At 45.3% G+C, this 115343-nt stretch carries 96 protein-coding genes and 1 pseudogene (2 of these 97 only partly in view); 26 read left to right on the top strand and 71 right to left on the bottom strand.

Features of this window, described 5'->3' with window-relative positions; genetic code table 11:
• On the bottom strand, positions 1-150 hold the 5' end (the start) of the coding sequence (locus AC3ITG_RS13710; protein WP_489254037.1) for a biliverdin-producing heme oxygenase. The gene continues 456 nt to the left of window position 1, outside the view; the window shows 150 of its 606 coding nt (coding positions 1-150); the start codon lies at positions 148-150; the stop codon falls past the left edge of the window.
• 271 nt (positions 151-421) lie between these two features.
• Here AC3ITG_RS13710 and AC3ITG_RS13705 point away from each other — a divergent pair, with 271 nt between their 5' ends.
• The 4 genes from AC3ITG_RS13705 to AC3ITG_RS13690 all read left to right on the top strand — a co-directional run bounded on the left by AC3ITG_RS13705 (position 422) and on the right by AC3ITG_RS13690 (position 3051).
• Complete coding sequence (locus AC3ITG_RS13705; RefSeq protein ID WP_489254036.1) at positions 422-1219, top strand: Nif3-like dinuclear metal center hexameric protein; 798 nt, start codon at positions 422-424, stop codon at positions 1217-1219.
• Between the two features lie 169 nt (positions 1220-1388).
• Positions 1389-1814, top strand: a complete 426-nt coding sequence (locus tag AC3ITG_RS13700; protein ID WP_079344274.1) for a DMT family transporter — start codon at positions 1389-1391, stop codon at positions 1812-1814.
• A gap of 34 nt (positions 1815-1848) precedes the next feature.
• Positions 1849-2547, top strand: coding sequence for a Crp/Fnr family transcriptional regulator (locus AC3ITG_RS13695; RefSeq protein ID WP_413378096.1), 699 nt, complete (start codon positions 1849-1851; stop codon positions 2545-2547).
• Between the two features lie 18 nt (positions 2548-2565).
• Positions 2566-3051 carry a DMT family transporter gene (locus tag AC3ITG_RS13690; RefSeq protein WP_413379622.1) on the top strand — a complete coding sequence of 162 codons (486 nt, stop codon included), beginning with the start codon at positions 2566-2568 and terminating at the stop codon, positions 3049-3051.
• Positions 3052-3136: 85 nt separating this feature from the next.
• Here AC3ITG_RS13690 and AC3ITG_RS13685 read toward each other — a convergent pair whose 3' ends face one another.
• From AC3ITG_RS13685 to AC3ITG_RS13635, 11 genes are all read right to left on the bottom strand, one after another.
• Positions 3137-3853 carry a YebC/PmpR family DNA-binding transcriptional regulator gene (locus AC3ITG_RS13685; protein ID WP_024633833.1) on the bottom strand — a complete coding sequence of 239 codons (717 nt, stop codon included), beginning with the start codon at positions 3851-3853 and terminating at the stop codon, positions 3137-3139.
• Positions 3854-4063: 210 nt separating this feature from the next.
• Positions 4064-5785, bottom strand: a complete 1722-nt coding sequence (gene cysI / locus AC3ITG_RS13680) for an assimilatory sulfite reductase (NADPH) hemoprotein subunit (RefSeq protein WP_489254035.1) — start codon at positions 5783-5785, stop codon at positions 4064-4066.
• A 54-nt stretch (positions 5786-5839) separates the two neighbouring features.
• Positions 5840-7681, bottom strand: a complete 1842-nt coding sequence (locus AC3ITG_RS13675) for an assimilatory sulfite reductase (NADPH) flavoprotein subunit (RefSeq protein ID WP_489254034.1) — start codon at positions 7679-7681, stop codon at positions 5840-5842.
• A gap of 1128 nt (positions 7682-8809) precedes the next feature.
• Complete coding sequence (locus AC3ITG_RS13670) at positions 8810-10192, bottom strand: lanthionine synthetase C family protein (RefSeq protein WP_489254033.1); 1383 nt, start codon at positions 10190-10192, stop codon at positions 8810-8812.
• Positions 10189-11985, bottom strand: a complete 1797-nt coding sequence (locus tag AC3ITG_RS13665) for an ABC transporter ATP-binding protein (protein WP_489254032.1) — start codon at positions 11983-11985, stop codon at positions 10189-10191. Before AC3ITG_RS13665 ends, AC3ITG_RS13670 begins: the two co-directional genes overlap by 4 nt.
• Before the next feature lie 80 nt (positions 11986-12065).
• Entirely contained in the window at positions 12066-15281 is a 3216-nt protein-coding gene (locus AC3ITG_RS13660; protein WP_489254031.1) for a lantibiotic dehydratase, read from the bottom strand.
• Between the two features lie 31 nt (positions 15282-15312).
• Positions 15313-16083 (bottom strand): ABC transporter permease, encoded by a 771-nt coding sequence (locus AC3ITG_RS13655; protein ID WP_489254030.1) that lies wholly within the window; start codon positions 16081-16083, stop codon positions 15313-15315.
• A 10-nt stretch (positions 16084-16093) separates the two neighbouring features.
• Positions 16094-16888 (bottom strand): DUF2705 family protein, encoded by a 795-nt coding sequence (locus tag AC3ITG_RS13650; RefSeq protein WP_465116270.1) that lies wholly within the window; start codon positions 16886-16888, stop codon positions 16094-16096.
• Entirely contained in the window at positions 16885-17613 is a 729-nt protein-coding gene (locus AC3ITG_RS13645) for an ABC transporter ATP-binding protein (protein WP_489254029.1), read from the bottom strand. The genes AC3ITG_RS13650 and AC3ITG_RS13645 overlap by 4 nt, the downstream gene beginning before the upstream one ends.
• 121 nt (positions 17614-17734) lie before the next feature.
• Positions 17735-17914: a gallidermin family lantibiotic gene (locus tag AC3ITG_RS13640; protein ID WP_465116268.1), complete on the bottom strand. Its 180-nt coding sequence runs from the start codon at positions 17912-17914 to the stop codon at positions 17735-17737.
• Positions 17915-19305: 1391 nt separating this feature from the next.
• Positions 19306-20862: an ABC-F family ATP-binding cassette domain-containing protein gene (locus AC3ITG_RS13635; RefSeq protein WP_315795541.1), complete on the bottom strand. Its 1557-nt coding sequence runs from the start codon at positions 20860-20862 to the stop codon at positions 19306-19308.
• Positions 20863-21107: 245 nt separating this feature from the next.
• On the opposite strand from AC3ITG_RS13635, the gene AC3ITG_RS13630 reads away from it, so the two are divergent.
• Positions 21108-21581 (top strand): SET domain-containing protein, encoded by a 474-nt coding sequence (locus tag AC3ITG_RS13630; protein ID WP_449008900.1) that lies wholly within the window; start codon positions 21108-21110, stop codon positions 21579-21581.
• 199 nt (positions 21582-21780) lie between these two features.
• Here AC3ITG_RS13630 and AC3ITG_RS13625 read toward each other — a convergent pair whose 3' ends face one another.
• From AC3ITG_RS13625 to AC3ITG_RS13595, 7 genes are all read right to left on the bottom strand, one after another.
• Complete coding sequence (locus tag AC3ITG_RS13625) at positions 21781-22389, bottom strand: DUF1349 domain-containing protein (protein ID WP_413378087.1); 609 nt, start codon at positions 22387-22389, stop codon at positions 21781-21783.
• Positions 22390-22418: 29 nt separating this feature from the next.
• On the bottom strand, positions 22419-23762 hold the full coding sequence (locus tag AC3ITG_RS13620; RefSeq protein WP_413378085.1) for a dihydrolipoyl dehydrogenase family protein: 1344 nt from the start codon (positions 23760-23762) through the stop codon (positions 22419-22421).
• Between the two features lie 39 nt (positions 23763-23801).
• Positions 23802-25316: an osmoprotectant update ABC transporter permease/substrate-binding subunit OpuFB gene (opuFB, locus tag AC3ITG_RS13615; RefSeq protein ID WP_489254028.1), complete on the bottom strand. Its 1515-nt coding sequence runs from the start codon at positions 25314-25316 to the stop codon at positions 23802-23804.
• The gene (locus tag AC3ITG_RS13610; RefSeq protein ID WP_489254027.1) at positions 25313-26350 is read right to left on the bottom strand and encodes an ABC transporter ATP-binding protein; all 1038 of its coding nucleotides are present in this window, start codon (positions 26348-26350) and stop codon (positions 25313-25315) included. The genes opuFB and AC3ITG_RS13610 overlap by 4 nt, the downstream gene beginning before the upstream one ends.
• Positions 26351-26585: 235 nt before the next feature.
• Complete coding sequence (locus tag AC3ITG_RS13605; protein WP_163753348.1) at positions 26586-27434, bottom strand: NmrA family NAD(P)-binding protein; 849 nt, start codon at positions 27432-27434, stop codon at positions 26586-26588.
• A complete protein-coding gene (locus tag AC3ITG_RS13600; RefSeq protein ID WP_449008895.1) occupies positions 27424-27873 on the bottom strand; it encodes a nuclear transport factor 2 family protein in 450 nt (149 codons plus the stop codon). Before AC3ITG_RS13600 ends, AC3ITG_RS13605 begins: the two co-directional genes overlap by 11 nt.
• A gap of 130 nt (positions 27874-28003) precedes the next feature.
• On the bottom strand, positions 28004-28588 hold the full coding sequence (locus AC3ITG_RS13595; protein WP_413026235.1) for a TetR/AcrR family transcriptional regulator: 585 nt from the start codon (positions 28586-28588) through the stop codon (positions 28004-28006).
• Between the two features lie 167 nt (positions 28589-28755).
• On the opposite strand from AC3ITG_RS13595, the gene AC3ITG_RS13590 reads away from it, so the two are divergent.
• Positions 28756-29118, top strand: a complete 363-nt coding sequence (locus tag AC3ITG_RS13590) for an iron-sulfur cluster biosynthesis family protein (RefSeq protein ID WP_449008893.1) — start codon at positions 28756-28758, stop codon at positions 29116-29118.
• Between the two features lie 246 nt (positions 29119-29364).
• A complete protein-coding gene (locus tag AC3ITG_RS13585; RefSeq protein ID WP_163753092.1) occupies positions 29365-30141 on the top strand; it encodes a M15 family metallopeptidase in 777 nt (258 codons plus the stop codon).
• 163 nt (positions 30142-30304) lie between these two features.
• Here the strand turns inward: AC3ITG_RS13585 and AC3ITG_RS13580 are convergent, their stop codons facing one another.
• Positions 30305-30544, bottom strand: a complete 240-nt coding sequence (locus tag AC3ITG_RS13580; protein WP_240342876.1) for a hypothetical protein — start codon at positions 30542-30544, stop codon at positions 30305-30307.
• Between the two features lie 130 nt (positions 30545-30674).
• Here AC3ITG_RS13580 and AC3ITG_RS13575 point away from each other — a divergent pair, with 130 nt between their 5' ends.
• Together AC3ITG_RS13575 and AC3ITG_RS13570 are read left to right on the top strand one after the other, a co-directional pair.
• Complete coding sequence (locus AC3ITG_RS13575) at positions 30675-31307, top strand: nitroreductase family protein (RefSeq protein WP_489254026.1); 633 nt, start codon at positions 30675-30677, stop codon at positions 31305-31307.
• Between the two features lie 278 nt (positions 31308-31585).
• Positions 31586-32050 (top strand): AraC family transcriptional regulator, encoded by a 465-nt coding sequence (locus AC3ITG_RS13570; RefSeq protein ID WP_489254025.1) that lies wholly within the window; start codon positions 31586-31588, stop codon positions 32048-32050.
• A 95-nt stretch (positions 32051-32145) separates the two neighbouring features.
• Here AC3ITG_RS13570 and AC3ITG_RS13565 read toward each other — a convergent pair whose 3' ends face one another.
• The 3 genes from AC3ITG_RS13565 to AC3ITG_RS13555 all read right to left on the bottom strand — a co-directional run bounded on the left by AC3ITG_RS13565 (position 32146) and on the right by AC3ITG_RS13555 (position 36333).
• A complete protein-coding gene (locus AC3ITG_RS13565; RefSeq protein WP_489254024.1) occupies positions 32146-33390 on the bottom strand; it encodes an aminopeptidase in 1245 nt (414 codons plus the stop codon).
• 51 nt (positions 33391-33441) lie between these two features.
• A complete protein-coding gene (locus tag AC3ITG_RS13560; protein WP_413379616.1) occupies positions 33442-34983 on the bottom strand; it encodes an acetate--CoA ligase in 1542 nt (513 codons plus the stop codon).
• Positions 34984-35328: 345 nt separating this feature from the next.
• Positions 35329-36333, bottom strand: coding sequence for an aldo/keto reductase (locus AC3ITG_RS13555; protein ID WP_489254023.1), 1005 nt, complete (start codon positions 36331-36333; stop codon positions 35329-35331).
• A 203-nt stretch (positions 36334-36536) separates the two neighbouring features.
• Here AC3ITG_RS13555 and AC3ITG_RS13550 point away from each other — a divergent pair, with 203 nt between their 5' ends.
• Positions 36537-37382: an AraC family transcriptional regulator gene (locus AC3ITG_RS13550; RefSeq protein WP_063563461.1), complete on the top strand. Its 846-nt coding sequence runs from the start codon at positions 36537-36539 to the stop codon at positions 37380-37382.
• A gap of 87 nt (positions 37383-37469) precedes the next feature.
• Here the strand turns inward: AC3ITG_RS13550 and AC3ITG_RS13545 are convergent, their stop codons facing one another.
• From AC3ITG_RS13545 to AC3ITG_RS13485, 13 genes are all read right to left on the bottom strand, one after another.
• Positions 37470-37868, bottom strand: coding sequence for an Asp23/Gls24 family envelope stress response protein (locus AC3ITG_RS13545; protein WP_053782092.1), 399 nt, complete (start codon positions 37866-37868; stop codon positions 37470-37472).
• A gap of 33 nt (positions 37869-37901) precedes the next feature.
• Positions 37902-38981: an AI-2E family transporter gene (locus tag AC3ITG_RS13540; RefSeq protein WP_413378057.1), complete on the bottom strand. Its 1080-nt coding sequence runs from the start codon at positions 38979-38981 to the stop codon at positions 37902-37904.
• Between the two features lie 99 nt (positions 38982-39080).
• Complete coding sequence (locus AC3ITG_RS13535) at positions 39081-40532, bottom strand: sensor histidine kinase (RefSeq protein ID WP_413378055.1); 1452 nt, start codon at positions 40530-40532, stop codon at positions 39081-39083.
• The gene (locus AC3ITG_RS13530; RefSeq protein ID WP_063563457.1) at positions 40510-41217 is read right to left on the bottom strand and encodes a response regulator transcription factor; all 708 of its coding nucleotides are present in this window, start codon (positions 41215-41217) and stop codon (positions 40510-40512) included. Before AC3ITG_RS13530 ends, AC3ITG_RS13535 begins: the two co-directional genes overlap by 23 nt.
• A 220-nt stretch (positions 41218-41437) precedes the next feature.
• The gene (locus AC3ITG_RS13525) at positions 41438-42865 is read right to left on the bottom strand and encodes a 4-hydroxyphenylacetate 3-hydroxylase family protein (RefSeq protein ID WP_489254460.1); all 1428 of its coding nucleotides are present in this window, start codon (positions 42863-42865) and stop codon (positions 41438-41440) included.
• A gap of 196 nt (positions 42866-43061) precedes the next feature.
• Positions 43062-45020 (bottom strand): ABC transporter permease, encoded by a 1959-nt coding sequence (locus AC3ITG_RS13520; protein ID WP_489254022.1) that lies wholly within the window; start codon positions 45018-45020, stop codon positions 43062-43064.
• Positions 44995-45765 carry an ABC transporter ATP-binding protein gene (locus AC3ITG_RS13515; protein WP_489254021.1) on the bottom strand — a complete coding sequence of 257 codons (771 nt, stop codon included), beginning with the start codon at positions 45763-45765 and terminating at the stop codon, positions 44995-44997. The genes AC3ITG_RS13520 and AC3ITG_RS13515 overlap by 26 nt, the downstream gene beginning before the upstream one ends.
• A gap of 275 nt (positions 45766-46040) precedes the next feature.
• Entirely contained in the window at positions 46041-47027 is a 987-nt protein-coding gene (locus tag AC3ITG_RS13510) for a sensor histidine kinase (protein ID WP_489254020.1), read from the bottom strand.
• Entirely contained in the window at positions 47024-47728 is a 705-nt protein-coding gene (locus AC3ITG_RS13505) for a response regulator transcription factor (protein ID WP_053782085.1), read from the bottom strand. The genes AC3ITG_RS13510 and AC3ITG_RS13505 overlap by 4 nt, the downstream gene beginning before the upstream one ends.
• Positions 47729-47801: 73 nt before the next feature.
• Complete coding sequence (nagZ, locus tag AC3ITG_RS13500; protein ID WP_489254019.1) at positions 47802-49142, bottom strand: beta-N-acetylhexosaminidase; 1341 nt, start codon at positions 49140-49142, stop codon at positions 47802-47804.
• A 375-nt stretch (positions 49143-49517) separates the two neighbouring features.
• Positions 49518-50621 (bottom strand): NADH:flavin oxidoreductase, encoded by a 1104-nt coding sequence (locus AC3ITG_RS13495; RefSeq protein ID WP_489254018.1) that lies wholly within the window; start codon positions 50619-50621, stop codon positions 49518-49520.
• 323 nt (positions 50622-50944) lie between these two features.
• Positions 50945-52258, bottom strand: a complete 1314-nt coding sequence (locus AC3ITG_RS13490; protein WP_489254017.1) for a hypothetical protein — start codon at positions 52256-52258, stop codon at positions 50945-50947.
• 283 nt (positions 52259-52541) lie between these two features.
• A complete protein-coding gene (locus AC3ITG_RS13485) occupies positions 52542-53591 on the bottom strand; it encodes a 2,3-butanediol dehydrogenase (protein ID WP_413378039.1) in 1050 nt (349 codons plus the stop codon).
• Positions 53592-54000: 409 nt separating this feature from the next.
• On the opposite strand from AC3ITG_RS13485, the gene AC3ITG_RS13480 reads away from it, so the two are divergent.
• Complete coding sequence (locus tag AC3ITG_RS13480) at positions 54001-55044, top strand: LacI family DNA-binding transcriptional regulator (RefSeq protein WP_489254016.1); 1044 nt, start codon at positions 54001-54003, stop codon at positions 55042-55044.
• 140 nt (positions 55045-55184) lie between these two features.
• On the opposite strand, the gene AC3ITG_RS13475 is transcribed toward AC3ITG_RS13480, so the two are convergent.
• The 3 genes from AC3ITG_RS13475 to AC3ITG_RS13465 form a co-directional block, all read right to left on the bottom strand.
• Positions 55185-56159 (bottom strand): D-2-hydroxyacid dehydrogenase family protein, encoded by a 975-nt coding sequence (locus AC3ITG_RS13475; protein WP_489254015.1) that lies wholly within the window; start codon positions 56157-56159, stop codon positions 55185-55187.
• 192 nt (positions 56160-56351) lie between these two features.
• Positions 56352-56603 (bottom strand): hypothetical protein, encoded by a 252-nt coding sequence (locus AC3ITG_RS13470; protein ID WP_489254014.1) that lies wholly within the window; start codon positions 56601-56603, stop codon positions 56352-56354.
• Between the two features lie 33 nt (positions 56604-56636).
• Entirely contained in the window at positions 56637-57221 is a 585-nt protein-coding gene (locus AC3ITG_RS13465) for a TetR/AcrR family transcriptional regulator (protein WP_489254013.1), read from the bottom strand.
• 244 nt (positions 57222-57465) lie between these two features.
• On the opposite strand from AC3ITG_RS13465, the gene AC3ITG_RS13460 reads away from it, so the two are divergent.
• Positions 57466-58686, top strand: a complete 1221-nt coding sequence (locus AC3ITG_RS13460) for an MFS transporter (RefSeq protein WP_489254012.1) — start codon at positions 57466-57468, stop codon at positions 58684-58686.
• A gap of 196 nt (positions 58687-58882) precedes the next feature.
• On the opposite strand, the gene AC3ITG_RS13455 is transcribed toward AC3ITG_RS13460, so the two are convergent.
• The 10 genes from AC3ITG_RS13455 to AC3ITG_RS13410 all read right to left on the bottom strand — a co-directional run bounded on the left by AC3ITG_RS13455 (position 58883) and on the right by AC3ITG_RS13410 (position 70725).
• Entirely contained in the window at positions 58883-59332 is a 450-nt protein-coding gene (locus tag AC3ITG_RS13455; RefSeq protein WP_489254459.1) for an SRPBCC family protein, read from the bottom strand.
• A 182-nt stretch (positions 59333-59514) separates the two neighbouring features.
• Positions 59515-60606, bottom strand: coding sequence for an HD-GYP domain-containing protein (locus tag AC3ITG_RS13450; protein WP_489254011.1), 1092 nt, complete (start codon positions 60604-60606; stop codon positions 59515-59517).
• A gap of 275 nt (positions 60607-60881) precedes the next feature.
• A complete protein-coding gene (locus AC3ITG_RS13445; RefSeq protein ID WP_489254010.1) occupies positions 60882-62717 on the bottom strand; it encodes a UbiD family decarboxylase in 1836 nt (611 codons plus the stop codon).
• Positions 62718-62995: 278 nt separating this feature from the next.
• Entirely contained in the window at positions 62996-64333 is a 1338-nt protein-coding gene (locus tag AC3ITG_RS13440) for a sensor histidine kinase (protein WP_489254009.1), read from the bottom strand.
• On the bottom strand, positions 64330-64998 hold the full coding sequence (locus AC3ITG_RS13435) for a response regulator transcription factor (protein WP_489254008.1): 669 nt from the start codon (positions 64996-64998) through the stop codon (positions 64330-64332). The genes AC3ITG_RS13440 and AC3ITG_RS13435 overlap by 4 nt, the downstream gene beginning before the upstream one ends.
• Before the next feature lie 44 nt (positions 64999-65042).
• Positions 65043-67007, bottom strand: coding sequence for an ABC transporter ATP-binding protein/permease (locus AC3ITG_RS13430; protein WP_489254007.1), 1965 nt, complete (start codon positions 67005-67007; stop codon positions 65043-65045).
• Positions 67008-67181: 174 nt separating this feature from the next.
• Positions 67182-68474 carry an amidohydrolase gene (locus AC3ITG_RS13425; protein ID WP_489254006.1) on the bottom strand — a complete coding sequence of 431 codons (1293 nt, stop codon included), beginning with the start codon at positions 68472-68474 and terminating at the stop codon, positions 67182-67184.
• Between the two features lie 79 nt (positions 68475-68553).
• The gene (locus tag AC3ITG_RS13420; protein WP_489254005.1) at positions 68554-68847 is read right to left on the bottom strand and encodes a hypothetical protein; all 294 of its coding nucleotides are present in this window, start codon (positions 68845-68847) and stop codon (positions 68554-68556) included.
• Between the two features lie 89 nt (positions 68848-68936).
• Positions 68937-70034 carry a saccharopine dehydrogenase family protein gene (locus tag AC3ITG_RS13415; RefSeq protein ID WP_489254004.1) on the bottom strand — a complete coding sequence of 366 codons (1098 nt, stop codon included), beginning with the start codon at positions 70032-70034 and terminating at the stop codon, positions 68937-68939.
• Complete coding sequence (locus AC3ITG_RS13410; protein ID WP_413378014.1) at positions 70018-70725, bottom strand: class I SAM-dependent methyltransferase; 708 nt, start codon at positions 70723-70725, stop codon at positions 70018-70020. The genes AC3ITG_RS13415 and AC3ITG_RS13410 overlap by 17 nt, the downstream gene beginning before the upstream one ends.
• A 128-nt stretch (positions 70726-70853) precedes the next feature.
• Between AC3ITG_RS13410 and AC3ITG_RS13405 the strand changes: the two genes are divergently transcribed.
• Positions 70854-71969: a helix-turn-helix transcriptional regulator gene (locus AC3ITG_RS13405; protein ID WP_489254003.1), complete on the top strand. Its 1116-nt coding sequence runs from the start codon at positions 70854-70856 to the stop codon at positions 71967-71969.
• Between the two features lie 143 nt (positions 71970-72112).
• Here the strand turns inward: AC3ITG_RS13405 and yidC are convergent, their stop codons facing one another.
• The 3 genes from yidC to AC3ITG_RS13390 form a co-directional block, all read right to left on the bottom strand.
• Entirely contained in the window at positions 72113-72979 is an 867-nt protein-coding gene (gene yidC / locus AC3ITG_RS13400) for a membrane protein insertase YidC (RefSeq protein ID WP_489254002.1), read from the bottom strand.
• On the bottom strand, positions 72916-73266 hold the full coding sequence (locus tag AC3ITG_RS13395; protein ID WP_177031107.1) for a hypothetical protein: 351 nt from the start codon (positions 73264-73266) through the stop codon (positions 72916-72918). Before AC3ITG_RS13395 ends, yidC begins: the two co-directional genes overlap by 64 nt.
• Positions 73267-73358: 92 nt before the next feature.
• Positions 73359-74978, bottom strand: a complete 1620-nt coding sequence (locus AC3ITG_RS13390) for a DUF4153 domain-containing protein (RefSeq protein ID WP_489254001.1) — start codon at positions 74976-74978, stop codon at positions 73359-73361.
• A 133-nt stretch (positions 74979-75111) separates the two neighbouring features.
• On the opposite strand from AC3ITG_RS13390, the gene AC3ITG_RS13385 reads away from it, so the two are divergent.
• The gene (locus AC3ITG_RS13385) at positions 75112-76890 is read left to right on the top strand and encodes an ABC transporter substrate-binding protein (RefSeq protein ID WP_489254000.1); all 1779 of its coding nucleotides are present in this window, start codon (positions 75112-75114) and stop codon (positions 76888-76890) included.
• Between the two features lie 60 nt (positions 76891-76950).
• On the opposite strand, the pseudogene AC3ITG_RS13380 reads toward AC3ITG_RS13385, so the two are convergent.
• The 3 genes and pseudogenes from AC3ITG_RS13380 to AC3ITG_RS13370 form a co-directional block, all read right to left on the bottom strand.
• Positions 76951-77967: pseudogene (locus AC3ITG_RS13380) on the bottom strand (FtsW/RodA/SpoVE family cell cycle protein); the annotation flags it as partial.
• A gap of 10 nt (positions 77968-77977) precedes the next feature.
• Positions 77978-78298: a permease prefix domain 1-containing protein gene (locus AC3ITG_RS13375; protein ID WP_489253999.1), complete on the bottom strand. Its 321-nt coding sequence runs from the start codon at positions 78296-78298 to the stop codon at positions 77978-77980.
• Positions 78295-78630 carry a PadR family transcriptional regulator gene (locus AC3ITG_RS13370; RefSeq protein ID WP_024631897.1) on the bottom strand — a complete coding sequence of 112 codons (336 nt, stop codon included), beginning with the start codon at positions 78628-78630 and terminating at the stop codon, positions 78295-78297. Before AC3ITG_RS13370 ends, AC3ITG_RS13375 begins: the two co-directional genes overlap by 4 nt.
• Positions 78631-78929: 299 nt before the next feature.
• On the opposite strand from AC3ITG_RS13370, the gene AC3ITG_RS13365 reads away from it, so the two are divergent.
• Positions 78930-79514: a P-loop nucleotide/nucleoside kinase family protein gene (locus AC3ITG_RS13365; protein ID WP_489253998.1), complete on the top strand. Its 585-nt coding sequence runs from the start codon at positions 78930-78932 to the stop codon at positions 79512-79514.
• A gap of 177 nt (positions 79515-79691) precedes the next feature.
• Here the strand turns inward: AC3ITG_RS13365 and AC3ITG_RS13360 are convergent, their stop codons facing one another.
• The 4 genes from AC3ITG_RS13360 to AC3ITG_RS13345 all read right to left on the bottom strand — a co-directional run bounded on the left by AC3ITG_RS13360 (position 79692) and on the right by AC3ITG_RS13345 (position 85554).
• Complete coding sequence (locus AC3ITG_RS13360) at positions 79692-81842, bottom strand: cytoplasmic protein (protein WP_489253997.1); 2151 nt, start codon at positions 81840-81842, stop codon at positions 79692-79694.
• A gap of 310 nt (positions 81843-82152) precedes the next feature.
• Positions 82153-83118: a sugar phosphate isomerase/epimerase family protein gene (locus tag AC3ITG_RS13355; RefSeq protein WP_489253996.1), complete on the bottom strand. Its 966-nt coding sequence runs from the start codon at positions 83116-83118 to the stop codon at positions 82153-82155.
• A gap of 174 nt (positions 83119-83292) precedes the next feature.
• On the bottom strand, positions 83293-84489 hold the full coding sequence (locus AC3ITG_RS13350) for an ROK family transcriptional regulator (RefSeq protein WP_489253995.1): 1197 nt from the start codon (positions 84487-84489) through the stop codon (positions 83293-83295).
• Positions 84490-84714: 225 nt separating this feature from the next.
• Complete coding sequence (locus AC3ITG_RS13345; protein ID WP_064640909.1) at positions 84715-85554, bottom strand: YitT family protein; 840 nt, start codon at positions 85552-85554, stop codon at positions 84715-84717.
• Positions 85555-85930: 376 nt separating this feature from the next.
• On the opposite strand from AC3ITG_RS13345, the gene desA reads away from it, so the two are divergent.
• The 3 genes from desA to AC3ITG_RS13330 all read left to right on the top strand — a co-directional run bounded on the left by desA (position 85931) and on the right by AC3ITG_RS13330 (position 88827).
• Positions 85931-86989 (top strand): Delta(5) desaturase DesA, encoded by a 1059-nt coding sequence (gene desA / locus AC3ITG_RS13340; RefSeq protein ID WP_413377993.1) that lies wholly within the window; start codon positions 85931-85933, stop codon positions 86987-86989.
• A gap of 93 nt (positions 86990-87082) precedes the next feature.
• On the top strand, positions 87083-88231 hold the full coding sequence (locus AC3ITG_RS13335; RefSeq protein WP_413379610.1) for a sensor histidine kinase: 1149 nt from the start codon (positions 87083-87085) through the stop codon (positions 88229-88231).
• Positions 88228-88827 (top strand): response regulator, encoded by a 600-nt coding sequence (locus AC3ITG_RS13330; RefSeq protein ID WP_413377991.1) that lies wholly within the window; start codon positions 88228-88230, stop codon positions 88825-88827. Before AC3ITG_RS13335 ends, AC3ITG_RS13330 begins: the two co-directional genes overlap by 4 nt.
• Before the next feature lie 143 nt (positions 88828-88970).
• On the opposite strand, the gene AC3ITG_RS13325 is transcribed toward AC3ITG_RS13330, so the two are convergent.
• The 3 genes from AC3ITG_RS13325 to AC3ITG_RS13315 all read right to left on the bottom strand — a co-directional run bounded on the left by AC3ITG_RS13325 (position 88971) and on the right by AC3ITG_RS13315 (position 91579).
• Positions 88971-89879, bottom strand: a complete 909-nt coding sequence (locus AC3ITG_RS13325; RefSeq protein WP_489253994.1) for a hypothetical protein — start codon at positions 89877-89879, stop codon at positions 88971-88973.
• 60 nt (positions 89880-89939) lie between these two features.
• Positions 89940-90680 carry a polysaccharide deacetylase family protein gene (locus AC3ITG_RS13320; protein ID WP_413377987.1) on the bottom strand — a complete coding sequence of 247 codons (741 nt, stop codon included), beginning with the start codon at positions 90678-90680 and terminating at the stop codon, positions 89940-89942.
• A gap of 395 nt (positions 90681-91075) precedes the next feature.
• Positions 91076-91579 (bottom strand): ferritin, encoded by a 504-nt coding sequence (locus AC3ITG_RS13315; protein ID WP_489253993.1) that lies wholly within the window; start codon positions 91577-91579, stop codon positions 91076-91078.
• 174 nt (positions 91580-91753) lie between these two features.
• On the opposite strand from AC3ITG_RS13315, the gene AC3ITG_RS13310 reads away from it, so the two are divergent.
• Positions 91754-93016, top strand: coding sequence for an amino acid permease (locus AC3ITG_RS13310; protein WP_489253992.1), 1263 nt, complete (start codon positions 91754-91756; stop codon positions 93014-93016).
• A gap of 56 nt (positions 93017-93072) precedes the next feature.
• Here AC3ITG_RS13310 and AC3ITG_RS13305 read toward each other — a convergent pair whose 3' ends face one another.
• The 4 genes from AC3ITG_RS13305 to AC3ITG_RS13290 all read right to left on the bottom strand — a co-directional run bounded on the left by AC3ITG_RS13305 (position 93073) and on the right by AC3ITG_RS13290 (position 102118).
• The gene (locus AC3ITG_RS13305; RefSeq protein ID WP_105409415.1) at positions 93073-93192 is read right to left on the bottom strand and encodes a dihydroorotate dehydrogenase; all 120 of its coding nucleotides are present in this window, start codon (positions 93190-93192) and stop codon (positions 93073-93075) included.
• Between the two features lie 103 nt (positions 93193-93295).
• Complete coding sequence (locus AC3ITG_RS13300; RefSeq protein ID WP_413377980.1) at positions 93296-93553, bottom strand: YolD-like family protein; 258 nt, start codon at positions 93551-93553, stop codon at positions 93296-93298.
• Between the two features lie 163 nt (positions 93554-93716).
• Positions 93717-95411 (bottom strand): hypothetical protein, encoded by a 1695-nt coding sequence (locus AC3ITG_RS13295; protein WP_489253991.1) that lies wholly within the window; start codon positions 95409-95411, stop codon positions 93717-93719.
• A complete protein-coding gene (locus tag AC3ITG_RS13290) occupies positions 95408-102118 on the bottom strand; it encodes a DUF7507 domain-containing protein (RefSeq protein WP_489253990.1) in 6711 nt (2236 codons plus the stop codon). Before AC3ITG_RS13290 ends, AC3ITG_RS13295 begins: the two co-directional genes overlap by 4 nt.
• Before the next feature lie 231 nt (positions 102119-102349).
• Between AC3ITG_RS13290 and AC3ITG_RS13285 the strand changes: the two genes are divergently transcribed.
• Entirely contained in the window at positions 102350-103468 is a 1119-nt protein-coding gene (locus AC3ITG_RS13285; RefSeq protein ID WP_489253989.1) for a GGDEF domain-containing protein, read from the top strand.
• Between the two features lie 101 nt (positions 103469-103569).
• On the opposite strand, the gene AC3ITG_RS13280 is transcribed toward AC3ITG_RS13285, so the two are convergent.
• Positions 103570-104091 carry a hypothetical protein gene (locus AC3ITG_RS13280; protein WP_489253988.1) on the bottom strand — a complete coding sequence of 174 codons (522 nt, stop codon included), beginning with the start codon at positions 104089-104091 and terminating at the stop codon, positions 103570-103572.
• Positions 104092-104143: 52 nt separating this feature from the next.
• A complete protein-coding gene (locus tag AC3ITG_RS13275) occupies positions 104144-105790 on the bottom strand; it encodes a diguanylate cyclase domain-containing protein (protein ID WP_489253987.1) in 1647 nt (548 codons plus the stop codon).
• A gap of 303 nt (positions 105791-106093) precedes the next feature.
• Here AC3ITG_RS13275 and AC3ITG_RS13270 point away from each other — a divergent pair, with 303 nt between their 5' ends.
• Genes AC3ITG_RS13270 through mnhG form a run of 6 tightly spaced genes read left to right on the top strand, consistent with a single transcriptional unit; the run spans position 106094 to position 112002 of the window.
• Positions 106094-109048: a Na+/H+ antiporter subunit A gene (locus AC3ITG_RS13270; protein ID WP_489254458.1), complete on the top strand. Its 2955-nt coding sequence runs from the start codon at positions 106094-106096 to the stop codon at positions 109046-109048.
• Between the two features lies 1 nt (position 109049).
• Positions 109050-109388 (top strand): Na(+)/H(+) antiporter subunit C, encoded by a 339-nt coding sequence (locus tag AC3ITG_RS13265; protein ID WP_024631879.1) that lies wholly within the window; start codon positions 109050-109052, stop codon positions 109386-109388.
• A complete protein-coding gene (locus AC3ITG_RS13260) occupies positions 109381-110859 on the top strand; it encodes a Na+/H+ antiporter subunit D (RefSeq protein WP_413377968.1) in 1479 nt (492 codons plus the stop codon). Before AC3ITG_RS13265 ends, AC3ITG_RS13260 begins: the two co-directional genes overlap by 8 nt.
• A gap of 6 nt (positions 110860-110865) precedes the next feature.
• A complete protein-coding gene (locus AC3ITG_RS13255; protein ID WP_413377966.1) occupies positions 110866-111342 on the top strand; it encodes a Na+/H+ antiporter subunit E in 477 nt (158 codons plus the stop codon).
• Entirely contained in the window at positions 111342-111626 is a 285-nt protein-coding gene (locus AC3ITG_RS13250; RefSeq protein ID WP_053782045.1) for a Na(+)/H(+) antiporter subunit F1, read from the top strand. Before AC3ITG_RS13255 ends, AC3ITG_RS13250 begins: the two co-directional genes overlap by 1 nt.
• On the top strand, positions 111610-112002 hold the full coding sequence (mnhG, locus tag AC3ITG_RS13245; RefSeq protein WP_062324636.1) for a monovalent cation/H(+) antiporter subunit G: 393 nt from the start codon (positions 111610-111612) through the stop codon (positions 112000-112002). The genes AC3ITG_RS13250 and mnhG overlap by 17 nt, the downstream gene beginning before the upstream one ends.
• Before the next feature lie 139 nt (positions 112003-112141).
• Here the strand turns inward: mnhG and AC3ITG_RS13240 are convergent, their stop codons facing one another.
• The 3 genes from AC3ITG_RS13240 to AC3ITG_RS13230 form a co-directional block, all read right to left on the bottom strand.
• Positions 112142-113314, bottom strand: coding sequence for a rhamnogalacturonan acetylesterase (locus AC3ITG_RS13240; protein ID WP_489253986.1), 1173 nt, complete (start codon positions 113312-113314; stop codon positions 112142-112144).
• Between the two features lie 40 nt (positions 113315-113354).
• Entirely contained in the window at positions 113355-114374 is a 1020-nt protein-coding gene (locus AC3ITG_RS13235) for an alpha/beta hydrolase family protein (RefSeq protein ID WP_489253985.1), read from the bottom strand.
• A gap of 440 nt (positions 114375-114814) precedes the next feature.
• On the bottom strand, positions 114815-115343 hold the 3' end of the coding sequence (locus AC3ITG_RS13230; RefSeq protein WP_489253984.1) for an MMPL family transporter. 1733 nt of this gene lie beyond the right edge of the window; the window shows 529 of its 2262 coding nt (coding positions 1734-2262); its start codon lies beyond the right edge, outside the window; it ends in the stop codon at positions 114815-114817.

Below are 115343 nucleotides of genomic sequence, written 5' to 3'. Positions count from 1 at the left end.
GAACCCGTAAAATTTCTCCAGATATTTCTTATACTCTCCCAAGCTAACGGTTTGATTCATAATAGCCTTGGCATAATCGTTCTGTTCCACTTGTCTGTGATAATGAGCTGTCTCACTCTTCAGACGTTCCATAATGGTACTGGCTGTCATGTAATCATCGCCCTTCTATGTCGGATCTCTTCATCAGAATTAAGACTTATACTTAACTGAATCTACAGTGTAGGTTCGAATGGATACTCCATTTCATTTAGATAAAGACTCTATGTAAGTATACTTTTTCTTGCTCCAGAAAACTATATGAATCCGGCAAGGTTACATCTTGAATACTATCTACGTTGTTATACTAAAGGTATATCTATAATGCTGTTCATCCATCAACATGATACACTGGGCATATCCTGTACTTGGAGGTATGAAGTATATGAATATAACCATTCAACACATTATGGATCACCTTACCGTCGAAGTTGAACTTCCAGAAACCACCGTGGATCAACTGATAACGGGTTCTCCCAACCAAACGGTCACAGGCGTTTTTGTAACTTTTATGCCTACACAACACGTGATTGAGCATGCCATACAGCGTGGAGCTAATCTAATTATCGCTCATGAACCTCCCTTCTATAACCATCATAGCCATACCAATTGGCTGGCTGATGATCCAGTTTATAAAACCAAAAGAAAGCTAATCGAGAACGGCGGAATTGCGATCTATCGCTGCCATGATGCAATTCACCGCTATCAACCGGATGGCATTACGGAAGGCTTGGTTCAAGCACTAGGGTGGTCCCTCTATGTGGAGCAGAGAAGACCAGAAGCTGACCTTCTGTCCTTTCCAGAAGGAATGACAGTTCAGCTTATTGCGGAACATATTAAACGTTCGCTTGGAATTGAATATGTACGCGTAGCTGGTGATCCAAAGATGATATGCAGACGAGCAGCAGTGCTTGTTGGGTTTCGAGGCAACGGCAATCTGACCATTCCTCTGCTTCAACAGGAAGAGCTGGATCTGATTATCGCAGGTGAAGGATTCGAATGGGAGACACCGGAGTACATACGTGATGCTGTGCAGCAAGGAAAACAAAAGGCTCTTCTTATGATCGGCCATGCCGAGAGTGAGGCTTCTGGAATGAAGCTTTTGTCTGAAAGATTGGCTACAGCTTTTCCGGAAGTGCCTGTTCATTTTATTGGTGAGCAACCGGTGTTTCAAGTATTGTGATTTTCAGAATAACGAGCAATCCTAGGTCCTTTCTGGATTTTGCGGAGGGTTTATTGTACTCTAAATGCTATAACTTCTGAGCTGAGGACATTTGTCCTTGGCTTTTTGAGTGAATATATCATTTAATAGAAATCGAAGAAGTAATGACGCGACAAGGAGAGTAACAACCATGAGAGGAATTATTTTTGCACTATTAGGCGGCGCATGCATTACCCTGCAAGGGGTTGCCAATACCCGAATCAGTACGGACATCGGTACATGGCAAGCCGCAACCATTACACAACTCACCGGGTTCATCCTGGCGGCTCTGATCCTTGTATTCGTGCGGGACATCAACCTGCAAGGATTGAAGCAAGTGAAGCCCATGTACCTGGCGGGAGGCGCGTTTGGTGCAGTAATTATTTTCAGCGAAGTCACCGCTATCCAACAAATTGGGGTAACTTTTACGATCTCAGCCCTGTTGATTGCACAGCTGTTCCTGACCTTTCTGGTTGACAGTAACGGATGGTTTGGGGTTGTGAAGCAGAAAATGAAACTACCACAATTTCTGGGTATAGCTTTAATGGTTACTGGCGTCATTATTATGAAACTGTAGCTAGGTCAGCATAAAGTCGGGGGTGAAATACAATATGGAAGAGTTTCAGAATGAGCATCAATTGCTGCACTATATAAAACAGTATCAACTCGAATCGGTATTTCACGAGCCCCTGCGTCCGCATATGACGTTATGCCACTTCGAGAAGTGCGAATTGATCTGCCGCGAAGGCGAAACATCCGAATATTTATATGTGCTGGTCGAGGGGAAAGTCAAAATCTTCACGACCTCACCACAGGATAAAACACTCGTTCTTTGCTTCAAAACACCGCTTGAAGTGGTTGGTGATATCGAGTACGTTCGGGAGAGCAATGTCGTGAACACCGTGCAGGCGGTTTCCCCTGTGGTGATGCTGCGCATTCATTATCAATGGTTAGCTGAACTTGCCAGCGATTACGCACCCCTGTTGAAATTTCTGCTCAAAATTATATCCCACAAGTTTTATATTGATTCGAACTTCTCCAACTTCAACTTGATGTATCCGGTCGAGGTTCGATTAGCCAGCTATCTGCTCTCCATCTCTACCGAAGAAGCGGGAACTGTAGTCCACGAAGAACTGGACGCCTTCAATTTGACAGATATCGCGAATCTGATCGGAACGAGTTATCGGCATTTGAATCGGGTGATTCAGAAGCTGTGTGCAGATGGATTAATCATGCGGGACCAGGGCTTTATTATGGTCAAAGATCGGGCAGGTCTGGCAGAAGTAGCGGGTCACAACATCTATGAATAAGGAGATCTATATCCTATGATCATTACAGGTATTTTGCTTGCGTTACTGGCAGGTTCTCTTGTCAGTCTGCAGACCATCTTTAATAGTAAGGTTAATGAACGTACCGGCTCGTGGTCCACGACAACGCTGGTGCTTTTCACCGGGTTTATTGCCTCGTTTCTGATTTCTCTAATGGTTGAGGGCAAAAATACGTTTAGCTTCCAACATATGCAGCCCTGGTACTGGCTTAGCGGAGCCATCGGCGTTGGGGTGGTCTTCTGTCTCGTTCAGGGCATGAAGCTGCTGGGTCCCACCTTTGCGATCTCTATCGTACTTACATCCCAGTTAAGTTTCGCCTTGCTGTTTGATTCCATGGGATGGCTTGGACTGGAGCAAATCCCATTCTCGTGGAACCAGCTTCTGGGGGTTCTCGTCATCGTGGGCGGTATTGTGTTATTCAAGTTTGGCGGTAGCAAATCGGCAAAATCGAAAAAATCTCCTGGTGCATTGCAATCCGATTCATAGGAGAACAATAAAAAGAGTGTCTGTCCAATCCGTTGATTGGCTAGACACTCTTTTTGGCAATCGAACCACGTTTCGTTTAGTTCGCTTACACGAACTCTACGTTGTGGTACACTTGCTGAACATCTTCAAGGTCCTCAAGCGCATCGATCAGTTTCTCGAACTGAGCTTGTGCATCCTCTGGAAGTTCAATATGGTTTTGCGCCAGCATGGTCAGCTCGGCTACGGTAAACTCAGTCACACCCGCCGCTTTGAACGCTTCCTGTACCGCATGGAATTGGTCTGGCTCGGCATATACGATTACCGATTCATCCTCATCCACGATATCGCGTACATCCACATCCGCTTCAAGCAGGAGTTCAAGCACTTCTTCGGAAGTTTTGCCTTCAACCCCGATTACCGCTGTAGGATCAAACATATAAGCAACTGAACCACTCACACCCATATTACCCGCGTTTTTGTTAAATGCAGAGCGCACTTCCGGTGCAGTACGGTTCACATTATTGGTGAGGGCATCCACGATAACCATGGCACCATTGGGCCCGAATCCTTCATAACGCAGTTCTTCATAATTTTCGTCCCCGCTGCCTTTTGCCTTTTCCATGGCACGGTCAATAATTGCTTTGGGTACGTTATACGTTTTGGCACGTTCCAGCACGACTTTCAGTGCGCGGTTCGCTTCCGGGTCCGGTTCGCCCTTCTTGGCAGCTACATAAATCTCAACGCCGAATTTAGCATAGACCCGGCTAGTATTTGCATCTTTTGAAGCTTTTTTTTCTTTAATATTATTCCACTTACGACCCATATCGTTTCCGCTCACTTTCAACATATAATCTGCTTTCTACTTTGTCATTATATCTTGTTGGGCGTACTTCAACAAGTTTAGACTCACGAAAAAATGGTAAAAGGCAAGTCGATATCACCTTGCCACGTTCAGAAATCCCAAAGGAAAACGATCCAAAAACGCCAAAGAAGCAATTCCCTAGGGAATGCTTCTCTTCACGAATCCATCTAATTAGGCATGAAACTGCTGACCGTCCAGCACTTCAGGCACATAACCGACACGAATGACGAAATCTCCAAAATGCTCACCATCATTGCGCTCTCTGGCATATTGATTCACCATTGGAGTCAATGTATCCAAAATTTCGATTTCGCCGATATTTTCTTTATACAATTTGTTCAAGCGATGCCCCGTAAAACTTCCACCGAGGTACATATTGTATTTTCCCGGAGCTTTGCCGATAAAGGAGATCTCGGCCAGCATCGGTCTCGCGCAGCCGTTCGGGCAACCCGTCATACGAATAACAATCTCTTCGTCCCTCAGTCCCGCTTCGTCCAGTACAGGCTCCAGCTTGTCGATTAGTGATGGCAGATACCGTTCGGATTCCGCCATTGCAAGACCACAAGTCGGAAGCGCCACACACGCCATAGAACTTCTGCGAAGCGCCGAGTAGTGAGCACCATCGGTCAGATTGTATTGCTCAATCAGTGCCTCAATCTTTTTCTTCTTCTGGCTGCTGATGTTCCCGATCATGAGATTCTGATTGGCTGTCAGACGGAAATCTCCGGTATGGATTTTGGCAATTTCACGCAGACCTGTCATGAGCGGATAACCGTCCACATCCTTCACACGTCCATTTTGAATGAACAAGGTGTAGTGCCATCTACCGTTGCTGCCTTTAACCCAACCGTAACGATCTCCATTATGTTCAAAATGGAACTCGCGCGCCGCATCCAGTTTCCAGCCGAGACGACTCGTCAATTCTTCCACGAACCAGGCGAGGCCACGGTCATCGATTGTATATTTGAAACGGGCATGTTTACGCACTGCACGATCCCCATAGTCACGCTGAATCATAACCGTCTTCTCCGCAACATCAATCATTTGCTCTGGTGTACAGAAACCAATGACTTTGGAAACCTGCGGATAAGTCTTCGGATCACCATGAGACATCCCCATACCACCACCAACAGAAACGTTAAAGCCTTGCAGCTTGCCGTTCTCTACAATAGCGATAAATCCGAGATCCTGCGAAAACACATCTACATCATTGGATGGTGGAACGGCAATTCCGATTTTGAACTTACGCGGCAAATACACTTTGCCGTAAATCGGTTCTACTTCTTCATCCGTGTCCTGTGAATCGATAATTTTCTCTCCATCCAGCCACAGCTCATGGTAAGCACGAGTGCGTGGATCAAGATGATTGCTCACCTGGCATGCCCATTCGTATACTTCAGCATGAATATCCGATTGATCCGGATTCGGGTTACACATGACGTTCCGGTTCACGTCGCCACATGCAGCAAGGGTGCTGAGCAACGAATCGTTCACTTCACGAATGGTATTTTTGAGGTCCCATTTGAGCACACCATGCAGTTGAAATGACTGGCGCGTCGTCAGACGAATGGTCTCATTCGCATATTTATGCGCTACACGATCCATCATCAACCACTGTTCGGGTGTAACAATTCCTCCGGAAGCACGCACACGCAACATGAATTGGTAGGCAGGCTCCAGCTTGGATTTATTCCGCTCATTACGCAGGTCGCGGTCGTCTTGCATATAACTGCCGTGATGTTTCATCAGACGGTTATCGTCCTCAGGAATCGCACCACTGATCCGATCCGCCAGCGTTTCAGTCAAACTTCCACGCAAGTAGTCACTTTTGATCTTTATATCTTCCACATCGCTGTTCGTGCGCTGCGGATTAAGTAAGTTATTATAAGCCATGCTGCTTTCTCCTCTCGTATCTCCGGGATGCCTTATCCGGCATATGATCTGAAATTAATACACATCCCGCTGATAACGTTTTTCCTGCTGCAACCGTGTCAGATATTCCGCTGCCTGTTCAGGTGTTAGGCGACCCTCTTGTTCAAGAATGGTTGCGAGTGCAGCATGAACATCATGTGCCATTCTTTTCTCGTCACCACAGATATATACAACTGCACCTTCCTGTAGCCACTGATACAGCTCTTTGCTGTGTTCCAGCATCCGATGCTGCACATATACTTTCTCTTCTGCATCACGGGAAAAAGCGACATCCATCTTCGTAAGAACGCCATCCTTGAGCCAGCGCTGCCATTCGGTTTGATAAAGGAAATCGGTGGAGAAATGCTGATCGCCGTAGAACAGCCACGTCTTGCCTTCTGCACCTGTCTCTTCACGCTCTCCAAGGAAAGATCTGAACGGAGCTACACCTGTACCTGGTCCAACCATGATGATTGGAGCATCCGGGTTCTCCGGCAGTTTGAAGTTTGGATTTTGCTGAATGAATACAGGCAATGTATCACCTAATTCGACTCGTTCAGCCAGATGAACAGAGCACACACCGTAGCGCTCTCTGCCACGTGATTCATAACGTACTGTACGAACGGTAAGATGAACTTCATCCGGGAAAGATTTCGAACTGCTTGCGATCGAATATAGACGTGCCGGGATTTTACGAAGCACAGCTACGAACGATGCAGCCGGAATACCTTTAAGCCCATAATCCTGTACCAGATCCAGCAAATCACAACTGTTCATGACTTTGCGGAATTCCGAATCATCTGCGAGCAGAGCGGGCAACCCGCTACCTGGATTCAGCTTCGCCAGCTGCTCCACAACGGGTCTTGTGACAGCAGTAATTTCGAAGTAACGCAATAATGCCTCACGTACAGAAACCTGGTCTCCACTTTTATTAACCGTAACGCTTTCATCCGCATTCCAATCCATGGATGCAATCAGCTCATCGACCAGACGTGGATGATTCTCAGGGAACACACCCAGGCTGTCACCCGGTTCGTAGTCCAGATTGGAGCCTTCCAGAGACAATTCAATATGACGTGTCTCACGGTCCGATCCTCTGCCGTTCAGGTTAAGATTTTCCAGCACTTCCGCCTTGTATGGATTCGTCCGGTTGAACTCAGATTCACCGCTACTTACTGCGGCTCCAACCGCTTCACTGGTTACCACTCCCGCAGCAGCAGGTGTGCTGCTAAGTGAAGCAAGCACATCATTCATCCACTCTGCAGCCGCTTCATCAAAATCAACATCACAGTCCACACGTGGTACAAGCGCTGTTCCGCCAAGCTCCTGCAAACGAATGTCAAAATCCTTGCCTGTTTTACAGAAGAACTCATACGAAGTATCTCCTAGTGCCAATACGGAGTAACGCAATCCATCGAGCTTCGGAGCCCGTTTGCTACACAGGAATTCATGCAACGGAATTGCATTATCCGGCGGTTCGCCTTCTCCATGTGTGCTGACAATAATGAGAAGATTCTCTACTTTTTTCAGTCCGTTCGGTTTGAAATCTCCCATTGACGACAGGATCACCTGAAGCCCCTGCTCTTCCAGCTTTTTCGCCAGTTTCTTGGATAGTCCACTGGAATTCCCGGTTTGTGATCCAAAGAGTACCGTAACTTCCCTGGACACCGCAGCAGCTGCGCTTTCAGGAGTAATACCTGCTGAAGATGCAGGCTGTTGTTCCACACCAGCAGGTGCAGCTACAGCCGAAAATCCCTGAATGGCTGTCAGATATCCGCTAAGCCACGTTTTCTGTCCATCGTTCAATGTAGGAATAAGGCGATTGAGCAGCTCAACCTGTTCCTGATTAAAAGGGCTGTTTGTCACTTGAAGTTCCACTATTTGCCACCTCGCGCATTACGTCAATTTTAATTCCTACTAAAATGATCATATTAATTTCTACTCTCTTGAACCTACCATACCCAATGGTAGGGGTCAATTTCGATGATTTTATAGTATTTATCAGTTTCACTGATAAAGGACAAAATCAGAAAAAAGAAGCGATCTTTTTGATCTTGTCCCCCTTCCCTCCGTTATTTCATAATCAACCTTGGGGGAAATCTTAATTCCAAAACGATCTCATCCTTTTTTAAATCCCTTGCTGTTTTGGCTCTTTTTGAGCAAACTCCGGAAAGCTTCTCCACAGCCCACTTGTTCGTTTATCGTTTTAGGTAAGTTGATGCACAATATGAATGCTTCACTTTCTACCGGCCACTTCCGTTGTTTCGATAACTTCTGAAATTCACCCCCAAAACAGAAAGTTTTTATTTATGAAAAGCAACTTAACATCCGTAAGATATTTATAGAGCATAAATGCTTGTATTTTTCTAATCATTGCAACTAAAAAGTATAATCATCTATGTAAAAATCCAAATATGTATCCAATAAATTGATCCTCTCTACAATTTTGAATAATGAGCGTGGTAGATAAAATAACAAAAAAATTTTCTCAAGCCACTCGAAAGGAAATACATGGAATGCTCGCAGCTGATGGGCTCGTAGTTTGGATTTCCCACCAGTATGGTTATTCAATATGCGTTGCAAAATTGCACTTCTTTATAATACATAATATCTATTACGGCTATTTCTCGTCTTGATAACTCAGTGACAGATCCTTTGGTATTTTGCTGCTTTTCGAGTTTTCATAAAGATGTTGCAGTCATCTACATACCAGATGAACCTGATTCCGCACTTCTCTAGTTTTTTATTCAGTTCGTCCAGTATGACGTCAGATAATAATAACCCAACTGATTTTATTTTGTCGTCCTATCTCGTTTCACTTTAAATATTCCGTTCTTCATTACGCAGTGTTAAGGTTATTTTGGGACGAGTAGAATGTAATTGACTTAAGTTGATAGCGACTGCTGCCTTCGCCAAACAGAACTTTAACCCTATAGTTAATATCTATACTAGAAATACTAAAAAAAAGCTGTCACCATTAACACTAGTGACAGCTTACTTCCTCATTCATCTTATTAATAAGATCTGATCCCATTCAGGGCTTTCGTTACTTAACAATGAGGCCAAAACGATAGCAACTCCAGAGGCACCATTTAAGAGGCCCGCTTCATCAATGTCCAGCATATTCTCATCAATCAAGTTTTTGTCATAATAGCCAAATGCAGAAGTGGGATCGTAAAAATCCAGTACTTTCTTTACAAGGCGATCACGCATTAACCCTAATTTTGGTTCCCCTGTTTCAGAGTACATCCGTTGGATTAGATGCAGCCAACCCGCAAGTCCGTGACACAATGTTGCTGAGATCATGCCCCCGTTATCCTCAATTCGCTCCTCCATATCCATATAGGCCCGGAGCGCAATAAGTGACCATTCTTCATTTTGTAAAGCCTGACCTGCTAGCCAAATGGAACGGGCAATTCCTGGTGCTCCATAACACCACGAATCTCTTGGAAATAGTTTATTTTCAGCATAAAGACGGCCTTGTTTCCATTCCTCATATGAAACTCTACCAGGCCAATATATCCCTTCTTCTCCTTCCACCTTCCATTTAACAAGCCAATGAGTTAGTTCATTAACTTCATTTCTTAGCTCTTCTGAAGAGACTCCTTTTAAAATTGAAATACTCATTAACGCTATTGGCCCTGCTATACCATGGGATAATCCAAGATTGAAGTTACCATTAGGGTACTTTTTTTCCTCCTGTGCTAAGAATTGATTTTGAGTGGAAATATGCCACCCAGGAACGATTTCTGATCCTAAACTCTTCTTTGTGCAATACAGTTGAAACCAAGTTACAATATGGTGCCACACTTCTCTCATACCCGGACGATCATAAAATGACAACACAATTCTGCCTATTCCACTTAAGCCAATGATCGTATCATAATCACCAATTTGCAAACTTTTTGTTTCCCATTGAGTGATAAGTTCTTTAACTTTTTGAGTGGCTAGGCTTTCCATCCAAGTTGCAACCTGATCCATCATTGACTGATAGCGCGTACCCTTGCGAGACAATGAGCGAATAGCAATTAAAATACCCGATAATCCTCCGTATAATGATAAATCACGTAATCCAGATTCCTCAAGCTTATGTTGCAATTCTTTCAAATACAGATGTCCTACCAGATCCCATCCCCCATCTGGTTCGAGTTGATCCAATTGACCCATAAAAAGGCAAATCCCTGGGTAGCCATTACTCAAGCTTTCTTCAATCCATCGTTCCACTTCAAACCCATCTACTTTTAAAATTGAGTTTTGCGATTTTTGCGATACCTCACTTGGAACTTTGTAATGCTCAGCTATACAAGCCAAAACATTTGCTGCTCTATCTCGTAAATCCCCTTCTATCGGAAGCCAACGAAGCATAATATCTTTCTCATTTGTATTCACGTCTGATAAACTTCCTCCTTGCTAGATTCTTCTGTGAACGACTTTGCTTGGATATGAAACATTTCTGCATAAGCACCATTAAGCTCAAGCAACATATCGTGTGTACCCTGCTCAATAATTTCTCCATCCTCCATTACGATTATTCGATGTGCAAGCCGGGCTGAGGATAGGCGATGAGTAATAAATATACCTATTTTATCCTTCATTAAATCCAGAAATAACTCCAGCAAATCGCGCTCTGCAACAGGATCTAAAAATGCGCTGGGCTCATCTAAGATATATAAATCAGCGTTGCGGATAAAGGCTCTAGCTATAGCAAGCCTCTGCCACTGACCACCAGATAATTGATACCCGTCCTCAAACCACTTTCCTAACTGAGTCTCAAGGCCTTGGGGCAAAGAGTGTATTACTTCATCAATAGATGCATACTTTGCAGCATCTAAAATAAGTGAATCTTCATCCATCCGATCCAACGAACCGAAACCAATATTTTTTCTGGCAGACATTTCATAATGCACAAAATCTTGAAAAACTGTCCCGATTTTTTTTTGATAGTTCATTAAATCATATTCTTTAATATTTTGACCGTTCACCAAGATCTGTCCACTATAATCGTCGTAGAGCTGCATCAAAACTTTCATAAGGGTTGTTTTCCCAGATCCGTTTTTCCCAACAATAGCTATCGTTTGGCCTTTTTGAAAAGAAATTGAAATGTTGCTTAACACCTTATTGTCATGACCAGAATACTGAAAGGATACATTCTTCAGTTCTAAATGTTTGATATTAAACTCACATTGCTTAGCAAAATTTCCTGACTCGTTGCTTTGTTGAAACGAGCGAACTAATGGATCGGACGTTGGTAGCTCAACGAATAAAAATAATTGTTCCATGTAAAGATGGTTTTGAGAGAATTGCAGCAAGTTCCTCATAATGCTTTGCACTTGACTTTGTGTAAGCATTATTGCCTGAATATATCCATACAGGCTACCGATCATCAAAGTGTTAAGTAATGTTTCTTTAATAACTAACCAGACTAACCAGAGCATCACTGCCAGTTCGAATAAATTGTAAATAAATGTGTATTTCGTGAGTTTTCCCAACATCTTTTTATCCACTTTGTAGAAACTTTCTAGCAATTCGGAATATCTATTCAATAAATAAGAACTTAATTGAAATATTTTAACTTCTTTCACAGCTCGATCATTAGTTAACAAATAAGTAAGGTACCAAGATTGGCGATAAAAAGGGGTTCTTTTCATGTAAATATCAAATTGCTGCCTATTAATTTTGAATAAGGAATAAAGTGATATCAAAGAAACAGCAAGTATGATGGGTACTGTCCACCATTTCCATAGAAATAACCACGTGGAAGAAGAAATTACCGTGATAACACTAGAGGCTATTCCTGCCAATTGACTATATAATTGATAGGGGCGGAACCCAGCTTCCTGACTTGCACGTTTCAGTTGATCATTGATAGCGGAATTCTCATAGTCTGCCAGTCCAAGTTGTGTTGATTTGTGACAGATCATAATATTTAATGACTTTGCCAATGCACTTTCCAGATTTCCCTCTACATATGTTTGTAAGGAATTAACAATTAATTTAGCCAAATACACAAATATAAATATATAAAATGGTAAAATAACTAACTCCATTCCATTTATCATTGCAGAGGAAATTGCATTCAATACATTTTGCATAACGATCAAACTAAAAAAAGGAACCAGACCTTGTAGAATGTGCAGCAATGCACTCATTAGGAAGAGGCCTTTGTTTGTCTGATAAATCAATAAAAATAGCTTCCCACTGTTTTTAGTTGAGTTCCACATAAAGGCTCCATGTTCTAATATTTATTTATGGTATATAAACATCAAACTTTACTCAGTGATCCCACTTTCTGATGATACTGTATGATACTATTCATCGCATGACGTGCCATAATCATTATTTTCCGTTCCGTTTTCCGATCAATGCCAATGAGTCGATTCAGATGCATATGAATAATACTAAATACAATATCATCTGTACTATTAGTTAGAAGATTCCGATGTTTATATTCTAGGAGTGTTTGCTTAAATGCAAATGAATTCTCTTCTCTTAGGCTTAAAACAGAAAAAATATCACAGTATAACTGGCCTGTTTTAGATTGAGTTTGTGAATTGTTCCATTCGAAAAAGGTATTTAATAGTTCCATGAATGTTTTCCTTACACCGCGGAACTCGTCCAGATACTCTTTAACATCAAACTTTTGATTCAAGGTTTCAAAACACTCCATTTTGCTGTACCCCAACTGATTAAGAATATGAATAACGCTCAAAATCCCAACTTGTTCAATTTCAAGCTCTGGTTGCTCGAAGCGGATCAGTCGAATGAGTTTTCCAACGATTTCGCTATCCGAAGAAAAGAGTGATTCTGCTAGTTTCATCAATTCAGTGCCACCATATCTTTCAATTTCAGGTTCATACGTATCAACAATGAATTTTGTTAGAAAACCTTCTTTGAACCACGCTGTGCTCCATTCATGGAATAACTCAGAAAAGGCTTGTGATTTTTCCTTTGACTTGATTTTGAACCTTACTCTAATATGCGGTTCAGGATCTGCATAACGTATAAAATACCCATGCTCAATAAGGTAGGAATGTCTAGCCTCCTCAACACAATCCGCCCAATATAGAGCAAGGAATTCATTCTGCCTACTATCTATTCCGTATAACTTGGCATAAAACCATTCGCCACCTGGAAAATGTACATCATTACCTGAACGTTTTCTTTCCACTGACGTTTTGTATAAGAAGTTTGATTGGTTATTGCTACTTAAAACTTGTTTATTAACGAGAGGAAATACAAACTCAGGAGTTAAAAAACCATCTTCCCGCTGAATAGGCATTTCTTCAAAGCCACCAACAAGTTCAATAAGATCGACTTGTTGAGTTTTACTTAATGTCTTCAACATTTCATTCATGTGTAGCGGGTGTTCGAGATCTAATAAAATACGATGATCTGAATCAATTAAATATACATACCTTGGAACGTTCCATTCATTTAAAAATTGCAAAACCCAGCCCCTTAACTCTGCCATATCCACATCGTACTTCATGCTTCCTTCCTTTTTATAACTAACTGGCAAACGTAATTTCCATTTTGACGGAGACAAAACTATACGTTTATATTGAATCCTTGGTGTAAATGGTGCTTGCATCATTAACCCGAAGTTTGGAGCAGACCATTGATCAAACCTCATCAATCCGACCTCTATTAGAAATCTATAAATGTTAGGGGCTTGATGGTAATTCAACATATGTCCTGCTGTAGGTATGATTTCTTGATCATGATTTTTGGATTTGATATATAAGTAGCCTTCTCTCACTCCAACAACAAGATCGGATACTCTTATTTGACGCTCGGCGGTAAGAGAGGAATTAGTACCTAATGCAATCTCATAGTCACGATAATTTTTAATGAGCATTACATTCGTTGTTTTTCCGGAACTAGGTAAATAAGTGACCTCAGCCCAAATTTGATCTGGACATATTTTCTTCTCTTCTTCTGAAATGACCTCGAATTGCTTTTGAAAGGTCGGATCGAGAATATCCATAAAGCGACCAAATGTTTTACCTGCTCCATTTGACCCAGGGTTTGGCCCAAGAACTAATGTGTACTCACCCTTATCAAGGGTCGTATGGTCTTGGGTAAATAACGAAAAATATAACTCCATTGATGGTAAAGACAGATGCTTTGAAGCAGTAGACATGGAAAAAAGCTCTTGCATCAGTTCATCAGTGAGATCCAGCTTTTGATTTCCTTTATGTAAGGCAGCTAACAACAATTCTGTTAATCGTTGTTCCTGCTTCATTCGATTGCGAGAATCCCCTTTATTGGCATCCTGTGTTCTTCTCCGACTCTCAGGATTTCGATATGTCGCTGGAGGCCCTAATCCTAGCTCATCATCAATAAGTTCTAGTAGAGGAATCTCCTTATAATCTCCATATTTCTCTAAGAATTCATCTACGTAATCCCTTAAGTGCTGATTTGTTGTATGGGATAGTCCGTTAAGAATGCTCGCTGCTTTCTCAACATCTCCACGTATATTCTCTTTTAGTCGAATAGACTGATCCTCAAGAGATAAATCAACCTGCATCGCAGGTGTATTAATAGGAATCAGTTCAGTCATCAGTTTACTAATATGTGTAAAAAGCATTACTCCTTCTCCAACTGATGAATGATTGTATAAAGTAATGCTATGATCAATTTCCTTCAGCTTACTTTGTATATCATCAACACCAGATAAAGCAGTTACAATCGTTGAAACATAATTGAACGGATCTTTGTCTATTGTAGAAGGACGCATTTCAGTGATTAAAAACTCTTGTTTTAATAACTGTTTCACGTAGTGGACTATAGTTTCAGAATCGGTACCTGGAAACTTCAATTTTAATTGTTCTACCAAATCCGAGAATTTGATCGGATTCTTTAAACAGTCCATAATAAAATCAAATACAATGGTTGCTTTAATAGATATGCTATCATTTTCACCATATTTCATTTTTCCAAATCGCGTTACAAAAGGGATCTTTGCTCTATTTCCCTGTCGATAAATTAAGGAATTAGGATAAATATGAAGCTGTTCTATAACTCCTGGTCTCTCTTCAATTAACTCAATTAATTTAAGAATCCATTCCATATCTGGACGTGCTCTTTTTTTATAAGTTGAAATGCCTTCGATGTTAAGTTGTGACTCTGAAGCAAATTGACCAACCGCGATTCCAGAGAATAGGCCAAAAGGAGTTGGTCTACTCATCATCCGAATGGCATACTTCATTATACTCGCTACTAACTGCTCTTCATTTTTGGTTATATCCGTTCCCTTCAATTTCAAGAGAGAATTAAAGAGGTTTGGACTTGCAACAGAAAGCGCTTCTCTAATGACTGGTTGCTGTGATAACTCGATCAAACGTTCAACAGTGTATCCCTCAACAGATTCACGGTCTATATTTTCCTGGAGAAAACAGCTTAAAAATGTATTTAAGGTCAGGACAGGGGTTCTTATCATAAAGAAATCTAATGCTTTATATGAATAGTGTTCCATTACTATTAATTCCCCTCTCATCCCTATAGTTTTATATCACTTTTTTTTGCCAGCCTGCAAAACTGATTCCCCCAAAAACAAACATGGATCCAATCAAATAAATCCAAAACTTAAATGATCCTTCAGGTCGGAGAGCAAGCAATATTTGCTGAAAGGGATCAAACAAAAATACCAGCTCTGTGGCTAAATAATGATAAATTACAACGGACAATCCAGATATAAGTAAGAAAGCTATTAATGGTCTTGAAACGTACACACAAATAGCGCTACAAAATAATAATTTCGCCAAACAAACCAGCAGAAAAATGCCATAGAATTTCACTGTGTACCACTGGGCTGATAACGAGCTAACTTCTCCTTTGATACTATAAAGAGTTGTTGTATCAGCGTTTGAAAAAAAAAGATTTGATCCAATCATTGCCATGCCATAAGTAACCACAATACAAATAACTGTAGTCACAGCCAATGCTAGTATCTTACCAAGCCACAATTCAAATCTTCGGTATGGTCGAAGGCCGTAAATTCTGTACCCGCCAGAGTGAAGTTCGCCACTCAAGTGATCAATATAAATAACGGGTAAAAGAGCGGCAACCATAAGCAATGAAATACCATTCATCACAAACCAAGGAGCATTAAGATTATTGAGTGGTATGCTGCCTTCCCCAAAGCGAAACTCCCCCATACCTGAGGAACTAGCTCCCAAAATATTCAGAAACACTAATATTAAAAATGCAGCGTATAGAATAATTTTAGATTTTCTTTTCCAGTTTCGTTCTAATTCACTTGTCCATATTCCTAGCATTATTGACCTCCTAATATAAATAGTCGTTTTGTACAAAGCGACGATATGCGCCCCATGTAAAAACTATAAAATGCATTAAAACAATGAACAACACAGCAAAAATAGCCTGAATGTTACCAGCTATTACTTCATTTAACCCAGTATGCTGTAGAAAAGGTATCATACTAAAGGTAATGCTTAGCTGTAAAAAAGGAATTGAATCAAATATTGCTGCAATTCGAATAAATAATCCATCGATCAACAATGAAGTTAATATATAGAGCATACCCACACCCATAGCATAGGTTACATTTTTACTGTACATAGCAAAGAATGAGAACAAACTAGTAACGCCAATCAATGAAACAAATGCCCAAGCATAATATTCGAAGGTATAGCCAATCGTCTCAAGAGAAGGCATGCTCATACTTTCATTGTGGGAGAACATAAAAAGACCTGTAATGTACAAAGAAATTGAAAAACAGACCAACATAAGCATAATGAAAATATAGATCAGTAACATCTTGCTAATAAATATCTGTCTACGAGTATAATGCCTCAGAAATACATAACGTAACTGACCGCCTCTGTACTCCTCTGTAAAAACGGTCGCTACTAAAGCAGATAATATGATATTCACAGGAAAGTACAAGTTGTTCCTCAAGCCAGCGAGAACAAATGTGTCAGACAATAGTTCAGAGTTAGCCTGAATCGATTCAAAGTAACTTGCTGAGAGATAGGCAAGCCCAGGAACAGCTAGAATCAATAACCATGTCCAGCGTTTAGCCCATAATCGTTCCCATTCACTACCCAATAGAGTAATCATGCTTTCATTAACTCCACAAAGGCATCTTCTAGTCGCTCACCGTCACGAATCAACTTTGTCGTAGCGCCTTTCCACACTATTCTTCCCTCTTTGATAATAATAAGCTCATCACACATTTGCTGAAGTTCATCAAGTAAATGACTTGAAATGAAAAAAGCATAATTAAATTCATCCCTTAGACTAAATATGATGTCTCGAAGTCCTCTCATTCCCATTGGATCAAGACCATTCGAGGGCTCATCAAGCAACAGAAGCTTTGGACTACCAAGCAAAGCTTGAGCTATCCCTAAACGTTGCTTCATTCCAAGAGAATATCCTTTGACTTTATCGTCGCCTCTATCTCCTAGCCCAACTCTGTCAAGTAGTTTACTAATATGTGTTTCCCGTTCAGATTTAGGTAAGTCGGGGTGCATACGTGCCAAATTACGTAAAACTTGTCTACCCGTCATATACTCAAAAAAAATGGGAGATTCAATAATAGCTCCCACTTGAGATAATGCATTTTTTCTATCTTTATTAACATCATAAGAGTCAATCGTGACTTGTCCGCTAGTCGGATGCATTAATCCTGTCATCATACGCATCATGGTGGTTTTGCCCGCTCCATTAGGACCGATAAAACCGTAAATTTTTCCTTTTTCTAGCTTAAAGGATGTTCCCTGAATAATTTCACGTTTGCCAATTGTCTTTGTTACGTCATTTACTTCCATAACTATATCCATCATTGAGACTCTCCTTATATTCATAGATTACCTTCGTAAATAACAAGAAGAGACTTATTCAGTCTCTTCCCGTTCTACAATGTTTATACTAGCTATTAGATCCAAATCATATTTTATTTGTGTATTAACACAATGCTCCAATATTGGAGAAACAACCATTACCTGCAGTTGGTGCACAAGTATTAGCTGTTCTAGTTTGTGCTCCGCAACCACCAGTACAGTTCCAAACGCTAGTTAATAGGGGTTGAACAGGATCCTTAGATTTGTTAATTTGTACATCAAGATCAAAAATGCCTTTTTCCATTTTCATTACACTCCTCAAAATGAATTATTAGATATTGCCAATTCTTTTGTAAGGTCTTGGAAGTCAAATTTATATGAAGGAATACTAAAAGATCGTCACCTTTTACTTCCTCATACACAAATCATTCTAATCAGTTATGTAATATAAACTCTCACTACATTCTTAAATTATCACAAAAATTATATTTTGTAAACAATAAATAACATATGATATTTATTATATCAATTTAGTTAAAAATTAAGATATATGTTTAATTATGTAATAAAGAAGCAAATTCATGCAATTTTTGACCAAATTTGCACACTACACCTACTATTTTACATATTTTATTGAACAAAATCTAGTTAAATTATTCTTGTACGTATATTCTCCCCTACCTGCACCCAAGAAAAGAAGACTATTATCTGCACCACCATTCAAAAGAATCGTCAGTTTTTTGAAACGAACTCTGTCGTGACAATCGGCTTGAGAATCAATTTAAAGTAATTTCACCACGGAATACACTAAATTACTACATTATCTAAAATTGCGTTAGAAACTGTTTCAGTAATGTTCTGCAGGCTTGGTAGCGATCAAAAAGTGAAAGTCAATGACATCTTACTCAACTTGCTTCTTCTCCCACTTTAAAGAAAAAAGAATATATTTAAATGTTACAGCTAGTAAAGCAGAAGATGAACAGAAGTTAGAAAAGTATATATTGTTTTTCATCAGGATCGAACAAAACAAATTAACAACCGCTTCCCCGATGAAACACGGAGAAACGATTGCTGCGTGGAGTTATCTTTTTTTGCATTATTGTCAAATTAGTCAGAATATTATGGTATGGTTTTTGTAGTCGTTTTATCATGAGGTGCCGAAAAAAAGGTGAGGTCTTTGGAACCCCACCACATGAAAGTTATGAATTGGAGACATTCTTGGGGAAAGACTAGCAAAGTAAGATATAAGAAATGAACAAATGGAACACATCTCGGAGCAGACGTTGCTATGGTTCGAGAGTAGCACAGGGATTTTTCCAGACAAAATGAGCCCTCTAAAATTTTACACAAAGAGCATGGACTCTAAATATTAGTTGAGATGTTGCCGAGCTCGAGATCACAGGTATGGTTATGGCCAAAAGCGTTAATGTTATGACAAGAAAAAAGGGCAAGCCTCACAAGGTGGTTGTGATCGCCTGCTTCAACAAACTTATCCTTCACATTTTTGCCATCTTGTATAAAGGCCCGCCCTTAAGAACAGAACAACAACTTTTTTCAACCAAATCATTTACGCTAATGAAGGTGAATTTTGATCTCCGAAGAAGTGTTACACTAATCTGGAATACTTTATAAAAAGTAGCTCGTTTTTATTTTGCTTTCTTAGCAAAATTATGTTCAGCTTTTCTACCTAGAACTTTAAAATACTTTCGTTGTCCACGACTCACAATTCCATGTCTCCGTAACCACATCACGATAGAATTCAGGTTCGTGAGAGATAAGCAGAATGCTACCTTTGTATGCTTTGAGTGCGCGTTTCAACTCTTCCTTCGCATCAACGTCCAAATGGTTCGTCGGCTCATCGAGTACGAGCAGATTTGTTTCGTTATTGATCAGTTTGCAGAGACGAACTTTGGCTTTCTCGCCACCGCTCAGTACCGCGACCTTGCTCTCAATATGCTTGGTAGTCAGTCCGCATTTTGCGAGTGCAGCACGCACTTCAAATTGGGTATAGGAAGGGAACTCCTGCCAGATCTCTTCGATACAGGTATTGTAGTTCGCATCCTTCATCTCTTGTTGGAAATATCCAATCTCCAGATGTTCACCGCGCTGAACGGTTCCTTCCAAAGCCTGAATCTCGCCCAGAATGCTGCGCATCAGCGTTGTTTTACCGATACCGTTCGCACCAACGAGAGCGATCTTCTGACCACGCTCCATACGCAGGTCCAGTGGTCTCGACAACGGCTCATTGTATCCAATGACAAGACCTTTTGTTTCGAAAATGAGCTTGCCGGACGTTCTGGCATCACGGAAATTGAACTGTGGTTTCGGTTTTTCCTTGGCGATTTCGATGACATCCATCTTGTCCAATTTCTTCTGTCTGGACATCGCCATGTTGCGTGTAGCCACACTTGCCTTGTTCCGGGCCACAAAGTCCTTGAGATCAGCAATTTCCTGTTGTTGACGCTTATACGCCGACTCCAGCTGCTGTTTTTTCATCTCATGGACTTCCTGGAAGTGACTATAATCACCCACATAACGGGTAAGATCCTGATTTTCCATGTGATAGATCAAGTTAATTACACTGTTCAGGAACGGGATATCATGCGAGATCAGAATAAAGGCATTCTCATATTCCTGCAAATAGCGTTTCAGCCATTCGATATGCAATTCATCCAGATAGTTCGTAGGCTCATCCAGGAGCAGAATATCCGGTTTTTCAAGCAGCAGCTTGGCAAGCAATACCTTCGTACGTTGTCCACCACTAAGGTCGTTAACGTCCTTGTCCAGACCGATATCGGTTAGACCCAGACCGCGTGCTGTCTCGTCGACTTTGGCATCAATCATGTAGAAATCCTGGTTAGTCAGCGTATCCTGAATCGTACCTACATCCTCCAGCAGCTGTTCCAATTCCTCCGGAGTTACATCGCCCATCTTGCCATACATATCATTCATTTCTTGTTCCATGTCGAACAAATACTGGAACGCACCACGAAGGACATCACGAATGGATTGTCCCTTGCTCAACACAGCGTGCTGATCCAAATATCCGACACGCATACGTTTGGACCACTCCACTTTACCTTCATCTGGCTGGAGTTTGCCCGTAATAATGTTCATGAAGGTAGATTTACCCTCACCATTGGCCCCGATCAGACCAATATGTTCGCCTTTCAGGAGGCGGAAAGAAACGTTGTTAAAGATAGCACGGTCACCAAAACCATGACTTAATTTTTCGACATTTAATATGCTCATTCATGACACCTTTTCTATATAGACTTAATTCTTTGTATATTATAAGCGTTATATCATGCACAACTCAACGCCATATTGTAAATTTAGCACCATTTTTCGATGAAATGTCCTTCGTTTTGACCCCTGATCCACTCAAACTGAAATCAATGACATTTGCCTTATAGGTATGGATGAGTTAAAATTTTCCCTTAAACGACTTACTACTATAAGAATGGAGCTCTCTTGGAGAGCATCAGGTGAAAATCATGATTGAAGTGAAACAATCCAAATTGGGTGATGGTGAATTTAACCGCGGCGTATTTGCGACCGTAGACATTCCAAAAGGCCAACTGATCCATCAGGCTCCGGTTGTCCCTTATCCCAATGAAGACCACGAACATGTTGAGAAAACAATTCTCGAAGATTACGTATTCGAATACGGAGCCAATCATACGGCTATCCTGCTAGGCTATGGCAGTTTGATCAACCATTCCTACGAACCTAATGCCACCTATGATATCAACTTCGAAAACCACACTTTTGACTTCTATGCTTATACAGATATCAAAGCCGGCGAAGAAGTATTGATCAATTATAATGGCGAGGAAGATAACATGGACCCATTATGGTTTCTGGACGATTACGAAGAACGTATGCGTGAGTTGAACGAAGCAAGTGATGGTGAAGAGGATGCTGATGGCATCGAATCTGACTCCAAGGACACGGACTCAAGCAAATAAGATCTTGAGGATAAACTACAACAGTAGTGCAACTTCATGTGGACACAACTTAAAAAAACTTCACTATAATCCGTTGTAGGCTTGATAAATTAACCTATGGCGCTGCCTAATGCAAACGAAAACAAGCAAGTCCTCCACCAAGGAAGACTTGCTTGTTTTCGTTTGTTGCGATTGCGTCAAATTTCCCAACCAAACAATCTTAATCGGCAATGGGAGGGTCTGTGTGCAGATCCTGATCCGGTTCAGTCAATTTCCATTTGGTAAATGCAACCTCGAACCCGGCACGCTTCGGAGAACAGAGAAACGGTCCTGCTTGCTTGTTCGTCGGATAGGCAAACCTCGCGACCCGAATGGTACGCCAAGGATGCTCATCCGTGCGAGCACGAATAACCACGGCTTCGTCATGGTATGAAGCCCGAATGGTAACGATGCGTCCACCCCACTCCGGTACAGGTGAGAGCGACCAATCGGAAAACCGATCCGTTACGACCGCCCCTACATGAGCCACGCCGTCATTTACTTCAACCCCCGCCTTGATCCATTGATCCTGTCCATGCCAGAGCATTAACCCTGCCTGATCATACAATTCCGTGAATGAACTCAGATCAAATGATACTTCGATTGCCTTAGTTCCGTCCCATGGAGCAAGCATGGCATGTCCATTCTGATGACAGAAACCATAGAAGGTCTTCTCCCAGAAGTCACTGCCCTCCTGTGCCTCCACAATCAGACGGTCACCTTCCGTCCGCGCTTGAACCGGTTCGGTTGTCCACTCGGCATCATGAATCCGATGAAAATTAGCTGACATGATTCTTCCCTTCCTTCCACACCATCACATTAAAATAAAGAGCCCATATCCGATGCGGCTGTAGGATATGCAAAATTCATGGTGATTAACTGATCGGTCGTCAAATCGAACTGAATTGCCATTGCGAACAGGTTAATCAGTTCTTCTGTTTTGCCACCCAACACATGGGCACCCAAGATACGCCCTGTTGCCTTATCGATTACAACTTTGGCCATGGCAAATTTTTCATTCGTACGTTTATAAGTATACCATTTCGACATGTCATTTACCTTCACCTCGTAGCCCTCTTTTTTGGCCTGCTCCACAGTAAGACCTACAGAACCCAGGGATGGCACGGTAAATACAATTGAGGGCATTACTTTATAATTAGGTTTGTTCTGATTGCCTTCAAGCAGATTCAAGAATACTGCACGTGATTCCTGCCCTGCGAGCGGAGTCAACGGAAGCCCTTCCGTTGCGGTAACATCGCCAGCCGCATAGACTCTTGGATTGCTTTCGCTTTGCAAGTACTCATTAACGGAGATGCCTTTTTTTGTATAACTGACATTTCCCTTCTCCAGTTCAAGCCCATCTACATTTGGAATACGCCCTGCTCCGTGGACGACAAGTCCGCACTGCCATTGATGATCAGCCCCATTGCGTGTTCCACTAACCACATATGCGTTGCCCTGCTGACGAATCGCCTTCACTTCCGCATTCAAGTGCACGTGAATGCCTACTTCCTCGGATTTTTGCAGCAGTAAGTCCACCAGCTCCGAATCAAACTGTTCCAGCGGCTCTTCACCTCGATGAATAATATGAACTTCCGTGCCAGCTCTGGCCGCAATATGTGCAAATTCAAAAGCAATGTAACCTCCACCTACCAGAACCAATTTATCCGGCAGCTGTTCCAGATCAAGAAAATCATCGCTATATTTCAGATGCTCTGCACCATCAATAGGTAGTGGCGCCGGACGCGCACCTGTTGCGATTAGAATATGTTTCCCCTGCAGTACTTCTTCCCCTACACGAATGTGATCTTCGTCGACGAAAGAAGCCTTGCCATGAAACGTATGCATCCCGGCCTGTTTGAACTTATCCTCGCTAGCTCTCGGAATACTCTCCGTAAATGTTCGCTTGAACGCCATAAGTTCCGACCACTGAATAGAGGCGTTACCGTCCACTCCTTTGCCCTTCATTCGTTCATTCCAGTCGACAAGTTCAGCAGCTCCTGCAAGTACTTTTTTGGGATCACAGCCCCGTAATGCACAGGTTCCGCCAAACTCTCGTTCATCAATCACGGCAATTTTCCATCCGGCTTCGGCACAGCGGGATATAACTGAGCTTGCAGCGCTCCCTGTTCCAATCGCGATCAGATCATAAGTTTGTGTCATGTTAGTTCCTCCTCTTCATGTATAACCGTAAATATCAAGCTATAATAACCCTGCTTTTTGCAGATAATCCGTTGCAACTTGTTCTGGAATCGCTCCATTAACGTTCACTTCGTAATTCATTTGGCGCATCTCATCATCCGTGATACGACCTGCAAGTTGATTCAGTAGCTCCACCAGCTGCGGATATTGGTCTGCTGTTTCTTTGCGGAGCATCGGTGCTCCCTGATATGGCGGGAACAATTCCTGATCATCCTCCAGCACAACGAGTTTATACTGTCTCAATTCACTGTCTGTGGAGTAAGCATCCAGCAAATTGATATCTCCACGCTGAACGGCTGAATAACGCAGTTTCGGTTCCATTGTGGCTACGTTCGGGAATTTGATGCCATACTTCTTCTGAATTCCAACATATCCGTCTTCCCGATCAGAGAATTCCAGTGTGAATCCTGCCTTAATCTGCTGCTGCACTGACTTGAGATCTGATATAGTCTTCAGATTATACTGATCCGCAACCTTCTGAGGCACAGCCAACGTATACGTATTGTTGTAATCCATCGGGTTCAGAAGAACCATATTGAACTGGCTCAACATCCCGTCTCTTGCCTGTTCATACACTTCTGTGCGATCAGTGCTGACTGCGGTTTCCTTCATAAACTCAGATATGGCGGTACCCGTAAATTCCGGATAAATATCAATATCACCTGATTTCAGTGCATTGAACAGAAATGCGGTTTTTCCCAATCCTGGTTTCAATTCAACCTTCAGATCGGTATCTTTTTCAATGAGCAATTTGTACATATTAATCAGAATCTCCGGTTCAGCACCCAGCTTGCCAGCAATAACCAGATCTTTTTGCCCTCCACGGGAGAGCCAAGGAATCGTGATTACCAGAACGGCCACCAGAGCGAGTGTTCCGAGAGTGACCAGCGTTTTCTTGAACGATAAACGTTGGAACTGGCGGAGCAGCACATCAAACAAAATGGCAAGCAATGCGGCCGGGATGGCTCCCAGAATAATCAATGCAGTATCATTTCGATCAATACCAAGCAAAATGAGTTCACCCAGACCTCCAGCACCAATCAGGGCTGCAAGCGTTGCTGTACCTACAATCAGAACCATTGCGGTACGAATGCCTGCCATAATGACAGGCATCGCGAGTGGCAGCTCCACTTTGGTCAGACGTTGACGACTGTTCATGCCCATCGCATTCGCTGCTTCGACCATGGAAGGATCAACTTCCGATATGCCCGTATACGTGTTGCGGAGTACCGGAAGCAGGGCATACACTACAAGCGCAATAATCGCAGGAAGTGTACCAATGCCGAATAACGGAATGAGCAATCCGAGAAGGGCCAGGGACGGGATCGTTTGCAGTACGGCTGTTACCCCAATAATTGGCTCAGCCACTCTTGGCTTGCGTGTCAGATAAATGCCAAGCGGGATCGCGATCAGAACGGCAAAGAACAATGCGATAAATGAGATCTGAATATGCTCAAGGAGAGCGGATAATAACTGTCCTTTGCGCTCACTGAACACCTCTGTAAATTTACTCATGCTTCACCTCGTTCCTGCAACTGCACGGACCAGTACTGGATCAGATCGGCTCGACTGACCTGGCCTATAATCTGGTGGTCCTTCTCGACAAGTAGATGATCATGAGATGCCATGATTTCCACAAAATCCGGCAGCGTAATCGATACGGGAACAGCCGTTTTGACCGACTTCGGCACATGCCCAGGTGAGAGCGGTGACATGATCGATTCAAGATCAAATATAGAAATCAGTCGATCTTGTTCGCCGGAGGCCGTTTGTAATTCATGCAGCGGGTCTCCCCCACCAGATACAGGCTGTGAACTCCTATCCGGACCAGAACTACCGACAAAGTCACGTACAAATTCATTCGCTGGCAGCTGGATTAGTTCTTCCGGGGTGCCTACCTGTAACACTTGCCCATCCTTCATGATGCAGATACGATCGCCCAGCTTCATCGCTTCTTGAATATCATGGGTAACAAACACAATCGTCTTCTTCATCTGACGCTGAATATCCAGAATATCGTCCTGTAATTTCTCACGGCTCATCGGGTCAAGTGCACTGAACGGTTCATCCATCAGTACAATTTCAGGATCGGCAGCGAGTGCGCGCAATACACCGATTCTCTGTTGTTGTCCACCAGATAGCTCAGCAGGTTTGCGATCACTGTATGTGGTACCTTTCAGTCCGACCATGTCCAGCAAAGTATGTACGCGCTCCTTGATTTGCTCTGACTTCCACTTTCGGAGTTCAGGAACAACCGCAATATTTTCGGCAATTGTCATATGTGGGAACAGTGCAATCTGTTGCAGCACATATCCGATATTCCAGCGCAATTCATGAATGTTATATTCATCGATAGGCCGTTCATTAATTCGGACGGTCCCATCTGTCCGCTCAATCAGGCGATTGATCATTTTGAGCATTGTGGTTTTGCCGCAACCGCTCGGACCAATCATGATGAACAGCTCTCCCTTATTAATGTTGAGATTAACCTGACGCAGAGCATGGGTTCCATCAGGGTATTGCTTGGATACATTTTCGAACTGAATCATCCGTTCTCTTCTCTCCTTTTATCAAACATTCATTCTCATCTATTTCCCCAAAAGCGTAGACATATAATCACCGTGCTGGATTGGGGTATTGTTGTTACTGTAGAAATTGGAATGCGAACGGATACCTCTAAAGGTTGAACAATCAGCAAAAAAGACGGGCCTTCCGGCACCGTCTTCTTATTATTCAGCAGAATTTGCTTCCAATAATTTTATAAAAATCTTTCTATGATTCCCCTCATTGCATATGCTGCCTAATAAATTGCTCCAGAGAAACCGGGCTTTGACCTGTGACTTTAAGTACCGTCTCCGTCGTTTGATCTTCTCTTCCTTCCTCCCGGATGAATACATCCAGTCCTGCCAGAACCGTGGCGTAATCTTCCGACATCCCCCCCTGAATCATGCTATTCCTCAATTCTTCATCAGACAATGATTCATGCTGTATGGATTGATTCAGTAAACGACTGAACATGCCAGCAACTTGCCCATAAGACAATGTCTCCGGACCCGTAATGATATGAGCTGTATTATGGGGGACAACATCTGTCAGAGCATAGAAGGCAACTGCTGCGATATCATCTGCGCTGACAAAACCAATTTTACCCTCACCAGCAGCACTGTAGATTTTACCCAACTGCTTCATCGTCTCCCGATGCGGTCCCTCTGTAAAGTTCTCCATAAAATAGGAAGGCCGTAGTACAGTCCACTCAGGAGCAAGCTCCTTCAAGCTTTGATGCACTTTACCAAATATAGGTCCGTCTTCATCAACGGAAGCACTGCCAAGCAAGACGAATCGTTTAACGCCGCTCCATAACGCTTCCTTGATGAACGGAATCATTACGGCTTCCGGGTGCATTTCCATGACCGGCACGACAAGGTACACTTGATCCACATTTTTCAGCGCTGGACCATAAGTGGTTGAATCGTACCAATCAAAAAAGACGTAGTTGTCGGCAGAATCAGAAGAAGCTGGTTTCTTTCTCCCTGCCAGACGCACCGGATAGTGGTGCTTCTGAAGTATGGCCGCAACGCGGCTTCCTGTCTTTCCATTCGCTCCTGTAATCAGTGTTAAAGGTTTATCGTTGATCATTTTCATTTCCTCCTAAGTCCGATTCAAGAACGACCATCGGATTCCAATAGTCTTTATAATGTGTAATCTTGCCGTTTTGATGGCTCACTACAGAGATGTAGGTTTGGTTATAAGGTTTGCCTGTGACCAGAGACTGCCCCACACAAGTGAACTCGGCCACAAACTGTTGTTTCGTGTGATCAGTCAGAATCACCGGTTCGGAAAACTGCTGGATTTCAATCATCCTCATAAGATCATGTACATGATTCGCAATTGCAGCTTTGCCTTCCAACTTCTTAGGGAACCCCGGCGGGGAATAAGGAAATTCGAAGACAGCTTCTGTCGCGTATAACTCCACCCATTGATCCAGCTCTCCATCCAGCAGTAATTGAGTAAATCCGTGCATAATACGTTGTGGCATATCATTGCCGGCTTCTATCTGATAAGAATATGTCATATTTCACTTCCTCCTTCGGTTTGCTCTGTGTTCATTTTTCAGACTGATCAGTCTAGAATGGTGAAAAAATAAACGCCCTAAGCGTTCATTTTCAGAAATCCAACAAAGAATCCTTGCTCATATACTGCCATTAATTCAATACCCTTAATGTTGTACGCACTAGCTCCTGCAGCACCTCTGTACTAGCACCGCTCTTGGCGGTGAAGGTCAATGACAGGCGGGAATAATTCAGAAAACGGGAAATACCGGGCAATTCATCCTCGGCATGGTTAAATTCACCGTTTCTATGCCCACGGATAAGCGCCGCAAGAAAAGTATTTTCCATTTGCTTGTTGCTCGCTTGAATAAAGTCTGCAATCTCATGATTTTGGGGTGCTTGTTCGACGGCGCTATTGATAATAAAACATTCATTGCGACGCTCCTCGTCCGTCAATACATTAACGGCTTCGTTGAAAAGCTGTTCCATCCCCTGCCTTACACTCGTGCATTCATTCAACAGCTGAATACTCGCCTCTGTTTTCTGCTGAATATAAAATTTAAGGGCAGAGACAAATAAATCATGCTTGGTTCCATAAGTGTCATACAAACTTTGACGTGCAATACCAAGCTCATTCAGCAGTACAGTCAACGAAGTACCTTCATAACCATAGGCTCCAAATACAGCCGTGGCTTTTCTTAGAACACTTTCGGTGTCAAATTCCTTGGCTCTTCCCAATTTCAGACCTCACCTCCCGCTGGATTAAGTCAAGAATACACTTTTCCAGACTGATCAGTCAAGAAAATAAATGCTTTGATTTTTGCCAAAGTGGTATAATGACAGTAGAAGTTGAATTAATCCATTTACCATTACGATCATGCCAACATATAAAGGAGTGTAGCGATATGCATATTCAAATTACAGATTTGGCTGCTGCGCGATTAACTGAAAGCCTGAATGATCAGCCCGGTTATTTCAAAGTGATCTATGACATGGAAGGTTGTGGCTGTAACGGAATTATCGCCATACTTATCGTGGACGAACCCGAAGCTCTGGATGTACAAATTGAAACCAATCTGGTGCCATTCTATGTCGATCCGAAACAACAGTTAAACCTGGAGCAGCACATGAAGCTGGACACGGAACTCAACTATCCTTCCTTCAAACTAAGCAGTGATTCCGGTATACTCAGCAGCAATGTCCGTGTTCGGGATGCCCGCGCAGTGGCTGCTGGAAGCTCCGGAAATTCTGTTTCATGCGAGCTGTAATTCAAAAGTTTGTGGCTGAAATAATGAGCATTTGATTCGCCTATCTATGTATACAGAAAGACTTTGCACAAAAGGTGCAGAGTCTTTTTTTGTGCTCTTTTTCTCGTCAGACAATTAAAAGCTATGAATCTCGCAAACTTTGTTTACAACTCGGAAACAATTGGAGAACCTATGGATATAATCCTCTAGTATACTCGGTATATAGCAAAGCACGAGATTGATATAACCCGAGGAGGAACACACATCATGAAATCTTTTACACGTAAATCCATCGTATCCACGATACTTATAGGTTCTGTCGTAGCAGGCTCAGCATTCACAACGCTGCCCTTCACTAAGGAACTGAATCCGGTCGCATCTGCTGCCAGCTCCAGCTTCACTCAATTCCTGCACGATAATGCACCTGGACGCACAATCAAAACGAGCAGCAGTGGCCTGGCAACGGTAACGAATCTATCAAGCACGGTTGTGCTAGTGAATAAAAAGAGAAACTTGCCTTCAACCTATGCCCCTCAGGATCTGGTTGTTCCTAACATCCCATTTAGCTTCTCCGGCTCCAGTCCGAAAAAGCAAATGCGTAAAGTAGCTGCCACAGCAATCGAGAACTTGTTCGCAGCAGCGAAAAAAGACGGCATTGATATCAAAGCCGTGTCTGGTTATCGCTCTTATACTACCCAAAAATCCATTTTTGACCGTAATGCAAGTATCAAAGGCGAAGCTGTTGCCAATAAAACCAGTGCTCGTCCTGGACAAAGTGAACATCAGACGGGTCTTGCGATGGATATCTCCAGTGCATCAGCGGGATATGATTTGCAACAAAGCTTTGGAAACACCAAAGAAGGCAAATGGCTGAAAGCCAATGCACATAAATACGGATTTATCATTCGTTATGGCAAAGATCAGGAGAAACTGACAGGCTACTCTTATGAGCCATGGCATGTGCGTTATGTTGGCGTGTATATCGCTGGGGAAATTACGAGCCAGAATCTTACACTTGAACAGTACCTGGAGCGCGCCAAATAAACACAAGGAATCTGTACGTCAAAAAAGTTCGTTCCGCTCTTACGACATAGTATGTAAAAGGCAAACTGAACTATACAGGATTGGGCCCGGTATCGGGCCTTTCACTCCTGCATTACATTTACACCTACATAACCAATCAGCAATTAACACTCTGTTTTATAGTTTAAGGACCTACAATTTTCCTGAAAACGACTGGCAGCCTCTTCACACTTTCCGTTCCGGCCCAGGAACCAACGCCAGCAAGAAGTGCATTATGAAACAGATAAAGTGCCACATTGTAAGCCAGGGTACCCAATACCATCTCCACCACCAAAAAACGTTTCAACGTGGAGGATTCGATGACGTATACCTGAAATTCATTTCGCAACTTTCCAGCCCTGTACCTTGTGATGAATGTTTTCATGAATCACCTCTTCTGTTTTATTTTATCGTATGGCAGGCAGATCTTGTCTTATTCAAAAATAATACTTACATAAAGTAACTTAGTGTGATATAGTCAGTTTATAAATCATACATAAGCGAGGGAAACTACCATGAGTGAATTGGAGAATCTGGTCAAAAACCGTAGATCGGCCGTTATTTTTGAAGAAGGAATTGAGATTCCAGAGTGGGAATTGCAAGAGATGTTTGCCCTAAACAAATTCGCACCTTCTGCCTTTAACCTCCAGCATACGCACTATCTTGTGCTGACGGACCCGGCTCAGAAAGAAAAAGTCTATGAAGCTTCACAGCAATATAAAGTAAAAACCGCCTCTGCGGTCATTGTTGTGCTCGGCGATGTTAACGCACATCATCACATCCGCACGATTAATGAGGGCCTACTGAACCTTGGCGCGCTTACTCCGTTCCAATACGAGCAAGAATCGAAGAGCGTCATCGAATTTTACGAAACGCGGGGAAGGTTCTTCCAGAGGGAAGATGCCATTCGTAATGCCAGCCTGTCAGCGATGCAATTGATGCTGATCGCTCAGGATCGTGGTTGGGACACCTGCCCCATGATTGGCTTCGACGCGGAAGAGTTGCAACGCAGCTTGGACATTCCCGACCATTATGTACCTGCCATGCTGATTACAATCGGCAAAAAGTCGGAAGCCAAACAACGTCCGCGCGGATATCGCAAACCTATTAACGAATATGTCAGCTTTAACAAAATGCATGCCGAATAACTTGGGAATGTGACATCCGTAACTTTTCACTCATTCCATTACGAAAGAGAGGTCGATGATCAGATCATCGGCCTCTTTCCTATTTTTCCAGAATAAAGAAATCACACGTCAACTTCGTTCACAGCCTTATCAGGATTCGCCTTCCGACTGGCTTAGCCTTCACTCACAGCTCTAGTCAAACCAATCTATCTTTTTCCAAAAATACATATGAATATTTTTTTATACCATGATAGCATTCGAGATGTAACCCATAACCGTAACGAAAGGAATGAAAACTAATGGAATTCCACATCGAAACCCTGCCAACATCCCGGATTGCTTATGTACGACAAGTGGGTCCGTATGGTCCTGCTAACAGCCACGCGATGGAGACGTTAAAGATTTGGGCCAGATCTAAAAACTTGCTTATGGTGTCGACAATCTTGTTCGGCATTCCGCAGGATAACCCTGAAACCACGCTGCCCTCTCACTGCAGGTATGATGCTTGTATTGTCATATCGGAGGATTATTGCCTGGATGAGTCGACTCCACAACTTGAAGAAGCTGAACTTCATGGCGGGCAATATCTGGTTTGCAAAGTCAAACATACAGCAGAAGATGTGAAGCAAGCCTGGACCGAGATTTTCCCATATTTGCAGAGCAATGGTTATATCATGGACAACAAACCCATTTTGGAAAGGTATGCTGGTGATCTCCTTCTTCTGGATTTTTGCGAAATATGTGTACCGGTTAAGCCGCTTTAAATCAGCCATATTTGTGGATGCCATAAACAAAAAAGCGACTTCAACGTTGAAGTCGCCTTTGTTTATTACTTATTTCCGTTTCCGTTTTTCACCAATTAAAATGCCCAGTTTCCCTTGCGGAATACAGGTTCCACCGTACCATCCTGCAACTCACCATCAATGTCGAGCTCTGCGGAGCCAATCATAAAGTCCACATGGGTCAGACTGACGTTGCATTCATGTTTCAGCAATTCCTCGTTAGACATCGTCGTACCATCCTTCATGTTGAAAGGATATGCACTTCCGACGGCCAGATGGCATGATGCATTCTCATCTATGCCGGTATTATAGAAAATACGATTCAAGTTCGAGATTGGGGAATCATGCGGCACCAAGGCCACTTCGCCAAGATAACGTGCACCTTCATCGGTGGCAAACAGGTTTTTCAGATGCTCTTCACCCGAAGCTGCTGTAAAAGCAACGACCTGTCCATCCTTGAACGTAATTCTCATCTGGTCTACAAGTTGTCCATTCAGGTTCAGCGGCATCGTGCTGCTGACGAATCCGTTGACTCCACTGCGCTTCGGCATTGTAAATACTTCTTCTGTCGGCATGTTCGCAACGGTATACACACCTTGCTTGTTTTCTCCACCGCCGCCACCCCAGATATGGTTGTTCACCAGCTCGATTTTCAAATCGGTTCCTGGTGCGCGGTAGTGCAGGCTTTTATAATTTTTCTTGTTCAGCAAATCACTCATGGCATTCAGAGTGTCCAGATGTTTTTTCCAGTTCTGTACAGCATCTCCGCCATCGACACGGTTCATTTTGAAGATGGTTTCCCACATAACGTTAATGCGATCTTCCTCTGGAATATCGGCAAACACTTTGTTTGCCCACGCCTTGGTTGGCGCTTTGATCAGACACCAGCTAATTTCGTGGTTACGCGTATATTTCGAATATCCGCGACGTGCATGAGCCGCCGCTTTGGTTGCACGCGAAACGTTGTCGGAATTGATGCCTTTGTACAATTCAGGGTCAGGTACTTTGATCGTGAGAGTAGCGCCACCTGCTTCGGCAAACTTCTCCATCATTTCCGCCTTCCAGGCCGGGTAATAATCGAAGCTGTCATTGGAGCCATGTTCAAAACGACTGCGTGTAATATCGTCGTCATCAAAATCAACCTGTACATACTTGGCGCCAGCCGCATACGCTTTTTGCACGATCAGACGGGTGAATTCCAATGTTTCGATGGGTGCCGTTACGAGCAGATCCTGTCCTTTCTGAATATTTACGCCGACTTTGACAACCAGCTCTGCGTATTGTTCCAACGATTTTTCAAAGGTTTGTTCAAAATTACTCATGGTTGTGTTCACTCCTGATTCATATTTGAATGACTATTGCTGCAAAATTATTTAAACCTTGCGTTTTTCTTGCTCACGCAGCTCGATCCGGCGGATTTTTCCGGAGTTTGTTTTCGGCAGATCAGCTACAAACTCGATTTTGCGTGGATATTTGTAGGGTGCTGTCCATTCCTTCACATGGTTTTGTAGTTCACGCGCCAGTTCTGGTGATGCGAGAGACTCGTCTCTCAGTACTACAAATGCTTTCACTACGTTACCACGGATCTCATCGGGACTTGCAACAACGGCGCATTCCTTCACGCTGGCGTGTTTCATCAACGCTTCTTCCACCTCGAACGGTCCAATCGTGTAACCTGAGCTGATGATGATATCGTCACTGCGGCCTTCAAACCAGAAGTAGCCTTCTTCGTCTTTACGTGCGCGGTCACCTGTTACAAAATAATCCCCACGCTGATTCGCTTCCTTCCGTCCCTCATCCTGATAATAAGCACGGAACAAGGCTGGCATATCCTTATGCACCGCAATATCTCCTACCTCACCTGCAGGTACAGGTTGTCCCTCTTCATTGATGATCTCAATGAGGCCTGGTGTAATGGACTGCCCCATAGAACCGATTCGTACGGGAGCCTCCTTTAAACTGCCGATCAGCAGCGTGCTCTCGGTTTGTCCATATCCGTCCCGGATCGTCAGGTCAAAGTGACGCTGGAAAATTTCAATTACTTCCTGATTCAATGGCTCACCAGCAGACACGGCGCTGCGCAGTGCGGACAGATCATGGTGACCCAGATCGTCTGTTTTGGCCATTAACCGATATTCCGTCGGCGTACAGCACAAGACGTTGATCTGATGCTCCTGCAACAGTTCCAGATAACGTTTGGGTTGGAATGATCCATTATAAACCAGTCCAGTCGCCCCTCTTCCAAGCACGGACAGAAACGGACTCCAGATCCATTTTTGCCACCCAGGTGCAGCCGTTGCCCATACCGTATCCGAAGGCTGAATATCCAGCCATAACGATGAAGCGATCCGCAGATGGGCATACCCCCAACCATGACTATGTACTACGCCTTTTGGATTGCCAGTCGTACCGGAGGTATATGCGAGAATAGCCATATCGTCACGATGTGTTTCCACTGCAGCCATCGTATCGGATTGGCCTTGCATTAACTGGTGTACATTGACCCAGCCTTCTCCAGGTACGCTATCATCACCATTTGGTGATGCAACGATGCGATGTGCCAATGCTGGCAGATCTGCATTTATCTTTTCAACTTCAGCAGTCGTCTCGGACCAGACAATGACAGCCCGGGCCTCGGAATGCCGAAGACGATACTCCAGATCTTTCGCACGCAGCATTTCGGAAGAAGGAATAACAGCAATGCCCAGTTTCAGGCAGGCAATGTATATGACATAGGCAATAATTCGGCGTGGTACCATGACCAGCACCCGGTCGCCCTTCTCCAAACCAAGATCACGCAAGCCTCCAGCAAGACGATTTGCCTGCTTCAATAACTCACCATAAGTGATCTCTTCCAATTCTTTATGATCGCTCAGCCATCTAAGTGCAACCCGATCCGACGGGTGATTCTCCATCTCGGATGTCAGGTTATAGGTTTCAGGCGAAATCCACTGTTGAAAATTCAAATGGAGCCTCTCCTTCATATTTCAAATGTATAGCATCTATATATTATACCCTAAATCCTAGGACCTGGTGCTATGATATGAAATAGTTTAAGAAAAAAAATAAACATAGGTCAATTAAGACGAAGCTCTAAAAGGTTTATCTCTACATATAAAGAAGAGAAGTAAGACAAAAAAAGTGTCCTCCCGACTACAGGAAGACACCTTAGTTATCCCAACATATCTATAACATATAGATTGATTTAATCATTGTAGACATGACTCTGAATTTCCAGAGTCGTTTCTCTGCGTTCAATCTTACCAAGCGTAGTTCCCGATGCCATCCAAGATGCTTTCAACTTCACTCAGCTCTTCCGTCGTCAGGTCTGGTGCCTGAAGTGCGGCTATGTTTTCTTCGATCTGGGACACACGGCTTGCGCCGATCAGAGCAGAAGTAACTCGGTTGCTACGCAAAATCCAGTTCAGCGCCAACTGGGAGATCGTTTGACCTCTACGTTCGGCAACCGCCTGAAGTGCTTCGAACTTGGCGATCCGTTCGTCCGTATAGGCTTCTTTTCTCAGATTGCCTGTTGGATTAGCGCGCTCTTCCTTGATCTTGTCCACATACTTATTCGTCAACTGACCGCGGCCAAGCGGACAGAATGCAATTGATCCTACGCCGTGCTCATCCAGCACATCCTGCAATCCATCCTCAATCCAGCGATTCAGCATCGAATAATTTGGCTGGTGAACCAGACAAGGTGTTCCGAGACGACGCAAAATAGTAACTGCTTCTTTGGTCTGTTCAGCATCATAGTTGGACAAGCCTACATACAGAGCTTTACCCTGTCTAACGATATGATCCAGCGCAGTCATCGTTTCTTCGAGCGGTGTTTCCGGATCTGGACGGTGATGATAGAAAATATCTACGTAATCCAGTCCCATCCGGCTCAGACTTTGGTCCAGACTGGCAATGAGGTTTTTGCGGGAACCCCATTCGCCGTATGGACCGTTCCACATATGATAACCTGCCTTGGTGGAGATGAGCAGTTCGTCGCGGTAAGGACGCAGATGTTTTTTGAGAATGACACCAAAATTCTCTTCGGCTGATCCTGGAGGTGGTCCATAGTTGTTGGCCAAGTCGAAATGGTTAACCCCCAGATCGAATGCGCGCAGAATCATCTCTTCCTGAATATCCAGGGCGCGGTTTCCACCGAAGTTCTGCCATAAGCCTAGTGCTATTTGCGGCAGCTTAATTCCGGTTTTGCCGGAGCGGGCATACTTCATTTCACTGTATCGTTGTTCACTCGCAGTATAAGGCATCGTTAATCTCTCTTTTCCTGTAAAAGTTATTGAATACCCTTTCATCTTAGACACTTTCCATGTAAAACGATATGGCATTTCACTACAACGATATGGAAAAATGATTGGTATCTTCATCAAATGATATTTATAAAACGATCCCTTTTCACCTTTTATATGTTAAAATGCAAGGTATAACGACCTCATAACAGGAGTGAATAGCCTTGATTACGTATATGTGCAAAAACAATCACTTTCAGGAGCTGCAGCTCCTTCATTACGGCACAGAAGCTTGCGCACCCGGTCACCATTTCGGCCCGGCCATGCGGGATTATTACAAAATCCATTACATTTTGGACGGCAAAGGTACCTTCGAAGTCGGAGGCAAAAAGGTTACGCTGCGTAAAGGCCAGGGATTCCTCATCGTCCCCCATTCTGTCGTTCATTATGAAGCAGATCAGGATGATCCGTGGGAGTATAGCTGGGTTGCTTTCCAAGGAAGCACCTGCCCTTCGTTATTACAGCAGGCTTGCCTGTCTGAGCACCATCCGATCTTTGAGATGGGCAATGACGATGACGAGATGCGCTCCTGTCTGCACCGCATGATTAGCTCTCGCAACACCCATAAGGGATGGGAGATCAGCATGACGGGATTGCTCTTTCAGTTTTTCTCCATTTTGATTGATCGAGCTGGTGAGGACAGACCTATTCCGCTCCAGGACTATACGAAAGAAACCTATGTCACTCAGGTGATGGATTTCATTGAGATTAATTACGCCAATACCATAACCGTACAGTCCATTGCGTCTCATGTTGGCTTGCAGCGCAGTTACTTGTGTTCTCTCTTCAAAGACAAGATGGGCACCAGCATTCAGTCTTATCTGGTCAATTACCGCATGCGCAGGGCGGCTGAGCTGACGCTGGACCCGGCTTTGACCATTGGGGATATCTCCCGTTCCGTTGGATATGCCGACCAGCTGCTTTTCTCTAAAATGTTCAAAAAAGTTATGGGCGAAGCCCCTACGTATTATCGCAAACACAAAACAGCACCTTCCCATTTATGCAGCTAATGGGAAAGTGCTGTTTTTGTATTTTTACACAGGATATCACTACCTGCTTATGACTGAATTCCATTCGTTCGTTCTACTCGTTCTGCTTTAAACTTGCTCCTGCATAGTCACGCCTACCACTTGAACTTTAATTTCATTCACCATAATGCCTGTTAATTGCTCGACAGCTTGCTGCACATTATGTTGAAGTTCCTGACAGACTTCATGCATCTTTTTGCCAAATTGAACATTGATTCGCAGTTGGATAGATGCCTGGTCATCTTTTATCGCAACGTCAATCCCTTTTTGCAAGCTCTTTCCGCTGATACTCTTGGCGATTCCTTCGGTAAGACCAACAGACATGGAGGATATTCCCTCTGTAGTCTGAGCGGCCATGCCGACAATTTTGGATACTACATCGTTGGAAATATGAATGGCGCCCATTTGAACAGATTGTGGCTCAATATACTCAGGTTCAGTGTATGGTTGTGGGATGATTTCAGACATGATTTCCACTCCTTCTATATCATTTATAAATGTTTAAGCATTCTGCCATTTGTCCTTGAAGAATAACTGATAGATTCGCACCAAAATAATTTTAACGATCATGTAAACAGGGATGATAATCAGAATGGCAATAATGCCGCCCAGATCCCCTGCACCCAGCACCAATATAATGGTGGTAAGCGGGTGAATATCGAGTTTTTTGCCGAATACATACGGTGCAACCAGATTATCCTGAATTTGCTGCGCTACCAGAATAATAATGAGTGACCAGATCGCAACCGAAGGGGATACCACCAGTCCCATAATGACAATAGGAACGGAAGACAGGATCGCCCCGATAAATGGAACAAAGTTCATAATGACCGCAATCACGGTTAACAGCAGTGCATACGGGAGACCAATGATCAGGAAACCGATATACATTAGCACGCCCAGTGCCAGATTCACGAGAACTCGTCCAACAATAAAGCCGCTTAACGCCTGATCGATCTCAAGTACCACGTCTCGACTGTCTTTTTGGAAACGTTTTGGTGCAATGTGCACCAGCTTTCGTCCGAATTTCTCTCCCTGCTTCAACATGTAGAACAAAATGATCGGGAAAGTAAACAGAACAATCGCAAAGCTTGATATGAGTGAGAAGAATCCACTCACATAGTTCGTTACAAAGGTGAAGCCTTTGTTAATGTAATCCGTAATCTGCGAAAATGGGGTCGATCCTTCCGGGAACAAAGCCGTAATGACACCGTTCTGCTCCAGCTCTTTAAGCTGCAAACTCAGTGAATTGATCAGATTTGGCGCGTTTTCTACCAGGTTGATCAACTGCTCGCGTAATGAAGGCCATAGTCCTATAATAAACAGGGCGAACAGTATACCAAACACCAGATAGATCAGCAATATGCTAAGTGTGCGATTCAGCTTCTTTTTTTCCATGTAATTGACGAGTGGCCGCAGCAGATAATAAAAGAATACGGACAACATCATCGGCACGGTAATCACCGTAAGCATGGTAACAAGCGGTTGGAAAATAAAGCTGACACGTGATAACAGAAAGATATTAATCAGTATCAGTGCCAGTGCAATACTGAAACGTACAAACGAATTTACTTTGAACAAAAAGTTTCCCCTCCACTTAACCTTTTCTATATAAGCATTTTGCAAATGTGATCAGAATGACAGAATGTTTATGTCAACCTTATCCTTTATGTCGGTTCTTTATTTCGGAATCTGTATAGTGAACACCGTCGTCTCCCGTCCACGTCGGGAAAGCGTCAATCGTCCACCCATTTTCTCGGTGTTCCGCCGCGCAATTGCCAGTCCAAGCCCCGTACCCCCGGTTCCCGTACGAGCCTCATCTCCGCGAACAAATGGATCAAAGATGGTTGCCCACAACTCTTGAGGGATACCCACACCGGTATCAGCAACCTCGATAACCACATGGTTGTCCAGTGGGATTAACTCCACACGCAACTCCGTCCCCCGCGGGTTGTAGGACAAAGCGTTTGTAATCAGGTTCTGAATCACTCTGGACAACAGCTCCGGATCATACCTTGCATAGATCTCTTCATCAGGGACGAGCACATGCAGGCCAAAATGGTTCTGCTCAATCTCACCATACGTATCGGCCATAATCTCACGTACAAATTCGCCGATTTCCCGTTGTTGAATGTGCATACGGAAGTCAGGTGAATCTACTTTGAGCAATTCCAGCATATTCTGAATCATGCGCGCAACCTGAACGGACTTGTTGTAGATATATCCCAGATATCGCTGCTGCCTGTCCTTGTCTTCCCCTCGACCTTCCACCAAAGCCTGGGCGTATCCTTGAATACTCGTGATAGGGGTCTTGAGATCATGCGACAGATCCACAATTAATCGCTGTTTGCTCTCTTCGGCATAACGTTTCTCCGCAGATGTATTCTCAATGACGTCCGCCATATAATTGAAGGTTTCTCCAATCTGGACAAATTCCCTCTCTGCCGAGATGGACATACGCGTACTATAATTCCCCTGGATCATCTGGGTAAGACCTAGAGAGAGAATACTTAGCGGCTTTTTGATTCGCCGGGCGACCCAGTAGCTGTATACAAATATCAGCAGCAAGACCAACCCGATCCCGATCATAATGTAAAACGATAACGGATGCTTCAAATTGGTAATCAGTTGATTATCATTAATTCGCACACTGACCAAGTCGCGCGGAATCTTCAGCAAAACGTACTTTGCAGCTCCCTCTGTTGAAAGCGGACTAATGGAGTAATAGTACGGCTGTTCATTTCGGTTTTCGAGTCCTGCATATAGCTCAGCTTCACTGTATTGAGTGAACGTATCCTGCTTGTCCCCGATATAACGAATGACCCTCCGCTCCGCATCCAGCACTTCAATCCATCCCCCACTGTCCTTGAGACGCTGAATCTCGGTATTATTGGCCTCATCGGAACTACCGGACAGCCATTCGTTCTCCAGTTCTGTCACATACACATGTGCCTCCACATTCAGATCAGGATCCACCACCTGATCCGAAATGCGGAAATCAACCACATCCAGATTAATGATAATGTACACGATTGCTACCAGTAACAACAAAAAGAAGTTAAACAGCAAAAAGTCCAGTGTCAGGGACGTTTGCAATAGTCTCTTTTCTCTAGCTTTCCATGGGCGCTTCAATTTTGTATCCCAGTCCCCTTATCGTTTTTAAATATTCCGGTTGCCTGGAGTCGCGCTCGATCTTTTCCCGAATGTTACTGATATGTACCATTATCGTGCTGTCCTCGTGAGCGTAATAATCTCCCCAGACGGCTTCGTATATTTTTTTACGGGTGAAAACACGGCCTGGCTGCTCAAGCAGAAGCTCCACGATTTTGTACTCTGTAGAGGTCAATGTCACAGGTTTACCCGAGCGAAAAAGGATACATTGGGATCGATCAAGCCTAAGCTCACCAAGGACAAGATTTAACTCCTTAGCAGCAGGCACGTCAGGTGCATCAAATTGATTGACTCTTCTGAGCAAAGCTTCCACTCTGGCGACAATCTCCAAAGGATTGAAAGGTTTGGAGATGTAGTCGTCGGCACCCAATCCGAGTCCAAGGATTTTGTCATGGTCCTGGCTTTTGGCCGATAGGAACAGAACAGGCATATGATGTGTGGACCTGATTTGTTTGATTAACTGGAGTCCATCCATTACTGGCATCATAATATCCAGTATGACCAGATCAATCTGAGTTGAACGGATACACTCTAGCGCTTCTACTCCATTAACTGCTGTCACAATGTTGTAGTCCTTCTCGAGGTACAGCTGAAGCAGTTCCACAATTTCGGGTTCGTCATCTGCAATTAATAGTGTGTATCTCATACGAATCCTCTCATTCCTATTTCAATAAATTCATTTTCAATCGAATTCGTATCCGTACATTCGGTTTGCTATTGTTCATATGTCTATACGTTACTACTATATACTACGTCTCTTAATTCAATCTAAACCATTTCTAAAGATAACCTAAATAAAAAGCCCGGGCATCAGGCCAGAGCTTCAAATATAAAGCTAAATAAGTAAATTTTTATCAGTTCATTCATCACTTGCTACGTAACCAGGGTTCAACCCGTGCATATAATCGCTCCTTGTCATACTGCACGTACTGACTCGCCCGATTGCGTACCGGGTCACCAGCATAGAAACGTTCATACAGATCATGTCTGGCGCCCAGCGGACTTCCTGTCAGCTCCCAAGCGAGCTGGAATAATCGAATCTTCTCTGGTGCCTGCATCGTTACGCCTCCAAGGTACTTGTTCATCATGGGGCTGATACTTCCTTCGAGCTCCAGCTTCCCGGAAGGGATCTGAATAAGGCCACCTGCGGCTATAGTCTTCAAAATCTCAACAGCGCGTGGGTAATAACGGGTCCCCAGATTACGGGCTGTTTCGATATATTTGAATGCTGGTAGCCAGTTACCATGAACATCCGGTGTAGCCTGTGCCTCAGATGCAATGATGAGTCCTTCAATCGTATGCATCTGGCTGACCATCTCCCCAAGCTGTTCTTGTACGTTCAGGAAGGAATCCACTCCAATTTCCTTGGCAATAGAAGACGTGATGGCTGTAATGAATTCCAGCTTCGAATGCAGCCGAATAACGCTCTGATGGTAAGCCAAACTGGAGGATGCCACGTTGCAGCGAATCTGCCATACCGCTTCCGGATTGTTGTGCAGCAGTACACGCTCCCACGGTACGAATACGTCGTCAAAAAATAATACAGCATCCATCTCATCATACTGACTACTGAGCGGATGAGCAGTATCTGAATCTGATGTTGCAAAAGATTCTCTACATACCATATGTAATCCTGGACTGCCTGTTGCCACAATAACCATATGCGCCAATTCCGGGCGATGTCCAGGAATGCGCTGAATCGGATATGCAATGATATCATCCGCATATGGAGCAGCAGTTGCCACCATCTTGGCACCACGGAGGACAACGCCCTCTGTATTGGTACGAATGATTCGAAGCATCGCATCTTCATCTTCCCCGACAGGCAGAGCACGATTAATTTGCGGGTCCCGCTGCACAATGGTCAGGAAGGCGTCCTTACGTTTTGCTTCCTCATAATAGGCAGCTATTTTACCTCCGTATGCCGGGTCATATACAGCCATGGCATCCCGTGTGGCGTACCATCCAGTCAGGCGGGATCGAGCGTAATCCGAGAGACGGCTCATTACCCCGTAGGTGCGATCAGACCACAATCGAAAGGCTGCCGCCCTGTTGCTGATCTCCTGAGCATTGCGGGGTATTTGAAAAGCCTGATGTACATATCCATTCGTCTGCTCATCCCAATAAGCCACTGTTTCTCTCGTGTCCGCATCATCCACCAGATTGAACAGACTTTCAATCGTTTGCAAGGTTCCCCGGAAGGCAGGATGCTCGGTTACGCGAACACGTTCTCCATCCAGCCATACATTCCGTTCATCGTTCAACCGTTGCAGATAAGCTTGTCCCCGGGACATCGTTATGCTCAATGTAATCCTCCTTCTCAGTTAGAAAGGCTAGGAAACTCAATGGTGATAATGTTTTTAATCATTTCGAGACTCAAGTTAACTGAAATGATACATATTGTATCTATTGAAATAGTACTTTGCTTTGGAGGAAAAAGTCAACAGACACCGAACCTAAGGTCCGGTGTCTGTTCTATTAGATTTATTATTAGATCAATTTGGCATACATATGACGCAGATAGCGCCAGCGTACCAGCAGGAAGAACAGAATCTGCATGGATGCAAATACGAGGAAAATGCGCAAAGTATAACCCATAACAGAGAAATCAACCAACTGCTGCAATGCGACAAATGCAACGGAACTGTGGATAATGGCCAACACTATTGGTAGGAAAAACATTAATACCAGCTGTCTGGTTACGATGTTACGAAGCTCCGGGCGACTCAGTCCCATCTTACCAATCATGCGGTACTGCTCTTCATCCCGTTCCAGATCTGCATATAACCGGAAGTAGGTAAAGCTTGCAGCAAAGGTGAAAAAGACAATGCCAATCAATCCGCTCAGAATAAGGATAATACCATTAGTTTGTTTGGAATTAAGCCAATCTAGCACAAGAGCGCTGATCTCGAAGTAGCCCTGACCATCTGAGTCATTTTGAATGGATTCGATCAGATCAGGAGCAAACTTCCGCGTTCCCATCCAATCTGTCACAACAAATTGAGTTTTTTTATCGAAATAAAAATTTTCATCCGCTTGGATTTCATTCTTAAATTCCTTATTCATTTTATCGTACAGCTCATTGGAAACTACATACACTTCCCTTGTATATTCAACCGGGATGACGATCTCGGTCTCAGGTGTTGTTAGACGTATCTTTTTATTTGTTTCTCCAACCCTCATATCGATATTTTTCTGAGTTGAACCCTGCCCAGCTTCAGCACGTAATGTCTTGCGGCTCGTAAGATTACCTGGAGTCATAAACGAGTCGTTGACGTTCTCCAAAGTTCGCTCTTTGTAACCAAGTGCCTTGGCAAGATGATTATATTCACTGAGTTTGATAATATAGTTGCCCTCGTCATCAAATAGCGGAATATAACTTCCTTTCTGATACGGAACTTCATTATCAATTAAAGTCTCTTCGATCTTCCTGATGTGGCGTTCTGCACTGGAGGTATCCCATGAATTCTGGTAAGTAAATGCATATGGATTCGTCATGGATGACAATCCCGGATCAGCGATCGCCAGCATCGTACCAATGCCTGTAAAGGCGGAAGCCGAGATCACACTTACCATAAAAAACATGACCGCATTATCTTTCATTCGATAGGTAAGTTCGGACAGAAACAGCAAATTCGTTTTGCGGAAAAACAAACGCATATTGCCTTTGAGCGCCCGAATGGCATACACACTAAGTTGGGTGAATAACAAATACGTGCCTGCAATAACCAAAACAACACTACCAAGCAGCAAAGGGAAAGAGTATGTGATCCATACAAAGGCAAATACACCCGCATATCCACCCCCAATGAGTATGACGGAGAGAAGTGCTAAAAGACGAGAAGCCTTTGGCTCGGGTTTTGGTTTTTCCTCTGATTTTACAAGGTCAATCAATGACCCTTTTCGCATCAGCAGAGATGAGCTGAGCGCAATCACAACAAACAGCAGCAGAAATGCTCCGACAGTAAGTGCGATTGCTTTTAATGGAAAATAGAATCGGAGACTTTCTTCCACCGCCAGCATCGAACCGCAGATCAACAGGATCAGCTTGGCAAAGATCATTCCTAATCCAACACCTGCCACAATGGCGGCGAGTCCAATGCACAAGTTTTCCATGAATAACAGTCGGTTCATCTGTTTACGTGTCATGCCAATGATTTGAAATATGCCGAATTCTTTTTTACGCGTCTTGAGAAATGAACCTACGGAATAGAGCAGAAACAGAAACGAAAAGATGAAAATAATGATCTCAGCAATTAAAAATCCCTGATTCGCAAGCATGGTCACTGTCCCACTTGAACCCTTCAGTCCATCCTTCAGATCCGGGTGAAATAAGAGCAGCGCATACGTAAAAAAGATCATGACCGAAAACGTACTGCTCAGAAAATGGGCCAAGTAAATTCGTTTGTTCCGAACGACATTATTAATGGCGAACTGGCGAAAATTCATGTCCCGAGCCTCCCATCAGGGATAACACGTTGATGATCCGCTGATAGAACGTCGATCGGTTATCTCCATAATGAATTTCGTTGTACAGTCTTCCATCCTTAATAAATACAACACGGCTGCAATAACTTGCCGCAACAGCATCATGAGTAACCAGCAGCATGGTGGCTCGATCTTCCTGGTTACGGCGTTCCAGCATCTCCATCACATCACGTGCCGCCTTCGAATCAAGATTTCCTGTAGGCTCATCCGCTAGCACCAGCTTGGGTGAATGGATCAGGGCTCGTGCGATTGCTGTCCGTTGGGCCTGACCTCCGGAGATTTCATAGGTGCGTTTGTTCAGAAGATCTGCGATGCCGAGCTTCTCTGCGAGTCGGCCAACACGCTCATTCATCTCCTCAACAGGTACTCCGTCGAGAGTAAGTGGCAGGACAATGTTTTCTTTTACCGTGAGTGTGTTGAGCAGGTTAAACGACTGAAATACAAATCCCAGCTCTCGACGTCTGAACAAGGCCAGTTCATCGTGATTCAGTTCAAAGGGATTCTTTCCTGCAATCTGCAATTCCCCTGAAGTAGGGTGGTCAATGGTTGAAATCATGTTCAGCAACGTTGTTTTGCCGCTGCCTGATGGACCCATAATGCCAACGAATTCACCCTCCTGAATACTGAGATCAATACCTGACAAGGCTTCGTACGACACGACCCCTTTATAAATTTTGCTAATCTGATTCACTGAACATATCTCCATAGGTTAATGGCTCCTTTAAGATTTCGAATTTGAATTAAACTAAGTTGGGCTGAACTTCATCGCAAATCGAGGTCGTTCTCTACTTTCTGACTTCAGTCTATCGAAGTTTCGACCATTCTCCTATGGATTAACCTTTCATCTTCATGACATTATTGTAAGGTTACATGTCTCACTATCCGACAATCGTCTTCTCATATGTAGAAAATGAGAAAGACGCCGATCCCTGTCAGGGCACCAGACGTCTTCTCATATCATTCCGTATTACGCGCTTATATTTAGTTTTCAAATGTAATGGTTACAGTGGTTCCTTCTCCCTGAACGGATGTAAGGTCAATCCGATGGTTCATTCGTGTCAGGACATCCTTAACAATATATAATCCCATCCCCGTGGATTCTTTAAAATGACGCCCATTCTCTCCGGTGAAAAAAGGCTGGTACACTCGGTTGAGATCCGACTTGGGAATACCCACTCCCTGATCCTTCACTTCAAGAATAATGGATCTTGTGGATTCATGGGCCTGGATGGTTACCTTTTGCCCGTTTCCCCCGGAAGAGTACTTGATGGCATTGGATAACAGCTGTACGAGGACAAACCGAATCCACTTCGCATCCGACTGAACCATTAACGCAGAATCAATTTTCATCTCGGGATACACGTGATTGCGAATGAAGAACCGTTTCAGTTCATGGATGGCTTCTTCCCCAGCCGCCTTGAGGGATACTGGCTCCACACTGAAATCTTGTTCAAATGTCTCCAGCCGCGCCATGTACAGTACGGTTTCCAGCCCTCGTCTCATCTGGTCTGCTTCCTCTCGAATGCTGATGAAACGGGGGTCCTCATCCTCCTGATCCTCAACCGTCAGTTCAATGACGGACAAAGGTGTCTTCATCTGATGAACCCATTGATTCATAAAAGTCAGGTATTCCTGTTGACGCTGTTCCAGACGATGCAGATGCGCATGATAATAACTGTACTGTGAGTCCAGCAATTCTGACAATGCTTGCGGCAAGGGCGCGGGCTCATTCAATGGAACAAATTCTTTCAGATCATTCATTCGATGGGACATCCGGGAATAGAACATGCGATGGGACAGATACCGATAAATGAGATAGGCTGCGTATAGGACTAGCCCCAGAGATACCGCATACGCGGCCGTTAACCAGTGGTCATAGCCGTCGTACCAGAAGACCGCAACCACAGTGAGCAGCACAACGATTACCCAACAAGTCAGTACAATATGTTCTTTGATAAACAACTTCATGAGGGCGACGATGCCTTCCAATTACTGTTGAGTCGATAACCTGAACCTCTTACCGTCTCCAGCGCATCTGTAATTCCCAACTCAGTCAATCGTTTACGCACGCGGGTCACATTCACGCTAAGTGTATTATCATCCACAAAGGAATCGTCCCACAGCTTTTCCAAGATGGTTTCACGGCTAACCAGTTTGGGACTGCGACGCAGCAACGTCTCCAGCAAAATGGTTTCTTTCTTGGTCAGCTGTATCTTGCGATCACCGAGCTCCATCTCCAATCTTTCCAGATAAACAGTTAGTCCATCCAGTTCTACCTTGCGCTCTTCATGACGCGCAGCGTAATCGCCATACACCCGGCGCAGCTGACTTCGAATTTTGGCCATGACAATCTCATGCTCAAACGGCTTCGTAATATAATCGTCCGCACCGTTCTCAAGCGCCATGACCTGATCCATCTTGCCACTCCGGGCCGAGATGAAAATAATCGGACATGTGGAGATGGAACGAATTTGGCGACACCAATAGAACCCATCGTAACTCGGCAAGTTGATATCCAGCAGCACGACATGCGGCTTAATTTGTTCGAACTGCTGGACGACTTGCTCAAAATCCTCAACCGCAACGGCCCTGTCACCATATCGCTCGATATGGGATTGAAGTAGACCCGCAATCTTTGGATCATCTTCAATAATCATTATCGTATACATAAAAAGGTCTCACCTCTAACCTGTCGTAATGGAATATGCAATTCTCTTTCCAAAATCATAACACAGGTTGGTACTATCGGGCATCGACCTGCTTGCGCCAATCCACAATGTCAGCGTTCAGCTGCTTCAAATCGCCAGACTGCTGCTCCTCATCGGACAAGTTATACTTCTGCTTCAAAGCCAGAATTCGATATGCACTTTCATTAATTCGGGATTCTGAAATCTTCCCGGACTTCACTGCGCTCATCAGCGTATCAAAAATAGTCTTGGCACTCTCATAACTGTGAGCTACCAGCAGAATATCGCTCCCTGCCTGAACCGTCGCTACGGCGGCATCGTTCAGCTTATAATTTTTCGCGATCGCGCCCATGCTCAGATCATCTGTGATGACCACACCGTCATACTTGAATTTCCCACGCAAATGCTGACCAATAATGACGTCCGACAAGGAGGCCGGATGGTCGGGATCAAGCTTCGGAAACAGAATATGGGCTACCATAACCGCTTCCACCTGTTCCTTCACCGCAGCCTCAAACGGAATCCACTCCAGCTGGGCAAGTTGCTTTTCTGTTTTGTTCACGACAGGCAGATCCAAGTGGGAGTCAACTGACGTGTCCCCATGACCGGGAAAATGCTTCACCACTGGAATAATCCCTTCGCTACGCAACCCCTTCATCTCGGCTATACCCATTCGGGATACCAGACTGGCTGAACTTCCAAATGAACGATCCCCAATCACCGGGTTATTCGGATTACTGTTTACATCCAGCACTGGAGCAAAATCGACGTTAAAGCCTATCAGCTGGATTTGTCTTGCCAACAATTTGCCCATCGTTTCAGCCAAATCAGCATCCTTCGTCTTGCCAACTTTCCCATTGGAAGGTATAGTCTCTACCGTTTCCGGCATTCGACTAACTTTGCCACCCTCCTGATCCACACTCATGAAAATTGGAACCGGATTGGAACGATTCGCATCCTTAATGGATTGTACGAATTTTGCTGTCCCTTGAAGGGTCGAGACATTATTCGCATAGAAAATAATCCCTCCCACCTTCTGATCCGTGATCATCTGTTTCGCTTTAGCATCCAAAGTGGTCCCTTGAACACCCGCCAGAATCATTTGTCCGATCTTTTCATCCAAAGACAATTGGTCGAGCTGCTTTTGTACTGGATCCTTCTCTTCCTGTGGAGGCACTGTATTCTGTTGATCATCCTGATCATTATCCTGATCGTTTGCACCTGCGTTTGAATTCGCATTGGTCTCCGTTCCAGCATTATTGTTATTTTGCTCTGACGAGGAAGGCTTCTGTGACTGCCCACATGCGGATAAGAGCAGGACTATTCCGAATAGCAGGAACAACATTTGAAGTGTGTTTATGTGTTTGTTTTTTAACTTGCGACTATAGATATACAAGGATGGTCATCCTCCTTAAGCGTTGTTGTCATTCAGGCTGAATGTGGTTTAGGCATAACCTTATCATAAGGTGCTTCATTTTCAAAATGGAGACGGCCCAAATACAAATTCTTATGATGCCACCTAAAAACACAAAAAATTTCCCCCTTTTGGGGTTAAACTGTGGTACTTCATGGTGTTATTCCTTGGGCGTGTTTGATAGAAGGGGATGCGAAAAGGTATCAGCGGTGCGAAGAACGATTTTCTATTGTGAATTTTTCATATGTTGAAATTATTATTATAGGGAGGCGAAAAAGCCGCCTTTCGGCGGCATCAAGTTTGTTTTCAGTTTTTGTCGCTGTTGGCATTTGTTCTTTCGGACCCCTAAAGCTTCCCTTAATACAGTGTTTTCAACACTTCCGCTGTAAAAGGAACGATTTCGGACTGGCGTCCTCCGCGAACTTTGTTCGGCCATTCCGGATCACTCAGCAGTACACGCCCCAACGCGATCAAGTCAAATTCATTATTCTCCATTTTCTCGTTCAACTGATCCAGATGAGCGTCACCCGTTCCCTGGTTTTCGTTCGCTCTGTCCACGAATTCCGCTTCGAGCCCTACCGATCCAACAGAGATCGCCGGCTTGCCACTTATTTTCTGTGTCCAGCCTGCAAGATTCAGCTCTGAGCCATCAAATTCCGGCAGCCAGAATCGACGGGTTGAGCAGTGGAAAATATCTACACCTGCAGCCGTGAGGGGTGCAAGGAATTGTTCCAGTTGTTCTGGTGTTTCCACCAGCCGTGCGTCGTAGTTCCCCATTTTCCATTGGGAGAAACGAAGTACGATCGGGAAGTCAGGACCTACTGCAGCGCGACATGCTTCAATAACTTCAACAGCAAAACGCGTGCGCTGTGCCAGATCGCCTCCATATTTATCCGTACGACGATTGGTGTGTTCCCAGAAGAATTGATCAATCAGGTAGCCATGAGCCCCGTGAAGCTCAATACCATCAAAACCGATGCGCTGCGCATCTGCTGCTGCTTGGGCAAACGCCTGGATAAGACCCCTGATCTCGTCTTCTGACAATGGTTGTCTCTCAGGTTCACCTGCCATGCTTATTCCCGATGGGCCTACCGGCTCAGCTTCTGCATTAGGCAGATCGCCTGAACGGCGGGCTGTACCCACATGCCACAATTGTGGCATGATTTTGCCACCTGCCTCATGGACTGCCTTGACTACATTCGCCCAACCCTGCAGTGATTCTTCACCATGGAACAGCGGAATGCTTGCGCCACTAATGGATGAAGGGTGGTTAATGCCCGTTCCTTCCGTAATGATCAGCCCTACACCTCCGGCTGCTCTGCGACGATAGTATTCCACGACCTCTGGTCCGGGTACTCCTTCGGGTGAAAATCCACGAGTCATGGGTGCCATGACGATCCGGTTGGACAGGGTAAGCTTGTCCGAGATAAATGGTTTAAACAAAGCTGACGGTACATTCATTGTGTATTGCTCCTTTACGATTAGATTGGAAGAAAACATGTACACTTTCTTGCACATGCTCTTGTATAACTACCACAAATGTTAATCCGCGAGTTGGTTAAGATATATCACCTTTCTATTTTATAGTTTCTGATTTTTATTTTCAAATTTCGATCAAAGGGGTATTACTAATCTCTTGAACACAAAAATAGAGCAAGCTCGATGTAGCTTCATCTAAGAAGTTCTACGATCTTGGCCTGCCCTGTACAATTAACCTAAACGGCTCTCTCTGTAACCAAAAATGTGGATGAAGCATAGTATATAATCCATAATCTTCCTTACATTTAATTAGAATTAACAGGGATATCATTGCGATTAACTCTGAGTAATTTGCCTGATGAAGTCGATAGAACGTCGGGGTCTGTGCCCAGCCCAAAGTAGAAATCACCTTCGTGTTCTTCAAAAGACTTGGCGTACGTGTCCTGGTTAAAACGGAGGATTTCATTCCATGTGTTCAGATCAGTCGATTGATACACCCGGTTTATATAGAGATTCGCACTTTTGCGTGTGTAAGTAAGCACATAGACTTTCCTGTCCCGAAGCAATAGATCCGTAGGAAGAGCTTGAGTATCTGGCAAAATGACACGCGTTGCCTGATTAATGTCGGTCATCACATTCAAGGATTTGGGTAACAGTTGCCCATCATTGAATACCCCTCCGGCAATATAAAGCAGCTTATTGTTGAAATTAATGTTTTTCCCTATTTTATTATAAGGGACTGTGCCCGTTTGATAGGATAACCCTGGGAGCATTTTGCTACCATAAATGACCACGTCTTTCTTTTCAAGCTTCTCATTAATCTCTAATACATTGGTTTTATCGCCCCAAATTTTATTAGCAGGATACATCATGCCTGATGCATATAATTTGCCCTTGATCTCAAATAACGTATATGCCCTAAAGCCAAACGTATTGATAGTGGCGAATTTTTGCCAACTTTCGCCTTGATCATGAGAGATTAATACGGTCGGTTTCTGCTCGGTACCCAGCGCTGCAAACAGTTTGCCCTGATAGGAAGCCAAATCGTATACGTGTACACCTAACGGCAGATTGCGATACTTTGTCCATACATCTCCATCTAACCGATAGAAATTTCCCATATCCCACTGCTCACCATCCGAATCATTTCCGGGAATATACAATTTGTCATTCAGCACTTTATAAATATCAATCTGTTCCTCATCCACGAACAATTTGGTCGAAGGAACGATGCTCGGATTGCTATTGGTGACGGACTGGGTTATAAATTTGGGATTGGCTGTATCGTAATAAATGACTGGAATAGGACCCGCATTAGGTGAAACACCTAAATTACTGCTGTTCCCATGACCCATATATATTTTCCCTCTGTACAGCTGCAAGTCCCACACATTATTGGCATATGGCGCTTTCTTAAAAGGTCTTCCAAGCAACTGGATCTTGGACGTCACATCGGCGGATGTGATAGGCGCATTGGACACCTTGGCAAGTGCCCGTTCGATAGTCGGCTGCTGATCCGTTGAAACATTGTTTTTGGGTTTCGAATTACCCATAAGCAGCCAGCCCATGCCTGCAACTATCGTCAAAATCACGGCTGCCCATTTTGTATTGCTCTGCATGTCCGCTTCCTCCTTTATTTTTATGAGATAACACCTTTACATCAAAATGATACAAATTGTATCTTTTCATATTATGTAAAATGACACGTACTTGCAACAAATTCCGCCCGTTCTGTGCAAAAAAAATAGACAATCGCATCCGAAGATGCGTTGTCTATTTGTCATTCATTCGTTGTGGCTGCCTACCCTTTGCACATCAGTTCCAGTTGAGCTTTAGCTGGTTGCCTGTTGCCATTTGCGGACTTCCACTCTATTATTTCGTCTTGTTATTTGCTTGGTAAATTTACTCTGCTTTCACCAGAATTTTAACCTGGTTTTTCTCTTTCAGCAGCGCTTCAAATCCATGCTCTACCACTTCGTCCAGGCTGATTCGTTTGGTTACCAGCTTGTCTGCCGGGAAGAAACCTTTAGCCATCAAGCTAATAACCGCCGGGAATACGTCACGGTAACCAATAATGCCATTGACCGTACGCTCCTTCATGACAATGGAGTTTGGCAGAATCGGTGCTTCCTGTTCAAAAATGCTGACGATCATCAATTCACCGCCAATACGCGTTGAATCAATCGCTTGTTGTAGCACCCGTGGAACACCTGTTACTTCATAAGCTACATTCACGCCGCCTTGGGTGCGTGCATGAATTTCTTCCACTACTTTGTATTGTGTAGGATCAATAACAATGGCGCCAAGTTCTTCCGCTTTGGCTTTACGTTCTTCGGATAATTCCACGACATAAATATCCGATGCGCCAGAAGCTTTCAACGCTTCAATAACCAACAACCCGATTGGACCCGCACCAAAAACAGCCGCAGTGTCGCCGACTTTCAGTTTGCTTTGACGAACAGCATGAAGAGCTACTGCGGAAGGTTCCACCAATGCTCCCTGCTCGTAAGAGATGGAATCAGGAATGGCATGCACCATGTATTCCTCAGCCGTTACATACTCCGAGAAACCCCCGCCTCCCCCAGCCAGGCCCAAGAAACCCATCTGATCGCACAAATTATATTTCCCTTGTTTACAGGCTTCACAATGACCACATGCATAGATCGGTTCTACCACAACGCGGTCACCTGCCTGAAAACGTGTCACGCCTTCTCCTACTTCAACGACTTGTCCTGAAAATTCATGCCCCATCACAACAGGTGCTTGTTCCCCTGTTAGCGGATGTGGTGCTTGAGCCGGAATGAAGATCGGGCCAGCAGTGTACTCGTGCAAGTCACTGCCACAGATCCCACACCACTCCACTTTTATTTTAACCTTTCCCTGTTCAGGGCGGGGTTCATCAATATTTTCGAGACGCAAATCTTTTACTCCGTGCCAACGCAATGCTTTCATTTGTTTCATCTCCCAGATCATAAGTTTTGATATAATCGGAAACGTTTCCGTAAGTTAAATATGTCACATTTTAAATAGGCTGTCAAACATAATTTGTCACACATATGTCTATCTTATGAATTTTACGTCGATAACTTTGGTGTAATGCTAGCGTTTTCAATGTATCGATAGTTTTTTTGCTCTTTGGCTTCCTCTCCGTTCTCGTGTAGATGTTTAATTCAATTTATTATAGAATCCGCTATTTATCCATTCGGTTCTTTTGGAAAACAACAGACATCTCTGACCTTTCAATCGTATTCACGGGATACTTATTGGATCAAATGTTATAATCAAGGTATAGGATTGTCATTCCATCCGTATATATTTTCAAAATTCGGAATCGTTTCCGATGAAGTGAGGTTAACTAAACGTGAGTAAAGATCAGAAGGTTACGATCAAGGACGTTGCAGAACTTGCAGGTGTAGGTATCGCTACCGTCTCCCGAGCCATCAACAATTCCGATGGCATCAGCAACAAAACACGGGATAAAGTCATGCAAGCCATTGATGAGCTTGGATTTGTCCCCAATACCTCTGCCCAAAGTTTGAAAATACGCCAGACACATCAGATCGCACTGGTTGTACCCGATATACGCAATGCCATCATTCCTGAGATCTCTTGGTCTGTTGAACAAACGGCGAAGCAGCATGGGTATCATGTGGTTCAAATCAATACGGCGGGTAATGCACGAACGGAACTGGAAACCATTCGTACGATCAAAAAACTGCACGTGGACGGGCTTATTTTCATGCCTTTGGCATATCCCAAAACGTTGCCTGGCTTAATTGATAAAGCTCCCCTTCCCATTTCCATGATCAATTACGGTAAAAAGCTGGACCCCGGCATGAAAGCAGATGTCGTTTCTCTTTCACAGCCTGAAGGGAAACTGGTGATGGAACATCTGATTAAGATTGGACGAACCCGCATTGCATACGCCGGTGCTCCCAAAGATATTATTGAAGAGCGTTATCGGGCATATGAGCAGGCACTCGGACATGTGGACATCTCGCTTGTTTACTTCGGAGAAGATTTTTCATTGAATACGGGAGCTAATGCAGCAGATTATTTCTATGGGCTGACTCACATGCCAGATGCTGTATACGCGATTAATGATATGGTTGCCATCGGACTGGTAAATCGGTTTAAAGAACTCGGCGTTCGTGTACCTGAAGATATCGCTGTTGTGGGCGTCGATAATAACCAATGGACTACCGTTACGTCTCCGCAGATCAGTTCAGTCTCGATTATGGGCGAAGAAGTGGCCCGACTTGCTACGGAATTGCTGTTAAAACGGATTCGAGAGATGAGCACCACGGATTACGAGCATATTCAATTTGAGCCACGGTTAATTGTGCGCGACTCCAGCGTTGCCATGATCCGCTCATCTTCACAAGGACCACCCGCAGAAGAATGATCGCGAAGTCACCGGATTTAATGGACAATCCAAACCTTCGAAAACACAAAAAAGGTGCTCACCAGGAATGAACTTCGTCCTGAGAAACACCTTTTTTATCTTCACTCACACCCTTTTATCTCAACCCCACCTCCGAGCAATTACTTCTTCGTAAGCAATTGTCTAATCGGTGTTCCTTTCATAAACATCTCAATATCCTCTACGGTATGGTTAAAATAAATGGCATAATTACCTTGAGTCACATAACCCAGATGCGGTGTTGCCAGCAGATTAGGCAGTGTACGCAACATATGATTTACAGGAAGAGGTTCCTGTTCATATACGTCCAGACCCGCCCCGGCAATCCACTCATTCTGTAAAGCTTCGACCATCGCCTCTTGATCCACAATGCCTGCACGGGACGTATTGATCAATAAAGCGGTATTTTTCATCCGTTGCAACTCGGCTCGTCCGATGAGATTACGAGTGCGATCACTTAGCACCAGATGAATGGAAACAATATCGCTTTGTTCAAGCAGCTGTTCCTTGGTCTCTGCCCATTGAACTCCCTTTTCCTCCGCTCTTGCCTGTGTCAAATTCTCACTCCAGGCGATCACTTTCATGCCAAAGGCTTGTGCAATCTCTGCCATTCGGCTGCCAATCTTGCCTAAACCGAGCAATCCCAATGTCTTTCCGTGCAAATCCATGCCTACTGTACTCTGCCAATTCCGATTGGAACGCAGTGCGTTATTTTCAGTTACCAGCTGTCTGGACAGACCCAGAATCAGCGCCCATGTGAGTTCAGTCGGCGGGTTCGAGCTGCCTTCCGTGCCACAGACGATTACACCACTTTCTTCAGCAGCCTGGAGGTCAATGGAGGCATTGCGCATGCCGCTTGTAATCAGAAGCTTGAGTTTGGGCAATTGAGTAATCACGGATTCAGGAAATGGTGTACGCTCACGCATCAAGACAATAATTTCAAAATCCTGCAGTTCCTGAACGACCTTCTCTTCTGATCCCATGTAATTATTGAACGTCTGAACCTCAACCCGATCCAGGATAGGAGTCCAATCCGCTGAAGAAAGGGCTACATTCTGATAATCATCCAATATGGCACAACGCAACTTCGTCTGCATGGTTGAATCTCCTCCTCATTTATGTGCATCATCAAACAATCTTTGAACATGTTACCCGAATATGTAAATCATATTATACATCCTAATTTAATCTATACCCTATCTGTATTGTATCAACTCAAGCCCTCATCTGCCTAATGTCCTCAGACACAAAAAAAGAGCAGGAACAGGCTTCCGCTTCTCGCTCTCACTTCAAAACAGTTTGAAAAGCAGCGCCGTGATCAAAATGGCCATCGCCACTTGAAGCAAGGACCGTATTTTCCAAAAAATCGTATCTAATTTCGATTGATCATTCTCTGTCAGGGAACCCACAATAGCAATAAAAGCAAGCATGCCAATCACAATCAAACTGAACTCGATGATCCCCATCCCGCCGTATGTCGTCAGCAGCACACCTATAATGTATAAAACGACAAGGTAGATCCTATGAAAATAACGTTCCATATGAACACCCTTTCTAAAAATGAAATTCTTCCCTCATTCCTCAAGCAACGATAACGTAACCTTAATACTCTGCTGCACAAACGAACGATCAGGCTCCGATTTCATCATCACGGTCAATCCAATCATCGATACAACCAGAGACTTGGACAACGCACTTGCGTCGAAATCATTAGATAATTCCCCGGTTTCCTGCCCCCGTTCAATCTTCTCCTTGAAAATCGCCGCCAGATACATCTGGTGCTCGCGTGTCAGAACAGCGAATTTGGGGTCATGCGGAGCCAGTTCAACCATCGTATTAATGCAAAAACAGCCGTGACGAGCATCTGTCACATCCCCTTCTGCTCCAATATGTTCAAATAAGGCACGGAAGGCTTCTTTTACAGAGGATGTATGTTGAAGCCTGGATCTGACCTGAGCGGCATGCAAAGTCGTATATCTGCGAAGTGCCGTTTCAAACAATTCCTTTTTGTCACCAAAAGCCGCATATAGACTGGGACGCTGAATCCCCATGACTGTTGTCAAACCACTTAAGGACGTCGCTTCAAATCCCTTATCCCAAAAAATCTGCATTGCCGCTTCCAGCGCCTGATCCGTATCAAATTCCCGTTGTCTAACCATGTATTCACCCTCTTTATGTATCGATCAGTATACAACTATTTTAATCTATATCCAAATCCCACGTCAAACCTATCTCAATTTATAAAAGAAAATTTAATCATTCCATTTTAATTCTTGACATCGTGTCAAAGCGCGAAGTATGTTTATTCGGAATCATAATGTACTGATCGGTATATTTAAATTCAACCGTGTTCTTACTGCTCCCCTAACTTAGCACATTCGAATACAGAAAGGTGAATCATTCATGCAAAATGCATCTCATCAAGCACATCCCTTCAGCGAAGGACGTTCAGGCATGTCCCGACTTGTCGCGCTGTTATTTGCCCTGTGCAGCGGACTGGCGGTAGCCAACATTTATTATGCCCAGCCTTTGCTCGACTCCATTGCTGACGAGTTTAGTATCTCTCATTCCTCTATTGGAATCGTTATTACCGTAACCCAGATTTGTTACGCCCTCGGATTGTTATTACTGGTCCCACTTGGTGATCTATTGAACCGGCGCAAGCTGATCATTATCCAGATGCTTTTATCCGTAATCGCCCTGATTGCTGTCGGTACCTCATCATCCAGCCAGGTTCTATTCTTTGGAATGGCCGCCATCGGGCTGCTTGCCGTGATTACACAAACACTCGTTGCCTTTGCCGCCTCCCTGGCTGCACCTTCAGAACGAGGGCGTATCGTCGGTCTGGTCACAAGCGGAATCGTCATAGGCATATTACTGGCGCGAACCATAGCAGGCACCTTAAACGATTGGATCGGCTGGAGATCGGTCTATCTCTTCTCTGCCAGTCTGACATTACTGGGGATTATCGCCCTGTTTCTTGTACTCCCAAAACACGAACCCAAGCGAGAGAAACTAAGCTACACCCAATTGATAGTTTCTGTCCTGCAACTGTACCGTGAGCTGCCTATTCTGCGAACACGCGGCGTTCTCGCCACATTGATCTTCACAGCCTTCAGCATCCTGTGGACTTCCATGGTTTTTCCATTAAGCGCTCCGCCACTTTCCCTGTCACATACTGCTATTGGAGCCTTTGGTCTCGCGGGAGCTGCTGGTGCCCTGGCTGCTGCACGTGCTGGAAAACTGGCTGATCGGGGGTTGGGACAAAAGACGACGGGCGTCGCTCTTGTCATATTGCTTCTATCCTGGCTGCCCATAGGCTATGTTCACCATTCTTTATGGCTGCTTGTAGCTGGGGTAATTATGCTGGACCTTGCCGTGCAGGCCGTACATGTCACCAACCAGAGTCTAATCTATGAAGTTCGACCTGAGGCGCAGAGCCGTTTGACGGGCGCCTACATGATCTTTTATTCAATAGGCAGTGCTACCGGCTCCATTGCTTCTACTCAAGTGTACGCATGGGCAGGTTGGACTGGCGTTTGCTGGCTGGGTGCAGGCGTGAGTGCCGCTGCGCTTCTGTTCTGGGCCTTTGATCGGTATATCCATCGGAATTCGGATCAATAAATGAGCTTAATCCAGCTTATTCCACACCACAATAAACAGAGTGGCTAACGGACCAAATAACAGGGAAATCAGAAACCAGTTACGCCCACTTCTGTTTTTTCCCTGAGCAAGTCCGGCATTAATAAGGGCAAGTGTGCCCCAACCCACGAAGGTATTCGTTTTCCATCAAATATCATCTCCTCCTAACAGAAAAGCTCTATCTATTCTCTAGTAACGCCTTTAGCTTCAAATTACGGCTCTCCAGGAAAGCCTGCATATACCTCTTGAGTACAATCCGCTCTGCAACCCAGCCCAGAATACCAAGGGGAGCTTCAAATCTCAGTGTGTCTCTCATACAAGTGGACTGCTCACTAAGCTTGCTGAAGCTGTGTTCATGTCTCATGCTCTTGAAAGCACCTTTCTCCATCTGATCCACAAAGAGATACGGCCGATTGTACTCGGCGATCCGGGAAGTCAGCTTCTGCCTTATCCCGAAATGGCTTGCTTCGAATGTTACCGTATCGCCTTCGCCAATTCTGCCCGTTGTCACACCAGCAACAGCCTGCTCACGGGTATGTTTCCAGACTGTCCGGGTATGAATATCAATGTCCCGCGCATAGTCAAAACATCGATCGATCGGCGCATGTATTGTAATCTCGGTTACCACTTCAATCAAGGACGATCTCTCCTTTTCTGCTCCCTTTTCCTAAAAAGGAAGATTAAGGTCTTTGCAAAGTATACTCCTGGTCACTATCAAGAACAACGCAGTGCATGATATAAATTGAAAACGGGTCCCCTGTCATCTTGTAGGAGGCCCGTTTTCTGTATGAATTCATTTGTTATTCAAATTTAGATAATTAATTCATTAATGGCAAGAGTGCGTTCTTTGGACAGATCACGATATTGTTCCGATTCCACCTTGATCAGTGGTTTGAAAATATCGGATGTATTGTTCATGACAATAACACCCCGCTCGCCGTTGCTCAGCAATACTTGTTTACCAATAAAATTAGGAAGCAGATGCTGCATCAAGGCCTGAACCGGCTTCTCATTCAATTTGCCGAATCCCATCGCATAGATATCGCGCAAGTTGTTGATCAGATTCGGATTGCTGCTTCCGTGACTACCGGATCTCATCCCGATGTATATGTCAGCGACAGATACGATCTGTGTGTATGGATGAATCTCGTCTTTCTTCAGTTGCATCGGATATCCGGTACCATCCTCCAGTTCATGATGCTGAAGAGCTACCAGCGCTGTAGCTTCATCCGTCATGGAACTTTTGATAATATCATGTCCATAGATCGTGTGACGCTGCAATTCGAGCTGTTCATCTGCGGTTAACGGTTCCATCTTGTTGCGTATCCGATGAGATACCTTGCATTTGCCGATATCGTGAAGATAGCCACCACGACTGATCTGATAACTTTCTTTTTGGGAATAACCAAGCCAGTTGGCTAGATAAAATGACAACAGTCCAACCTGAATGGAGTGTGTGTAGTTATTGACATCATCCCGTTCCAGCATCATCAGGAGATGCACGACATCCTTTTGCTCGTCCAGTCCCTCCACCATCGGTTGAAGCGCATCGTCCACCATTGTTGCGTTGAACTTGCCCACAGTCAGCGCTTCGAGAAACGCGGATTGATAATTATGTACAGTTTGTATAAATTGGGATTTCATTCCTTCTTCAGGCGGTTCTTCCTTGGTGCTTGTGCTTGCTCCAGATGCAAATTTTGCTGCAGCAGCAAAGAATTCCGCTTCCGTGATCTCTTCCTCGCGTGGTTCAATATCCACATAGTCTACGCGGTGCTGCATCAGCAAGGTGATATCTTCACTTTTGATCACAGTACCCTGACCCAGAACGTGTAATCCCGCTTCGCTGAATGTATCCGCAGTTAGACGGTCTCCATCTTGCAGGTTCATAATATGGATTCTCAAATCGGTATTCCCCCTGAACAATCATTTATAGTCAACAGTACCCGTTGATCGGGTCCCAAAAATCCCTATACTACTTTATATCGATAAATACATTCTTTTTCTCCATAGTCCAAACGACCTTAATCGCAAAAGGAAATACGAACGTATAAGACTTTATTCTCAGTCCCGTTTTCAAAAAAGTCCCGGTTTGATTTTGTATTTAGATAACGGACAACTTGATTTACACATATATAACCAAAAAGCCCAAAAAATATTTGGGCTTTTATTGAATTCAACTAAATTTTGATCGAGCTCAGGCTCGCTCCCTGTACGAAAAAGCGTTCAATGCCTTTCTCAACAGATGGGTCCGGAATTAACGGTGGTGCCTGATGCGGCTTCACTCTGGCATCGATAATGATCTGGTCACAACCCCAATGTTTATAGTTGTAACTGCTATTCACACCGTACATATCATGGGACGGATTACTGCGGGTAAATGTCGCCCACAAGAAGTTGCTGAGATTCGCACTCAGGAAAGAACTATCGTCACATAATATAATCATTGGACATGAAGACAGGTCTCCTTTTTCCTTCAGCATGTCTGTAAATGCCTTCATTTCTTGTTCTGTATCCGCATAACTGGTGAAAGGCACACCCTGAATGGCTACAACTCCTGGCATCACGAGCTGCGGATTGCTATACCCCCGGATATCCTTCAATGTCTCCGGTACTTCACGGCACAATTCCCGTTTCTTGTCCCCATAGGCTGCAAATACAACCTTACTGCCGCTGTTCAACCCGGTTCCCGAGTAGTCCAGCGTATCGATCGTTGTGTTGGTATGGAAATGAATGTCCCGGTGCAGATCCATTCGTTCCAGGATGTACGTCAGGAACTCCACTTCCTGGTGCGTATCCAGCGGTTGCTGATCTTCTGCTGTGATAAACAAATACTTCGCCAGACTGAGCTGGCCTGTACCCAGAATACGACTCGCAATAGTCAGCAGCTCTGTTGGCTGTTTTACCGTCTGATAGGGCGTATAACGTTCGCTTCCAATCGCGAACAGAAGCGGATGCACTCCTGCTGCATCGACAGCATGGACTTCTTTCACACCGGGAACTTCCTGTTTAATGGCATCACCCGTAATTTCGTGAATCAGATCCCCAAATGCGGTATCCTCTTGCGGAGGACGACCCACCACGGTAAATGGCCAGATCGCATTCGGCTTGGCGTACACTTTATGCACTCTCATTAGCGGGAACGGATGGGTCAGACTGTAATATCCAAGATGATCACCAAACGGTCCTTCAGGCTTCGTCTCGTCCGGGTAAATATCACCCGTGATGACAAAATCGGCGTCATTGCTGATGCAATACCCATCTTTATAGCTGTAACGGAAACGACGGCCGGCAAGTAGCCCCGCGAAAGTCATCTCACTGAGTCCTTCAGGCAAAGGCATCACTGCAGAAAGTGTATGTGCCGGCGGGCCCCCAATGAAGATGCTCACTTTCAGGGGTTCTCCCTTTTTGACTGCTTTGGCCTGATGAATACCAATTCCGCGATGGATCTGATAATGAAGTCCAATTTCCTTATTCAGTTCATAATCATTACCACTTAGCTGTACCCGGTACATGCCCAGATTGGAGTTCATGATGCCTGGCTTGTCCGGGTCCTCCGAATAGACTTGAGGCAGCGTAACGAATGCTCCACCATCCATAGGCCAATGCTTGATCAACGGCAGATCCGAGATTTGAATCTCTTGCGCGGTTACAGGCAAACTGATGGACTTCTGCTTAGGGAGAGCCTGCCAGGCGGCAAGACCTGTGCTGATATGCTGAAAAGGCGTCTTGAGTGCCTTCATTGGATCATCCCGTACAGCCATGACACGTTGTACACCTTCAAGCGTTCCACGGAACATGAATTTGCTTCGTTCCAGTGTACCGAACAGGTTCGAAACAGCCTGGAACTTGGAGCCTTTCACATTTTCGAAAAGCAGAGCTGGGCCTTTCGCCTCATGCACTTTCATATGTATCGCTGCCATCTCCAAATGAGGGTCAACTTCTTCCTTCACTCGAATCAAATGTCCATGCTGCTCCAGATCATTAATGCAATCTTCCATATTGCGATATTTCATTGGATGGCTCCATTCTGTATATAATAAATTGTTATGTTCATATATTCACATAGATGTGCAGGGGTAGCGGATAGAATAAACGTTGAATCTACTTCACTCTCGTCACCCTACAAATGGATTGATACTCGCATCTCTTCTATCTTATCAAATCATCTGCCACTAAACAAAACAATATATGAGATCTTTCACGCAGCACTCACCAAAAAGCAATATTCAGGCAACAGGAGTCCTATATTCATAAGGACCACGATTGCTTAAATATTGCTAATTGAGCTTACTTAAGATGTAGTCGAAGGTCTGGGAATCGTAACCGTAAACTGCGTTCCTTCTCCAACCCTGCTCTCCACATCAATAGTACAATCATGTAATTTCAAAATTTTAATCACGATGGAAAGCCCTAATCCATTCCCTCTAAGAGCACTGCTCCGTGCTTTATCGACCATATAAAATCGATCGAAAATATACGGAAGCGCCTCCTCGGGTATTCCTTGTCCTGAATCTCTAATTGATACCTTCACGAATGACATGGACATCTCGATTTCGATGTGAATGACACCGTCGGGACCCGTATATTTTATAGCATTGTTGATTAAATTCTGCCAGACTTGCTCAAACAAATCTTTATCAACCGTGATTTCGCAAGGCAATAAATCCAATTCAATCTTGATATTTTTGCGCGCCCACTGGGGTTCTGCTAATACGATCGTTCTTCTTAATTGCTCATCTAATTGGAACGTACTGAGATTAAACGGATGGTGCTCCGAATCCAGCGAGGCTAACCGGAGTAAATTATCACTAAGCCTGGAAAGGCGTAAAGTTTCCTCGTATATGATATCCAGATGCTCTTTCTGCTCTTCCAAAGGGATGACACCATCTTGCAGCGCTCTTGTAAATCCTCTAATCGATGTTAGTGGAGACTGCATTTCATGAGAGACGTTACTGACAAAATCATCACGCACCGAGTCTATTTTTTGCAGCTCACGGGCCATATGATTAAAGCTCTCCATCAGCTCACCAAACTCATCTGGATTATTATGTTTCAACCGGACAGATAGATCGCCTGATGCCATTTTCTTAGCTGCAGCCGTTAGTCTTTTGATAGGTCTCACAATGTACCCAGACATAAACATGATTAATAAGCTTCCTATAACCAGGACAGTCAGTAGCGATATAAATAGTGTACGTTTCACATTATGAAAAATCGATGAAAAATTAATTTTGATAAGGAGCGCATCTTTCTCTTCATTCATCCTGGGAACACCAACGAACGCTGTTTCATCTTTATTGGAAAGAATAAACGCTTCCGTGGTATTTTCATCAAATAATTCATGAACTTTATCAGCTGGAAAGGAAGCAAGCAATTCACTTTGTTCATTCACAGCATTTATGTTCAAGCCATATCGCGCAAAGAGATTCAATCCAGTTTTCACCTTTTCCGGATCATCGATCAGGTTTATCATCGAAGCGATATCTTCGGCAATGGTCACCATGGTATGATTCGGTGTCTTTTCCTGAGGTCGCATGTTTAGTATAAAGGAGAAAATCAAACTGACAATCACAATACCAATAAATGTAGCTACGATTCGTAGGCGCAGGCTTTTACTCACTATTTTCATACAAGCTCCAGACGATATCCTAGTCCTCTGATTGTCGAAATAATCAGTTCCGGGATTGGTTCAAGCCGTTCTCTTAACCTTTTGATATGCACATCAACGGTACGCTCATCACCTTCATAATCGATTCCCCATATATCTTCTATAAGCTGTGTACGTGTGAATATTTGCCCTGGCAAACTCGCCAAAGCAAACAACAATTCACATTCCTTCTTTTTCAACTCAACCGTTTGAGCTCCTGCATCCACTGTCAAATTGCTCAGATTAATCGTTGCACCACCTATATGAATAACATTCGATGAAATCTTGTTGTATCTCTTCATTAAAGATTTCACACGCAAGATTAACTCTACAGGATCAAAAGGTTTTACTAAATAATCGTCTGACCCTGCATTGAATCCTCTGACTTTATCCTTGGATTCTCCCTTGGCAGTCACCATTAGAATCGGAATATCCATATAAGATCGAATATCTTCGGTCAGTTCAATACCATCTACACGTGGCATCATCACATCTACAATCGCTAAATCAATTTTGGTATGAGACAAGATGTTCAGTGCTTCTTGCCCATCCGCCGCTTCCACGACGGAAAACTGATTAGTTTCAAGATATATTCGAATCAATTTGCGGATATGGGAATCATCATCAACCACAAGAATCGTGTTCATTTATGCATTATCCTTTCCGCAATGTTCATTATTCACAACTGAATTTATTCATATCGTAAGGATTCCATCGGGTCCAGCTTGGCAGCTTTGGATGATGGCATCAATCCAGCGATGATACTAATCACTGTACTTACAATGATTCCGAACACAATGTAGTATCCCGATAGATTTATTAGCTTAGCTCCAAAGGCGTTGTCCAAGAGAATATTCAACACATAACTAATAATTATCGCAAATACTACCGCAATGATACCACTGAATACCCCCAATAGAGCAGATTCAGAAAAGAAAATCCGCTTGATGTCCTTCTTTCTTGCTCCAATCGCACGAAGGATTCCGATTTCCTTCGTTCGTTCCACGACACTAATGTAAAGCACAACCAATATCATAATACCGGATACGATCAACGAAATGCCTGCAATACCAGACAGAACGATCGTGGCCATGTTCACATATGTCGTGATATTTTCCATGATTTTTGCCGTCTGGGAGCCTGAGAAGCCTGCATCAACAGCTGCTGCATTAATATCATTGACATATTTCATATCGGTTGCATAAGCGTTAACCTGAATTGGCCCAATCGTTATTCCTTTGTCCGTATACATTTGCTCCAACGTCTGTGATGAAATGTAACCCGGTGATTGCTGCATTGGTGATCTTTGATCTGACGCTTCATAAATACCAGATATGGTTATTTCTTTCTCCAAAGTTACCGGTTTATTATTGCCATCCATCTCATTGATATATAGAAACACAGACTTGCCGATCATGGATTCAGCTTGGTCATTCCCGCTTAATTTATTCGCCGTATCGAGGGGTAACAACATCTCATTTTCTACCGGAAGTGTACCCGTTGTTATCATTGCTGGATCAAAAGCATCCGTTAACGTCGTTAACTGCGTAAGTGCCACACTTTGCTTTGCATTAACCATAGTTGATTTGCCTGTAATGGTAGTGATGGTCTCTACATGATCCACATTAGGGAATTTGCGAATGGTCTCAATGTCGGCTGTTGTAAAAGGTTCGCCTGCTGCCATCAAGGCTTGCGGGCCTTGCATATCTTTGGCATCTGCACTGGGCTTCGTTATATCCACAAGCAAAGGGTCCATACTTGAATTGATTTCGTCGTTCATATATGTCGTTATTCCATTACCCAATGAGAGCATCAGGAGTACGCTTAAAATCCCTATCGACCCACCCAATGCAACCAGTACATTACGCTTGCCGTTGAGTTTCATATTTTTGAGAGCCATTTTGAAAGAAGCCAGTAAGCCCAAGTTTCTGGAAGCACCACTACTGCCCTCATAGGTAGTCAAGGAACGATCTTTTAAATGGATATCATCCTTAATCCGTCCCTCCTCTACCTTCACAATACGTGTACCGGAATCAGCTACTTTCTGCGAGTGAGTTACTGCAATGACCAGCATTCCTTTTTGCGCAATGCTGTCCAGCAAAGCCAGAATTTGATCCCCGTTTTCCTTATCCAAAGCACCTGTTGGTTCATCCGCCAAAATAATGTCTGGATTGTTCGATAATGCACGAGCAATGGAAACCCTTTGCTTCTGTCCACCTGACAGCTGGTTAGGCCGTTTATTCAGATGATTCTTCAGCCCGACCTCGGTCAAAATATCTATAGCGCGCTTATTGCGTTCCTTTTCACTTGTGTCCGTCATTTGCATAGCAATCGTAACATTTTCCAGCACAGACAGATGCGGAATCAGATTGAAATTTTGAAACACAAAGCCGATATTATTCTTCCGATAATCATCCATTTCCTTCTCAGTCATGGCACTTAAGTTCTTTCCACGAACAAGGATCTCCCCTTCAAAATCGGAGTCCATTCCGCCAATAATATTCATAAGGGTTGACTTTCCGCAACCCGATTCACCAAGGATCAAGACGAATTCTCCTGTCTCAAAGCTCAAATTCACATCGTGGAGCACAGGAACCTTTTCCTTACCATACAGCGTGTATGATTTCTTCACATGTTTTACTTCTAATATAGTCATCTTGATCTCTTCCTCTCCAAGTCATGCGCTCTATCTGTTTAGTTGATGTTTCACATTCTAACAAATTTGTGTGAACTGATAATGAACTGGACAATCCGCGTCTGCCTGGCAAAAAAAATACACCTGCAGCAACTTGAGGTGTGAACCATATCAAGTCACTGCAAGTGTCAAAAATCAAATCCCTTCAACAATACGCTTCGCCCGAACCTCTACCTGACGGAAAAGTTCTTCCTCATCAATCGTTAGCAGCTGCCTGCCTCTCATTAGCACACGGCCATTCACAATGGTGGTATCTACATCGGCGCCATTCACGCTGTATGCAAGCAATGATTCCAGCTCGTGAACCGGCTGCAAATGCGGTTTCTTCAGATCAATCAGAATCAGGTCGGCCTTGCGCCCAACTTCCAGCACACCTACTTCATCCTGAAGGTTCAACAGACCTGCACTTCCCCGTGTAGACATGTGTAGTACCTCTCTTGCCGACAACCGGGTAGGGTCACCATAATCCAGCTTTTGCAGCCAGGTCGCAGCCTTGATCTCTTCAAACATATCGACGGTTGTCGCACTTCCTGCCCCATCGGTTCCAAGACCCACATTAATTCCCTGGGCAATCATCTCGGTAATTGGGGCAATTCCGCAGCCCAGCTTCAGATTGCTGACCGGATTGTGCGCTACTCCACCACGCATGCCTTTCAATCTGCCAATATCTCTGCGATTCAGGTGTACGCCGTGGGCAAGCAGTACGTGTGCTTTTTCAAACACACCTGCCTCTTCCAAATACTCCGTTGGCGTCATGCCATAGCGTTCACGAATCTTCACAACTTCCTCTTTCGTCTCAGCCAGATGAATATGGATGGGCACGTTCTCCTGTTCCGCCATCGCGATGACTTCCCGCAAAGGTTCTACTGGGCAAGTATAGGGAGAATGCGGGCCATACATCGTCGTAATTCGACCCTCAGCCTTACCCGACCAACGCTGCACCAAATCGACCGCTTCCTGTAATCTGCGCCCTCCGTCATCCTCCACGAATACCATTCCGCGTGTGAGCGATGCCCGAATACCGGTTTCCGTTACCGCTTCTGCGATTTCATTCATGTGAATGTACATATCAGCGTAAGCTGTAGTTCCTGAACGGATCATCTCGGCGATGGATAATTGTGCTCCCCAGTATATATCTTCGGATGTCATCCGGGCTTCTGCAGGCAGCATCTTACGGTCAAGCCAGTCCATCAGCTTCAGATCATCCGAGAATGCTCGTAACAGACTCATCGGTGTATGCTGGTGAGCATTGATCAGGCCCGGCATTGCCAGTTTATGTTGACCATCCATAATCTCATCACCCGGTTGAGCCTGAATGTGGGGAACAATCTCTGCGATACGGTCGCCTACAATGCGAATATCCCCCTTGAAGGGGGAATCGGTGTCTTTCATCGTTAAGATTGTGGCTTGCTGGATTAATATACTCATTCGTTTCACAACTCCTCTAGGTTGGATTGCCTTACTTCCAAATCCGAGGATAAGCCTTCACGTAACGGTAAGGTCAAGATTAAGTTAATTTTTGAGTCGTCATTGTTCTGAAACTTTGGATAAAAGGCTTGGGATCTATGTTGACCATATAAGGATAGACCCCGGTGCTGGTATGTAGATAGAAAAAACCACCTTCATTCCCCATTCTCCGAAAGGACATGTCGAACACTTCAGTAATGTTAAACTCGCGGTATTTCGTTACAATCTTGTCCGAGTACAGGATCATGGACCGATCGCTCTGCATTACTTTCTGTGCGAGACCCGTCACTTCTCTCTGTACTTTGTAATAAGGCAATACAGCAATGCAGTTCATGATCTGCCTCCGTTCTAGCCATGATTATTTTGTTCCATCATAGCAGATCGGAGAGCCTGAGCAAAAAATGATCCAACAACATATATGATTTACGTGATCTTCGTTGTTACTTTCAATGGAAAACGAAGTGCTTCCTGAATATTCTGCAAGGAAAGGCATTGTTCAATGTGAAAAACACCATGCGGCAGTTCCGTCCGATACATTCGCTCCGCTACTGCCGCCGCAACTGCTGCTGTTGCATCTGCTTCACGCTCGCCAACCAGCAGCTGCTCGACATGGACTTGTTTGCCCTTTTTCCATCCCACTGCATCTACCTTAACCGCAAACATCGGCTCCCCTCCGGGAATAACCCCAAAAGCCTTGACCGTACCATTACGAAGGGAGGGAATACGCAGTAGTGTGAACAGCCCAATACGTTTCGAGAATGCCATGGATCTGGTCACCCAACGGGAATCGAGACATAACCGGGTGGACACCGTTGGAATACGAAGTGTACGAGCAACGACGTGTTGATCCGAAAAGTTAAACCGATACGCTTTCCTGCGGCCCAGGTCTGCGCCAAAATCAATCCATTTACTATCGTGAAAACTTTGCACTTCGGCTGGCTTGCCCTTTTTCATGACCTGATAGGTGGCATTCATCTGATCCACAGTCCACTCCACCGCGGCTTTCCCGTGTTTCTCACCTAGTCCCAACATGACGGTGATGTCCGCTTCGTCCACTTGTTCCATATGGGCACCTGCTTCACGCACAAGCAGATTGGTCACACCAGGCGACAGTCCCACACTGAGCATCGCTGTTGCTTTGGAACGCTGCATTTTGGAATGCAACTGTTCGACCTGACCCAGAAAGTCATAATTGGCCGAAATATCGATATAATCTGTCCCTGCTTTCGCACAAGCCTCGACAAATCGGGTATCCGTCTGGTCCACACACATGATCACCAACTTGACCGATTGAAGCATAACAGGATCAATCGCTTTTCGTACATCCAATTGAAGCGGCTGGACTATACCACCCGTAGATCGGCTGAATTCCTCAGCCCGGTTCATCCGCGTACCTGCCGCCCATACCTTGCCGGGAAACGAGCGTCCCAGTTGCGTACATATCATTTGCCCCACCTGACCATATCCGCCAACAACCCAAATCTGGTCTTTCACAGACTCTACTTTAGATTCGTTTCGCATAATATCCCTCCACCCAGAATGCTCCGAAATAACGTGTAATGTGCGAGAATCCGCATTCTTCCATAAGCTCTATCATTCGTTCAGATGAGATGGGATCCGACTCTCGGCCAAGGGAAGCTGCAAACCGCTCCCATTCTTCAGGCTGAATACCATTACTTAACATGTGATCCTGCCAGGCTTGCATCATGGTTGGATATACAGAAGAATGAAGATCGGCATTCACTGCTGCAATAATGAGTGGCGCTCCAGGCTTAAGTCTGGCCGCTAGATTGGACAGGAACCGTCTTTTGGACTCGATCCCCTGAATAAAATGCAGCATTAGCATGCTTGTCGCCGCGTCGTATACCCCCTCTTCCGGCAACGATTCAAGCGTTATTGATTTAAGTTGCACTCTGGCGTCGACCCCCGCTTCCTGGACTCTTCTCTCTGCTAACTGAAGCATCGGCTGGGAAGGATCTACTCCAGTAAACGTCCATCCCGCATGGCGAGAACCAAGCAGAGCTATTTCCTTACCTCCACCGGCTCCGACAATTAGTATTTTAGCCTCGTTGTTATCCGTGATAGAAGCGGCAAGAAGCCGCTCCATCAGATCATGCATATGAGAATAACCCGGAATTTTCAGGGCTATCGATTGTTCGTAACGGTTTTCATCCGCCGTATCCCAGCTCATAGATGGTTGATTGTGGTCCATCGTACTACACTCCTCATGGATTCAAGTTAGACTTGACTCTTCGCTCGTCTAATTTCATTATAAAAGGATACGCAGAGCGTACAATCCCAGAACAATGGGATATCTGCATGAGGAGAGGAGAAAGCTTTATGACATCACGTATGGAACGGAACCAGCGACTCATTACTTCTCTCGAAAAAGGAACCTGGACCTCGCGCACCTACCGGGAAGCTGTATTGAAACAAATTCAGAATATCGTTCCCTATGAAGCGTATTGCTTCACAACGGTTGATCCACAGACTCTTCTCTCAACGGGTGCCGTGACGGAAGACGGCATTGAAGCCATTCATGATCGGCTGTTCGTTAATGAATACATGGAAGAAGACATACATAAGTATGCTGATTTGATTCGCAGCGGTGAGTATACAGCGATTCTTCGGGCATCGATAAGCGGAAACCCAGTATCCAGCGCTCGATATCATAACATCCTTCAACCCGCAGGTTTCGGTGATGAACTTCGGGCTGTACTGGTCAGTGGCGGAGCCTGTTGGGGGTATCTAACCCTATATCGCAAGACGGAACAACCCTTATTCACGGAAGAGGAGCGACTGAGCATTCAGGCCTGGACACCTTCTATTGCATTGATGTTACGATCCACAAGTCTGACTCTTGTGGACGAGATTAAGAGCGGAAGTCCCTCTGACCCAGGTATTATGATCACATCCGACGCTTTCGAGCTGTTATCCGTGAACGCTCCCGCTCAATATTGGCTATCGCAATTACGTTTACTGGAGCATGTGGGACCAGATGTATTGCCACGCCCAGTCCGTGCAGTCAGTTCGCATTTACAGCGTCAGATTCGTACACATACCGATTCGACAGTTCCGCAAGAGCCTTCCCATCCTTCGCCCTCCAAAGTCTGCATTCAACTCCTGGATGGTCGTTACCTTGTGCTTTATGCCAGCCGCATGCAACAGTTTTCAGGCCCGGATCAGATTGCGATCAGGCTTGAACAGGCTATGCCACAGGACTTACTGCCTTTACTCGCCGAGAGTCATGGGTTGTCCATTCGGGAACGGGAACTATTGGGTTACGTGCTGCGCAGTTATTCTTCCAAAGAAATTGCTGAAGCGATGCATATATCAGCCTACACGGTACAAGATCATTTAAAATCCATTTTTTCCAAAACAGACGTATCCTCCCGCCGTGAGCTAATCTGGTATTTTGTATCCCGTTTCCAGTTGTCTGATGAGCCGGCAATTTGAAAGTTATAACCTGGACATACAAAAAGATGCCTTGTCCCATGGGACAAGGCATCTTTACGCTACATTTTGGTGAAAAACATCAGTTATATCAACACATACGTTAGTTTATACGATTCTACTGCACCATTCTCATGAGTGAAAAATTAGGACTTAGCGGGCTTCGCAGGTTTGATGTTTTTGTTCTTTACCTGCACAGACACGGGCTCTTGCAGGTGTTCAACCGGATACAATTTGCGGAACAATAACGTCTGCAAGACCAGGAATGAACCGCCGATCGTCCAATACAGCGGCATCGCTGCAGGTGCCGACAGCGAGAAAAAGGCCATCATCAAAGGAGAGATGTATCCCATGATTGCGAACTGTTTTCGTTGTTCCGGAGCCATATTGGCTTGCGAAACCTTGGCTTGGATCAGATAAATAATAGCTACCACGACTGCAAGCACATAGTCAGGCGCTCCTAATTTGAACCACAGAAAGGAGTGAGAAGATAGCTCCGGCGTAAGCCGAATAGCCGTGTAGATACCTGACAGAATGGGCAACTGAATCAGCAGTGGCAAGCATCCGATATTCAGCGGATTGAACTTGTGCTTCTTGTACAGCTCCATCGTTTCCTGCGAAAGCTTCTGCTTATCGGCTGGGTCGTTTTTGCCCTCATACTTTTTCTTGAGCGCATCCATCTCCGGCTTCATAGCATTCATGATCACTCGGGTTCCTTGCTGAGATTTTGCTTGTCGCATCATCAATGGCAACAACGCAAGACGGATAACGAGGGTGATCACAATAATGGCTACCCCATAACTTCCATCAAATATCGTTGCAATGTGCTGAATGAGATACGACAGTGGAAATACAACATAATGGTTAAAGAACCCTGGTGTTGATGAATTAATCTCTGAGACGTTGTTACTGCATCCAGCCAGTAGCATAACCGCAAAAAGAATTGCAATCAGGCCATAGATCCGTCCCTTGCCAGATGTAAAAGTGAACCCCTTGCTTGTCTTATGTTCCATATATATCCTCCTCGTTGATTTGTAGAAAGTACATACAACGAGGAATGGCAATCTGGTTCATCTTCATCCGGGGATTCTCTTCGTCTGACGATTCGACTTAATGCTTCAGGTCTGTGTTGTCCGTCCAAGGACAAGGTTGGCAATCCAGGTTCCAGACCACCTCCGGCCCCACCTTCCATCCAGTACTCTGTAATGCCGCAATGCAGATGGGCAATATAAGCGTAACTGACTGTGAAAATGAGTCCGAGTGAAAATATATACGGTATCAATTCCTGAAGTTCAAACAAGGGATTCACCCCCTTTATAGGTTAGTTTTTATAGTATAACACTTACATATTGATTTTGCATAAATTCATTGCTGGAAAACAGGTAGATGAATTCATTCCATTCTCAATGTGGACAATTCTAGCTTAGCTCTATGTTTTGCACTATTAAAAGAAGTCCAGGAACTGTCTGCTTCATCCAAGTCGAAGTTGGCTTGACGATCCAACATTTCCCCTTTCAAATTCGGGTACTCCCTCTGGGCAAACTCTCGTAGTAGAGGAACGGCATCTGCAGATAAACTTGCCAAGTAGGATGCATCAATAATGCCTGTCTGATGATATCGTGCAATATTGAGCTCCGCAATCCGTTTATCCATACCTACATAGTTTACTGTCACATAGGCTGTAAGGGACAGTACAATATACCAGCGGATCAACGGTATGGATGTATAACGGATTCGAAGAGCGGCAATAAGCAGCAGCAGGGCCAGAAAAATCATAAATGCATGTACGAGAAATCGAATGTAGGTATATCCGTAAGCCTGTTCATATAGGTTGAGGCGTATAAACGCCGAGTACAGCATGATTGCGGAACAACCCACCAGGACAAAGAGAAGCACCTGATGTACAACAGAACCTATTTTGCCGCTTGAACGCGTGAACTGAAGGGCGATGATCAGGATGAAAAAATTAATGCCTGTTACCAGTATCAGCTCCACAAATCCACTTCTTGCATACTCTGCATAGGACAAGTCTGACGGAAGCTGTCCTTCACCCGCTCCAAAAAGGTAAGAAAATTGTACAAGCACAAACAAAACGTACACACAGTTGATAACCAGCAGCATCGTGCCCATAATGACGGGGTCCAATCTAAATGGTTCTCGATGAGCTTGAGTAAGAATCGTCTCTGATGAGATCTTATTCGTTGTCTGATTCTCCTGTATGGAAGTCACGGAAACGCCTTCTCGCTTGTCGATTTCTGAAGCAGATACAATAGCTTTTTCATTTTTCCAATGTGCATTCTCTCTTTTCTCTGCTTCATATTGCATCGGCTGCACGAATCCCCATACGTAACTGAACAATAAAACGCCCGCAATGAGAATCCAGATCACTCTCGGCAGCCCTGGTGTCAGTGTCAGTTGATTTAACCATTCCGGAAAACCAGATAAATACTGATTAAAAATCCCATCTGCAGAGGAGAGCAGTGCTACGACCACGATGAGGATGGGAACGGATGCGATAAGGCCAATGAATACTTTGAAAGCAACCGTTTTCTGTGTTTTGCCCAATCCCCGCCCTCCTCTTTTCACAACAATACTTGCAACGGTTCCCCAATGGCGGATGGATTGTGGTAGCAAATGGTCCATAGCGGTACCGATCAATCCAATGTCCCACCATTGTCTCGGTTTTCTACCGATAAGATAAGTCATATGTAAGATAATAAGTCCCGGTACGACCAGAAAATTAAGTATACGCAGCGGTTTATTGTCGTATAACAGAAACGTCAGCGCCAGCATCAGCACCACCCCAGCCATAAAAGCATCAATCATTGTCACTGTCCTCATGCGATCCCTGGCAAACAAGAACATAAAGCCATAAAAGAGGATAACAAAGATGGGATAAGAAACACCAAGCTCCTTGCCATAGAACAAATACTGATGAATGATAGCTAACATTAATGCGGATAGTAGCGTAATTAAAGCGCGATTGGGTGAAGCCATTATCTTATCAATCATGGGAAATACCTCCATTATCTTTCTAGGTTTAATTCTAGATGATAAAATAAGAATATAAATAGAAATTAAAAACGATAAAACTTCTTATTTTATTATATTGCATTAGCTACAACCTCCAGGAGGAATCAAAAACTTGAAATTACATCAGCAATATTTGCTGCTCCATAGCCAGTTTAGTCAACTTGTAGAGCATGAAGTAACGCTTTCTGACCTTGCGGAACTGCTCGAGTGTACACACCGTAACACATTAACAATCGTCAAAAAAATGATTGCCCAAGACTGGATACGGTGGGTGTCCCAGCGCGGACGTGGACGGCGTTCTACGCTGACCCTGCTTGTTCCGGCTGACCAAATTGCAGCAGAATACATGATGCAGGCCATGAATCGCCGGGAGTTGCAGCAAGCCGCCGAACAGGTTGGTGCTTATTCTAATTCTCCGACAATGCAAGATCATCTAAACCAGTGGCTGCTTGGTTATTCTGGACACCATACGGAAGCTGGTAGCCATTATGAGCGAATTGATACGCTCAGGTTACCGATCCGCCAACAACTGCATGCGCTTGATCCGCTTTTTATCAATTTGCTGGCAGAATCTTTTGTCACCAGTCATGTGTTCGACGGGCTGGTTCAACGTAATGAACATGGGGAGATTGTTCCTTGTCTGTCTCATACCTGGGATGTCAGTTCAGACCGGAAAACATGGTTCTTTTATTTGCGTAAAGGGATTACTTTTCACAATGGACACCTGCTGACTGCCGCGGATGTGGTGTATACATTTGAACGACTGCAATCCACAGAACGGCGGACATTATACCGCGATGTGAGCAAACAAATTCTATCGCTTGAAGCGACAGATCCCTTGACCGTTTCTTTCAAACTCAAGGCCCCTCACGAATTGTTTTTGCCCTTTCTTTCTACGAGCCGTGCAGCGATTGTTTCACAAGCCACGTACGGGCAACATAAAGATGGAGACAAGGTACCAGATGTACCGAACACCATGCAAAAGCCTATAGGAACGGGGCCTTTCAAGGTTACAACCTGGGATGATCACTTGTGCAGACTTGAAGCTTTTTCGATGTATTTTCAAGGCAGAGCCCATCTGGACCGAGTAGATATTCTACAAATTCCGTGGAGTGCTCCTGCACATTTGGATGAAAAACAAGATATCGAATCTCCTTTCTTCCACCTTGTTCATAATCCATCCTCGTCTGAGGGTAGAGACTGGACACAGATTAGTGCAGGCGTGATGGTGCGCAAATTACTCACTTGTAATACACAAAAAACCAGACCGCTAAGCGATCCGGGTGTAAGAGCACATGTTCAGGCATGTATTGCTGAATTGTATGGGAATGGCATGAATGAAAGTGATCAAGGAGATCAAGGAGATGCTGATATAGTGTTGACGAATGCAGGAAAATTGACTTATTCGTCTCAGCACCCCACCTTTGCCACCCCCATCTCCCTGCACGTCGCAACCATTCCTCAATATCGGATGGATGCCAGACGTTTGGCATCGTCATTGGAAATGTACGGCTTCACATGTACTGTCCGCATAGGCACGATGGAGCAATTCAAAGGGAACCTGAGACTGGAATCCGATCTGATTCTCTTCTCCCTGATTCGGGACCGGGACGAAGAATTGCGCAGATACGATCTTTATCTCACTTTATCCGAGCATCTGGATGACTCTTCCAAGAAGAGTGTACAAGAGATGCTACAAACAGTTGTTGCTTCGCAAATATCCGCAGACCGAACTGCCGAACTGGATCGGATTGAACAATTTTTGGTGCAGCAGAGTCTATTATTCCATTTAACTGAAAAACCTGTGGAGACTGCTTATCTGCCTTCCGTTCGTGGTCTCTCCTTCAACAGCCAGGGATGGGTAAACCTCCGGCACATCTGGTTCCCGTGAATGCTCGTTAAACGAGCATAACAACCCTTCGTTTCAGGGTACGGCTATGAATTTGGATGCTTATGAACTGATCATTGGGTCGGCATCCACCTTCTGCCGTATTTTTTCATTTCTCTTCGAAATGGTATCCTTCCGGCGGTAAATACCGAGAAGTAAACCGAGCATGGCATAATCAAACATCAGGTGATTTCCGTACCCAATAAAAGGAAAAGAAATACTTAGGATTGGAACCTTACCGGTGGTCATCGCCAACGAATAGATGATTTGCAATGCAAACATGGCGGTAATACTGACAATAATCATTCGACCGAAACCATCCCGAATGCGAGGAAGTATCTTCATCATACTGGCAACAAACCAGATGACACCCACCAATAACAGTATCCCGGCTGACCAGCCAAACACATCAATGAGCAGCACACCTGGGTAATTATAATAACTCGTTTTAAACATGTCGAACGTTGTATCAACCCCATTACCCCACCAGCCGGCTGATCGAATAATTTCAATAATGGAATAGTTGCTATAAGCACTCCCGTAAGGATCATCCTGAAGATTCAAAACGACAGTGAGCCTCTCCAGGCGGCCGTACTGATCTGCAAAAAACAATAACAATACAAAAATACTTCCTGTTACAACAGCACCTACGACTGTATAAAGCCATTTTCGCGTGAGCCAGCCAAATAAAATAATAGACATTGTGCCAAACAGAAACAAGCGAACCCAGTCCAACGTTTGAAACAATAGTACTGCGGGGAACGTTACCATCGCAATGTAGGTCAATATGGATTGCATATTACAATTTGAACGAAGCTTGTCCAGCATAATTGCACCTATAGCAAGTGGCACAATCCACACTGAAGCTGTGGTAAGGTCTATCGTTAAGCCAAATAAGCTCCAATACCTGCTATTACCATGAATATCCGTAGTTATCATTGGACTGATCCACAACATGACATTAAGTAGAATATAGATCCACCAGGCCGCTCTTTTCAACTTACGATAATCAAAGTAAATAAAGAACAACATCATCATTACACCTATAACGGTGTACACCACATGCCCCCGATATAAGGACTGATACTTTTCATCTGCGACATTCGTCGAAAATCCATATCAGTAACAGGCTAGTTATAGACAAACCAATTAGTCCAACTAACAGCCCCCAATGCATACGATGACGATGCAACCGGTGCATGCTTTTGCCCACCACTGCGGGATCACCCATCTGCTCAATGGCGTATGCAGCTGCCTCTTCCTGGCTCAGTCCCTCTTGCTCCTTGTCCAGCATCATTTCTTCCATGTGGTTGCCCAGTTCATCGCGCAGATCGGTATGTACTTCACGTGCCTTAACCTGACTACACAGTTGATCAAGATAATGTTTAATCTTCTCATGTCGATCCGTCATGTTAAGCCTCCCTCCCCAAGCACCCGATCCACGGCACCGCGGAATAAAAGCCACTCGGCTTTTTTATGCTGTAACGCCTCCACACCCTTGTCACAAATGGAATAATATTTACGTTTCCTACCTTCAACCTCCATCCAGTAAGACTCCACCCATCCCTCAAGCTCCATCGCGTGCAGAATGGGATATAACGTACCTTCTTTCAAATTAAACACACCTTCGGATTGACGATGGAGTTCCTTGATCAATTCATAACCGTAAAGTGGCTGTTCCTTCAGAAGCGTAAGAATCAATGTCTCCGTACTGCCTTTAATCATTTGTTTGTTTACCTGCAAAGCTGTCACTCCCTTTTGTTCATGCTTCCACGTCCAATAACAACAACCACTTTTACCAGACTTCTTAAAACTTCAACATGAACCTAATAAAACTACTTAGCTATATACATCGGAAATCTATGCATAGTAAAACTAGGTATAATATTACCTGATTCTTCCTTTTCTGTCTAGCTATCAATTGAAGGCGTTTATGATAAAATAAACAAGTCATTTCACACCTGAGGTGCCATTATGAATCTCTTATTCGTACTCACACATTACATATTCTTTCTATTCATTATGAGGAGGCAATTCAAACCATGAGCAAACTGATTTTCTTTCTTGGCGGGGCCGGGAGCGGCAAAACAACCCTTGCTAAAGCCCTCTCGCGTAAATATAAAGCTGCTTTTTTTGATATGGATATCCTGCTGCGTCCAGCTGCTGAAGCAATAATGACCCTGCAGGGACTCGATCCATCCGATCGGGATTCACCGGAATACAAACGGCTATGTCGTGATTTGGGATACCGTATTACGATGGATGCTGCACTGGACAACGTGCAATTGGGTATCGATACGGTTGTTGTAGGACCCTTTACCAAAGAAATCGGAACTCCGGACTGGATCGAGCAGGAACTCTCACAGATTGGACGTTCCCTGGATGATACAGATGTACGTGTGGCCTATATTTATCTTGCGAATGAAGCGTTGTATCGTGAGCGGATTACAGCCAGACAATCACCTCTGGATGAGTGGAAGCTGGAGAACTGGGATGCCTTCACAGCTTCACTTGCCCGTAAGCAAGTGGCCTGGCCGTTGCCCGCCTCAGCCGTGGCTTACATTGATAATTCAAATGAGAGCCCTGATATCGCTTTTGCTGAAGTCGAACAACGAATGTACGAATAAAATATGAAATGGAATGGAATGACCTTTAACTTCTGCATTCTCTTTCATGCTACTTATAGGCTTAGAAATATATAATCCACACCCAAAAGGGGTATTTGTCATGGTGACCCGCGCAGGTCCAACGTGACAAATACCCCTTTTACAATGATCTATGACCAAACATTCGAACCTACAACGTTACAAAAACTGCTTCATAATATACTCTTGCTCCAGAGGTGTAATCACGGTGCGCTCCACGGGTGGGCCTTCTGTCAGATACTCTGCTACTTCAGCCACACGATTGGATTCCAGTTCTGCTGTAAATACGAGATTGGCCATCCCTAATGTCTCAACCAATGTTCCCCGCGCTTTAGCATGAAGCATGAATAAGGTATATAAATCCGGTCGTTTCAACTCCGTCATTGCTCGAGCGATCAAAGCCAAATCGGCATTGTAGTTCTCCACCGGAAGATGCGCTTTAGGCTGTCTCTTTAAGCCAAGATCGCACCACAAAATGCGCCGCTCCTGTATATCAATAATGGCCGGAATACAAATACGGGAATCTGCCGTCAGATCAATTCGCTCCTGCACCGTTGAAGGTTCGAACATTTCATCCGACTGTGGCCCCTGACGCATCATCCAGCCAGCATAACACTCCGGCAAATCCTTAAAAGTATTATCCCTCAATGCGTTAACCATAATTACAATATAACGTGCCCCTAACCTAGAAACGGACGGCAAATGCAGATCCATATACCTCGCCGCTCCATCCAGTGCTGTCACCATAAACCCGCTATTTGCAGCTATATATTCATTCGATTGCAGATGATTCCGGGATGTTTGGTCCATATAACGCCAATCCTCATCATTCAGTACACTTGATAGATTGGTATCCACATGACCAGTTGGTTCATCACCCACCATGCCTTCCCTCCACCACAGGAAAAAGCGAACGGTATCTCCTGTGGGTAACGATATCCATGACGCACGCGATAGAGCTCGAAGGGATTCGCTTGCCCGACGTTTTCCCCATGGAACCGAAAACTCTTGAAGTCTTTCATCAATATAGACATTACCGAGTGGTGGAAGCACGGCAAACCGTTTCAACAGAGTATTCTCTACCGCAGATATTACCGTATGAACATCCTCAACGTTGAGAGGCGGCAGCGGCTGAGTGGAGACATACAGATTTGCCGTGTTGCCTTTTGGGAAAAAGCTCCTCCTGACCTGAAACTGCGTCCGTGTGCTGAAATGGGCCAACACTCGAAGCAGCGCCCTTGTCGATACCTTCTCTTCCACAGTTTCCATTTTGCCGATCACTTGCTGTACCGGAACACCGGAACGTATCATTCGGTCCAGCTGACCGATCATCTCTCCCGGACGTTCCGCAAGCGTCTCCACAATAAGCTGATTATCCATCTGTTCAAATGCCCGCTCCACTTTGCCATGAAAGGTAAGCGGTCGTTCCCCGCCTCGCAACTGGTCCAGCGCCGCTACTGCCCCTGGATAACGGTGTCGATACTCACCCGGATGCAGTCGTTCGGCCAATCTTTGCCAGCGCCCTTTATATCGAAACAAATCTTCCAACGGGTCCGAAACACTTTCCATTAAAGCAAGTATTACCCGACGTTCAGATCGAGTAAATGAACGGAAGCGGGTATTCTCCTTCAGACTGACATCTCCATCAGAACAGGCCACCGCCAGCCGCAGTATATCTGTTGCTGTGCGCAAATGCCGCTGGAATTGCTCCATCGAAGTCCGTCCCGCATTTAATAAAGCCGCACAATAAACGGCTGCATTTTCCCTCACAGGTATTTGCCCTGCCTCTGGCTCAAATGCGGCCCAGCCTTCGTATTTTGTTGCAAACCAGATCAACTGCTCTCTTGCAACTGGCGTTAACGAAGATTTTGCTGTAAGCAGGTCCTTTCCTACTTGGTAAAAATCTGCTTCACTGCCGAGATGAATCACACGCAGCCGCAGCTTGTTGAGCAGTAATATGCGCTGCTCCTGTTCAAAAGACTGCTGTCTCCAGCAATGCATCAAAGCATTTAAATAAAATTTACTTTCCTGAATATTCATTTTCCGCTTGGGAAATCTGGGATACACGAGGGTTTCCTTTAAATTGATTCCTTTTATCTGTCGAAGCTCGTCCATCAGTCGCTCGAACCAGGAAATGAATCTATCACGTTCCCAGGTGCTCAGCACATCTATCAGTTTCGTCGAAAACGTATATCCCAGCGATTCCAAATTTCTCAGTGCAGTCGCCAATATACGCACAGGCAGCTTGCCCTTGCGCTCTGCGATGATCACTTTCAAATTCCTGCTGAAATAGATTGAGAATAAGTCCATCACTTGTACTCTCCCACATGACGATAATATATTCAGCATTGGTATACTTGGCCTAGCTTGTGGCGGTTCTTCATATGTATGACACGGTCCAAAAACTAAAAAATCAGGGAAGCGGTACCCCTAATGCCATTGTAAGAGTTCAGAAGGAAGGGATACCATAGCCTGATTAATGCATATTATATCTTATAATTGCAGATTAGAGAATATCACATGGGGAAAGAGAGCGGCAGAATACCACTTAACCCGAAAGGTAAGATTATTCTGACCCGCTCTCTTTACGTTTATTTATCGTCGCTGTTCACTTGCCAGATTATCCGTGCTGACGTGCCGCTTGACGTCCAGCGATACGAGCTGTAATTAACCGGTGACTCTCATCAATCTCTCCCGGTGTGCAGGCTGCTTTCAACTCATATACTTTGACCGGAGAACGATCAATGATATCTAGGAATGAATCAAAAAACGCCATGTCCTTACTATGGATATAAGGACACCAATGATCCGACAAGCCTACCGTCTCATGAATATGGACCCCGACGACATGGTCGATCAATTCATTTGCTTCGCGTACATTATCATAGAGCCCCATTCGGTCCATCATCATGCCGTGACCGATGTCGTACCATAAGCCGAGGGGTGCCCCTTTCATACCGCGGATAAGTGCGCCCGCCTCCTGCAGCGTCGGCATCTGGTAACAGCGTGATCGGGTCTCAATGCCGAAATTCACTCCGTATCCGCGCTGTTCAGACAACTCACACACTTCTTCCAGACTCTCCTGAATCCGCTTCAGGTAATGTGCGCTACTCGCCTCACGCTTCTCCAGCATTTCTTGCCACAACGATTGATAGTCCGAGGAGTCCGGCCCTTGATCGTGATATATCTTTTTCAATGCTTCATCAATATTATATTCAAACGGCACCTCGCCTGGATGCACGACGACTGCCTTCGCACCATACCGGTGTGCATATTCAGCTGAACGGAGCAGCAGTTCAATGGCGCGCTTACGACGAGGCTCATCGTCGAAACCGAGCAGAACCGAGTCGGTTCCATAATCGGGATCAGCTACATGCGGAAATGTATTGTGCACACTGGATATGCCGATTTCTCCCCGTTCAATCATTGGTTCAATCGTTTGCAACAATTCGTCCGTCACGTTATAGTTTAGCTCCACCTGTCTGAACCCTAAGGATTTGATCTCCTCGATCATGCCTTGACCCATAGTATGACGTTTGATGTTCCAGCAAGTTGAAAATGAATATTCCTTTTTGTCGGTAAACATAGCTTTATCCTCCTAAAATGCGATGTTCAACCCGTTCAATGTCAGATGAATCTTCTCTATTTTTTAATCAGCCTAGCTGATGTTTAATTCAAATCTCATTTTGTTCCCGGTTAAGCCAATATCGACCTCGTCCGGTTCATCCAACTTACCTTTATAATTAATGAAGTAACGCTTTTATTCCAATGCCTCATGCTGAAGATTCAACATCGTCTGTTGCAAGGCTATCTGCACTGCTCCAGTCACTACAGCCCTCTCGCCCAGCTCTGAACAGATCAGTTCCGGCTTCGCCGGGAATTGATTTGATACGATCTGTCTGAGATGCGGCAATATCACATCCCCATTTCCCCCAATACCTCCGCCAAGTACAACGAGATGAGGAGCAAGGACGACACAGATATGCCGCAGAGCCGAAGCGATCATTTGGCTGTATTGTTTCAGAATCTGCAGAGCCTGCATTTCTCCATTTCGGGCAGCTTCGAACAGTTTCTCAGGAGTCATGTGTTTTCGAAGATCTTCTATACCAGAATGAGGGCCCTCAAGAAGACTTGCATCCAACTGACGCTTGGCCAGTTCCATCAAACCATCAGCGGACAGAACATCCTCCAATCGACGATCCTCTTCCAACAACATCTCCGCGAGCTCGCCTGTCAACCCGCCCATACCTCGTAGCAATTGTCCGTTCACCATGATGCCTGCACCTGTTCCAGTACCGATGGAGAAAAAAACAAACAGATTGGAATCCGCTGCGGCTCCCCTCCTGTACTCCCCCAGTGCAGCCAGGTTCACATCGTTCTCCAGGATCACTTCACACGGGAAGGCTTCCGACAATGATTCAAGCGAAAGCAACTTTTCCAATCCCTCTAACGGGGCAACGATTCGATCAATACCTCCAGATTCCGGCACTACAACACCAGGAATGCCAAAACCAATGCATTGGATCTGATCCCAGTTCAATTGGTTTTCCGTCAGTAATTCATCCATATGGCTTCGAAGCACATCAAGGATTCCCGCCCCTGCTCGATCTCCACTTTGACCGGATAACATTGGATACGTTCTGTAATCCATAATCTCACCATTCAGATCAGAGAGTGCGATCCGAATTCGGGTTGCCCCAATATCAATACCACAGACATAGTAAGCTGTTTCGTTGAATCGAATGAGTGTTGCTTTGCGACCCTGGGCATTGTCGGCTCTACCGGTTTCCAGCACCAGATTTCGTTCAATCAGATGTTCAATCGCCGACGACACCGTAGGTTTGCTGAGTCCGGTCTGACGACTGATATCTGCCCTGGACATCGCACCAGTTGCGATCAGCGCATCCATAATCAAATTCTCGTTCAGATTGCGGATATATTTCGGTGTGCCAGCCATTTTATCGCCTCCTTTTTATAGTTAGTTAAGTTTCTTAACGAATTAAATTTAATATATCATCGGCTTTAAAACGTGTACAGCTTTTTGTCTGTATCGGATGATATGATTTCAAAATCAAGGCCTGATCTCATCGTAATCATTCAATTTCGACTTTACATTATGTAAATCAAAAAAAGCCGCAGTGATAAACACCGCAGCTCCTTACTTCCTTATATATACGTTTCATTACGATTTGGACAATTCAATGAATCCTTCACCAAATACGTCACGCACATCATGGATCGTTATGAAAGCAATTTCGTCCTCCGCTCGCACAATCTTCTTCAGCATTGGAACTTCTTGTTTGCTAATGACAATATATAAGATCTCTTTCGGGTTCTTTGTATAGTAGCCATGACCAGACAGGACGGTGACTCCCCGATCCATCTTCTCAATGACCTGTTGAGCAATGGCATCCTGTTTGGTAGATATAATCGTAACTGCTTTTTTCGGATTGAGCCCTTCAATAATGAACTCCATCGTTTTAGTGCCGACGAACAACATGACAATGGTACACATCAAACCTTGCGGCCCTATAATGAAGAACGACGAGAATGCCACGATCAGATCGAAGAATAACAGTCCATAACTGATGTTCCAATCCAGATATTTATTGGCAAGCCGGGCCAGAATAACCGTCCCTGCTGTTGTGCCTCCTACTCTAACAATCATGCCGATACCCAGACCGGCAAATAATCCACCAAAAATAGTATTGATCCAGAGCTCGTCCGATGCGATCGTCCAGCTCTCGGTCAGGTGCAGAAACAGCGAGTTGAATACCACCGCTATAATGGTATACACCGTTGTCGTTCTGTCCAGAAACTTGTACCCCACAAGTAGCAAAATACCATTCAGGAGCAAGTTCATCAGTCCTGGAGACCATTCAAAAAGGTAATACAAAATAATTGTAATCCCTGTAACGCCGCCTTCAGCCAGATCATTCGGGATGACGAACAGGTTTACTGCAAGTGCAAACAAAAATGCACCCGCCATAATAAATAGAATATCTGTTATTCTTTTCTTCATCATGCACTCCATCCAATCCATCAGAAAATCAACCTATCAAGCAATTTCATAAGTTGTCATAACCACTCAATGATAGATTCTACCATGCCATGAGCAAAATTTGTATACATAATACAAATTGTTGCGCGAATTGTACAAAGGAATCTGAAATTACTGTTATTTTAGGCTCTACAGAGCATTTTCACTTCATCCACCCATGACAAATGTCATGGGTCATCATTGATATTCATCATTACACTATACTGACGTTTATGACTTACTGCACTGGACGCATTCTTATACAATGATAAAAACGCCTCACTTGGAGACATCTTCCTAGGAAGCGTTAGGTTATAACTGATTACAGTTATTGACCATTGAAGGAGGACGTACGTTTATGAGCAGAACCAAGGAAATGGCGCTAAAAAAAGAAGTTACCCCTTATGAGAAAAATAATCTTCGCCTGAGTATTCAACAATTAGTGAATTCCATACTGCCATTATTATTATTATGGGCCGCAGCGTACTTTAGCTTGTCCGTGTCCTACTGGTTAACATTTCCGATTGCCCTCGTAGCCTCGGGATTTGTACTTAGAACGTTTATCATCTTCCATGACTGCTGTCATGGTTCATTCTTCAAAAGCAAACGTGCCAACGACATTCTCGGCACGATTACAGGTGTATTAACCCTGACGCCTTACCTGCAATGGAAAAACGAGCATTCCATTCATCACGCAACCAGCAGCAATCTCGACAAACGTGGTGTTGGTGATATCTGGGTCATGACCGTTGAAGAATACAAAGCAGCTTCCCCTTGGGGTCGGCTTTTCTACCGTATTTATCGTAATCCGTTTGTCATGTTTGGTATTGGACCCATTTATGTATTCCTGTTCGCCTACCGTTTTAACCGTAAAGGTGCAAGACGCAAAGAACGTATTAATACTCACCTGACTACAGTGTTGATCGTAGCTCTTTATGCCTCCATGTGCTGGTTAATCGGCTGGCAGGCTTTTGTACTGGTGCAAGCACCCGTATTTTTCTTCTCCGGCTTCTTCGGTATCTGGCTGTTCTACGTACAGCATCAATTCGAAGATACGTACTTTGAACATGAAGATGAATGGAGTTATGTAAAGGCTGCTGTAGAAGGTAGTTCATATTATAAACTGCCTAAACTGTTGCAGTGGATCAGCGGCAATATCGGGTTCCACCATGTGCATCACTTGAGCCCACGTGTACCCAACTATTATTTGGAAGAAGCACATAATGCAACACCGCCATTGCAGAAGGCTACAACGATTACGCTGCGTTCCAGTCTGGCTGCCTTGCGCTTCCGTCTGTGGGATGAAGAATCCAAGCGATTCATCAGCTTCGGCGAGATCAAAACCTTATCCCGCAAGCCTTACGTTCAACCGCCTATTCGAGTAAACAAACAAGCGGGTCTGACAGAGAAGCCTTAACTCTGTCGGATTCGTTTTCTTGTATTCAGGCTAAAGTCATGCTACAGTCAGGCTAAGTTTGAGTACAATGCAAGTCCGAGGAGGAGAATTTTCATTCAAAAGTGGATGCAGCTCTTTTATAAAAATACAGGTTTAAATCCATATGTATGGCTCGTCTTTTTCATCCTGCCCTTCTATTATATTTCACAATATTCCAAATTGTGGCCCATGGTTGCGGGGATTTTCATCATTCTGTTCTTCTTTGTTTGTTATCTGCTTGCCTTCATCACAAAGGGCTGGCAGGTCTATATGTGGATTGGACTGTTGATCGCCATATCGATTACGATGACCATCGCTTATGATTATGCCTATTTCTCATTGTTTCTTGCTTTTTTTATTGGGAATATTAAAAATAAAGCCGGTTTCTTCACCCTCTATTCGGTGAACCTGGCAGCCAGTTTTCTAACTATTAATTATAGTTTCATCAAACAGAGCACCCTATTGCTCAGTCAGTTCCCGTTTGTATTCATTAGTCTCATGGCATCCATTCTGCTTCCGATCAGTACGTATAACAAAAATAAGCGTGAACAGTTGGAAGGCCAACTGGAGAATGCCAACAAACGGCTGGATGATCTTGTGAAAATGGAAGAGCGGCAACGTATCGCACGCGATCTGCACGATACACTTGGACAAAAGCTCTCTCTCATCGGTCTGAAAACCGATCTGGCGAAGCGTCTGCTCCGCATGAATCCTGATCAAGCCGAGATTGAGCTGAACGATCTGAGACAGACGGCCAGTACGGCCCTGAAGGAAGTCCGGGAAATGGTAACGACCATGCGTGGCACACAGCTGGTGGATGAACTGTTCCGTGCCGAACAGATTTTAAAGGCCGCTTCCATTGAATTTGTACTGGAAGGCAATCCGAAGTTGCAGGATACGTCACAACTAAATGAAAATGTACTCGGCATGTGTCTGAAAGAAGCCGTTACGAATGTCGTAAAACACAGTCAGGCAGCGGTATGCACCATCCGTATCGAGGAAACACTGTCCGATAATATAGTAACGGTTCAGGATAACGGAGTCGGAATCGAACGTACCCGCAAGCATGAACGGCGCGGTACCGGAATCTTGGGAATGAAAGAACGACTTGAATTTGTGAACGGTTGTTTGGATATTCGTTCCGGAGCAGACATGGATGGTACAGGCATTGTCATCCATGTTCCCAAACTGGTCCGCAAACCGATAAAGGAGGTTGAACAATGATCAGGATCGTAATCGCCGAAGACCAACGTATGATGCTGGGAGCATTGTCTTCCCTACTCAATCTGGAAGAGGATATGGAAGTGGTAGGACGCGCAAGCAATGGACAGGAAGCTCTTGCTCTAGTCAGGGAGCATACACCGGACATCTGTCTGATGGACATTGAAATGCCAGTCAAAAGTGGCCTGGAGGCCGCTGAGGAACTTAAGGGCTTGAACTGTAAAGTCATTATTTTGACAACCTTTGCCCGGACCGGTTATTTCGAACGTGCTTTGAAAGGCGGTGTACGCGGTTATCTGTTAAAGGATAGCCCAATCGAGGAACTGGCCGAAGCAATCCGTCAGGTCATGAATGGAAGACGTATTTTTGCACCCGACCTGGTGGACGAGGCTTATGTACAGGAGAACCCGCTGACCGAACGTGAAAATGCCGTTCTCGGCCTGATGGCAGACGGTAAAAATACAAAGGAAATAGCCGGACATCTATTTATTACGACCGGTACGGTGCGAAATTACATCTCTATTATCCTCAACAAGTTAAATGCGAGTAACCGCATTGAAGCCATTACCCGTTCCAAAGAAAAAGGGTGGTTTAAATGAAAGTACCGCTTTAACCCAATGAAACATAAATAAGCAAGGTACACCGTCCCTTCGGTGCACCTTGCTTATACAAGGATAGGTTGGCCTGGAGTACTCACTCCGGTCCAGCCTATTTCCTTTTGGAACCTTATTTTAGTTCCATGCTATTTTACAGAAACAACCATGCCCAAAGCTTCCAGTGGCACCTGCTCGGTCTGGAGCTGATGAATCTGCTTGCCATCTTGCCAGGAGATCGTTACATTGACGCTTTTACCACCGCTTGGGTACTCCACGTTCACGAATCCTTTATCCTTCGGTGCAGGCAGTGTACGGGACTCCAAATATTCCACCATTCTCTTCGCAATTCCCGGATTATTCATGTTATCTTCGGAAATGGAACGAATCTGTAGTGTCCATCTACCTTCTGTCCAAGTCAGATACTGACTGCCCGCCGCGCCTTCAGTCATGCCCTTGATGCCATGTCCCAGATCCACTGTCATATCCTTAGGAAAGTCTTTCAAGTCTGTCTCAGGGAAAATATCTGTACTATTTGGATCTTTATATGTCTTCACTTCATAGGATGCCAGAACAGGCACCTTACTGCTAGAGGCCGTCAACGAAGCATCATTCACCGCAACAGGCTGGTCAGTGGAATAAAAGTTAATGTGGAAAGTATCTGAAGTATTCGATGTGATCGATGCAGTCAGATGTTTTCCCTTTTCCAGGGAAAATGAAGTAGGGAACGAAGTGTTTTTCATCTTCAGCTGACTGCGAATGTCCTTAATAACATCGTTCGCGCTTTGCTGGGTTTGGCCGTTACTGCCCGTTTCCGAATTCGACGTTCCACTTCCCGCAGAACCTTCCGTCCCCGTTGTTTCCGTTGTATCGGTTCCGTTATCTTTCGTTCCATTGGAGAAATCAGCGCCTCCACTTCCCGACTGAGCCTGTTCACCAACCGCAGGGGATGTGTTGTCCGCTGATGATGGTTTGGTATCCTGACCACCACACCCCGCAAGAGCAAGCAGCACTGCTGTTGTCACAGGAATCGTCATCCATAATTTAGGTTTACTCATGTTGTTGTCCTCCTTGAAGCCGTTATTGGAATCAGCTTACATTGTTGTCTAGCCAGAACTTTAACGTTTGTCATTCCAGAAATTCACGGGCTGTATTTTCTTGGTCAGCACTTCAAACTGGTATCCTTCTGCCTTCAGTGTTTTTAACACTTGCGGAAGTACTTTCAATGTTGCTTCCTGGTCGTGCATCAGTACCACAGGGGTGGTTCCGCTCTTTTGCACATTATGGATCTGCTTCATCACGCTGTTGTAAACTTTCTGATGATCCTTCTTGTATTTCCAATCTTCGGAATCGACATTCCAATCCCACAGATGGAATCCACCCTGACCCAGTAGAACATTGCGATATGCCGGTTTGAGATACGGCTTGCTGCCGTATGGAGTACGAACGAGGCTGGTTTTGACACCTGCCACTTTATTCAAGCTTTCATTGGCCTGCTGCATTTCTTTCAAGCCGCTGTATGCGGATTTATAAAATTTACCGGGAACATGCGTTACGCCGTGCAAGCCCAGTCCATGTCCGTCTGCAACAATACGCTTGGTGGCCTTCTGAAATTTCTCCATCTGAGGTCCAAGCATGAAGAATGTCGCTTTGGCATTGTACTGATCCAGAATATCCAGTAATTGTCCTGTATGAGCGGTCGGCCCATCATCAAAAGTTAGATATATGATCTTGGAGCTCGCTTTATTTCCAGCATTCTTGGATGCGGATGATGTAGCTGAAGCCGACTGCGGCAATAGCAATGGAATGATAAATAGAATAGCAAGTGCGGTGATGAACGTTTTACGAATATGTAGCATAATAAAAGTCTCCCCTATGTCTTGTATTTCCCCGGGTGTCTATGTTTCTCTCATTGCAGCCCTTGGCGATAATCCTAATACTATCAAAAAGAGTGCGTCCCATTCTCGCTTCAAATGCTACGTTCGAGTTACACTTTTGTCAGATTACCCAAAAAAATAAAACGAATTTGATAGATTTGCTCGAAAAAGAACATCCGTCGGGATAGATCAATGTTGACATATATTCTATTAACCCAAATTGTGGTTTCTGATAGATTCATTCTGGAATTTATATGAAGCAAGCGAGGAATCTTAAAATGATATAACAAAAAAGCCTGCTCGAGAGCAGACTTTTCATATGTAGATCGATTTTCTTGTCGTTCGGATAAATCCTGATTGCTTTGCTAAGTCCCCTCTTACTCCGCAGGAGCTATGAACGAACGTTTACCAAATTCGGCGTCCAGCATGTAGAAAGCATTGCTGTCTTTTTCGATGCGGCGCAACTTCTGGATGATATTATCAAACAGTGCTTCCTCTTCGACTTGCTCATCGATGAACCATTTCAGGAAATACATCGTGGCATGTTCACGCTCATTCAGGGCAATGTCTGCCAGATTGTAGAATTTTTTCGTGTTTTGCTGCTCGTGTGCATATCCATGTTCAAACACATCCAGCATCGAGGAATATTGATTCTTCGGCTCTGGCAATGCAGCAAGCGTAGCCCGTTGTCCTCGGTCATTCAGGAATTTGTATATTTTCATCGCGTGGAACCGCTCTTCCTCTGCTTGTACGATGAAGAAGTTGGCAAATCCGTCCAGGCTTTCGCCGGAACAGTATGCGGCCATCGCGTGATATACGTGAGCCGAATAAAATTCGAAGTTCATCTGTTCGTTCAAAGCTTCTGTCAACTCTTTACTCATTAGGGGTACACCTCATTCTTTCTCTAGGGATGGTTTTATTTTATCATAACGTCCACACGACTGATATCGAAAATTCTACAAAATTCGCCAATGACTGATTGCATCTCTTCCTATATAATTACATAGTTCTCGCTCTAAAATCATTTCATTCTGGAAGGCAGGCCATTTTATTTCATGAACACATCTTCTTCGCAGCTCAAAAAAACGATAGGTATGCCGCAAGCTGTTGCGCTTTATATAAGTGCAGTTCTCGGTTCAGGTGTCCTGATTGTACCCGGACTTGCTGCCGAACTGGCAGGGCCGGCTTCACTTCTCGCCTGGGGAGGCATGGTGCTGCTGATTCTCCCTCTTGCCCTGTCCATGGGATTACTCTCAGCCCGTTACCCGGACGCAGGCGGTGTATCCCATTTCGTTACCCTCGCTTTCGGACAACGGGCAGGAGCCGTAGTTGGCTGGTTCTTTCTAATGTCCGTTCCCATCGGTGCTCCTGTGGCTGCCCTTACAGGTGCAGGCTACATGACAGCTGCGCTGGGACTCGGGGAAGGATACAGAACAGCGATTGCCGCCCTCATGCTGGCGGCTGGACTGATCATTAACATCGTGGGCATGCAGGTCGCCGGAAAGGTACAAATTGGCGTTGTGCTGGCGATTATTATCGTGCTCGTCATGGCATTTGTGTTCGCTATTCCGAATATGGAATCCGTACATTACACACCATTTATGCCAAGTGGTTGGGTCAGCGTGGGACAAGCTGGAGCCATTCTATTCTGGTGTTTTATCGGTTGGGAAGCTGTATCTCACCTGTCTGAAGAATTTACTGATCCACGCAAGGCAGCTATTAAAGGCGTAACGATTGCAGCCATCATTGTAGGTGTGCTCTATTTCCTAACTGCACTGGCGACAGTCGGAACTCAAAGCTATCTTCATGGCGGAGCAGATGTCTCCCTCGTATGGATTATTAGTCAGGCTCTCGGTTCCTGGGGAGGATTACTCGCTGGGCTGACTGGCATATTTATTTGCACCGCTACGGTCATTGCATACGCTGGTGCTGCATCCCGTGTCGCCTATGCACTAGCAAGACAAAGATCCGCCCCGCAATGGATGTCCCGCTTATCCAGTCGGTACCATACACCAATTGCTGCAATCGGCTTCCTGGCCATCTGCTTCACTCTCGTGTTAGGCATATACGGATCAGGTCTGGTGTCACTCACGACACTTATTCAGTTGCCTAATGCAACGTTTATTCTCACCTATCTTGGCGGATGCGCAGCCGGAATTCGATTACTCAAGGGCAATCGTACTGGGGTAACAATCAGTTGGATTTCCTTTGTGACGACAGCCATTGTGTTCCCTTTTGCCGGGTGGGCCGTTCTCTACCCGGTGGTGATCGTCGTTCTCTACGGACTGCTCAGCAGCAAACGACAACACAACATATAAACAAAAAAAGCTCTGCCGCGATGGCAGAGCTTCCTTTATTCATCTGGAATTAATAATTATACCAGGAACGCTTTGGAGATGATAACCAACAGGATGAACAGAACCAGAATGGCACCTACAGAAGTAAAACCTCCGTATCCGTAGCCTCTTCCTTCTCCACCTAATACTTCGCTCATTGACCGTACCTCCTCTGCAACAGGTATGGGTTATCTTATGCAGAGAGAACGTTTTTGACAGGGCGGATGCCCTAATTGTTCAGATCCTGTTTATAATCTTCGTTCAGTAACGGGGGGAATCAATACGCATAATATCCAGGAACGGCACTTTGGCCGTAAATTCCTCTTCCGTATACTCCACATGCACAAGCCGGGTACGTGAATCCAGCTTGACAATCATCCCATGAACCTGATCTTCCTTGCCCCATACGGTCAGTAACACTTCCGAACGTTCACGGTATGCTTCGACCAACTGATTCCCCAGCTCTTCAAGCTCAAACTCATCCCGGGTAGGTCTTTTTGCAACTTTTGCTTTTGCCAATGTAGCGGCCTCCTCTATAGCTAATCCGACGTCCCGAATCCACGGGTTATTTGCCGAGGTCATATTCAATTAGTATACCATTCATTCACGTTCGTGTAATGTCATGACTCCAAAATGAAGCAAAAATCCCCTTACATTTACAGGTAAAGCTATTGTCTCCCCATTATTCATCGCCATCTTCAACAATAATGGTGTATACATTCGAAATGGACTGTCCTGAATGCTTCAGACCGTTCAACTCGTAGGTATACATTGCAGTTACGGAACCCTGCTGGATTCCCAGTTGTTCAGCGGAGGATATTTGTGCAACGTAAGTGATCCATCTCTCTGCTCCGGGTTCCATTTCACCCAAATGTAAATATCTTGGCGAAGAATACTCTGAAATGATCGCTCGATCCCTAACTACTGCCTCCCCAATCCATTTGGCACCTGGAGGAAGGACATCAGCTAACTGCACCCGCGCGGGCCAGGACCCTGTGTTGGTCACATGTACATGAAAGGTTACATTTCCTCCCCTTTCGATCAGGTCAGGCTTCGCTTCCACATGGACCGAGATGATGGGAAACTTCAACTGAATGACAGCCAAATTGGAGGATATTATTCGTTGCACAGAACGAGAATCTGGTAAGCGAAATGTATAGATCAGGCGAGCCTGATTCATCAGCTCGAAGACTGCAGGAACATCCTGCTCCTGCTCTGTAAGATTCACTTCAAATTGGATATTAACCGTAGATCGTGCAGTCAGCGTTCCCAGATTGATGCCTTTGACCGGACTTGTTCCACGCCGTTTCACACCATTCCACCCGAGACTTCCCTCGACATAGCGCAAGCCTGGCGGAAGAAAATCCGTCACGATAGCATCCACTGCAAATGAACCTTCGTTGTGTACCGTTATCTGATATTGAACGGTATCCCCAGGAGTAGCGATAGACGGATTCACACTTTTTACAATCGAAATCCGAGGCTGAATGACTTGCAAAGTTGCTACGTTCGAGTATACAGTCTCCAACTTGTCACCTGAAGTGTACTCTAGAACTGCCTGGGTTGTTAAACTCTCTGCTATGCTTCCTCCCGTTACCTGTACTCGAAATTGAATTGGAACCGATCTTCCGGGCAGTACCTCGCCTATCATAATTCCGGAATCAGGCGTCGTCTCAGGAACAAAAATCTCATTCACAATGACACTTCCCGGTAGAAATTCAATGCCTTTGGGCAATGGGATCGTTACCCTTGCATCGTTTCCTATCACAAAACCCGGATTGCTCACCAAGAGGTTGTAAGTGACGATATCCCCGACAAAGGTCTGTACACGATCTGCATTCAAAACCAACGACAGACTTGACGAGACCAGGCTTACTTCTACCACGTTGGATTTCTCTTCTCCCTCAACCGTTCGTCCTTCCGGCGTCACAAACTCATAACGCGCCTGCGCTTGATTCACCAGTTTCAAGGCCGGTGGGAGACCGACGATGATCACCTGGAAATGAATTCGCAACGTCGCTCCGGGTACGACTTCCTGCGCCGGAATCCCTCTCTCTGGTGATACTCCCGGTAGCGGAGTCCCACCCAGAAGTACACTATTGGGAAGAAGTGAAGTTTCCGGCGAAAGCGAATCCAGCACATGGACCATAGCAGGACAATTACCGGAATTCACAATTTCAATCAGGTAGGTCAGCGTCTGCCCCAGAGCAGCCTCAGCAACGTTGCAAAACTTGTGAACCTCAAGCCTGGGGCCGATCCATGGTGTAACTACCGTATTGGAATAGGCCACTTGTTCCAGTTCAGTCGCACCCGAGCTGAATCGAACCAGTGACTGATTCTGTAGCGTGTGGGACAACGAACCGGAAGATTGGCTCATATCACCACAACCTCTACTCTGAATGTAACGGTAACTGAAGCACCGGCAGCAATCGAACCGAGCGTTATTCCTGTATTCGGATTCCCGGTAGGCCTTGCAACGCCATCCACGGTAACACTTCCCGGGATAAGTACGGTGCCTGTTGGTACAGGGTCTACCATGACCACGTTATTGATCACTTCGATGCCACTATTGGTTACAACAACTGTATAGGTGATCACATCGCCGACGACAGCATCAACTGCACTTGTGCTTTTGACAACAACAACATTTGGTGCAGATACAGGAATCACCAGAACGTTGGAGGATACTGTGCCCGTCAACTGACGCCCATCCGGCGGACTAAATGTATAATTGGCCACTGCCTGATTGACCAGCTGCTGATTCTGCGGCAATGAATCCACAGTAACTTCAAGGGTGACCGTTACATTAACGGACCCTCCTGGAGGTATGGTGCCAACAACAATCCCTGTCTCCGGATTCGCACCTGGCTGTGGAACACCATCAATCAGGACGCTGTTGGGAAGTAGTACTGCTCCATTCGGAATATTATCCGTAAGTGTCAAATTGGCTGCTAAATTCCCACTGTTGGAAATGGTAAAAGAATAGGTAATGATGTCACCGATGGTGGCATTGGACGTACTCGCTGTTTTGGTTACGGCAATAATCGGCTGATAAATTGGCGTTACCACGGTATTCGAATAGGCCGCTCCCGAGAAGACACCCGATGTGAAACTTACCGATGACTGACTGCTCACTTGCGGTGGTGCAGGCAGCGTATTGACACGTACCGCATACGATACCGCTACAGATGCTCCAGGTGCCAAGGAACCAAGCGCTATACCCAGTGCCGGGTTTGCCGAGAGACGCGGAACGCCATTAACCAGGACACTTCCAGTAACAAAGGTAACAGCCGAACTAATTGGATCGGTTAACACGACATTGTTGACAGGATCAATTCCGTTATTGGTTACGACCATCTCATATACAATCGTATCACCCACTACAGCATCGATTACTGGTGTTGTCTTGACAACACTGACATTCGGAGCAGACACCTGAATATTGAGAGAATTGGACGATAGACTGCCTCCCAATGTTCTTCCATCTGGCAACGTGTAGGAATAGGTTGCTGAAGCCTGATTGGTTATGGCCTGGCTTAAAGGGAGGGTGATGATCACGACCGAGAACATGACTACAGTTGTTGTGGAGACTACGCCCAGCGGAATCCCTGAAGCCGGATCGGCTCCTGGTGCCGATGCCCCATTAATAATGACGCTATTCGGCACAAGTTCGGTTCCTGCGGGAATGGTATCGGTTAACGTGACAGATGCCCCATAGTTCCCTGCATTGGAGATGGCAATGCTGTACACAACGGTATCCCCTACTGTAGCTATAGCCTGGTCTCCCGTTTTGACCGCCGACAAAATCGGCTGATAAACCGATGTTGTAACCGTATTGGAGAATGTAGTTGCCGAGAACACACCTGATGTAAAGCTTACCGTGGACTGGTTATTCAGCACCGCACTGGCCGGGAGTGCTGTAACCTGCACACTAAACACAACGGTTACGGTAACTCCTGGTGCGATCGAACCGAGCGTTATTCCGGTAGAAGGGTTGGCTCCGGGTCGAAGAACACCATCTACAAACACGCTGTTTGCTGTAAGAACCGTACTTGTTGGCACTGCATCCGTAAAGACCACATTGCTGACAGTCGCAATTCCGTTATTGGTTACTGCGATGCTGTACGTTACGACATCACCAACGGATACAGCCGTAGATGTCGTCGATTTCACCACATCGACATCCGGAGCCGAGACCGAAATGGTCAGCACATTGGATAGAACAGATCCTGTAATGTTCCGGCCGTCCGGCAATGTAAAGGAAAGAGCGACCGAAGCCTGATTCACCAGCTGTTGTGGGGTTGGCAAGGTATCAATAACCACGGAAAAGGTAATCGTTGTTGTTGCCCCGGCAGCGACGGTGCCTGCCGGAATGCCAGTTGCGGGATTGGCGGCAGGTAATAGTTGACCATTCACAATCACACTGTTCGGAACAAGAATGGTTCCTGCAGGGATATTGTCCGTTAGGTTAATCTGGGCACTATAGTTCCCCTGATTGTTGACGTTAATCGTGTAACTGACGGTATCCCCAACGGTAGCATTTTGTGTACTCGCCGTTTTTTGTGCTGATAGAATGGGCTGAAATACCGGTGTAACCACGGTATTGGAGAACGTTGTGCTTGAGAATGTCCCCGAGGTAAAACTCACTGTGGATCGATTGCTTAATTGTCCATTTGGTGGGATCGCATTGACATTGATACTGAAAGTCACAGTAGCGGACGCTCCGGGAGCGAGCGTTCCGAGCGATATCCCCCCTGCCGGATTGGAGACGGGCTGCACCACCCCATTCACTGTGACACTACCTGCAACAAAGGAGGCTCCGGTAGGAATCGGATCCGAAAACTGAATATTGTTTACCGGTGCTATTCCACTGTTCGTTACCTGAATAGAGTAAGTGACTGTATCACCTACGGCAGCCGCAGTCGAAGCTGTGCTTTTAACCACGGCAACGTTTGGCGAAGAGACTGGAAATGTCAGTGTATTTGAAGTAGCTGTTCCTGTTAACGTTCGTCCGTCAGGAGGTGTGAATGTAAAGGATGACGCAGCAAAATTGCTAAGCTGCTGCGGAGATGGTAGTGAATCCACTACAACGCCGAACGTCACAACAGCTGTCGCTCCTGCTGCCACAATGCCTACTGGAATGCCCGTTCCAGGCGTCGCTCCAGGCTGTGGCACACCAGATACCACAACACTGTTGGCTACTAAAGTAGTGGCAGCAGGAATCGTATCTGTTACTGTAACGTTTGCCTCCAGATTTCCTGTGTTGCTGACAGTTACCGTGTATACAACCGTATCACCTACGGTCGCATTTACTGTATTCGCCGTTTTGACGAGTGAAATTTGCGGTTGTATGACCGGAGTCTGTGTTGTATTGGACGATGATGACCCCGAAAATGAACCGGATGTGAAGCTGACCGTCGACTGATTGTTAATCTGCGAAGGGATCGGCATAGTAATCGTCACCTCAAAAGTTACGGTAACCTCGGCTCCTGGCGCCAAAGTACCGATTGGAATGCCGGCGGTCGGATTGGAGAGCGGGAACGAACTCCCGTTCACAATGACGCTTCCGGGTACAAATGGGGTATTCGGAGGAAGAGGGTTGACATATACCACATTGTTAACGGCTACGGTTCCGTTGTTGCGAATAACAGATGTGTATCGAATGACATCTCCGACTACGCCGTACTCTACATTATCACTGTTTACAATCGATACATTGGGCAGGGATACAGGAATGTTAATGATGTTCGATGACATGAAACCGGCAACCGTTCTCCCACTTGGAAGAGTGTAGGCGAATGATGCTACTGCCTGATTAGTCAACTGTCTTGAATCAGGCAAACTTGTAACCGTTGCAACGAAGGTAACTGTAGCGTTTGATCCTGCAGCGATCGACCCCAGACTGATTCCTGTTGCCGGGCTAACACCCGGTGTAGGTATACCATTAATAATGACGCTGTTCGTACTGAATACAGCTCCCGCAGGAATCGGATCTGTCAAGGTAACCGTTGCGGCAATATTGCCTGAATTGTTGACTTGGATGGAGTAATTGAAGGAATCCCCTACTGTCAAATTCGATGTGCTTGCTGTTTTCGCTACTTGGATCACTGGCTGATATATCGGTGTATTCACCGTAACGGACGAAGATACGCCATTGAAACTGCCTGACGTAAATGCTGCACTTGCCCGGTTGCTGACTGAACCCGTGGACGGAACGGATGTCACTCTTGTTTGATAGGTCACCGTTACGCTGCTCGAGCTGGTCAAGGTTCCCACAGCAATACCCGAAACCGGACTTGCACTTCCGGCAGCAGTTCCATTGATAGTGACACTGCCTGGTACGAACTCGGAGCCGGACGGCGTATCCGAGATCACGAGATTTTGTACTGCACTAGTTCCCGCGTTTGTTGCAATAACCGTATAGGTAAGTACATCTCCTACAGTTGCATCCGGCGTGTTTACTGTTTTGCTAATAGAGATATTGGGGGCCGATGCAGATATGCGTACGATATTGGATTGGCTGCTGCCTGAGAGATTCCGTCCACTCGGAAGCTGGTACGTATAACTAGAAGTCCCCTGATTCTCCAGTGTTGGCGGAGATGGGAGTGTAGTGAGTGTGGCTCGGAACACAACCGTTGCAGTTGCTCCTGGCAGGAGACTTCCCAGCGTTATTCCGGTTAACGGGCTGGTTCCGGGACGTGCAGCACCATTCACGGTTACTGAATTGGGGACAAACGTCAGGCCTACTGGAATCGTATCGGTCACCGTTACTTGAGCCCCTAAGTTTCCAGTGTTTGTCACCACTAGTGTATATGCAAGCTGATCTCCCAGTGTCGCATTCGTTTGAGTCGCCGACTTGTTGATGCCAATGATCGGCTGATATACAGGGGTTGTGATGGAATTGGAGTTGGAAATACCCGTGAACGAACCCGAGCTATAAGACACTACGGCTCGGTTGACTAGCGAACTTGAAGCAGGCAGGGACTGCACATTAACCTGAAACGTCACCGAAGCAGAACTTCCGGCTGCCAGCGTTCCTAGCGAAATTCCACTGCTCGGATTGGCCGATGGTACGACAGTTCCTCTGACGGTCACACTGCCGGGTACGAATGTAGTCCCAACGGGAAGAGAATCCGTGAGTACCACATTGTTAATCACCTGGATGCCGCTGTTGGTCGTAACAATGGTGTACGTAAATGTCTCCCCTACTGCAACATCAGTGACTGATGCCGATTTTACCGTGGTTACATTGGGCAATGTAACGGGAATCGTCAAGGTGTTCGAGGCTAATGTGCCGTTAATGGTGCGACCATCAGGAGAGTTGAAGGAATAGGAGGCCGTGGCCTGATCCACAAGGGTTGGAGGCGTGGGCAAGCTTGTTACAAGTACCTGGAAGGTTACGGTATTTGTACTTCCTGCCGCGAGACTCCCCAAATTAACGCCAGTCGCAGGATTGGCGCCTGCAATCACATTTCCATTCAATCGGAAGCTGCCAGCCACGTAAGAGCTGCCACTCGGGATGTTATCCGTTAATGTCACGTTGGCAGCAACATTCCCCCCGTTGTTCACCTGAAGCGTATACGTGACCTGGTCGCCCACCGTGGCGTTGGTTGTGCTCGCCGACTTCACAATGGACAGGTTTGGAGAATAAACAGGAAGTGTAGAGTTATTGGACGGAATTACTCCCGTAATCACTGAGCCTCCTGCCACACTTTGAAACGTAAAGGCGGCATTCGCTGAATTCACCAGCTGCAATATGCTTGCATCCTGGCCAATGAGCGCACGGTAGGTTACAACGATACTGTTGGATAGGTTTAATGAACCAAGCGGAATGCCGGTGGTCACATCGAGTGTTGGGCGGGACACACCAGCGACCGTTACACTCCCTGGAATGAAGGTGAGACCTGCAGGAAGTGAATCGGATAGCACAACGCTCGCCGCGCTGGCTGTACCTGCATTACTGACGGTAACGGTGTAAAGTATGCTATCTCCCGCTACCGCACCTGAGGCAACAGATGCCTTCGCTACTGTAATTTTGGGTGCATTGATGTCAACCTGAATCGCATTGGCGTTGACAATGTAGGCATCCCCGGAGGTCGTTAACGTTAACACCGCAGAAGACTGGTTGTTGATCAGTCTCGCTGACACATCCACATTGGTAATATCCCAGCCTTGACGTCCGCCGATAATATTGGTGCCTGGGGCGCCGTTCGTCTGGTTCCGCGTTCCGAAAGTTCCTGTTGTATTAAGTGCTCCAGTATCTCCGTTGATTTGGGAAGCAAAAAAGTTTGCAGCCAGATTGTTTGGTCCGGACAAGGCAACCGAGGTTGCCGAGGTTGGCCCGAATAATGCCTGATCCCCAGTCCGGTTCGCGTCCCCTTCCTGTGCACTGAACAGGGCTCTGCCTCCCAATGCACCTGAAAGCGGAGTGGCAAATCCAGTCAGTGTGGTAACAACTGGAGCCGAGGTAGATTGGACAAGTACTCCACCTGCACGCAAGGACATGTTGCGAAAGGGCAGGCTGGGGTTCTGATAAATGACTCCAAGTGTCCAGCCTGCATGATTGGCTGTAGCATCATTAGTGATGACAATCGTTCCTACAACTGCTCCGGTGGTATATGTACCGGCTCCCCCATTTTGTACAAGCGAAGTAACATTGGCTGAACGCACATAGCCAGCAGCGCCGTTCCCTAGATCAAATTGATTATAAGTGGCTGGGTCAGGAGTAACACTGGATGTACCTGCTGGTGTAATAAATGTTACCGGATTGTTAATTGCAGCACTCAGATTGACTGTTCCATTGATGTAACTTCCACCCCAGATCAATTCTGCATACAAGACGGTGCTGCCAGCAGGAAGAACGAGTATTGCCGCTGAACTGTTGCTCTGATACAGGCTCGTGGTTCCCAGTGGATAGGTACCGTACTGGACGGTGGCGTTGGTTGTCGTAAAGGCTCCAATACTGTCCTGTGTTCCGGGTACTCCGGCTGTGTCCGAACGACTCAGTCCAAGCGTGTTGCCTGTAAATGTAATTGCTCCCGTAGCATTAACGGTTGAACGAACGACAAGAGGAATTGATCTCACCTCCCCTTCATCTTAATTGGAATCATATGAATTGGAGCCTTCACACACAGTCTATGAGCCTGATTTGGATTTTTGTTTGTCCTATAAAAGAACTTTATGCGCTTTGCACTTATGTAAGCTTTGTTTTCATATTTAAATTAAATGATTTGCGTTTCGTGCAATGTGTTTTATAATTAAAACATACGAGAGCAATGCCTGTCGTATCATTATGATGCAGTCAGCGGTGATATATTGAAGAGTCCCAACTTACATAGCAACCATATCCCAACCGAGTACGAATTCAAGCATTCCAAATGGATCAAAAAAATGCTTCGCGCTTACTGGGTCGTCGTATTAACGCATGTTGTCATTCAAATAGGCTGCTTTCTGTTTCTCGATTATGATCGCACTCCAATAGATTTCATGATCTATGTTTTATTTTGGCCTACATTAGCCAGCGCTTTAGCTATTCTGATCGCCAGTTGGGTAGAACGCCGTTTCAGTTCATTTTCCTTCTATTCCATGTCCATGGCCAGCACAGTCATTGCCTGGACTATCATTCATGTCAATTACGATATTCGGATCATCCTGGCCATTTGTCTGTTGCCAATCTTTGCTTCGGTTCTGTTCTTTAGCAAAAAAAGAGTATGGACGGTTTGCCTCATGCAGATGATTGGTTATGTCATCGTACTCTGCGACCCAGCCTATCGGCTGTACTTATCTTCGTTTGACATGGTTTCCATTCCGGCTTTTCTCATTGTAGGTACATATGTTGCACAGTTAATTGTTACGAGCGGTGTGGAGGTACTGGATGATCTTCAGGCCAGTATGCTTGCCAAGCAGGATCTGATTGTGCGAAACGCAATTATGACCAAACAGTCCAAGACAGACGGGTTAACCAATCTGTATAATCAAAGCTCCTTTAAGGACTACTATGAAAAAGCGTTTGAATATGCCAATAATGGCATGAGTCTACATTTAGCTCTGATTGATATTGACAACTTCAAGTCAATTAATGATACATATGGGCATCGGGTGGGAGACGCCATTCTGGAGAGAGTCTCTCTGGTCATTCAGGAGAACATCACATCAAGCGATATCGCGGCGCGTTATGGTGGAGAAGAATTTGCACTGTTAATGTTTGAGCAACCTTTCGAGCAGGCATATGCCTTGGTGGAGCAGATCCGCAAGAAGATCGCCCGTCATGTTCATTTGGAGCTTGAAGGCGCTTATATTACGGTAAGTATCGGGCTCAAAAGCTACAGCGCCCATCTGTCGAAGGACAAGCTGTTTGAGGAAGTGGATGCGTGTCTCTATGCCGCCAAACGAACGGGGAAAAATAAAACGATGACGTCCCTTGATCTGGTCTAGTACTTCATATAAAATGCAAAAAAAGTAGTGCTGTTCACCGGGAAGCCGGCTGTACATCACTACTTTTTTTACTGCCTAATCGTCAATTCGAATGTATCGGTTCATTCTGCCCATTCCCAGCGATGTGCATTTTGCTCCAGTTTCGGGTGGAGCTTAACGGCATCTCCATCAATAATCAGACGTACTTCCTTAATCCAATCTTTGAACGAATCAAATGATGCGAACTGATTCGCCATCTCCACCGTGAGATACAGAAAATGGGGAGCAGGATATTCTTCTGCCATATGACGCAACGCTGCTTCAATCGGCGTATACTTCTTTCGTTTGCCTTCCCAGCCTTCCACCCGTATGCGGGAGGATGCATGCTCCCTTCTCCAGCCATGAAGGCGATCTTCCCTTTTGTAAAAAGGCTGCACACCATCTTTGCTCATTCGCTTCACTGTATTCTCATGCAGCGGATAGAGCACAAGTTGCACAAAGGAACGTGTGTCCGCAATATCAGCGGCGTGTACAAGCTGTTCATCTGTTATGTGCTCAAATGAATCATAGAAAATCAGCGTGCCTTTCCGGGTAGCCGGGGGCGGTTCGTAGCCATAGGGTACATTGGTATATTTTCCAGACATCTCATCGCTCCTTGCCTGTATGCTGATCAGTTACCTCATACTTTATATTATATTATTCTCTAACCGTGTTCTTCAATTCTGGAAAGAATGTCATTCTATTTTTGCCCGCACGTTTCGATTCATACAGCGCTTCATCTGCCATGCGGATAATTTCACTCGGATTGCCACTATTGGTAGGATACTCAGCGCCTCCAATGCTGCAGCCAATATGAATTCGCTCATATTCGATAATAAACGGCTTATTCAGGCTCTGTATGATATCTTCTGCATAGGTACGAGCTTCTTCTCTTGGATTGCTTCCCACAGAGCGGAGCACAATGAGGAACTCATCTCCGCCAAGCCTTACCGTGATCCCCTTCTCATGACTGAGACTGGTCAAACGCTGAGCCACTTTCTGTAGCAGAACATCTCCGGTCTGATGTCCAAGCGTATCATTCACACTTTTGAATCCATCCAGATCAAGATAAAGGAACGTTAAGATGTGATTTTCACTTTCCATCTCCAATGACTCTTCCAGATAGAGTTCGAGTGCTGTTCGGTTCGGCAATCCGGTCAATTGGTCGTAGTGGGCCAGATTCTGCATAACAACCAGTTCCGAATCCTTATTCGTTAGCGAAGTCAGCATATCTCCCAGGGAACGCGACAGCACTTCGATTTCCCTAAAGCCTCGATTTTCCGGAATCTGTACTTGTTCTCCAGCACCAAGTCGATTCGCGACTTGAGTCAGCCGAGCAATCGGGGCCGAGATCTGGCGGGAGATTAGCCAGCCAATCAGTGCAAACAGCACCGTAACCGAGAGCCCTGCCCACACATTGAACCAGAGCATGTCGGTCACGGAGGAAAACGCCGCTGACTTGAGCTGACGAATAACTACCGTCCACCCAAGACCGGGATAGTCCAGATGCCCTTGGCTGGTCGCAAATCCTGTTACATATTCTTTTCCATCCGGCCATTCTTCTATGGACCAGCTGCTTTTGTTCAGTCTTGCCCCTTCAATGCCCGATAGCTTCAAAGGACGACCAATCCATTCTTTTGGACCAAGCAGCACCGTATTTTCCTTTTGACTGACAATAAACATCTCGATGTACTTTTCCTCGTGTTTCAGCGGCTCCAGGACACTTTCCTCCACTTCCTTCGCCCAGGCCCAGCTCAAATGTGCGGCAAGCACGCCAGCAATCTCTCCGTTTTTGTATTTGACCGGAAAGCTGATATCGACAAATTGCAGTGGTTCGCCGGTTGGGTTCGGAAGCAGCTTCGCCAGAAGGACTGCATTATGGACATCTCCAATAAATTTACCCTTGATGCCCTCCTGATACACAGGTCGTTCCGATAAATTTTCACCGCGCAATATACCGTCTGTGGAAGCCAGCACTTTTCCTTTGGGATTCATGAATCCAACCCATGAGAAAGTGGGAAAGCTATCTTGAAGCTGATTCAGCAGCACCTGCATTGCGGCAGGCTGAAAACGGTCTTCCAGGGCAATCATTCGGCCCAGAAGATCTAATTCGCCTGAACGCGACCACATAAAGCGATCCAGCTTGTCTGAAGTCTGAGAAGCCGCGCTGATAAGGGAATGACCAATCTCAGTCTCGACAGCTATGGATGATTTTTGACTCAGAATATAACCAATCGTGAGTGTAACCAACAGGGATAACACAGCGAAGGTCATGGTGAGAACAGTTTTAAGCTTGAATGACATAACTTCCTCCAATAAACGGTGAAACCAGCTTGCTTTTTTCAACATCATTCATGCTGTTAAGAACTACGGGATGTCACCTATTCGTTTTCATCTTTATCGGAAATAATGTCTTTTTTCATTATAAACATCCATACAATATGGGGACACTATTCGCACTGTGTTTCTTCCATTCAAAGAATAGTCACGATTCTGTATATACATACTTGGGTTATGAATATAGAGAGCAAGCATGCTCACAGAGCCATATGGGCGCTGTTTGCCACAACAAAGAGCATTAGAAATTCAGTCATTGGGGGTGTAATGTTGAGCCTGCTTCATGTTGCTGTAATTCTGCCTTTTGCCGCTGGTATTGTACTTGCCATGCTGCATCGTTTCTTCCGTAAAATACATATGGGATGGCTGGTTTTACTTGTCCCGGCCCTATTATTTGTTTATTTTGCGAGCCTCGTACCCGCCGTGTCTCAGCGGATCACAGTATCCGGGTATATCCCCTGGATTCCGTCACTGGACATTGGATTTAATCTATATCTGGATGGTCTAAGTTTGCTGCTGACATTGTTAATCACCGGTGTAGGAACACTGGTGGTGCTCTACTCCATTTTCTACATGGATACCAAAGAAGCCTTAAACCGCTTTTATTTGTATCTGCTGATGTTTATGGGAGCCATGCTTGGCGTGGTGCTGTCAGACAATATGATTGTGTTGTATGGATTCTGGGAGTTAACCAGTATTACGTCCTTTCTCCTGATCGCTTTTCACTACAAACGCAAAGCGTCCACCTCAGGCGCACAGAAATCGTTCCTCATTACCGTATTTGGCGGATTCGCCATGCTTGCTGGATTCATGCTGATGTATCTCATGACAGGCACATTCAGCATCCGTGCAACCATTACGGAATGGGGACAGATTCAGGATAGTGCACTATTCTTGCCCGCTCTTGTGCTGATTCTGATCGGTGCTTTTACGAAATCGGCGCAGTTCCCGTTCCACATATGGCTGCCTGACGCCATGGAAGCTCCAACACCGGTTAGCGCCTATCTGCATTCGGCGACCATGGTCAAGGCGGGACTGTATGTCGTCGCCCGGTTTACACCCATCTTTGGTGGACAGGGATTATGGTTCTGGCTTGTCACCGGGGTTGGACTGCTCACCCTGTGTTATGGATCATTCCTTGCCGTGAAAAAAAATGACCTTAAGGCGATCCTGGCCTACTCTACCATCTCACAGCTTGGTTTAATCATGTCCCTGCTCGGCGTTGGCTCGGCGGCCATCTATTTCGGATATGGCGAATCCTCCGCGATGTACACGGTTGCCATTACGGCAGCACTGCTTCATCTGTTCAATCACGCTACCTTCAAAGCGGCACTGTTCATGGTCGTTGGCATTGTGGATCATGAGACAGGCACGCGGGATATAAGGAAACTCGGCGGACTTGCTTCATTTATGCCAGTGACCTTTACGGTAGCGCTCGTCGGAGCACTCGCCATGGCCGGAATTCCGCCGTTTAACGGATTTCTGAGCAAGGAGCTGTTCTTCCAGGCTATGGTGGAAGTAACACACCTCCGCATCTTTGGACTCGGATCATGGAGTATACTCTTGCCTGTGTTCGCCTGGCTCGCAAGTGTGTTCACTCTGATCTATGCGCTTATTATTGTGTTCAAAACGTTCCTTGGTCGCACCCGCAGCGAGATCCCTGCCGAGAAGCTGCATGAAGCTCCCGTTGGCATGTTAATTCCTCCGGTTATTCTCGGGATACTCGTGATCATATTCGGTCTATTCCCGAATCTGCTGGCTGGATCATTAATTGAACCGGCGATGGCTGCTGTACTTCCATCACTGTTGAACGGAAATGAACACTTTGATGTTCACTTCTCTCTATGGCATGGCATCACACCAGAATTAATCATGACCATTGGTGTAATCGCCCTCGGTATTACATTGTACAAACTGCTGCCGCGCTGGAGAACGATTTATGAGCATTACCCACAAGGTTTAACGATAAACAATATGTACCATGTCGTACTCGATAACCTTCAGCATTATGCACGCAAATGGACGGAAGCCTATATGAATGGCTCGGTTCGTAACTACCTGGTATACATTTTCTCGTTCACCGTTGCATTGCTGGTTTATGCTTTTTTCCGCTCGGGGGAAAATATCACCTGGAATTTCAAGGGCAACGCCCCTTTTTCTTTCTATGAAGCAGTACTGCTCCTCGCACTGATTGCATCAGCGGTTTCGATCCCTTTTGCCAAGAACAGACTATCCGCAGTCATTATGACAGGCGCAGTGGGTTACCTCGTCACATTACTGTTCGTGCTGTTCCGAGCGCCGGATCTGGCATTGACCCAGATGATTGTCGAAACGGTATCCGTTGCACTGTTTCTGCTCTGCTTCTATCATCTGCCTGAACTGCAACGAGGCAAATCAAGCCGCAGCTATCTTAGTGTAAATATGATTGTTGCCATTGCCGTAGGCGTGGTCATGACCTTTGTTGCATTAGCTGCGAGCGGAACCGCGTCACTCGAGAGCATTTCGGACTTTTTCATTCAGGAAAGTTACAATCTGGCTGGCGGCAAAAATGTCGTCAACGTGTTGCTGGTGGACTTCCGTGGTTTTGATACCTTACTGGAGATTATGGTACTTGGGGTAGCTTCGTTGTCCATCTACTCCATGATTAATCTGAATCTTGAAGCGAGGGACCTTGGTGCAAGACTGAAATTCCGCAAGAAAGAACAGACTGAAGAAACCGATGAAGATGCGGATGACAAAGCGGACAATACGAAAAAGTATGGCAACCGTGAACGCAGCTCATCAACCTGGGATACCGTACCACTGCAAAGCAACGATGTGTTGTTACAAACGACGACCAAGGTTGTTGTCTTTATCATTTTGACCTTCGCGCTGCATCTGTTCTTCGCAGGACATCATAACCCGGGTGGCGGGTTCATTGGCGGTCTGGTGACCGCCGCTGGTCTAGTGTTAATTGCGCTGGCGTTCAGTACAGATACTGTACGCAAAGCGTTACCTATCGATTTTCGCACCTTGACAGCCATCGGGCTGGGCATTGCCTTATTGACTGGAGCAGGCTCGTTTTTGTTCGGCGTACCCTTCCTGAGTCAGACCTTTGGTTATTTCGATCTTCCAATACTTGGAGAAACGGAACTTGCAACCGCCATGCTGTTTGACCTCGGCGTATATCTCGCCGTCCTGGGAGTCACCATGAATATCATTCTACAGATCGGGGAGGATCGCTGATATGGAAATATTGATGTGTGTGGCCGTTGGCATTTTGTTTGCAGTCGCCGTCTTTTTAATCTTATCGCGGAGCCTGCTCCGAATCGTGCTCGGCATGTCCATACTCACTCACGGGGTGCATTTGCTGCTGATTACGATGTCCCGTCTCAAAACTGGAGCACCACCGCTGCTTGGGGAGCAGGCTGAACGCTACGTTGATCCACTTCCCCAAGCGCTGATATTGACATCCATTGTCATTAATTTCGGACTTACCGCCTTTTTCTTTGTACTCTCCTATCGTTCCTATCTGAAGCTGAAAACAGACGATATGGAAGAAGTAAGGGGGCGTCCTTATGAATAATCTCGTTGTTCTTCCCATTCTGCTGCCACTGATTACCGGGGTTATAGCCCTTCTATTCTTCCGGCAGATAAACATCCAGCGGGTTGTGAGTGTTATTGGTCTTTTGCTGACCGCAGCCGCTTCAACCGTCCTGATTACCCAAGTGACACAGTCCGGCATACAGACACTCAATATGGGAGGCTGGGAGCCACCATACGGTATTGTACTTGTTGCAGATATGGTATCGGCCTTGCTCGTCGTGGCCGCTTCGATCATTGCACTGGCGTGTCTGCTCTACGCCTTCCGCAGTGTCAATAAGGAACGGGAAGAACATCATTTTTACCCTTTCTTTCATTTCCTGATTGCAGGCGTGAACGGTTCGTTTCTTACCGGAGACCTGTTTAACCTGTTTGTCTGCTTTGAACTGATGCTTATTTCTTCTTATGCACTGATTGTATTGGGAGGTACAGAAAGACAACTACGGGAAACAATCAAGTATGTCTTGATTAACATTGTCTCATCTGCACTATTTGTTGCCTCTATCGGCTTTCTCTATTCTGTTACTGGCACATTAAACATGGCAGACTTGTCCAATCGGATCGCCGAAGTTGGACAGAGTGGAGTCATTACCCTGATCGCTGTCCTCTTCCTGATCGTATTCAGTATCAAGGCTGGATTGTTCCTATTCTTCTGGTTATCCGGCTCTTACGCAGCCCCTCCGGCAGTGGTCACCGCCCTATTCGCCGGTTTGCTGACCAAAGTTGGCCTGTATGCCATTGTGCGAACATTCACACTAATTTTCTATCATGATCCGGATTTCTTCCATGCCCTTATCGGATGGATGGCTGGAGCGACCATGGTACTCGGGGTAATCGGGGCTATTTCCTATCGTGACGTCAATAAAATACTGATCTACAACGTGATCGCAGGGGTGGGATTTGTAGCCTTCGGGATGGCTGCTGCCAGCCGTCCTGCACTAGAAGGTCTACTCTTCTACATGCTGCATGATATGCTCATCAAAACACTGCTATTCCTGCTCGGAGGCGCTCTGATCGCAGTCGCAGGCACCTCCAAACTCGACAATATGGGCGGGCTGATCCACCGCTATCCACTGCTTGGCTGGATGTTCTTCATCAGTGCACTTGCGCTGGCAGGCATTCCGCCGTTCAGTGGATTTCCTGGGAAATTGTTGTTATTTGAAGGCGGGTTACAGGCTGGCTTGTACGGTCTGACAGGCATTGCCGTCCTTTCCAGCCTGCTGATGTTGTATTCGGTTCTGCGCATCTTCATCCAGGCGTTCTGGGGTGAACCGCCAGCAGGCGCAGTGAGAAGACCTTATGCCGTGAATGGCCTGCTCATCCCTGCCGGAATTCTGTTTGTGTTCATCATCGCGATGGGTGTGGGGGCTGAGGGTATGTTCCAACTGACCTCCCGCGCAGGCGACATTCTGCTGCATCCCAATGTTTATATTGATGCAGTGTTGAAGGAGTAGATGCGTATGGCCTTTCAGATTGTGCTGAATCTGATCATTGCCTTTGTATGGATGTTTCTGAATAATGCGTGGAATGGTGTTGGCTTTCTTACCGGTTATCTGCTGGGTCTGCTGTTGATTGGAAGCATGCGACGGTTCTTTCCGCAACGCTTCTATATCGTTCGTGTCTGGGCGATCATCAAGCTGATTGCCTTGCTAATCAAGGAACTGGTACGGGCCAGTATTGAAGTTATTCGTCAGATTGTGAAGCCGAAGCTTGATATTCGGCCCGGCATATTTACCTATCAGACACAGTTGTCCTCCGACTGGGAAGTTACACTTTTGTGCCTGCTCATCTCACTGACGCCAGGTTCCCTTCCACTTGAGATTTCGGGGAATCAACGCAAATTATTTATTCACGCGCTGGATATCAAAGACGAACAGAAAATGAGTGATGATATCAAAAATACGTTCGAAAAAGCCATTATGGAGGTGACACGATAATGTTATCCTCACTGTTGTTCATTTCCTTGCTTATTCTGTCCCTGGCAATTCTCGGTTGTCTGTACCGGGTACTGCGGGGACCCTCCATGGCCGACCGGATTACGGCACTGGATACGATCGGTATTAACGTCATTGCCATCGTTGCTGTTCTATCCATGATGCTTCATACCCAAGCTTATCTGGATATCATTCTGTTGATTGGCATTCTCGCTTTTCTAAGCACAGTTGCATTTGCACGATATATTGAACGGGGGGCGGTATTCAAAAATGAAGGAGATCGTTGATGGAACCGCCGGAATTGTCATTGGGCTCATTGTCCTGTTGGGAGCACTACTGAGCGCATTTAGCGCGTTCGGACTGATCCGACTGCCAGATGTATATTTACGGGCACATGCCGCCACCAAAAGCACTACACTCGGCGTACTTTGTGTACTGAGCGGAACGTTTCTCTTCTTCTGGTATTTCGATAACTATATCAGTGCCCGTGTATTACTTGGCATTGTTTTTGTATTTATCACAGCACCGGTAGCCGGACATCTGAACGGACGGGCTGCCTATCGCACAGACGTACCCCTATGGGAACAGAGTGTCCAGGATGAACTCGAACCACTTTTGAAAGGTAAAAAGGTCAACCACGAAGCCAAGGATATGATGGAATAGTCACTTGGTTTACAATCAAATACCCCCGGGATATGCCGTATATAACTTGGCCGTCCCGGGGGTATTTTGGGGTTATACGCTCCAGCTTAGTCCAAGCTATGTTCGTTGAGCAGCGGAAATAGGCTATATTTTAATCCAATCAAAATCCATTCAGTCCCTGTCTTCTCAGATCAGCAGCAACGATTCGTGCAAGCTGAGCAGCCCCTTCACGATTCGGATGCAGCGTGTCTCCTGTCATATACAAGGCAAGTGTTGCAGCCGGTCCAATGGAAGTGAAATAAGCCGAACTGAGTTTGTTCAGTTCTACAAGCGTTACGCCCTCTTCCTGAGCGAGTGCACGTGTAGATGCATTGTACCAGCGATTCTCCGCAGTATGCACATTGGCTGAATTGAAATCAGTTGCCCGACCCTGAGGTGTCGATAGAATGACCGTGGCTCCTTTATTTTTGGCTTGACGGACCATGTCACGCATGATCTCCTTGAACTCCGCTTCCGTTGTATTGTTCTTGGCATTTGTATCGTTAATCCCTAATTGCAAAATAAAATAGTCCCCTGGCTTAATATACTTCAGAATCGCTTCCATCTGTCCATCATCGCGGAAGCCTCTTGCAAATTGACCACTAGAGGCCATATTACGAACCTGAAATGTACTAGTGTTCACGTAGGAAGGGAACAGCTGTCCCCAGCCACCTTGTACACTGCTGCTGAGTGGATAGTAGTTGCAGACCGTCGAATCGCCGCCAATATAGATCGTACGGTTCGTCACCGTCTGATTCGATATTTTTCGGATTTCAAGTGCGCTGAGTGTAAATGCCGTGCCTTCCTTCCCTTCAGTTACCAGTAGATTTAACTGTCCATCCGTCACCGGAATTTGAAATTGATCGGTCGCCCCATTACCCGTCATATTAATGATCTGGTATACGCCTTCTGCCGCCACACTCGATCTTGCTGTATTGCCCAGGACCACTTTGACCTCATAGAGACCATTGGACAGATCCACATTAAACGTATTCGTACTTTTCGTTCCAAAAGTTACAAACTGTACGGCATCGCTTGCAACACCTGTTCCAGAGGCAGTGACATTACGCATATTGGCAGGTGTATTGAATCCGTAACCTTTCGCTGAGGTGTAGGCCTCCGTTGCAGACACACCTGTGTAACCGTTCTCAACTACACCCGCACCAAAATCAAATTTGTACTCATTCGCCGCAGCTTGGGCGACCTGTCCGCCATTAGCTGCCAGAGCACCTCCAATCAGACTAGTAAACAGGGTTAGGCAGAGCAAATACCGCACGGATTTTGACCAATTCATAACTAAACTCTCCTCTCAAGGGTTCATTTGTATGATTGCCTTACAGAACGTTATCAAGCCACTCATAGGCTTTCGCTCCACTGATCTCATGTCCACCTGTAAAAAAGTCTGCATCGAGCCATTTCTGTGCTCCCACCTGTTCATAGATCTCTGTCAGTCGTGCGTAGGCTTCTTTTGCTGTTGGCAGCGGAAATACCTGATCTTCACTTCCGGCTTCAATAAATAGCGGCCTTGGCGCGATCAGACCCATGATATCCGGCAGCTCTGCTTCCCTCAGAATTCCTGGAATATAATTGTCGAGGCAATGATTTCTGTCCAGTATGCTGCCCTGGAATGTACTTGCATAACCGCTCACGACAGCCGCACGGCACCGTTCATCCAGCGCAGCAGTGAATGCCGTCACGAGTCCGCCACCCGAGATGCCCATACTACCGATCCGCAACGGATCAGCTTCAGGACGGGTAGTTACGTAATCCAGAACACGCATCGTTTCATAGATTCGGTGCCCGGCCAGAGTCTGCCCTGTCATGAGCAGATGGGAGGCAATTTTGGTACAGGAGCTTGCGCCGGGTGGTGCATCCCGATCCTCCTCCAGCCTTCGGTCACCAAATCCAAGCAATTCTGGAGCGGCCACCACATATCCACGCTGTACAAGAGCAACGGCAAAGTCTTTATGCAAGCCTGGCTCTCCTTTACGCGGTGAACCGTCGGGTTCCATGCCGGAGATCTCCCGGCTACCATACCCGTGTCCATGACAGGCTATAATGGCTGGGCGCGATTCTTTGGTAGCGCTTACTATATTCGGTATCAACATATAAATGGGCATGCGCAACCCCGCATAGGTCGTAATCTCAACCCGCTCCCGGATATAGCCGTCACATGCGGTGCGTTCGAGCAATACGGGATTCAGCTCCGCCGCTAAGGTTGGGAAACCGCCCAGCCGATCTATAATCCTTGCTCGCAATTGGCTGCGCCATTGCTCAAGAGATTGACCCGTCTGATACGCGGAACGTCCACGCGGGCTTGTTTGTTTTTGCAAATAAGATTCAATATCCGACATTACCGTTTATCCCTCCTGTGGATTCAAATGATATATAAATTGAACTAAAGAATATTTACACTTGCCACTCCGATGACAGAACAACCTTCCGATCGCTGTTATCCCCAGATTTTTTGAATTCCCTTTTTCAAAGGGGAAAATCCGGGAATAAAGGCGAGGTGTATGCTTCCGATGGAGCTTTCTTTCAGAAAGCTTTTAGCTCCGCTTCTTCAGGTTATTTCTGTCCTCTCCGTTCTCGTGTAAATGTTTTGTTCAATTTATATAGACGTATGTAAGAAAATATATGTTGGACTTGTTCAATCCATTATAAATCACCATACAGTCGGTGAATTGAACATTATTGCCTGTTTTGGACTGAATTCACACTATTTTGATGAAAAAAGGATGTCCTCGCATACCTGATCTTCAGGCTCCGAGAACATCCTTCTTAATCCGGCCTTTTATTCCCTGTGCCCTGGTAGCCACCAGTTCCATCTGCCCATCAGTTTCATAAGTGCAGGTACCAGCACCAGGCGGATAATGGTTACATCAATGAACACCGCCGCTGTAATTCCGATTCCCAGCTGCTTCACACCCGCCACGTCAGCAAAGGCAAACGGTATAGTCACTGCCAGTAGAATCGCCGCCGCCGATGTAATCAGACGTCCGGTTGAAGCTAGTCCTTGCTGTACGGCTAGATCACTATCCCCTGTTCGTCTGTAAACCTCCTGGATGCGGGTCAGCATAAATACGCCATAGTCCATCGAGATACCGAAGACAAGCCCGGCAATGAACACGGGAATCATAATGGCAATGGCAGATGGCTCCATGCCAAAATGGCCCTGATTGAAGACCAGTACGAGCACGCCAAATGAAGCAGCCAAGCTGAGCAGATTCATCAGAATGGCTTTAATTGGAATGAGCAGTGACCGGAATGCAGCAAGCAATACGAGATAATTCGATACCACAACAAACACCAGCACTTTAGGC

Source organism: Paenibacillus sp. GL_099_B (assembly GCF_057835695.1).
Note: the sequence above shows the minus strand (reverse complement) of the source record. Positions and strands in the feature narration are given on the sequence as shown.

Excerpts from the sequence above, each read along its gene's own strand:
- AC3ITG_RS13635 (WP_315795541.1), bottom strand. The coding sequence starts at position 20,862 with ATGAGCATATTAAATGTCGAAAAATTAAGTCATGGTTTTGGTGACCGT.
- AC3ITG_RS13625 (WP_413378087.1), bottom strand. The coding sequence starts at position 22,389 with ATGTCAGCTAATTTTCATCGGATTCATGATGCCGAGTGGACAACCGAA.
- AC3ITG_RS13310 (WP_489253992.1), top strand. The coding sequence starts at position 91,754 with ATGAACACATCTTCTTCGCAGCTCAAAAAAACGATAGGTATGCCGCAA.
- AC3ITG_RS13685 (WP_024633833.1), bottom strand. The coding sequence starts at position 3,853 with ATGGGTCGTAAGTGGAATAATATTAAAGAAAAAAAAGCTTCAAAAGAT.
- AC3ITG_RS13350 (WP_489253995.1), bottom strand. The coding sequence starts at position 84,489 with ATGGCTGGCACACCGAAATATATCCGCAATCTGAACGAGAATTTGATT.
- AC3ITG_RS13505 (WP_053782085.1), bottom strand. The coding sequence starts at position 47,728 with ATGTATACGATAATGATTATTGAAGATGATCCAAAGATTGCGGGTCTA.
- AC3ITG_RS13355 (WP_489253996.1), bottom strand. The coding sequence starts at position 83,118 with ATGTTTACCGACAAAAAGGAATATTCATTTTCAACTTGCTGGAACATC.
- AC3ITG_RS13345 (WP_064640909.1), bottom strand. The coding sequence starts at position 85,554 with ATGAAGAAAAGAATAACAGATATTCTATTTATTATGGCGGGTGCATTT.
- AC3ITG_RS13555 (WP_489254023.1), bottom strand. The coding sequence starts at position 36,333 with ATGCCTTATACTGCGAGTGAACAACGATACAGTGAAATGAAGTATGCC.
- AC3ITG_RS13705 (WP_489254036.1), top strand. The coding sequence starts at position 422 with ATGAATATAACCATTCAACACATTATGGATCACCTTACCGTCGAAGTT.
- AC3ITG_RS13410 (WP_413378014.1), bottom strand. The coding sequence starts at position 70,725 with ATGGACCACAATCAACCATCTATGAGCTGGGATACGGCGGATGAAAAC.
- AC3ITG_RS13475 (WP_489254015.1), bottom strand. The coding sequence starts at position 56,159 with ATGCAGACGAAGTTGCGTTGTGCCATATTGGATGATTATCAGAATGTA.
- AC3ITG_RS13460 (WP_489254012.1), top strand. The coding sequence starts at position 57,466 with ATGCAAAATGCATCTCATCAAGCACATCCCTTCAGCGAAGGACGTTCA.
- AC3ITG_RS13315 (WP_489253993.1), bottom strand. The coding sequence starts at position 91,579 with ATGAGTAAAGAGTTGACAGAAGCTTTGAACGAACAGATGAACTTCGAA.
- AC3ITG_RS13585 (WP_163753092.1), top strand. The coding sequence starts at position 29,365 with ATGAAATCTTTTACACGTAAATCCATCGTATCCACGATACTTATAGGT.
- AC3ITG_RS13275 (WP_489253987.1), bottom strand. The coding sequence starts at position 105,790 with ATGTCATTCAAGCTTAAAACTGTTCTCACCATGACCTTCGCTGTGTTA.
- AC3ITG_RS13470 (WP_489254014.1), bottom strand. The coding sequence starts at position 56,603 with ATGGAACGTTATTTTCATAGGATCTACCTTGTCGTTTTATACATTATA.
- AC3ITG_RS13465 (WP_489254013.1), bottom strand. The coding sequence starts at position 57,221 with ATGGTTAGACAACGGGAATTTGATACGGATCAGGCGCTGGAAGCGGCA.
- AC3ITG_RS13530 (WP_063563457.1), bottom strand. The coding sequence starts at position 41,217 with ATGAGATACACACTATTAATTGCAGATGACGAACCCGAAATTGTGGAA.
- AC3ITG_RS13265 (WP_024631879.1), top strand. The coding sequence starts at position 109,050 with ATGGAAATATTGATGTGTGTGGCCGTTGGCATTTTGTTTGCAGTCGCC.
- AC3ITG_RS13445 (WP_489254010.1), bottom strand. The coding sequence starts at position 62,717 with ATGAAATATCGCAATATGGAAGATTGCATTAATGATCTGGAGCAGCAT.
- AC3ITG_RS13610 (WP_489254027.1), bottom strand. The coding sequence starts at position 26,350 with ATGATTCAGTTCGAAAATGTATCCAAGCAATACCCTGATGGAACCCAT.
- opuFB (WP_489254028.1), bottom strand. The coding sequence starts at position 25,316 with ATGAGTAAATTTACAGAGGTGTTCAGTGAGCGCAAAGGACAGTTATTA.
- AC3ITG_RS13390 (WP_489254001.1), bottom strand. The coding sequence starts at position 74,978 with ATGATTGATAAGATAATGGCTTCACCCAATCGCGCTTTAATTACGCTA.
- AC3ITG_RS13515 (WP_489254021.1), bottom strand. The coding sequence starts at position 45,765 with ATGGAGATATGTTCAGTGAATCAGATTAGCAAAATTTATAAAGGGGTC.
- AC3ITG_RS13660 (WP_489254031.1), bottom strand. The coding sequence starts at position 15,281 with ATGGAACACTATTCATATAAAGCATTAGATTTCTTTATGATAAGAACC.
- AC3ITG_RS13330 (WP_413377991.1), top strand. The coding sequence starts at position 88,228 with ATGATCAGGATCGTAATCGCCGAAGACCAACGTATGATGCTGGGAGCA.
- desA (WP_413377993.1), top strand. The coding sequence starts at position 85,931 with ATGAGCAGAACCAAGGAAATGGCGCTAAAAAAAGAAGTTACCCCTTAT.
- AC3ITG_RS13565 (WP_489254024.1), bottom strand. The coding sequence starts at position 33,390 with ATGAGTAATTTTGAACAAACCTTTGAAAAATCGTTGGAACAATACGCA.
- AC3ITG_RS13415 (WP_489254004.1), bottom strand. The coding sequence starts at position 70,034 with ATGCGAAACGAATCTAAAGTAGAGTCTGTGAAAGACCAGATTTGGGTT.
- AC3ITG_RS13320 (WP_413377987.1), bottom strand. The coding sequence starts at position 90,680 with ATGCTACATATTCGTAAAACGTTCATCACCGCACTTGCTATTCTATTT.
- AC3ITG_RS13405 (WP_489254003.1), top strand. The coding sequence starts at position 70,854 with ATGACATCACGTATGGAACGGAACCAGCGACTCATTACTTCTCTCGAA.
- AC3ITG_RS13525 (WP_489254460.1), bottom strand. The coding sequence starts at position 42,865 with ATGTCCCGGGGACAAGCTTATCTGCAACGGTTGAACGATGAACGGAAT.
- yidC (WP_489254002.1), bottom strand. The coding sequence starts at position 72,979 with ATGGAACATAAGACAAGCAAGGGGTTCACTTTTACATCTGGCAAGGGA.
- AC3ITG_RS13645 (WP_489254029.1), bottom strand. The coding sequence starts at position 17,613 with ATGATGGATATAGTTATGGAAGTAAATGACGTAACAAAGACAATTGGC.
- AC3ITG_RS13240 (WP_489253986.1), bottom strand. The coding sequence starts at position 113,314 with ATGAATTGGTCAAAATCCGTGCGGTATTTGCTCTGCCTAACCCTGTTT.
- AC3ITG_RS13510 (WP_489254020.1), bottom strand. The coding sequence starts at position 47,027 with ATGAAGTTGTTTATCAAAGAACATATTGTACTGACTTGTTGGGTAATC.
- AC3ITG_RS13640 (WP_465116268.1), bottom strand. The coding sequence starts at position 17,914 with ATGGAAAAAGGCATTTTTGATCTTGATGTACAAATTAACAAATCTAAG.
- AC3ITG_RS13620 (WP_413378085.1), bottom strand. The coding sequence starts at position 23,762 with ATGACACAAACTTATGATCTGATCGCGATTGGAACAGGGAGCGCTGCA.
- AC3ITG_RS13255 (WP_413377966.1), top strand. The coding sequence starts at position 110,866 with ATGGCCTTTCAGATTGTGCTGAATCTGATCATTGCCTTTGTATGGATG.
- AC3ITG_RS13365 (WP_489253998.1), top strand. The coding sequence starts at position 78,930 with ATGAGCAAACTGATTTTCTTTCTTGGCGGGGCCGGGAGCGGCAAAACA.
- AC3ITG_RS13520 (WP_489254022.1), bottom strand. The coding sequence starts at position 45,020 with ATGAATTTTCGCCAGTTCGCCATTAATAATGTCGTTCGGAACAAACGA.
- AC3ITG_RS13495 (WP_489254018.1), bottom strand. The coding sequence starts at position 50,621 with ATGAATGTACCGTCAGCTTTGTTTAAACCATTTATCTCGGACAAGCTT.
- cysI (WP_489254035.1), bottom strand. The coding sequence starts at position 5,785 with ATGGCTTATAATAACTTACTTAATCCGCAGCGCACGAACAGCGATGTG.
- AC3ITG_RS13575 (WP_489254026.1), top strand. The coding sequence starts at position 30,675 with ATGAGTGAATTGGAGAATCTGGTCAAAAACCGTAGATCGGCCGTTATT.
- AC3ITG_RS13260 (WP_413377968.1), top strand. The coding sequence starts at position 109,381 with ATGAATAATCTCGTTGTTCTTCCCATTCTGCTGCCACTGATTACCGGG.
- AC3ITG_RS13425 (WP_489254006.1), bottom strand. The coding sequence starts at position 68,474 with ATGAGTATATTAATCCAGCAAGCCACAATCTTAACGATGAAAGACACC.
- AC3ITG_RS13325 (WP_489253994.1), bottom strand. The coding sequence starts at position 89,879 with ATGAGTAAACCTAAATTATGGATGACGATTCCTGTGACAACAGCAGTG.
- AC3ITG_RS13545 (WP_053782092.1), bottom strand. The coding sequence starts at position 37,868 with ATGTCTGAAATCATCCCACAACCATACACTGAACCTGAGTATATTGAG.
- AC3ITG_RS13440 (WP_489254009.1), bottom strand. The coding sequence starts at position 64,333 with ATGAAAATAGTGAGTAAAAGCCTGCGCCTACGAATCGTAGCTACATTT.
- AC3ITG_RS13295 (WP_489253991.1), bottom strand. The coding sequence starts at position 95,411 with ATGAGCCAATCTTCCGGTTCGTTGTCCCACACGCTACAGAATCAGTCA.
- AC3ITG_RS13590 (WP_449008893.1), top strand. The coding sequence starts at position 28,756 with ATGCATATTCAAATTACAGATTTGGCTGCTGCGCGATTAACTGAAAGC.
- AC3ITG_RS13280 (WP_489253988.1), bottom strand. The coding sequence starts at position 104,091 with ATGTCTGGAAAATATACCAATGTACCCTATGGCTACGAACCGCCCCCG.
- AC3ITG_RS13430 (WP_489254007.1), bottom strand. The coding sequence starts at position 67,007 with ATGACTATATTAGAAGTAAAACATGTGAAGAAATCATACACGCTGTAT.
- AC3ITG_RS13305 (WP_105409415.1), bottom strand. The coding sequence starts at position 93,192 with ATGAGCGAAGTATTAGGTGGAGAAGGAAGAGGCTACGGATACGGAGGT.
- AC3ITG_RS13580 (WP_240342876.1), bottom strand. The coding sequence starts at position 30,544 with ATGAAAACATTCATCACAAGGTACAGGGCTGGAAAGTTGCGAAATGAA.
- AC3ITG_RS13420 (WP_489254005.1), bottom strand. The coding sequence starts at position 68,847 with ATGAACTGCATTGCTGTATTGCCTTATTACAAAGTACAGAGAGAAGTG.
- AC3ITG_RS13360 (WP_489253997.1), bottom strand. The coding sequence starts at position 81,842 with ATGGACTTATTCTCAATCTATTTCAGCAGGAATTTGAAAGTGATCATC.
- AC3ITG_RS13600 (WP_449008895.1), bottom strand. The coding sequence starts at position 27,873 with ATGACATATTCTTATCAGATAGAAGCCGGCAATGATATGCCACAACGT.
- AC3ITG_RS13700 (WP_079344274.1), top strand. The coding sequence starts at position 1,389 with ATGAGAGGAATTATTTTTGCACTATTAGGCGGCGCATGCATTACCCTG.
- AC3ITG_RS13435 (WP_489254008.1), bottom strand. The coding sequence starts at position 64,998 with ATGAACACGATTCTTGTGGTTGATGATGATTCCCATATCCGCAAATTG.
- AC3ITG_RS13375 (WP_489253999.1), bottom strand. The coding sequence starts at position 78,298 with ATGACGGATCGACATGAGAAGATTAAACATTATCTTGATCAACTGTGT.
- AC3ITG_RS13250 (WP_053782045.1), top strand. The coding sequence starts at position 111,342 with ATGTTATCCTCACTGTTGTTCATTTCCTTGCTTATTCTGTCCCTGGCA.
- AC3ITG_RS13630 (WP_449008900.1), top strand. The coding sequence starts at position 21,108 with ATGATTGAAGTGAAACAATCCAAATTGGGTGATGGTGAATTTAACCGC.
- AC3ITG_RS13490 (WP_489254017.1), bottom strand. The coding sequence starts at position 52,258 with ATGCAGAGCAATACAAAATGGGCAGCCGTGATTTTGACGATAGTTGCA.
- AC3ITG_RS13560 (WP_413379616.1), bottom strand. The coding sequence starts at position 34,983 with ATGGAGAATCACCCGTCGGATCGGGTTGCACTTAGATGGCTGAGCGAT.
- mnhG (WP_062324636.1), top strand. The coding sequence starts at position 111,610 with ATGAAGGAGATCGTTGATGGAACCGCCGGAATTGTCATTGGGCTCATT.
- AC3ITG_RS13570 (WP_489254025.1), top strand. The coding sequence starts at position 31,586 with ATGGAATTCCACATCGAAACCCTGCCAACATCCCGGATTGCTTATGTA.
- AC3ITG_RS13485 (WP_413378039.1), bottom strand. The coding sequence starts at position 53,591 with ATGAAAGCATTGCGTTGGCACGGAGTAAAAGATTTGCGTCTCGAAAAT.
- AC3ITG_RS13695 (WP_413378096.1), top strand. The coding sequence starts at position 1,849 with ATGGAAGAGTTTCAGAATGAGCATCAATTGCTGCACTATATAAAACAG.
- AC3ITG_RS13650 (WP_465116270.1), bottom strand. The coding sequence starts at position 16,888 with ATGATTACTCTATTGGGTAGTGAATGGGAACGATTATGGGCTAAACGC.
- AC3ITG_RS13235 (WP_489253985.1), bottom strand. The coding sequence starts at position 114,374 with ATGTCGGATATTGAATCTTATTTGCAAAAACAAACAAGCCCGCGTGGA.
- AC3ITG_RS13655 (WP_489254030.1), bottom strand. The coding sequence starts at position 16,083 with ATGCTAGGAATATGGACAAGTGAATTAGAACGAAACTGGAAAAGAAAA.